This window comes from Streptomyces sp. NRRL S-1813 (assembly GCF_000719605.1).
Classification (GTDB): Bacteria; Actinomycetota; Actinomycetes; order Streptomycetales; family Streptomycetaceae; genus Streptomyces; species Streptomyces decoyicus.
In genome coordinates this window covers 56,336-170,933 of sequence record NZ_JOHB01000008.1, presented here as the reverse complement: position 1 = coordinate 170,933, position 114,598 = coordinate 56,336, and the positions used below count along the sequence as shown (strand labels likewise).

General features: G+C 69.1%; 101 protein-coding genes and 5 pseudogenes (2 of these 106 cut by a window edge). 54 read left to right on the top strand and 52 right to left on the bottom strand.

From position 1 onward, the window contains the following. Both IF67_RS0114865 and IF67_RS45735 read left to right on the top strand, forming a co-directional pair. On the top strand, positions 1-25 hold the 3' portion of the coding sequence (locus IF67_RS0114865) for a MurR/RpiR family transcriptional regulator (RefSeq protein ID WP_051818064.1). Its footprint begins 902 nt before the window's first position; 25 of the gene's 927 nt are visible here — the last part of the coding sequence; its start codon lies beyond the left edge, outside the window; the stop codon is at positions 23-25. A 502-nt stretch (positions 26-527) separates the two neighbouring features. Further along, on the top strand, positions 528-656 hold the full coding sequence (locus IF67_RS45735; protein WP_267959196.1) for a hypothetical protein: 129 nt from the start codon (positions 528-530) through the stop codon (positions 654-656). Between the two features lie 31 nt (positions 657-687). Here the strand turns inward: IF67_RS45735 and IF67_RS39170 are convergent, their stop codons facing one another. Together IF67_RS39170 and IF67_RS0114850 are read right to left on the bottom strand one after the other, a co-directional pair. Continuing rightward, positions 688-2,190 carry a serine/threonine-protein kinase gene (locus IF67_RS39170; RefSeq protein ID WP_107050232.1) on the bottom strand — a complete coding sequence of 501 codons (1,503 nt, stop codon included), beginning with the start codon at positions 2,188-2,190 and terminating at the stop codon, positions 688-690. A gap of 179 nt (positions 2,191-2,369) precedes the next feature. After that, positions 2,370-3,215 (bottom strand): helix-turn-helix domain-containing protein, encoded by an 846-nt coding sequence (locus IF67_RS0114850; protein ID WP_030985818.1) that lies wholly within the window; start codon positions 3,213-3,215, stop codon positions 2,370-2,372. A gap of 250 nt (positions 3,216-3,465) precedes the next feature. Between IF67_RS0114850 and IF67_RS0114845 the strand changes: the two genes are divergently transcribed. After that, positions 3,466-4,224 (top strand): SDR family NAD(P)-dependent oxidoreductase, encoded by a 759-nt coding sequence (locus tag IF67_RS0114845; protein ID WP_030985817.1) that lies wholly within the window; start codon positions 3,466-3,468, stop codon positions 4,222-4,224. Between the two features lie 484 nt (positions 4,225-4,708). On the opposite strand, the gene IF67_RS0114840 is transcribed toward IF67_RS0114845, so the two are convergent. Beyond that, entirely contained in the window at positions 4,709-6,460 is a 1,752-nt protein-coding gene (locus IF67_RS0114840) for a PKD domain-containing protein (protein ID WP_030985816.1), read from the bottom strand. A 493-nt stretch (positions 6,461-6,953) separates the two neighbouring features. Between IF67_RS0114840 and IF67_RS0114835 the strand changes: the two genes are divergently transcribed. Beyond that, positions 6,954-7,502, top strand: coding sequence for a YciI family protein (locus IF67_RS0114835; protein ID WP_030985815.1), 549 nt, complete (start codon positions 6,954-6,956; stop codon positions 7,500-7,502). Between the two features lie 234 nt (positions 7,503-7,736). Here the strand turns inward: IF67_RS0114835 and IF67_RS0114830 are convergent, their stop codons facing one another. The 5 genes from IF67_RS0114830 to IF67_RS0114810 all read right to left on the bottom strand — a co-directional run bounded on the left by IF67_RS0114830 (position 7,737) and on the right by IF67_RS0114810 (position 13,001). Further along, positions 7,737-8,714 carry a DMT family transporter gene (locus IF67_RS0114830; protein WP_051818061.1) on the bottom strand — a complete coding sequence of 326 codons (978 nt, stop codon included), beginning with the start codon at positions 8,712-8,714 and terminating at the stop codon, positions 7,737-7,739. A 155-nt stretch (positions 8,715-8,869) separates the two neighbouring features. Continuing rightward, on the bottom strand, positions 8,870-10,060 hold the full coding sequence (locus tag IF67_RS0114825) for an argininosuccinate synthase-related protein (RefSeq protein ID WP_234341102.1): 1,191 nt from the start codon (positions 10,058-10,060) through the stop codon (positions 8,870-8,872). A gap of 13 nt (positions 10,061-10,073) precedes the next feature. After that, the gene (locus IF67_RS0114820; protein WP_078889442.1) at positions 10,074-10,799 is read right to left on the bottom strand and encodes a 2OG-Fe dioxygenase family protein; all 726 of its coding nucleotides are present in this window, start codon (positions 10,797-10,799) and stop codon (positions 10,074-10,076) included. A 703-nt stretch (positions 10,800-11,502) separates the two neighbouring features. Beyond that, entirely contained in the window at positions 11,503-12,189 is a 687-nt protein-coding gene (locus IF67_RS0114815; RefSeq protein ID WP_078889441.1) for a maleylpyruvate isomerase family mycothiol-dependent enzyme, read from the bottom strand. 314 nt (positions 12,190-12,503) lie between these two features. Further along, positions 12,504-13,001: a GNAT family N-acetyltransferase gene (locus tag IF67_RS0114810; RefSeq protein WP_030985807.1), complete on the bottom strand. Its 498-nt coding sequence runs from the start codon at positions 12,999-13,001 to the stop codon at positions 12,504-12,506. Positions 13,002-13,573: 572 nt separating this feature from the next. Between IF67_RS0114810 and IF67_RS0114805 the strand changes: the two genes are divergently transcribed. The 3 genes from IF67_RS0114805 (at position 13,574) to IF67_RS0114795 (ending at position 15,530) form a co-directional block, all read left to right on the top strand. Beyond that, positions 13,574-14,032, top strand: coding sequence for a hypothetical protein (locus IF67_RS0114805; protein WP_030985805.1), 459 nt, complete (start codon positions 13,574-13,576; stop codon positions 14,030-14,032). A gap of 263 nt (positions 14,033-14,295) precedes the next feature. Further along, complete coding sequence (locus tag IF67_RS0114800; protein WP_030985802.1) at positions 14,296-15,030, top strand: SDR family oxidoreductase; 735 nt, start codon at positions 14,296-14,298, stop codon at positions 15,028-15,030. A gap of 26 nt (positions 15,031-15,056) precedes the next feature. Next, complete coding sequence (locus IF67_RS0114795) at positions 15,057-15,530, top strand: nuclear transport factor 2 family protein (protein ID WP_030985800.1); 474 nt, start codon at positions 15,057-15,059, stop codon at positions 15,528-15,530. Between the two features lie 76 nt (positions 15,531-15,606). Here IF67_RS0114795 and IF67_RS0114790 read toward each other — a convergent pair whose 3' ends face one another. Beyond that, a complete protein-coding gene (locus IF67_RS0114790) occupies positions 15,607-16,740 on the bottom strand; it encodes a hypothetical protein (protein ID WP_158713097.1) in 1,134 nt (377 codons plus the stop codon). A gap of 763 nt (positions 16,741-17,503) precedes the next feature. Between IF67_RS0114790 and IF67_RS46265 the strand changes: the two genes are divergently transcribed. Then, positions 17,504-17,857, top strand: a complete 354-nt coding sequence (locus IF67_RS46265) for a hypothetical protein (protein WP_420708661.1) — start codon at positions 17,504-17,506, stop codon at positions 17,855-17,857. Here IF67_RS46265 and IF67_RS0114780 read toward each other — a convergent pair. The 5 genes from IF67_RS0114780 to IF67_RS44920 form a co-directional block, all read right to left on the bottom strand. Further along, on the bottom strand, positions 17,754-18,521 hold the full coding sequence (locus IF67_RS0114780) for a hypothetical protein (protein ID WP_030985796.1): 768 nt from the start codon (positions 18,519-18,521) through the stop codon (positions 17,754-17,756). The two genes, IF67_RS46265 and IF67_RS0114780, sit on opposite strands and share 104 nt — an antisense overlap. A gap of 149 nt (positions 18,522-18,670) precedes the next feature. Beyond that, a complete protein-coding gene (locus tag IF67_RS0114775) occupies positions 18,671-18,904 on the bottom strand; it encodes a hypothetical protein (protein ID WP_030985794.1) in 234 nt (77 codons plus the stop codon). Between the two features lie 1,627 nt (positions 18,905-20,531). Next, a complete protein-coding gene (locus IF67_RS43730; RefSeq protein ID WP_158713096.1) occupies positions 20,532-20,693 on the bottom strand; it encodes a hypothetical protein in 162 nt (53 codons plus the stop codon). Then, positions 20,669-21,064, bottom strand: coding sequence for a hypothetical protein (locus IF67_RS0114765; RefSeq protein WP_030985792.1), 396 nt, complete (start codon positions 21,062-21,064; stop codon positions 20,669-20,671). The genes IF67_RS43730 and IF67_RS0114765 overlap by 25 nt, the downstream gene beginning before the upstream one ends. A gap of 430 nt (positions 21,065-21,494) precedes the next feature. Next, positions 21,495-22,145 carry a DUF4419 domain-containing protein gene (locus IF67_RS44920; RefSeq protein WP_051818060.1) on the bottom strand — a complete coding sequence of 217 codons (651 nt, stop codon included), beginning with the start codon at positions 22,143-22,145 and terminating at the stop codon, positions 21,495-21,497. Positions 22,146-22,319: 174 nt separating this feature from the next. On the opposite strand from IF67_RS44920, the gene IF67_RS0114755 reads away from it, so the two are divergent. Beyond that, positions 22,320-22,838 carry a GNAT family N-acetyltransferase gene (locus IF67_RS0114755; protein WP_037839371.1) on the top strand — a complete coding sequence of 173 codons (519 nt, stop codon included), beginning with the start codon at positions 22,320-22,322 and terminating at the stop codon, positions 22,836-22,838. A 130-nt stretch (positions 22,839-22,968) separates the two neighbouring features. Next, on the top strand, positions 22,969-23,172 hold the full coding sequence (locus IF67_RS39165; RefSeq protein ID WP_030985786.1) for a hypothetical protein: 204 nt from the start codon (positions 22,969-22,971) through the stop codon (positions 23,170-23,172). A 91-nt stretch (positions 23,173-23,263) separates the two neighbouring features. Here IF67_RS39165 and IF67_RS0114745 read toward each other — a convergent pair whose 3' ends face one another. After that, entirely contained in the window at positions 23,264-23,521 is a 258-nt protein-coding gene (locus tag IF67_RS0114745) for a hypothetical protein (protein WP_030985785.1), read from the bottom strand. Between the two features lie 529 nt (positions 23,522-24,050). On the opposite strand from IF67_RS0114745, the pseudogene IF67_RS46260 reads away from it, so the two are divergent. Continuing rightward, positions 24,051-24,584, top strand: a pseudogene (locus tag IF67_RS46260) (serine hydrolase domain-containing protein); the annotation flags it as partial. Positions 24,585-24,906: 322 nt separating this feature from the next. Here IF67_RS46260 and IF67_RS0114735 read toward each other — a convergent pair. Beyond that, positions 24,907-25,605, bottom strand: coding sequence for an alpha/beta fold hydrolase (locus IF67_RS0114735; protein ID WP_030985781.1), 699 nt, complete (start codon positions 25,603-25,605; stop codon positions 24,907-24,909). Between the two features lie 302 nt (positions 25,606-25,907). On the opposite strand from IF67_RS0114735, the gene IF67_RS0114730 reads away from it, so the two are divergent. From IF67_RS0114730 to IF67_RS0114725, 4 genes are all read left to right on the top strand, one after another. Further along, on the top strand, positions 25,908-26,198 hold the full coding sequence (locus IF67_RS0114730) for a putative quinol monooxygenase (protein ID WP_030985779.1): 291 nt from the start codon (positions 25,908-25,910) through the stop codon (positions 26,196-26,198). A gap of 115 nt (positions 26,199-26,313) precedes the next feature. Beyond that, positions 26,314-26,475, top strand: coding sequence for a hypothetical protein (locus IF67_RS43725; protein WP_158713095.1), 162 nt, complete (start codon positions 26,314-26,316; stop codon positions 26,473-26,475). Further along, a complete protein-coding gene (locus IF67_RS46255) occupies positions 26,417-26,668 on the top strand; it encodes a transposase (RefSeq protein WP_078889439.1) in 252 nt (83 codons plus the stop codon). Before IF67_RS43725 ends, IF67_RS46255 begins: the two co-directional genes overlap by 59 nt. 80 nt (positions 26,669-26,748) lie before the next feature. Further along, the gene (locus IF67_RS0114725) at positions 26,749-28,602 is read left to right on the top strand and encodes a glycoside hydrolase family 35 protein (RefSeq protein ID WP_030985777.1); all 1,854 of its coding nucleotides are present in this window, start codon (positions 26,749-26,751) and stop codon (positions 28,600-28,602) included. Here IF67_RS0114725 and IF67_RS41485 read toward each other — a convergent pair. Further along, a complete protein-coding gene (locus tag IF67_RS41485; protein ID WP_234341101.1) occupies positions 28,487-29,497 on the bottom strand; it encodes a LysR family transcriptional regulator in 1,011 nt (336 codons plus the stop codon). The genes IF67_RS0114725 and IF67_RS41485 overlap by 116 nt on opposite strands. Positions 29,498-29,655: 158 nt before the next feature. Between IF67_RS41485 and IF67_RS0114715 the strand changes: the two genes are divergently transcribed. Next, complete coding sequence (locus IF67_RS0114715; protein ID WP_030985775.1) at positions 29,656-30,435, top strand: alpha/beta fold hydrolase; 780 nt, start codon at positions 29,656-29,658, stop codon at positions 30,433-30,435. Positions 30,436-31,062: 627 nt separating this feature from the next. Then, positions 31,063-31,812: an SOS response-associated peptidase gene (locus tag IF67_RS0114710; RefSeq protein WP_030985774.1), complete on the top strand. Its 750-nt coding sequence runs from the start codon at positions 31,063-31,065 to the stop codon at positions 31,810-31,812. Between the two features lie 795 nt (positions 31,813-32,607). Here IF67_RS0114710 and IF67_RS0114700 read toward each other — a convergent pair. The 3 genes from IF67_RS0114700 to IF67_RS0114690 form a co-directional block, all read right to left on the bottom strand. After that, positions 32,608-33,606 (bottom strand): ABC transporter substrate-binding protein, encoded by a 999-nt coding sequence (locus IF67_RS0114700; protein ID WP_078889438.1) that lies wholly within the window; start codon positions 33,604-33,606, stop codon positions 32,608-32,610. 593 nt (positions 33,607-34,199) lie between these two features. Further along, positions 34,200-37,043 (bottom strand): SpoIIE family protein phosphatase/ATP-binding protein, encoded by a 2,844-nt coding sequence (locus tag IF67_RS0114695; protein ID WP_078889437.1) that lies wholly within the window; start codon positions 37,041-37,043, stop codon positions 34,200-34,202. A gap of 212 nt (positions 37,044-37,255) precedes the next feature. Then, positions 37,256-37,816 carry a TetR/AcrR family transcriptional regulator gene (locus tag IF67_RS0114690; protein WP_030985771.1) on the bottom strand — a complete coding sequence of 187 codons (561 nt, stop codon included), beginning with the start codon at positions 37,814-37,816 and terminating at the stop codon, positions 37,256-37,258. A 94-nt stretch (positions 37,817-37,910) separates the two neighbouring features. Here IF67_RS0114690 and IF67_RS0114685 point away from each other — a divergent pair, with 94 nt between their 5' ends. Then, a complete protein-coding gene (locus IF67_RS0114685) occupies positions 37,911-38,525 on the top strand; it encodes a DUF2867 domain-containing protein (RefSeq protein ID WP_030985770.1) in 615 nt (204 codons plus the stop codon). A gap of 363 nt (positions 38,526-38,888) precedes the next feature. Here IF67_RS0114685 and IF67_RS0114680 read toward each other — a convergent pair whose 3' ends face one another. Together IF67_RS0114680 and IF67_RS41475 are read right to left on the bottom strand one after the other, a co-directional pair. Then, on the bottom strand, positions 38,889-39,887 hold the full coding sequence (locus IF67_RS0114680) for a hypothetical protein (RefSeq protein WP_030985768.1): 999 nt from the start codon (positions 39,885-39,887) through the stop codon (positions 38,889-38,891). A gap of 838 nt (positions 39,888-40,725) precedes the next feature. Further along, a pseudogene (locus IF67_RS41475) lies at positions 40,726-41,042 on the bottom strand (SAM-dependent methyltransferase); the annotation flags it as partial. A gap of 121 nt (positions 41,043-41,163) precedes the next feature. Between IF67_RS41475 and IF67_RS0114675 the strand changes: the two are divergent. Continuing rightward, the gene (locus tag IF67_RS0114675; protein ID WP_030985766.1) at positions 41,164-41,805 is read left to right on the top strand and encodes an HAD family hydrolase; all 642 of its coding nucleotides are present in this window, start codon (positions 41,164-41,166) and stop codon (positions 41,803-41,805) included. 118 nt (positions 41,806-41,923) lie between these two features. On the opposite strand, the gene IF67_RS0114670 is transcribed toward IF67_RS0114675, so the two are convergent. Next, on the bottom strand, positions 41,924-43,060 hold the full coding sequence (locus IF67_RS0114670) for an ABC transporter substrate-binding protein (protein ID WP_030985764.1): 1,137 nt from the start codon (positions 43,058-43,060) through the stop codon (positions 41,924-41,926). Between the two features lie 322 nt (positions 43,061-43,382). On the opposite strand from IF67_RS0114670, the gene IF67_RS46250 reads away from it, so the two are divergent. Then, positions 43,383-44,096 carry a GntR family transcriptional regulator gene (locus IF67_RS46250; RefSeq protein ID WP_420708663.1) on the top strand — a complete coding sequence of 238 codons (714 nt, stop codon included), beginning with the start codon at positions 43,383-43,385 and terminating at the stop codon, positions 44,094-44,096. Positions 44,097-44,104: 8 nt separating this feature from the next. Here the strand turns inward: IF67_RS46250 and IF67_RS0114665 are convergent, their stop codons facing one another. Together IF67_RS0114665 and IF67_RS44225 are read right to left on the bottom strand one after the other, a co-directional pair. Continuing rightward, the gene (locus IF67_RS0114665; RefSeq protein WP_030985762.1) at positions 44,105-45,805 is read right to left on the bottom strand and encodes an APC family permease; all 1,701 of its coding nucleotides are present in this window, start codon (positions 45,803-45,805) and stop codon (positions 44,105-44,107) included. 557 nt (positions 45,806-46,362) lie between these two features. Next, positions 46,363-46,596, bottom strand: coding sequence for a hypothetical protein (locus IF67_RS44225; RefSeq protein ID WP_030985760.1), 234 nt, complete (start codon positions 46,594-46,596; stop codon positions 46,363-46,365). 575 nt (positions 46,597-47,171) lie between these two features. On the opposite strand from IF67_RS44225, the gene IF67_RS0114655 reads away from it, so the two are divergent. Next, a complete protein-coding gene (locus IF67_RS0114655; RefSeq protein WP_030985758.1) occupies positions 47,172-48,752 on the top strand; it encodes an alpha/beta hydrolase in 1,581 nt (526 codons plus the stop codon). An 82-nt stretch (positions 48,753-48,834) separates the two neighbouring features. On the opposite strand, the gene IF67_RS0114650 is transcribed toward IF67_RS0114655, so the two are convergent. Beyond that, entirely contained in the window at positions 48,835-49,287 is a 453-nt protein-coding gene (locus IF67_RS0114650; RefSeq protein ID WP_030985756.1) for a VOC family protein, read from the bottom strand. A 439-nt stretch (positions 49,288-49,726) separates the two neighbouring features. Between IF67_RS0114650 and IF67_RS0114645 the strand changes: the two genes are divergently transcribed. From IF67_RS0114645 to IF67_RS0114630, 5 genes are all read left to right on the top strand, one after another. Continuing rightward, entirely contained in the window at positions 49,727-50,422 is a 696-nt protein-coding gene (locus tag IF67_RS0114645) for an HdeD family acid-resistance protein (protein WP_030985755.1), read from the top strand. Positions 50,423-50,643: 221 nt separating this feature from the next. Then, on the top strand, positions 50,644-50,904 hold the full coding sequence (locus IF67_RS44910; RefSeq protein ID WP_234341109.1) for a 2Fe-2S iron-sulfur cluster-binding protein: 261 nt from the start codon (positions 50,644-50,646) through the stop codon (positions 50,902-50,904). An 81-nt stretch (positions 50,905-50,985) separates the two neighbouring features. Beyond that, positions 50,986-52,662, top strand: coding sequence for an FAD-dependent oxidoreductase (locus tag IF67_RS0114640; RefSeq protein ID WP_030985752.1), 1,677 nt, complete (start codon positions 50,986-50,988; stop codon positions 52,660-52,662). Beyond that, positions 52,659-54,116 carry an ATP-binding protein gene (locus IF67_RS0114635; protein WP_030985750.1) on the top strand — a complete coding sequence of 486 codons (1,458 nt, stop codon included), beginning with the start codon at positions 52,659-52,661 and terminating at the stop codon, positions 54,114-54,116. The genes IF67_RS0114640 and IF67_RS0114635 overlap by 4 nt, the downstream gene beginning before the upstream one ends. Next, positions 54,113-54,463 (top strand): UBP-type zinc finger domain-containing protein, encoded by a 351-nt coding sequence (locus IF67_RS0114630; RefSeq protein WP_030985749.1) that lies wholly within the window; start codon positions 54,113-54,115, stop codon positions 54,461-54,463. Before IF67_RS0114635 ends, IF67_RS0114630 begins: the two co-directional genes overlap by 4 nt. A gap of 114 nt (positions 54,464-54,577) precedes the next feature. Here the strand turns inward: IF67_RS0114630 and IF67_RS0114625 are convergent, their stop codons facing one another. Next, on the bottom strand, positions 54,578-55,846 hold the full coding sequence (locus tag IF67_RS0114625) for an SGNH/GDSL hydrolase family protein (protein WP_037839370.1): 1,269 nt from the start codon (positions 55,844-55,846) through the stop codon (positions 54,578-54,580). Between the two features lie 361 nt (positions 55,847-56,207). On the opposite strand from IF67_RS0114625, the gene IF67_RS0114620 reads away from it, so the two are divergent. The 3 genes from IF67_RS0114620 (at position 56,208) to IF67_RS41450 (ending at position 58,533) form a co-directional block, all read left to right on the top strand. Further along, positions 56,208-57,395 carry a glycosyltransferase gene (locus IF67_RS0114620; RefSeq protein WP_030985746.1) on the top strand — a complete coding sequence of 396 codons (1,188 nt, stop codon included), beginning with the start codon at positions 56,208-56,210 and terminating at the stop codon, positions 57,393-57,395. Positions 57,396-57,693: 298 nt separating this feature from the next. Continuing rightward, on the top strand, positions 57,694-58,338 hold the full coding sequence (locus IF67_RS0114615) for a TetR/AcrR family transcriptional regulator (protein ID WP_199812730.1): 645 nt from the start codon (positions 57,694-57,696) through the stop codon (positions 58,336-58,338). A 45-nt stretch (positions 58,339-58,383) separates the two neighbouring features. Continuing rightward, the gene (locus IF67_RS41450) at positions 58,384-58,533 is read left to right on the top strand and encodes a hypothetical protein (RefSeq protein ID WP_199812729.1); all 150 of its coding nucleotides are present in this window, start codon (positions 58,384-58,386) and stop codon (positions 58,531-58,533) included. Between the two features lie 108 nt (positions 58,534-58,641). Here IF67_RS41450 and IF67_RS0114610 read toward each other — a convergent pair whose 3' ends face one another. Further along, complete coding sequence (locus IF67_RS0114610) at positions 58,642-59,085, bottom strand: nuclear transport factor 2 family protein (RefSeq protein WP_030985738.1); 444 nt, start codon at positions 59,083-59,085, stop codon at positions 58,642-58,644. A gap of 134 nt (positions 59,086-59,219) precedes the next feature. After that, a complete protein-coding gene (locus IF67_RS0114605) occupies positions 59,220-60,635 on the bottom strand; it encodes a DEAD/DEAH box helicase (protein WP_030985736.1) in 1,416 nt (471 codons plus the stop codon). Between the two features lie 577 nt (positions 60,636-61,212). Here IF67_RS0114605 and IF67_RS0114600 point away from each other — a divergent pair. Continuing rightward, complete coding sequence (locus IF67_RS0114600; protein ID WP_234341100.1) at positions 61,213-61,863, top strand: SDR family NAD(P)-dependent oxidoreductase; 651 nt, start codon at positions 61,213-61,215, stop codon at positions 61,861-61,863. A gap of 106 nt (positions 61,864-61,969) precedes the next feature. On the opposite strand, the pseudogene IF67_RS41445 reads toward IF67_RS0114600, so the two are convergent. The 4 genes and pseudogenes from IF67_RS41445 to IF67_RS0114580 form a co-directional block, all read right to left on the bottom strand. Continuing rightward, positions 61,970-62,610: pseudogene (locus tag IF67_RS41445) on the bottom strand (flavin reductase family protein); the annotation flags it as partial. Between the two features lie 361 nt (positions 62,611-62,971). After that, positions 62,972-63,502, bottom strand: coding sequence for a DedA family protein (locus tag IF67_RS0114590; RefSeq protein ID WP_030985731.1), 531 nt, complete (start codon positions 63,500-63,502; stop codon positions 62,972-62,974). After that, complete coding sequence (locus IF67_RS0114585) at positions 63,499-64,164, bottom strand: class I SAM-dependent methyltransferase (RefSeq protein WP_234341099.1); 666 nt, start codon at positions 64,162-64,164, stop codon at positions 63,499-63,501. The genes IF67_RS0114590 and IF67_RS0114585 overlap by 4 nt, the downstream gene beginning before the upstream one ends. 551 nt (positions 64,165-64,715) lie before the next feature. Continuing rightward, on the bottom strand, positions 64,716-65,123 hold the full coding sequence (locus IF67_RS0114580) for a hypothetical protein (protein ID WP_030985727.1): 408 nt from the start codon (positions 65,121-65,123) through the stop codon (positions 64,716-64,718). Positions 65,124-65,526: 403 nt separating this feature from the next. On the opposite strand from IF67_RS0114580, the gene melC1 reads away from it, so the two are divergent. The 3 genes from melC1 (at position 65,527) to IF67_RS0114565 (ending at position 68,289) form a co-directional block, all read left to right on the top strand. Beyond that, a complete protein-coding gene (melC1, locus tag IF67_RS0114575) occupies positions 65,527-66,021 on the top strand; it encodes an apotyrosinase chaperone MelC1 (protein WP_030985726.1) in 495 nt (164 codons plus the stop codon). A 41-nt stretch (positions 66,022-66,062) separates the two neighbouring features. Then, on the top strand, positions 66,063-66,881 hold the full coding sequence (gene melC2, locus IF67_RS0114570; protein WP_030985724.1) for a tyrosinase MelC2: 819 nt from the start codon (positions 66,063-66,065) through the stop codon (positions 66,879-66,881). A 748-nt stretch (positions 66,882-67,629) separates the two neighbouring features. Further along, a complete protein-coding gene (locus IF67_RS0114565; RefSeq protein WP_030985722.1) occupies positions 67,630-68,289 on the top strand; it encodes a YceI family protein in 660 nt (219 codons plus the stop codon). A 416-nt stretch (positions 68,290-68,705) separates the two neighbouring features. On the opposite strand, the gene IF67_RS39160 is transcribed toward IF67_RS0114565, so the two are convergent. Beyond that, positions 68,706-68,999 (bottom strand): WHG domain-containing protein, encoded by a 294-nt coding sequence (locus IF67_RS39160; RefSeq protein ID WP_051818057.1) that lies wholly within the window; start codon positions 68,997-68,999, stop codon positions 68,706-68,708. A 629-nt stretch (positions 69,000-69,628) separates the two neighbouring features. Between IF67_RS39160 and IF67_RS0114555 the strand changes: the two genes are divergently transcribed. After that, the gene (locus IF67_RS0114555; RefSeq protein WP_030985721.1) at positions 69,629-71,125 is read left to right on the top strand and encodes an alpha/beta fold hydrolase; all 1,497 of its coding nucleotides are present in this window, start codon (positions 69,629-69,631) and stop codon (positions 71,123-71,125) included. A gap of 457 nt (positions 71,126-71,582) precedes the next feature. Further along, complete coding sequence (locus IF67_RS0114550; RefSeq protein WP_030985719.1) at positions 71,583-72,089, top strand: hypothetical protein; 507 nt, start codon at positions 71,583-71,585, stop codon at positions 72,087-72,089. 134 nt (positions 72,090-72,223) lie between these two features. Here the strand turns inward: IF67_RS0114550 and IF67_RS0114545 are convergent, their stop codons facing one another. Beyond that, a complete protein-coding gene (locus tag IF67_RS0114545; protein WP_107050229.1) occupies positions 72,224-72,589 on the bottom strand; it encodes an RNHCP domain-containing protein in 366 nt (121 codons plus the stop codon). A 637-nt stretch (positions 72,590-73,226) separates the two neighbouring features. On the opposite strand from IF67_RS0114545, the gene IF67_RS0114535 reads away from it, so the two are divergent. Together IF67_RS0114535 and IF67_RS0114530 are read left to right on the top strand one after the other, a co-directional pair. Next, complete coding sequence (locus IF67_RS0114535; RefSeq protein ID WP_158713094.1) at positions 73,227-73,592, top strand: hypothetical protein; 366 nt, start codon at positions 73,227-73,229, stop codon at positions 73,590-73,592. 1,392 nt (positions 73,593-74,984) lie between these two features. Next, positions 74,985-75,737 (top strand): hypothetical protein, encoded by a 753-nt coding sequence (locus IF67_RS0114530; protein ID WP_078889450.1) that lies wholly within the window; start codon positions 74,985-74,987, stop codon positions 75,735-75,737. 546 nt (positions 75,738-76,283) lie between these two features. Here the strand turns inward: IF67_RS0114530 and IF67_RS0114525 are convergent. Beyond that, positions 76,284-77,135 (bottom strand): LysR substrate-binding domain-containing protein, encoded by an 852-nt coding sequence (locus tag IF67_RS0114525; protein ID WP_234341098.1) that lies wholly within the window; start codon positions 77,133-77,135, stop codon positions 76,284-76,286. A gap of 80 nt (positions 77,136-77,215) precedes the next feature. Here IF67_RS0114525 and IF67_RS0114520 point away from each other — a divergent pair, with 80 nt between their 5' ends. Then, a complete protein-coding gene (locus IF67_RS0114520) occupies positions 77,216-77,725 on the top strand; it encodes a cupin domain-containing protein (RefSeq protein WP_030985708.1) in 510 nt (169 codons plus the stop codon). A gap of 96 nt (positions 77,726-77,821) precedes the next feature. Here IF67_RS0114520 and IF67_RS0114515 read toward each other — a convergent pair whose 3' ends face one another. Beyond that, the gene (locus tag IF67_RS0114515; protein ID WP_030985706.1) at positions 77,822-78,565 is read right to left on the bottom strand and encodes a DUF4232 domain-containing protein; all 744 of its coding nucleotides are present in this window, start codon (positions 78,563-78,565) and stop codon (positions 77,822-77,824) included. 464 nt (positions 78,566-79,029) lie between these two features. Between IF67_RS0114515 and IF67_RS0114510 the strand changes: the two genes are divergently transcribed. Beyond that, positions 79,030-79,560: a DM13 domain-containing protein gene (locus IF67_RS0114510; RefSeq protein ID WP_030985704.1), complete on the top strand. Its 531-nt coding sequence runs from the start codon at positions 79,030-79,032 to the stop codon at positions 79,558-79,560. A 97-nt stretch (positions 79,561-79,657) separates the two neighbouring features. Here the strand turns inward: IF67_RS0114510 and IF67_RS0114505 are convergent, their stop codons facing one another. After that, positions 79,658-80,452, bottom strand: coding sequence for an oxidoreductase (locus IF67_RS0114505; RefSeq protein WP_030985702.1), 795 nt, complete (start codon positions 80,450-80,452; stop codon positions 79,658-79,660). Between the two features lie 370 nt (positions 80,453-80,822). Here IF67_RS0114505 and IF67_RS0114500 point away from each other — a divergent pair, with 370 nt between their 5' ends. Next, positions 80,823-86,867 carry an amino acid adenylation domain-containing protein gene (locus IF67_RS0114500; protein ID WP_051818052.1) on the top strand — a complete coding sequence of 2,015 codons (6,045 nt, stop codon included), beginning with the start codon at positions 80,823-80,825 and terminating at the stop codon, positions 86,865-86,867. 84 nt (positions 86,868-86,951) lie between these two features. After that, a complete protein-coding gene (locus IF67_RS0114495; protein ID WP_030985698.1) occupies positions 86,952-87,179 on the top strand; it encodes an MbtH family protein in 228 nt (75 codons plus the stop codon). A 232-nt stretch (positions 87,180-87,411) separates the two neighbouring features. Here IF67_RS0114495 and IF67_RS0114490 read toward each other — a convergent pair whose 3' ends face one another. Together IF67_RS0114490 and IF67_RS44220 are read right to left on the bottom strand one after the other, a co-directional pair. Next, positions 87,412-88,107, bottom strand: coding sequence for an aspartyl/asparaginyl beta-hydroxylase domain-containing protein (locus IF67_RS0114490; RefSeq protein WP_199812728.1), 696 nt, complete (start codon positions 88,105-88,107; stop codon positions 87,412-87,414). 429 nt (positions 88,108-88,536) lie between these two features. Then, positions 88,537-89,415 carry a hypothetical protein gene (locus tag IF67_RS44220; RefSeq protein ID WP_267959195.1) on the bottom strand — a complete coding sequence of 293 codons (879 nt, stop codon included), beginning with the start codon at positions 89,413-89,415 and terminating at the stop codon, positions 88,537-88,539. 318 nt (positions 89,416-89,733) lie between these two features. On the opposite strand from IF67_RS44220, the gene IF67_RS0114480 reads away from it, so the two are divergent. Further along, complete coding sequence (locus IF67_RS0114480) at positions 89,734-90,549, top strand: SDR family NAD(P)-dependent oxidoreductase (RefSeq protein ID WP_030985694.1); 816 nt, start codon at positions 89,734-89,736, stop codon at positions 90,547-90,549. Between the two features lie 106 nt (positions 90,550-90,655). Then, positions 90,656-90,805, top strand: a complete 150-nt coding sequence (locus IF67_RS45980; protein WP_158713093.1) for a hypothetical protein — start codon at positions 90,656-90,658, stop codon at positions 90,803-90,805. 176 nt (positions 90,806-90,981) lie between these two features. Here IF67_RS45980 and IF67_RS41435 read toward each other — a convergent pair. The 4 genes and pseudogenes from IF67_RS41435 to IF67_RS0114465 form a co-directional block, all read right to left on the bottom strand. Further along, a pseudogene (locus tag IF67_RS41435) lies at positions 90,982-91,384 on the bottom strand (hypothetical protein); the annotation flags it as partial. Positions 91,385-91,463: 79 nt separating this feature from the next. Next, on the bottom strand, positions 91,464-91,622 hold the full coding sequence (locus IF67_RS46245; RefSeq protein ID WP_420708660.1) for a maleylpyruvate isomerase N-terminal domain-containing protein: 159 nt from the start codon (positions 91,620-91,622) through the stop codon (positions 91,464-91,466). A gap of 73 nt (positions 91,623-91,695) precedes the next feature. Next, positions 91,696-92,298 (bottom strand): HAD-IA family hydrolase, encoded by a 603-nt coding sequence (locus IF67_RS0114470; protein ID WP_030985692.1) that lies wholly within the window; start codon positions 92,296-92,298, stop codon positions 91,696-91,698. 4 nt (positions 92,299-92,302) lie between these two features. After that, positions 92,303-93,061 carry a DeoR/GlpR family DNA-binding transcription regulator gene (locus tag IF67_RS0114465; RefSeq protein ID WP_030985690.1) on the bottom strand — a complete coding sequence of 253 codons (759 nt, stop codon included), beginning with the start codon at positions 93,059-93,061 and terminating at the stop codon, positions 92,303-92,305. A gap of 72 nt (positions 93,062-93,133) precedes the next feature. Here IF67_RS0114465 and IF67_RS0114460 point away from each other — a divergent pair, with 72 nt between their 5' ends. After that, the gene (locus IF67_RS0114460) at positions 93,134-94,321 is read left to right on the top strand and encodes an MFS transporter (protein ID WP_030985688.1); all 1,188 of its coding nucleotides are present in this window, start codon (positions 93,134-93,136) and stop codon (positions 94,319-94,321) included. Between the two features lie 39 nt (positions 94,322-94,360). After that, positions 94,361-94,672 (top strand): annotated as a pseudogene (locus IF67_RS44890) (transposase); the annotation flags it as partial. A gap of 291 nt (positions 94,673-94,963) precedes the next feature. Here the strand turns inward: IF67_RS44890 and IF67_RS0114450 are convergent. Next, the gene (locus IF67_RS0114450) at positions 94,964-96,460 is read right to left on the bottom strand and encodes an IPT/TIG domain-containing protein (protein WP_267959194.1); all 1,497 of its coding nucleotides are present in this window, start codon (positions 96,458-96,460) and stop codon (positions 94,964-94,966) included. Positions 96,461-97,818: 1,358 nt separating this feature from the next. On the opposite strand from IF67_RS0114450, the gene IF67_RS0114445 reads away from it, so the two are divergent. The 4 genes from IF67_RS0114445 to IF67_RS43715 all read left to right on the top strand — a co-directional run bounded on the left by IF67_RS0114445 (position 97,819) and on the right by IF67_RS43715 (position 100,906). Next, positions 97,819-99,513, top strand: a complete 1,695-nt coding sequence (locus IF67_RS0114445) for an IPT/TIG domain-containing protein (RefSeq protein ID WP_234341097.1) — start codon at positions 97,819-97,821, stop codon at positions 99,511-99,513. Between the two features lie 684 nt (positions 99,514-100,197). After that, positions 100,198-100,329, top strand: a complete 132-nt coding sequence (locus IF67_RS45730; protein ID WP_267959193.1) for a hypothetical protein — start codon at positions 100,198-100,200, stop codon at positions 100,327-100,329. A 29-nt stretch (positions 100,330-100,358) separates the two neighbouring features. Continuing rightward, complete coding sequence (locus tag IF67_RS40305) at positions 100,359-100,736, top strand: protein kinase domain-containing protein (protein ID WP_051818049.1); 378 nt, start codon at positions 100,359-100,361, stop codon at positions 100,734-100,736. 29 nt (positions 100,737-100,765) lie between these two features. Beyond that, the gene (locus IF67_RS43715; protein WP_158713091.1) at positions 100,766-100,906 is read left to right on the top strand and encodes a hypothetical protein; all 141 of its coding nucleotides are present in this window, start codon (positions 100,766-100,768) and stop codon (positions 100,904-100,906) included. 160 nt (positions 100,907-101,066) lie between these two features. Here the strand turns inward: IF67_RS43715 and IF67_RS46240 are convergent, their stop codons facing one another. Beyond that, a complete protein-coding gene (locus IF67_RS46240) occupies positions 101,067-101,222 on the bottom strand; it encodes a hypothetical protein (RefSeq protein WP_420708659.1) in 156 nt (51 codons plus the stop codon). A 396-nt stretch (positions 101,223-101,618) separates the two neighbouring features. Between IF67_RS46240 and IF67_RS0114430 the strand changes: the two genes are divergently transcribed. Beyond that, on the top strand, positions 101,619-103,106 hold the full coding sequence (locus IF67_RS0114430; RefSeq protein WP_030985683.1) for a PLP-dependent aminotransferase family protein: 1,488 nt from the start codon (positions 101,619-101,621) through the stop codon (positions 103,104-103,106). Positions 103,107-103,240: 134 nt separating this feature from the next. Here the strand turns inward: IF67_RS0114430 and IF67_RS0114425 are convergent, their stop codons facing one another. After that, positions 103,241-104,389, bottom strand: a complete 1,149-nt coding sequence (locus IF67_RS0114425; RefSeq protein WP_030985680.1) for a serine hydrolase domain-containing protein — start codon at positions 104,387-104,389, stop codon at positions 103,241-103,243. A gap of 228 nt (positions 104,390-104,617) precedes the next feature. Beyond that, a complete protein-coding gene (locus tag IF67_RS0114420; RefSeq protein WP_037839365.1) occupies positions 104,618-105,790 on the bottom strand; it encodes an FAD-dependent oxidoreductase in 1,173 nt (390 codons plus the stop codon). A gap of 283 nt (positions 105,791-106,073) precedes the next feature. Between IF67_RS0114420 and IF67_RS0114415 the strand changes: the two genes are divergently transcribed. From IF67_RS0114415 to IF67_RS0114405, 3 genes are all read left to right on the top strand, one after another. Beyond that, positions 106,074-106,679, top strand: coding sequence for a TetR/AcrR family transcriptional regulator (locus IF67_RS0114415; RefSeq protein WP_030985676.1), 606 nt, complete (start codon positions 106,074-106,076; stop codon positions 106,677-106,679). Positions 106,680-106,869: 190 nt separating this feature from the next. Beyond that, a complete protein-coding gene (locus IF67_RS0114410) occupies positions 106,870-107,433 on the top strand; it encodes a GNAT family N-acetyltransferase (protein WP_030985675.1) in 564 nt (187 codons plus the stop codon). A gap of 231 nt (positions 107,434-107,664) precedes the next feature. Beyond that, positions 107,665-108,180 carry a hypothetical protein gene (locus IF67_RS0114405; protein ID WP_030985673.1) on the top strand — a complete coding sequence of 172 codons (516 nt, stop codon included), beginning with the start codon at positions 107,665-107,667 and terminating at the stop codon, positions 108,178-108,180. 55 nt (positions 108,181-108,235) lie between these two features. On the opposite strand, the gene IF67_RS0114400 is transcribed toward IF67_RS0114405, so the two are convergent. From IF67_RS0114400 to IF67_RS0114380, 4 genes are all read right to left on the bottom strand, one after another. Beyond that, entirely contained in the window at positions 108,236-108,895 is a 660-nt protein-coding gene (locus tag IF67_RS0114400; RefSeq protein WP_051818047.1) for a hypothetical protein, read from the bottom strand. 143 nt (positions 108,896-109,038) lie between these two features. After that, on the bottom strand, positions 109,039-110,202 hold the full coding sequence (locus IF67_RS0114395; RefSeq protein WP_420708657.1) for a SufS family cysteine desulfurase: 1,164 nt from the start codon (positions 110,200-110,202) through the stop codon (positions 109,039-109,041). Positions 110,203-110,590: 388 nt separating this feature from the next. Then, complete coding sequence (locus IF67_RS0114390; protein ID WP_030985667.1) at positions 110,591-111,973, bottom strand: family 2B encapsulin nanocompartment shell protein; 1,383 nt, start codon at positions 111,971-111,973, stop codon at positions 110,591-110,593. An 854-nt stretch (positions 111,974-112,827) separates the two neighbouring features. Further along, on the bottom strand, positions 112,828-113,208 hold the full coding sequence (locus IF67_RS0114380) for a peptidase inhibitor family I36 protein (protein WP_030985665.1): 381 nt from the start codon (positions 113,206-113,208) through the stop codon (positions 112,828-112,830). Between the two features lie 723 nt (positions 113,209-113,931). Between IF67_RS0114380 and putP the strand changes: the two genes are divergently transcribed. Further along, on the top strand, positions 113,932-114,598 hold the 5' portion of the coding sequence (gene putP, locus IF67_RS0114375; protein WP_037839383.1) for a sodium/proline symporter PutP. Its footprint extends 833 nt past the window's final position; only the first 667 of its 1,500 coding nucleotides appear in the window; its start codon is at positions 113,932-113,934; its stop codon lies beyond the right edge, outside the window.

The window sequence follows — 114,598 nt, the reverse complement described above, 5'->3', positions numbered from 1 at the left end:
GGTTCGGAGGGACCCGTCGTCCTAGGGCCTGATCCAAACGACCGGCCCTAGGGGCGCAGCAGGCGACGTTCGCCCTGTTCACGAGTGGGCGAAGGCGTTCATCGGCGGCGTGTTCGTACCGTCGGACTTGATCGATCGGCGACCCGCAGTCGGCGTCCACCCTGGAGTGACCTGGTGGACGACCAAACGGATCAGAGTTCGCCGCAGGGCTCCGTGGCTGCCGCCGCAGGGCCCGTACCGACCAACGTCATGGGCCTGTCCCCGGTGTTCACCGACCCACTGTGGCGGATATCCGTCCGCCTGAACCCCGTGGAAGTCGACCTGCTGCGCACCGCACCGCTACGGCGCCTGCACTTCGTCGCGCACGGCGGGGAGCGGCTCGCCCGGATGACTGATCCGCAGCTGTGGTCGGCGTTCGACTCCTGCGCTGCCACGCGGGCGGAGAGCGCCATGATCCGCTACGAGCTGCATCGGTTGCGGGTCACGGCCGGACACGCACCCGGGGACAGCTCTGGTCGGGACTTCTCATGCGCAAGATCTACAGCTCCGCGCCGCTGGTGGAGGGGCAGCGGATCGAGGTATCCGCCCCCGAGCTGGCGGCTGAGCTGGACGCCCTGAGGTCGTTGCCCACCAAGTTCCGCGTCCGGTGGAGCTGAGTGCCGGCCTGAACAGTCCCTGCCGCGGTCGTTAGCCCGCGGTGGGAAGCGACTGGTAGCGGCTGCCCGCGAAGTGCCGCAGTGCGGTATCGAGGCCGTCCAGGCGGGTGCGCGTCTCGTTCGTCGCGGAGGAGACGATCGTGCACTTCAGCACACCTGTCCCGGCGTGGAGCGGGGAGGGGACCCGGGTGTCCGTTCCTTCTTCGAGGGCTGCCGTCACGGCGATGCTGTGCCTGTTCCGCTTTCCGGTGAGCGTGACGGAGGAGATGTCCCGCCAGGGCACCGTGAGCGTGTGCGGGCCGTGCCGTACAAAGAGCCCGTCCGCTCCGACCCGCAGTGCCCTGGGCCTGAGGAGCGGCAACGAGACCTTCAGCCCGTAGAGCAGATGCAGCAGCATGGCGAGGAACACCAACGCGAACGCGGCCGGGGGCCCTTCGGCCAGCACTCCGATGAAGAGCAGGAAGCCGGCGACCGTGAACGCCGACACGGCCGGCCGTCGCATGCGGCGCCAGCAGGCCGCGAGGCCCCATTTCTCCACGGTGAAGGTGGGGAGGCCGGCCGGCGGTTCAGCAACCGGCCGGTGCCGGCGCGGTGCCGGCCTGGGCGGCTCGGTCGTGGCCGTTGAGCTCGCTTTCTGCGGCCCGGTGGCCGCCACGGCATCCGCTTCGGAAACGGCCTTCGCCACGGCCCTCGGCGCGATGCGCGGGTCGGGGATCGTCGCGCGCGGCATTCCCGCGAGGCGTGCGAGGAGCGCATCGGCGGTGGGCCGGGCCTCCGGAGACTTGTGCAGACAGTCCTGCACCAGCCCCCGCAGCCCGTCCGGCACCGCGCTGAGATCGGCTGCCTCGTACACCACCCGGAACAGCAGCGCGTGGGAGGACCCGTCACCGAAGGCTCCGGCGCCGGTGGCCGCGTAGACGAGCAGGGAGCCGAGCGAGAAGACATCCGAGGGCGGGCCCACCGGCTGCCCCAGTGCCTGCTCCGGCGACATGAAGCCAGGTGTGCCCAGGACGGTCCCGGCCTTGGTCAGATCGGTACCGCCGGTGGTCTCCAGGGCCTTGGAGATGCCGAAGTCGATGACCCTCGGACCGTCGTCGACGAGCAGGACATTGGAGGGCTTGAGGTCGCGGTGGACAAGGCCGCCTCGGTGGAACGAGCCGATTGCCTCGGCCAGTCCGGTGCCGAGCCTGAGTACCTCGGCCTCGCCCAACGGGCCCTGCTGGATGACATGTTCGGCGAGCGAGGGGCCGTCGACGTACTGGCTGGCGATCCATGGCATGGTGGCGTCCGGATCCGCGTCGACGACCGGCGCGGTCCAGAAGCCGCCCGCCCGCATCGCGAGCTTGGCCTCGCGCCGGAACCTGTCGCGGAAGCCGGGCGTGGCCGCCAGATCCTCCCGTACGAGCTTCACGGCAACCCGCCGCCCCGTCACGGATTCTCCGACGAACACCCGGCCCATCCCGCCCGAGCCCAGACGTCCTATCAGCTGGTACGGTCCGGCGGCCCGTGGGTCCGCAGCTTCCAACGGCTCCATCAAGCTCCCCATCCAGCTCACTCAGATTTTCCGAGGTCTCACCCTAGGGGGTGTCCGGCCGATGACCACGGCGGGGTTCGCAGAGCCGGAGAACGAGTAAGCGCGGCGCGGCCCGTCCCACTCGTAGCGGTACGCCTGTCCTGCGGGGACGACTGCGACTCGTGGCGAGGCCGCTTGTTCTACGGGTGCGGGTCTCGTACGGTCTGCCGCCGGGTGGCGTTGATGGCGCCGAGCAGGGACAGCGCTTCGGCATCGGGGCTGCCGGGTTCGGCGTGGTAGATGACGAGTTGCTGGCCGGGTGCGTCGCGGACGTCGAAGGCCTGGTAGGTGAGGGTGAGCGGACCGACCTCGGGATGGTTGAGCTGTTTGGCGTCCTGGGTCTTGCCGCGCACGCTGTGGGCCTGCCACAGAGCCGTGAACGCGGTGCTCTGCTCGCTCAGTGTGCCGACGAGCGCGTTGAGCCGGGGATTGTCGGGCTCAAACCCGGCCGCCTGACGAAGGTTGGCCACGGTGACCTGTGCGGTCCAGTCCCAGCGAGTGTAGAAGTCGCGGCCGGCCGGGTCGAGGAAGGTCATACGGGCGAGATTGTCCGCCGGGTCGAAGGGCGCGAACAAAGCGTCGGCCAGGGCGTTGGTGGCCAGGATGTCCAGGGTGCGGCTCAGGACGAAGGCCGGGGTGTTGGGGTAACCGTCCATGAGCTGGCGCAGTGCCGGGCTGACCGCGTCCCGCTGCGGCACAGCGCCGTCGATCGGTGTGGTGCCGGCCAGCCGGTAGAGGTGGGCGCCGGCGTCGGTGTCGAGGTGGAGGGCGCGGCTGAGGGCGTCGAGGACCTGGGGCGAGGGATGCCGTTCCCGGCCTTGTTCGAGGCGGGTGTAGTAGTCGACGTTCACTCCGGCCAGAACCGCGACTTCCTCACGACGTAGCCCGGCGACTCTCCGCACGCCGTAGCTCGCCATACCGATGTCTTCGGGCCGCAGGCCGGAGCGCCGGGCGCGCAGGAAATCTCCCAGGACGTTGTCGGGCATGCCCCCAGGCTAAGCAGGCGATCGGTGCGTTGCCTGGGTGTGTGGCACCCAGGCAACGAACGTCTCTGGTCAGCGGCTTGTGTGGCGTTGAGACTCGGTGGTGACAGGGGCTACTGGGGTGGCGGGGCGACAGGCCGTGGTCGCGGGCGGACGCTTCATTGCCGCCCCCGGCACCGCCCGCCCCCGTTCGAGCGCCGGGTCGGCACTGTGCCCCCGGCGAACCCCGACCGAGAGAGAGGACGACGCCGCAATGACGGGACAACGACTTGATGGCAAGGTCGCACTGATCACCGGTGCGACGGGAGGAATCGGCGCAGCGACCGCCAAGCTGTTCGCCCGCGAAGGCGCGCGGCTGGTCGTCACCGACGTCCACCAGGAGCGCCTCACGGCACTCACGGAGGAGATCGGGGAAACCGGGGCGGACGTCGTCTCCGCCTGCCTGGATGTCTCCTCCGCACGGCAATGGGACGGGGTGATCACCACCGTCCGCGAGCGGTTCGGCACTCTGGACATTCTCGTCAATCTCGCGGGCATCCTGGACTGGCCAGGCATCGAGGACACCCAGGAAGACGCGTGGAACCGCGTCATCGACGTGAACCAGAAAGGCACCTGGCTCGGGATGAAGGCTGCCATGCCCCTGCTGCGCGCCGGCGGCAACGCCTCGGTGATCAACACCTCGTCCGTCCTGGGCCTCGTGGGAAGCGGAGCAGCCGCCGCCTACCAGGCATCCAAGGGCGCGGTGCGCCTGCTCAGCAAAACCGCGGCTGTCGAGTACGCCCGTCAGGGAGTACGGGTCAACTCCCTCCACCCCGGTGTCATTGCCACGCCGATGATCCAGGACCTCCTGGACGAGCAGGGCGACCAGCAGCCGGACATCGTGCGTACCCCGATGCGCCGCGCGGGCCGCGCCGATGAGATCGCCTCGGCCATGCTCTTCCTGGCCGGCGACGAGTCCTCGTTCGTCACCGGCACCGAGCTGGTGGTCGACGGCGGCCTCACCGCCCACTGACCCCTCCCCGCGCGGACGGAGAAGACCGGACCAGCCGCTCGCTCACCAGCGACTCCCGTTCCTCGACGCGTGGTGGGCACGTCCTTCGGGGGCGTGCAGGAGGGCATGTGCCGGGGCGGAAAGCGGGCCTGCCGGTCTCCGCCCCGACGCGCGGACTCAGGCGGCGGCGGGTGTGTCGTGGGTGCGTCGTCGCCTTCGGCGGTGGTGAGCTCGCCGAAGAGGGAGGCGAAGCGGAGCTGACCGGCATCGTCGAGCTGCTGGTTACGTCTCGCAAGGGCCGGGGGCGTGGGGAAGCGCTGACATTTCCATAACCCGGGAAGGAAACCGACAACACAAACGTCACTTGTCGGCGGCGCGTGGAGACCGTGGAGTGGCGAATGGCCACTGGCCACCGGTCATTGGTTCATGGGACGTTGATCAGTGTCGGCGCGCTCATGCCGAGGGGCGGCCCGCGCCTGCGAGCCGCCCCCCATTTCCGGAGCCTTCAGTCCGTGGTGATGGCCCGAGCGGCCTCGACCAAGACCTTCCTCCCATCCTGCCCGGTCATCACGAGCCGTGCCAGCCAGGGACCCTTACGGTCGTACGCATGGGTGACATCCGCCTCGCCGGTCTCCTGCTGCGTACCGTCGCCGAAGTACCAGTGGTAGCGGTACCCGCGGGCGGGTGGCTTTCCGTCCACGGTCACCGACATGCGCACCTCACTGCCGACGCGCGTGCTCTCCGGGACGTTCAGCTGCGCCCGGGGTCCCTGCCGGGGGAGGTGGAACCACTCGCGAACACTCGGGTTGAGGAGGAAAGCGTCGGCGTACTGCCGGGCGCCCTCGATGTCGGGATGTGCGACGGCCGCGCTCAGACACTGCGCCGGAGTCGCGCTGAGCTCGGGGCAGGCCCGTGTGCGCAGCGGGAACGCCGGGTCGGTCACCGGAGTGCCCCAGACCTTGGAGTCCCGGGTGAGCAGGGCATTGTCCAGGGTGAACAGTCCATCGGCCGCAACCGCATACGGACCGTCCTTGGACGACTCGTTGGCGGCGGCCGCCGCCTGATGGTAGGCGGCATTGGCCAGTTGGGTGTACTGCTCATAGCGCGCGGCAACGCTGCCGAGAGCGCCCTTGCAGGAGGTCAGCCGTGTACCGGCGACTCCCGGGGTCGAGCAGGTCTTCACGGGGACCGGAGAACTGCTGCGGCTCAACGCGTAGTAGAAGTCGGCCACGATCACCTTCGGCCGTCCCGGCAGGGAGTGGGCCTTCTCGATCGCCGCCTGCATCCCGCGTCCGCCGTACCCGACCTTCGCGCCGCTGAAGTAGGGCACGTCCTTGGCCGGGTTCTCCGCTGCCGCGCCGATGCCGGAGCACTCGCGCTTCACCGCCTCGGGCAGGTTTCTCGAGCCGGGGGTGATGCCGACGCCGATGCCGAAGAAGGGATCGAGGTCGTTGATGCATCCGTTGATCACGACCAGATCGAGGCCGTAGCCGCCCGCCCGTGCCTGTGCGCCCGCCTTTTCCAGTTGGCAGAAGACGTCCGGCATCTGCTGGGTGACCTCGCCGAACTCCATCTCCCCGTCGCCGTCCGGGTCCTGCTTCTCGGTCGTGCGCAGACAGGCCGCGTCATCGTTGCCCGCGGGCAGCTCGGGCGCGTCGAGCACCGCGCCGGAAATCGAGTAGTCCATATGCTGATGACCCCGGCCCGTCTCACGGCCGAGCAACTGACCCGTCAGATAAGGAAACTTCTGATCGTGGTCCAGGCCCTGCCCCCAGACTACGGAGTCACCGACGGACGCCACCCGCACGGGATCGCACCCCCTGCGTACCGTGTCCCGCCAGACCTTTCCGTAGCGCCCGGGGCCATGGCCGGACGAGGCGGCGATGCGGGCGTCGACCTGTAGGGCGGTCTCGGCTGCGGGCACCCGGTCGAAGGGGATGCTGAACTCCGCCGTGCCGACATGGGCGGCCATGGCGAGGCGCCCGCCGGCCAGCTGCTCTTCACCGGCCCGTACGCGCCACTCCACCGAGGCTCCGGCCTTCGCCGCGGCGGGGTCGTACACCTGCACCCGGCCGTGCACGGCTCCGCTGCACACCGGATTCGGCGTCAGGTCCACGTCGAGGACGAGAGGGAACGCCGATCCCGGCAAGACGCCGGCCTGTGCCGCGGCGGGGTGTCCGCCGAGGAGCTGGCCGAGGAGGACGGCGACCGCGCCGACCGCCGCGGCACGCCTCGCCGCCCACGAGCGACGGGCCACTCCCGGCCCATTCGGAACGGAACCCGCGCCGGTGCCCGCCCGCCTCGGCGCAACCCGCCGCGACCACGCTAATTTCACGCCAACACCCCTGATTTCGCTGCCATTTAAGACACTCGAGTCTCTGCGGAACCAACTGAGTCCCGCGTCGCTAGGGATGATCGCAGCCGGGCGGCCTGCATGGACCGCGAGCGGAGCCCCACACTGCGTGAAACTGATCACTTACCTGAAGTTACGCTCCGCAGTGCAAGGCAGTGGGCCGCAGATCGAGCAGCCGGTATCGAGCAGCCGACGGCCGGAGCGGGGAAGCCCCGCTCGCCGAACTCGATGCGGCCTCATGTCGGGACCGGTCATGCGACAACCACGGTGATGTCGTTGCGCGCTGCCCGATCCGATCCGCGGAACCGTGAGCGGACTGCTCTGCCCTGCCCTGTAGGGCCCGTTGGAGCGAGGGGTGTGCAGGTGTGCCGGTGTGCCGGTGATGAAGACTGTCGGCATGGAGTTTTTCTGCTACCACCGCGACCGGCCCGGCTCCCTGGAGCTGCGTAATGAGCTGCTGGAAGAACACTGGTCCTACATGGACCGGTACGCAGCGGAGATGATCGCCCGCGGCCCGACCCTCACCAGCGACGGCGACGCGCCCACCGGCAGCGTCCACATCGTCGACCTGCCGGATCCCACCGCCGCCCGCGCGTTCGCCTTCGGTGAGCCCGGCTACCAGGCAGGCGTGTACCGCGACGTCATGCTGCGCCGGTGGCGCAACACGCTGGGACGCACCATGTGGGAATTCCCCGGTGGCCACACCGGTGGCAACCGGTACCTGGTGCTCGGCCTCGGCACCGGGCGGCCCGCCGACCTCGATGTGCCGCCCGAGCAGGACGAGTTGATCGCGTACGGGCCGCTGCTGTCCGACGACGGCGCCACCTGGCTGGGCACGGCGGCGCTGGTACGGGCGCCGGACCCGGACACGGCACGCGCCGTTCTCACCTCCGACCGGTACGCCGACATCGAGGTCCACAGATGGCAGTTCGGCGGGCGATCATGAGCGGAGGCGTCGGCGGTCTTGCACGGCACTGTGTCAGCCGTCAGTCCGGGCGCTGAACTGCCGCCGCCCAGGCCCTGAGCCGCCGCCCAGGGCCTGGGCACTCCTCGATGCGATCGGTCACGCCGCGCACTGACGTGGGCTACCGCATCTCACGTTTGAGCAGGAGCAGTATGACTCTCTACGAGGATGAGAGAGGCAGGGCCTGGTCGAGTAGGGGCGCCGCTGCATGAGTCATCATCCCGCCACGGGCCGGCCTGCTTCTGCGGGCTCGGGAACTTCTTCGGCGGCGAGTGCAGCGGATGCGTTCCTCTCCTGTGCCTCCCGGTGCTTCCTTTCGATGCGCTGTCCCCACCCGGCTCCCACAAGGATCAGGGCGGCACCCACCGCGCCAAAGATCCCCAGGCGGTCCCCGCCGAGGACGACACCGACCAGGAGCGCCCAAATGGGCTCGGTACCCAGCAGCAGACTGACCCGGGACGGCGAGGTTTTCCGCACTGCCCACATCTGGACGAAGAATGCGAAGACCGTGCCGATCAGCGCCAGGTACAGCAGGACGATCCAGAGACCGGGGTCGAGCCGGGAGGCCACAGTCCATGCGGGTACCCCTACCAGCGGACTGACTGCGCAGAACAACACTGCTGCTGTCGTCATCTGCACGTAGGTGAGGCTGAGCGAGTCGTACTGCTTCTGGGCCGACCTGCGGTGCATCACCGTGACGTGAACGGCACGTGCCGCCGCCGCAGCCAATACCAGCCAGTCTCCCGCAGTCGGGGGGCGCAGCCCGGTTCCGGATGCCAGGAGGCCGACGCCGACGACTGCCGCGGTAGCGGCGATGAAGAACTGCGGCGGGAGCCAGGACCTGCTTACGGCGCTGTCCAGGATGGGGGTCATGACAATGGTGAGACTGATGATGAGCCCAGCATTGGTCGCACTGGTGTGAGCGATGCCGAACGTCTCGAAGAGGAGGACCACCGCCAGGATGGCGCCGAGGAGCATCCCTGTGGCCACTTCATCACGCTTGGCCGCTCGTAGTCTGCGGAGACAGACAGGCAGAAGTGCCACCGCCGTCACCGCGAACCGGAGGGCCAGAATGGCCATGACGGTGCTGGGCGTGACGAGTTCCTTCGCGGCGAGATAGGTGGATCCCCAGACGGCAGCCACCGCCAGCAGAAGAAGGTCCACCAGCCGGACGCGTGCTTGGTTTGCGAGCATGGTTGCGCTCTTTCATGAATGGCGCCGGAGCTCCTGGGCCGCGAACCAGCAGAACGCAAACTGCCTAGCCGCGGGGAGCTTGGGCGTGATGCGGAGGTGCGGTCGGGGTCCGGTCGCCGTTTCCGACCGGACCCCGACCGCACCGGGCCGGCTTCTCAGACGAGCTGATAGGGAGCGTTCTCGACATGGATCGAGAACTTTTCCCAGGCCTCGCGATCGCGGAGATAGCGCGGCTCGTCGGCGGTGATCGAGCGGGTCTCGGCCCCGCCCGGCGTCAGCTTCCAACGCACGTATCCGGTCACCCGCACCGCGCAGGTGTCGATAAAGGACTGAAGCGCCTGGTGCAGCTCGCCGAACCAGCGGCCTTCCAGCGATTCACGCACCCACAGCTGTTCCAGATGCATCTTCTCGCGCATCGTCTCGGCTTCGAGGACGGCGGTTTCCAGATGCCGGTAGGTGCGCAGCAGCAGCCAGGCTGCCGGCATCTCCCTGATCTCCAGGACCTTCTCGCCGTTGTCGAGATGCTCCAGACCGCTGTAGCGGCCGATCCCGTATGCCCCGACGCGGGTATTGAGCTCGGCGATGAGTTCGGGCAGGGGCATATCGACCCCGTTGACACTCACCGGTACGCCCGCACGGAAGTGCACGTCGAGGGTCTCACCGGACAACTCCGGCTGCCTGGCGCTCCACTGATACATGTGCTCGGGCACCGCATGGTCTTCGGGGTCGTCGAGAATGCCGGATTCGAACTCACGGCACCACAGATTCGAGTCACCGGAGACGATGCGCTCGCTCATCTGGTCCAGGCCCACAGCCTTGAGTTCCTGGATCTTCTGGTCACGGTCCACCGGGTCAAGGTCGTACGGGCTGCCGTACGGACCGGAGAAACCCAGCAGAGCGAGGGCTCCGTTGAGCCGCCGCAGCGTATTCTGCGAACGGTTCGCGGTGTGCAAGATGGCTACGGCCCCGAGTTCCTCGGCCAGCCCCACGGCGAGACGGGCGATAAGGGGGCGGCTCAGTGTGGAACTGACCGGGTGGGTGTCGAGGTAGACCGCCTGGGCTGCGATCGCAGGCCGGACGAACTCGTCCACGAACGCCTGGCGTCCGTCAATGATGTGCAGGCGGGCGCCGAGTTCATCCGCGATGCGCTGCTTGTGTTCGCTGCTCTCGTCTTCGCCGAGGTCGACACTCACCGCGTGAATGTCCCGGAACCCTGCCTGCTTCAACCGGAGCAGCAGGTAGGTGCTGTCCAGCCCACCGCTGAACAAGGTGACGACAGGCCGGCCCGGATCCAGGACCGCGGGTGTGAGCTGCCGGAAGGAACGGATGATCTGATCTCGTATCACGGTAGTTCCCTGGTCAGCTCTCGGTACGGGTGAACATGGCGATCAGCACGTCCCGATGGCCTCGGCCGTCGGCGGCAGAGGGGCTGAGCGGAGTCACGCTGTGCAGGAGCCGCTCGTCGTCCGCGAACAGGAACTCGCCCGGATCGGACAGCTCAACTTCCCTGAGGCACTCTTGAGTCTGCGCCTCGTAGACCGCGCTGACTCCACCGTCGATGGAATTCCGCTCGATCAGCAACGTCAGTACGAAGTCGACGCCGTCACGGTGCATCCCTTCGGGCGTGGGCTGTCCGTCTTCATTGCTCCGGGCCAGAATGCGGTTCTGGAAAGTCTGAATCTTCCAGGTGGCTTCTCCCACGGTTTCCGACAGCGAGTCGGCGCACCATTGGAAGACCGACCGCAGGACGGGACTGTCTGCGACATGCGGTTCGAAGGGCTCGAAGTGCCGCTCGATCCCCCCGTTCAGATAGTTGACCTCCGTCGTCTGGGAGTAGGGCACGTGAGAGAGTAAGGTCATGCCGCCGGCGGCGGTGTCGTACGAAAACTCCGAGTAGCGGCGCTCACGATAGGTGCCGCCATCGGCCATATAGCCGTCCTGGCTCAGGTTGTTCCAACTGTCCGTGAACTGCTTCCATTCGGCGCTCTGGATAAACTGAGCACCCAGCACCGTGCTGAGCTTTCCGTGGATGTATCCCTGACTGTTCAGGTGCGTCACGGGAGTGGGAGTGACAACGTCGTTCATGGTTCATCCTCTCCTGCGGTGTACATGCGCTAGGCGTGTACTCGTGGGGTGTTCACGGGCGGCTGGACACGGAATCGGATCCAGCAAGACCGCGAACGGGATAGATAGAAATAGCTAGAAGTGGCCGCACTGCTCGTAGCCACGGACGAGCTGAACGCTCGGTGGTGTGAACGTATCGCCAACCGATCGCTTGTGGATCTTGGATGGGGAACATCATCCGGGCTGCGCGGGGGCCAGATGTGGCGGTTTCACGGCAGACGGGCGCAATAAACCCCTCCCAGAGCCTGGTTGGAAGGATGATTTCCGCCCTTCTGTGACTCCCGCAAGAGAATCGGCACGGTGAGCGCCTCAAACGGAGCACTTGTTGCGGATTGAAAGAAAACATCCCTTAAGTGCCCTGCCGAGTGAAGATGATCACAGGCGCGGCAGCGAGGGGATCTCGCCACCTGGCCGAGAGCGACTCCCGGCGCCGCTGTAGCCACGCCGGTGGGTTCGAAGATGGCGGTCCTGCCCGAACGAGCTGCGGGCTCACGACACCAGCGTCGGCGACGACTGCGTCCTGTGGCTCACCGGTCCGGGTCTTCCGCCCCATCCCTCCCGCGGCGAGCACTATTGATCCCACTTCCCTGCAACGTGGTGGGACGGCTGGGGCGTTGGCGGACACCGTTCCAGGGCCGGAGAGCCAGGGGAGGGCGTACGACTATCACGGCACGGTGGCCGACGCTGCGATCCGGCTGTGGCTGTAAGAGCGCCGCCCGACTGACGCGGAGGCCGGGCAGGCCGCCGACCTCAGTAGACGATGGACACGATCTGGCAGGCGGCTTCGGCCAGTTGCCGGTCGCCGTCGATGTGGGAGCTGTGGGTCCAGGTCGGTTTCCTGGCCGACGGCGTGGCGGATCTGCTGACGGTGGGTCCAGAACTCGGTCAGGTCGCGGGCGCAGTCCAGCCACATCGGCGCCGGGTCGATGCCGGCCCACGACACCCCGAGCGAGCGAGCGCCGGGGGCAGCCGTTTCGAAGAAGCGGGCGACCTGCCCGCCGACCAGTTCCAAGGTGTCCGTGAGGGCGGCGGGGCTTACCCGCGCCAAGGCGTCGACCCACTCCTGGTTGATGCGGTGGATGAACGTCTCCAGGGTTTCACCCGGCGCAAAGCGGGGCCCTTCCTGATGGCCGTCGCGGTCGCGGGCAAGGCGCCCGTAGAAGGCACCGAGGAGGTGCGCGGCGAGATCGTGCACGGTCCAGCCCGGGACCGCCTCCTCGCCCCCGTCGGCCGGCTCCAGGCCACGCAGCACGGCCCTGAGCGCCGCATGCTCGACAACGAACAAGGGGCGGGCGTCGATCGGGGCACCGAGCCAGGAATGGCCCGGATCATGGGCGAATTGGGGGCTCATGCCCAAAGAATGCCAAGCGCCTGCCTGATCGGCCACGGAGTATCCCCTTCAGGCCGTACGCGGCGACAGCAATCACTCCAAGAGCGCCGGTGCCGGACTTCACGATGCGTCGGATACTTCCTCCCGGGCCTGTCGGTCGGGTCACTCGGTCCAGAGGAAGACCGCTCGCTCCACCGGCCGCCGCGACCACGGCGACCGGTCAGGGAGCAACGGCTCGCTTCACGCCCACTGGGCATGGCATCCGTCAACGGCACGTCATCCACGCAACGATCAGACGCTCGTCAACGACACGATGCAGGCACTCCTCGCACGCGTCACGAGGCGCGAGGCAGTGCGAGCCAGTCCTGCCAGCTGATGTCGCGGCCCAGATAACGGGGCTGCTGGAAGGGCCAGTCGGCGGCGATCCACTGCGGGACCAGCGCGTCGAGCGCACGCTCCACCTCGCCGTCGGCGTGGTCGTCCACCACCCACCAGGAGACCTCTCCGTCGGAGCCGGTGCGCTCGGGCGGGTCGATATAGACGCAGCCGAGGATCGCGGTCTCCTCCTCGTTCAGCAGCGCGTAGTTGAACGACTGGTGCGCGGCTATCTCCTTCTCGTGCCGCAGCAAGTCGATGCGGTCCTCTTCGTAGGTCATCGTTTCCTTGGGCCAAGCCCAGGCCGGGCCGAAGATCTCCCACAAGCGTTCTCGGGAGCCCATCACGGCGGGGTAGTCGAGCGCGGTGTCCGCCTCCCGGATCGGCCGCAGGTGGAGCGCGGTGTGGGGCACGGGCACGTGGAGGGGGTGGACGAAGTCCTCAGGCAGCCAACTCATAAGGGCTGAGGCTACAACCGGCCGGCGCGGGATGTTCCAGGCAACGCGGGTGCCACGGCGGACGACCACCGGGCTCCGACAAGACCGCCCGATCCACCAAGCCGTGCCCCGTACATCGCTGCAAACCTCCTCTGGACCAGGTGATCCATCAGACGCCCACCAAGTCTCCGACGCGGGGGAGGTGCGACCATCGTGGTCATGAGTAATAGGGGGGAGGCGCCGGTCGGCGTCACGCTGATCGGGGAAGGCGCTGCGCCGGGCGCGGTCGTGGCGGTCACCGGGGGACGGGTGGCGATCGATACCGGTGACCGAGTTGAGGTGTACGAGCAGCAGGCATTCCTTGCCGGCGCGCGGTCCGCGTCGTATGCGCTGCGCCTCCCGCCGCAGGCCAAGGCGGCCTTGGCGCCCGACGGCAGCTTCGTCATCGCCGAGGGCGCGGCGGTCCGTGCCGTGGACGCTGACGGCAGTACCCCGCCACGCTTGTCCTGTCGTGCTGGAGCGCCTGGTACAGCTGGTCGACCTGGTGGATCGATCCGCATAGCGACAAGTTGGGTATCCGCGGGGGAGCGGCGATGCGGGAGGTGAGCGGTTCGCTGCCGGGGGCGGCTCAGGTGTTGACGATGCGGCGCGCTGAGAGCATCGCGTACCAGGACGACTGCGACGAACTCGCCCTGCACGATGCGACCACGGGTGAACAGGTCGCGTTGTTCGATCTCGAGGAGCTCGCCACCGACCCTGACTACGACGAGTTCGACGAGGCCTACGTCCTCGATGCGGAACATGTGCTGGTCACTGGCACGATGCACTCGCAGGGACGTGCGCCAGAGGTCTGCCATTGGCTGTTCGAGGCGGTGACACTCCAACCACTCGGCCGACTGCGATACCCGGGATCGGTCAGCGAGGAGGTGACCCCGCTCGGCGATGGCACCTGGCTCACTGGGCAGGGCGGACAACTCCAGCACTGGGCGTTTGCCGCGCCAGCCGGTGCCGATGGTCACGTGCCGCGTGATGCGGGCGCAGGGCGCCGCTGACCGCATCGAGGATCTGTGGGCCGGGGAGGGGACGGGCTGTGCTCGCGGCCTTGTTGCGCGCGCAGGAAAGACTCCAAGAGCGTTGCTGGGGTGAGCATTTCAGGCTGGATCGGCCCAGGGCCGTGTTCCTGGGTGCGCCACACCCAGGCACAGACTGGCCTGGCTGGTTCTTTCGCCGCCGCCCAGACTCCGGAGAGCTGAGAAGCCCGTGACGGTGTGTTCCACCGCGGGCGGGCACTTCGTTCTCTTCAAGGAGGAAAGCCATGGCACACATCACCAAGGCTGTAGCGATCACCGGTGCGAGCAGCGGCATCGGTGAGGCGACCGCACGCCGTCTGGCGGCGGACGGTCACCGGGTCTTTCTCGGCGCGCGTCGCACCGCCCGACTGGAGCGACTGGTCGAGGAGATCACGGAGGCGGGCGGCACCGCCGCCTTCGGAAAGCTGGATGTCACCGACGCCGCAGACATGCACGCGTTCATCGACGCGGCGGTGTGCGAGTACGGCCGGATCGACGCCCTCGTGAACAACGCCGGTCTGATGCCCCTCTCCCCGCTGGGAGCGCTCAAGATCGACGAGTGGGACCGCATGATCGACGTGAACGTGCGGGGAGTCCTGCACGGCATCGCCGCCGCCTTGCCAGTGATGCGCGCACAGGGCGGCGGGCACTTCGTGAACATCGCCTCCGTCGGCGCGTACGAGGTCTCGCCCACCGCCGCCGTCTATTGCGCCACCAAATTCGCCGTCCGTGCGATCTCCGAAGGACTGCGCCAGGAGTCCGCCGGGGACATCCGGGTCACCCTCGTCTCTCCCGGCGTGACCGAGTCCGAACTCGCGGACAGCATCTCCGACCCTGCGGCCAGGGAAGCGATGAAGGCCTACCGCGCCGTGGCACTGCCCGCCGCAGCCATCGCGGAGGCCATCGCCTACGCCGTTTCGCAGCCGCCGCAGGTCGACGTGAACGAAATCGTCGTCCGTCCCACCGCAAGCCCCCAGTGACCCACCCCGGGAGGAGAGGAGCAGGAATGCCGCCCACTGCCGCCGACTACGACAGCCTCGTGCGAAGACTGCGGGACCTGGAGGACAAGGAAGCCCTGCGTGCCCTCATGACCCAGGGGTGGCGGGCACTGGACCAGAAGGACTGGCAGACCTGGATCGAATGCTGGGCGGATGACGCGGTGCTGGAGTTCGGGCCATGGGAGAAGACCTACGGCAAGCACGCGATCCGCGCGACGGTGGAAGCTGCGGAATCGGCCTACCCGACCATGCAGCATCACCTCCTGAACACGCACTTCGACATAGCGGGCGACCGGGCAACCGGCATCGGCTACATGTGGTTCGTCGCTGTCACCGAAGCCGGGAAGGCCGCCTCCCCCTACTCGATGGGCGGCCCCTATGACTGGGAATTCCGCCGGGGTCCGAACGGCTGGCTCCTGACACGTCAGAGGCTCGGTGTCCTGTGGACCCAGGGGGAGGACACCCTGAAGGCCTTCGAGTAGGGGGTTCGGGACCATCCGCCGGGACGCTCCCGGCTGTCACGTACGGCACCGGAGGGGGCATACCGGCATCGGGAGATCAGGGCCGGTATGCCTGCCGCAGGGCACAGGTCCAGACGACGGCACGGGGAGTCGACGCGGCGTCGACCGCGGAGCCGCCGACGCGTTGGTCGTCGCTGACGGCATACGCCTCGGAGACGCCCTTCGGGGAGAGCCGGGGCAGCGCCAGCAGGGGGCCCGTACCCGGCCAGATCTGGGCCTGTGCCGGGGGCGCCGTCTCCGGCGGGAACGGTCCGACCACGTTGCTGTCCAGAGCGGTGCCCACACTTACGTTGGTGGTGGGGCTGATGGCCTCGAAGGTGCCGCTGGTGCGCTCCCCGAGCAGTCCCGGTTCGTTCTCGGTCGTGTACGGCGGAAGCCACTGAGTGGGGGTCCGGGTGTCCAGCCGTGTGAAGTCGTGGGTGCCCACGATCCGTCCGGTGCGGTCGATGTCCCGCGGGTACCAGTAGTCGTAGGGCACCCCCGCGGGCCAGAACCGCTGGAGCGGTACGGCCGCGTCGCTGCTCCGGGCGGACCAGAAGAGACCCGCCGACCACGATTCCTCGTCCTTGACGGCTTCGCCGGAACCGGCGATCTGCCCGGCGTTGTTGAGGGCGGTCACCGAGGTGAGCGAGTATCCGGCCGGCGGCGCGAGCCTGCGGTGGATCCGGGCGCCGTCCCATTCGAGACCGATGAGGGCGCCGCCCTTGACCCCGTCTCCGACGATCAGGCCCCGGTCGTTGACGTCCGCCGCGTGCGTCCCTTCCGGCAGCAGCGTCACTGTGCGGGCCCCGGCGCGGAAGCTGAACGCCGCGGTACGGCCCAGGGCATGCAGGGACCCGACCATCAGCCCTTTCGCATTGACGGCCGCGACCTCACCGCCGGTGAATCCGGCGGGCAGCGGTACGCGGTGTACCCGTGTACCGGTCCAGTACACGGGCAGCTCGTGTGATGACCCCACGGCCAAGGCGTTCGGCCCAAGTCCCTTGACCTGGCTGCCTCCTGAACCGGGCAGGGAAGCCAGGACCTGGAGGGCGGGCCGGCAGTCCGCGGGCGTGCGGGAGCCGTCGGTGGGCCGCGCCGGTGCGGCCGGCGCCGGGCTCGCCGTCAGCAGGGGGGTGAGGAACGCGGTCGCGACAACCGCCACCGCGGCACGGATATGTCTTCGCATCATGGTCTCCGTTTCCGAGAACAGTGGAATGAGCCCCCGTCAGCACTGGTACGACCCCCGTCAGCACTGGAATGACTCCCGTCGGTACTGGAATAGGTCGTGAACACCCGAAAGGGCTCGGGAGCGCCGGAGGGGTGGAGCAGGCGGCCGCTGCGCTCAAGGGAAATGCGTCATTCGGTCACCACGCATCGCTGTTGCGCGGAGCGCTGGTGGCGTGGTGCGGCGTGCGGGAGCTTTGCGGAATCAGTGCGGGAGGCAGGGGGCCCGGCCGTGCTGCCGCTGCGGCTGGCCGACCCTCGTGCACGTACCGTCCATGCCCTTCATGCACTTCCTCCGGTACCGGTTGGGGAAGTTCCGCGGACCGGCACCTTTCCTACCGTATCCATGACCATTCGGGACAATTGTGCCGGCCAATGGCCGGAAAGCGCCCGGGAGTGTCCGGGAGTGTCCGGGTCCGTTTCCGGTGGGTTTCTGAGGAGCCCTGGAACCGGGAGATTCCGCCCGGCGCGCGCTAGCCGTGTTGACCAGGAGCGTTGTTCACGCGGCTGATCGGTGAGGAAGGGGCGGGCCTTCGGGGGGCGCCAACGGCGTTCGCCCGGCATCCCGTTCCGTGTGCGTCTGTCCCGAGGCCGGGTCCGACAACGTACCCGCGAGACCACACTTTCCGGACGTCGAACTCGATGTGCTGGATTACTGGGAACGCCACGGCATCTTCCACGAGACGGTGGAAGCGCGGAAATCCGACGAAATGTAGGCGTTCAAGACCATGTGGGACAAGGGGCTCATCTACCAAGGACATTCGGTTTCCTGGTACTGCCCCCACTGTGAGACGCCGCTGGCCAACGCGGAGAGCAGCGGCCGTATCGACGGCAGTGACATCCATCGCGACGCCAAGTCCGCTACGTCAGGCGCGGGGTGCGGCCGCCGTCCGGTTCCGACCGCGCGTCGGCGAGTCCATGCGTCCATGCGTCTGCGCGTCCGTGGAGAGGGTTCCGTGGAGGTTTTCAGGGCACGGCCTATTCGCCGTCCCACTGCACCGCGGTCAGGACGGCCCCGCCGTGGCGCCGTGCGTAACGGCAACTCACCGGGAGGTCGAACAGCACCTCGGCAACTCCGGTGACCGGTCGCAGATCCGCGAGGAGAGCGTCGTCCGGCAATCCGGCCGCCGCGTCGCGCAGCACCGGGTCTTCGCCCGACCTGGCGTCGGTGGCACGGACGGGCGCGACAGGTACCGCATCTTCTGCGGGCTCACACCACCGGTCGGTGAACGCCCTCCCGAAGGCATTGGTGTCGTCCGTGCCGGCCTCCGCCACGGCTTGGTGCACGCAGTCACCCAACCGTTGGAGCCAGTCGGGGAGCGAGAGCGCCAGCCGGCGGGTGTCGGTGGCGTCCCAGAACTGGAAGACCGGGCCCCAGGCACCGGTCTCCCGGTCGACGTCGACATAGAAGTGCCCGTCGCCGTGATCCAGATGGACGAACCAGTGGCTGCCCGGACCACCGGCGTGCTCCAGGTACCAGCTGATGTCGTGCCCGAGGTACTCACCGTTGTTGAAGGATTCGGTGAAGTCGACGTGCTCGGCCGAGGTATGTCCGTTCACCACGGAACGACGCACGGTGATCCGGATGCCGCCGACGGAGCGGAACAGCACGCGGATCTCTGCCGGCACCGGAACCGGCCAGGAGTCCATCCGGGCGTCGTCGATCCCCGGTTCCAACTCCACCAACCCACCGGAGACTTCCGGCAGTTGGCGCAACCGTGCCACCACCGCGTCGATGTCCGTCATCGCAGGTCCCCCCTCCGTGCCACGACAGGACTCTACTGACCGGGTCGGGCCAGGTGGCCACAGGGGCCCCGACGAGCAGATGACCGTGACGAGAGAGTGAGGGTGACCGCGGGGGTCCGGTGGCTGCGAGGAGGGTGACTGAGAGGTGACTACGAAGAGTACGTGCAGCCGTGCCCGCCGTAATGCCACTCGTACTGACCCATCACCCACGGGTCCGCCGTGATCGTGAAGGTGCCGCGCGGGGCAGGGCAGTGGAACGTCGTGGTGACGGTGTCATGGCCCGGCGGAGGCTCCTGCGACGCGGGGGCCGCGGAGGCGATGCCGGCGCCTCCGGCGCCGAACAGTGCGGTGGCGAAAACTATCGCGATGATCTTCTTCATCATGTCTCCCCGTTCCATCACTTGCGGGAACTGCCTCTAGGACGATACACGCAACCACCTAATTTCGGACAAGAGGTAAATTCACCTGATGTCCCAGATGTCCGGGAGGCGTGCGCAGGCGGGCCACTGCCGGGTCTGGGGGACCGCGGGCCTGAGAGTCGGAGGGGTGGGGTGAGCCCCGGTTGCCTCCATGGCTCAGGGCGTCAACCGGTCGGCTCTCGCCGCAAGGGCGGGACGGCAAGACCGGCACCTCGTTCTCGGTTGTGTCGCCGCGGGGGGCCCGAGGATCAGGTAGCTGCCGACGGAATCGGTATCTCACCCATAGCCGTTTACCTCTATCCACATTCACGGCTACGACACCGGTGCCCATTTTCGAGCCGATTGGCTCAAGGAACTACAGGGTGTTGTTGAACATGCGAATCCCGCTGTTCAATCTACCGCCTGGGGTGGAATGGGAAATGACGTTAAAATTTACTGGATCCAGCTCGGTCGACACGGCTCCCAAGGTGTAAAGCGTGTCACCAAAAATGTCCGCGCTGCGGTGTAGGCGTCGCACATACCGAGTGTGTATACCTTGCCGTTGAACGCCTTCACCTTGCCGCTGGACCTGCACCCACTTGACATTGAGGCGTCGCCGTAATCAATCGACCAGCTGACAGTGCTGCCCTTTACGGCAACGCTGAGCCCACCAATGGTGCCGGGTATCGCTGGCTATAATTCCGACGGCTTTGTTCCAGTGGAGTGCACCAGTGGACAGAGAGCGACTTGTTTGCAGGCGATCGCATAGCGAGTCACCGCCCGGGTCGCGTGTGCCGAAGATGAAGGCGCCCATAATCTCGGAACTGCTACGGTTCATATTGCACAATGAGAGCTGCCTTTAAATGTCGGGCATGTCCCGCTAGAGACTTTTTGAGGGTGCGGGTTAAGAGGGGCCGTGACGGCTGTCGTGGGCTGCGCTATGCCGTTGGGTTGAGGTATCCCGACGGCGGTGGGCGTTGGCTTCGGGCGGTCGGTACGCCCTGGCCTCCAAGGAACGCCTGGCGCCTGCTCCTCGACGATGGCACCACGGAGGACGCCGACTTGGTGGTCGGCGCCGACGGCGCCTGGTCGCGCATCCGCCCAGCCCTGTCGGACGCCACACCCGGCTACACCGGTGTCACCTTCGTCGAGACCGGTTTCGACGACTGCGACACCCGCCATCCCGCCCTCGCGCGCATGGTCGGCAACGGCACCTGCCGCGCTCGGCCCAGGTCGCCCAGGACTGCGCCGAGGCACTCGACAACCTCATTCCCCCGACGGACTCCTGAGCAAGCGCCACCACCGCACCGGCCATGGGCCCGACACTGCCGGATGGCAGCGCCCCGGGCCCGGCTCGATGACCCGCCGGCGCCGTCTTTGGCTCACGTTGCGTCAGGAGCTCTGAGCGTCGACGCTCAACAGCGCGGCCGTTGAGCGATGTTGACAGGTCACGAGTGCCGCGCGGGCGCGGCCGGTTCCGCCGCGTGGGACGCGACGTACGAGGCGTACTACGCGTCGACCGCTCAGGCCGAAGACACTCGCGACGGCACGCTGCGTCCGGAGGTCGGTGACGGCACGATCGAGGCACCACATGGGCGGCACCACCGCCGTGTCAACGGCCGTCGTGCTGTTGGGCTTTGCCCTTCTCTCCGCGGTAGCGCTGATCACGCTCGCCCGCCCCTGGCAGGGCCATGGCGAGCCGGCCGGCCGACACTGAGTTGTCGTCGCGCTCGCTGTCGGCAACAAGCCCTACCTGGCGAAGCTCTTCACCCATTTGCGCACCTGGAAGGCGCCCATCGCCAGGATCACCAGTCCGATGCCGAACCACACAACAGAGCCCAAGGCCGCCCCGACACCGACCTCCCGGAAGTGCCCCTCGCTGCCCACCCAGGACTCGACCACGGCACGCTTCTCGCCGGCCGCATAGTCGTCCGCGTTCTCGAGCCTTCCACTCCACGCGTCGTCGGCAGTCCCGCCACGAGGGGTAAAGTCGCCGCCGCACTCGTAGTCGGAATTCTTCCTGCTGGGATTGGTGTCGATGCAGTAATCGACCGTGAAGGTGCCGCGCGTGCCCACCAGACCGGTGGCCTGCACACCCTGGACACCGTTGAGGAAGACAGCTCCGGCGCCGACAAGCGTGAGCACGAGACCAAGGATCACCCCGCTGACCCGCCAACCCCACGCCGGTCTCGGCTCTCGCGGCCGTTTCTTGCTCTGCTCACGCGATATCGCACTGCTCACCTCGGCATCCTAGCGATCAGGCAATGCTGACCACGCTGCCCTCCGACGCAGAGGCGACCATGGCACGGGGGCTGCGGATGCCGCCACTGGACGGCAAGGCACTGCTCGACTGTTCCGGTCGTGGTCGGTGGACTGGACGCTTGGCTCATCGGTCGGCCGGCCCCGTCCTACGGGCCGCTCGGGGCGCTCGGGGCGACTGTGGGCTTGCGCCTTCCCATTCAACGGGGCGGCGGGGTGGCTGGGCACTGCTCCCGCCGCTACGTGAGTGAACTCGCGCAGTCCGCGGCACCCGTCACCGCGCGCCCGTGACCGTGCGTTTGTCACCGCGCGTTTGTCACCTTCCCAACAGCGGACGCAGATGGGCGTGAGCCCACCCACTGAGTCGGGTGGGGGTGGTGGTGAGCAGGTCGCGCGCCTGCTCGGGCACCAGGTCGCGCGACCCAGCGGTCATTCCCACGATGCCCTCCACCGCTGATGGAGGCAGCCCGGCCGCGCGCAGCGCATCCCGCACCCCGTCGTCGCTGACGAGGTCGAGCCGGACCGGGCGTCCGAGCGCCTCGGTGAGGGTCTGCGCGACCTGGTGGAAGGTGAGGTCTTCCGGCCCGTGGACGGCCTGCACCAGCCGGCCCTGCCAGGTGTCGCTCAGCAGCCGGGCCGCGACCACATCGCCGATGTCACGCGGATCGACCCATGGCATCGGGTGGTCGGGATCGAACGCGGTGGTCAGAATGCCTTGGGAGAGTCCTTCGACGTCAAACAGCAAGTTGGTGAAGAAGTACGCGCACACCCCTCCAGCTCCCGCACCCGTGCCGCCTGGCGGACGCCAGTCCCGGTCCGTGCCCTCCAACCGGATCCGGGGAATTCCGCAGAGCGTCTGCCACCGGAAGCGGTAGTACGGGCTGACCGCGTCCATCAGCGCCACCAGCGCGGCCGTGGCGTCGGTGGGGGTGGTGGTGGAGAAGGCCGGCTGGAACAGGTCGGCCACCCCGTCACCGATCCGGTCCCGCAGGGGTTGTTGGACCAGATTGCGAGTGCTCCCAGTCAGGAGGGTGCGAACCTAGGGCCCGTCTCCGATCGTGATCACACTGCGGAGTGGTGGAGTGAGGGGCTGCCACAAAATAAGGACCAGGCGACGGCTGGGTTGCCTATATTCCTGTTCATGCCCGAGATGCAGCTGCTCCGTCCAGGCCACGCTCCCGCGCTACTCGCCTTCGAGCAGGAGAACCGCGCTTACTTCGCCGTGTCCGTCCCTGACCGAGGCGATGACTACTTCGCTCGGTTCGACGAGCGGATCCGTGCCCTGCTTGCCGAGCAAGAGGCTGGTGTCTGTTACTTCCACGTGCTGGTCGGCGCCGAAGGTGAGGTGCTGGGGCGGGTCAATCTCGTGGATGTGGCGGATGGCGGCGCCGAACTCGGGTATCGGATCGCAGAGCGTGCCGCGGGCCGGGGGCTGGCCACCTGGGCCGTGCGGGAGCTGTGCGCCCTCGCTGCCAACAGCTACGGGCTGACCATCCTGCGTGCCGCGACCACGCTCGACAATGCGGCATCGCGGGCCGTGCTGTCCCGCTCAGGGTTCGCCGTCGTCGGCGAGAGACAGCTTTCGGGTCGCCCCGGTCTGTCATATCTCCGCAATCTCGCGGATTTCAGCGCTCCGCCCGGTGCGCCGGCCGCCCGTTAGGGAGTGCCTTGAACCGTGATCATCTGGAGGTTCGCAGGCTTCGGATCCAGATGCTGATCGCAACCCAGGCAACCCAAGGCCGGCGCACGCCGAGCTCGTCGCGCTCAACTCGGCGCCGCCACCGGAGGAGATGGCACGACAGGCGGACCGTGTCGACCTGATCATCGGCCAGTGCAATCACGGAACGGCTCCCTACGGAACGTCGTTCGACGACGTCCGGCAGCGCGTCACCCGTGCCGAAGTCCACGTCCTTCCCGGTCAGGGGCACCTGGCCCACATCCAGGCGCCGACAGAGCTCGGCCACCTGCTCAACGGCCTCGCCGCTGTCCGATGAGCAACCATGCCGACGTCATGACCTCGTACAGCAAGGTGCTGTCGCCGTACAGCCAGGTTCCGTCTCTCGGTCATGACCGGAGAGACAGCACCTAGGAAGTGACCCTCACAGTCAGCCCGTAGTCCAGCTCTGAACCATCGACGAGCACCGCCTCGACCGTGCGAGTACTGGGGTCGATGTCGGCCACGATCCCGTTCCCGGCGTAGCGGGGGTAGCCCGAGGCGCCCGTCTCGCCCGTCGCCTCGACGACCGCTGATCGCACGGCTGAGTCCTCCACGGAGGCGCCGCCACTGTCCTCGACGTGTTCGGGGACCAACAAGATCCTGAAGCTTTTCGGCTCTGTAGTCACGCTCCGATATTTAAGTGCCTGTGCCACCAGCCGTGGGACAGGCGCACGGTGGATGAGGCAAATCGGCTGGCCCTTTGTGCGGATGCCGCCGGAGGGTGCGAAGGCCGTCCACACGTTTCGGCGGTCACCGGCGGATCGCCTCCGTACCTGTCGGCCACACTCTGGCCGGGGCGCCGACTCCTCGCCGCGGCGGCCCAGGGCGGAGACGAGGCGTCGCTCGCCGCATTGGTCTCAGGTATAGATCCGCTTGTTCGACGGTCCGCGTTCTCATGACGTGCGCGAGCAGCCCGGAGGGCACACGGTGAGAGCGATCCAGACCACATGCCGTCACCGTCACCGGCACCGGAACCGACGCATCAGACAGAAGCTCTGAGCCGTGCCTGATTCGGACCGGAGGCTCCCCGTGTGGCGCCGGCGGACGTCAGGGTCCCCCTTAGGGAAGCGAGGCCCAGCACTCATCCCTGCTCGTGAGCGTCGACGTGCTTCCACCGGCCTACGCTGAAGCCAACTCCAGCCGCTCCAAGTAGAGATGAGGCCGCCGTCCCGTGTCGCACCGCAAGGTCATCGCCGCCTCCGTGCTTGTTGCCACCGCCGCTCTGCTGGCCCTCGCCGGCACTCCAGCCATGGCGACCGCGCATCCGGCGTCGGTGCCGATCGGACCGCGCTCCAGCAGGCCCTCGACGCCACCGTCAGCGCCGGAGTGCCCGGAGCCGTGGCCGAGGTGCGGGACGGGCGTGGGGTGTGGCGTGGCAGCAGTGGGACAGCAGATCTGGGCAGTGGGCGTGCTGCCCACGCCGGGGACCGGTTTCGGGCCGGGAGTGTGACGAAGAGTTTCGTGGCCACCGTCGTACTTCAGCTTGTGGCCCAGGGCAAGGTAGGCATCGATGACGACATCGAGCCGCAGCTGCCCGGTGTGGTTCCCCATGGCGACCACATCACCGTGCGGCAGTTGCTCGATCACACCAGCGGCCTGGCCAACTACACCGACGTGCTGCTGAAGAAGCCCGACCCGTTACGGGATGCGCAGAGGGCCACGCACACCCCGCGTCAGCTGATCGCGCTCGTCGCCGACATGCAGAACAGGCCCGCCCCCGGCACGGTCTGGGAGTACTCCAACACCACACGTCGCCCTCGGGCTGCTCGTCGAGCATGTCACCGGGCAGTCGCTCGGGCACGAGATCGACCACCGCATCGTGCAGCCCCTGCGCCTGAAGGGCACTTCCTAGAGTCGGCCGCCGGCCGCATCGCGCTGCCCAGGCTCCCAGCCGAACTGTGCAGATGCGACCACACGGCCCAATGTCAGCGGTTTCCGCCGCCCTCCCCATGCCAGCGTGTTTTCCCATCAGGGGGTCATGGAGTCCGGCGGGGAGCCAGAACCCTTGCATTCACTCCCCGGCTGCATCGAGGAAGATCTGCGCCAGTTCGCGCGGCTGGGAGAACATCGGCCAGTGGCCGGTGTTCATCTCGACCATCTGCCAGTGATTGCTGGTCAGCAGCTCGGCCACGTCGTCGTCGGGCTCGGCCCCGGCGAGCAGGCAAGCGATGTACGTCGCCGGAAGCTCGCCGAGTGGCTGTGCCAGCACGGCGGGTTCGGTCAGCGTGGCGCCCGGGTGCGGCGTCGAGCCACCCACGATTCGTGTGATCTGCTCATCGGTGAGGCCCTGGCCGTCGAAGTGGGCTGCGGGCACGAGCGGCCAAAATCCTCCGTTCTCGGCGATCGATGCCTTCACCATCGCCCCGCCGTCCGGCCAGGCGGAGACGAACGGCTCGCCATCGGTCGGAACGCTGGAGTCAACGAAGACCACGCGGGCCAGCCGGTCGCCGATCCGCTCCGCGGCCTGGCCAACCGGGATGCCCGAGTAGCTGTGACCTACCAGGACGACGTCGCGCAGATCCTGGCGTTCGACCTCGTCAACGATGTCCTGGACGTGGGTCTGCTGCCCGGCCGGCACGCCCCGCTTGTCGGCAAGACCGGACAGCGTCAACGGGTGAGCGCCGTGGCCGGCCGCACGCAGATACGGCACCACCTCGTCCCACGCCCACGCCCCGAGCCGCGCGCCTGCAACCAGTACGAAATTCGCCATGACTGCACCGTAGCGGAGCAGGCCGAGCACTGCCCTGAAAGCACTTTCGATACGCGTCCCAGGTTGTGTCTTGAGCCGTGATCAAGACAGGACCTGGGCAGCCACCATGGGGCGAGCTTCGAAGATCACAGCCCCAGTTCGGGCTGTCGCGGCAGGCCAGGAGCCACCCCGAATCGCGGTCGGCGTAAGGGCCACGATCACTCGCCCCCTGGCAGCTCGCTCCGGCCCGAACCCGCTCCTCCGACCTCAGCTGTAGCCTGCCTGCCGCTAGCTGACACGCATGCACATTGCAAGGAGTAGTGATGTTCGACCTCATCGTCATCGTGCACGTTCCCAAGGTCGAAGACATCACTCCGGTCGCTGACGCCCTGGCCCGAATGCGCCCGCTGTGCCTTGCCGAGGACGGCTGTGTCCGTTGGGAGGCGTACCACTCGCAGGAGGATCCGGCCCGTTTCGTCCTGGTCGAGCGCTGGGCGACTCGGGAGCACTGGGAGACCCACGATGCCGGCGAAGCCATCCAGAAGATCTATGTGCCCGAGATCATGCCGCGCATCGAGCGCGAGGTGCACCCGAGCGCTCCGGTACGGCTCTGAAGCCAGGGCCTGCCTTGAGCCGTGATCAAGATGTCGGACGTCTCCTCCGGTGACCGTTGGTGGCTGGTAGAAGCCTGGTATAGCGCGGACCGAACGCGCGGACGCTGAGCAGGAGTTGACCGAGCAGCAGTTCCTGCCAAATCGGCAGGTCCGGCCCGCGGCCCGCAGCCCGTATCCGGAGCATCTGCGGCAGCAGTTCGAGGGCGTGATCTGGAAGCGTGCTCTGGAAGTTCCGCTCGGGCAGTCAATGGCGGGAGACGCCGCCGGAGTTCGGTGACTGGCAGACCGTTCACAACCGCTTCGTCAGTGGCGCGAGGCGGTGTTTTCCCGGTCCTTGGTGGGGGAGGCGGCGTCCATCGGCCGGCCCGGCCGGCCCGGCCGGCGCACCGCACGTCCGTACCTTTCTGTCCCCACCGGCCGGTTCACCGTGCTCGGTCACGAACCCTTGTGCTCGTTTCTGTTCTACATAACACTCTCAATGCACAGAAGCGCGCACCACTGAACATGTTCGAACCTTGAGTGACGGCCGGTCGAGTCGAGGAGAGCAGACATGACGCAGTTCAGCCGACGGAGATTTCTGAGTGCGGCCATGGTGGGGGGAGCGTCCGTGGGGATCGCCCTGGGCGGTGGCCGTATGACCCTCGCCCAGGCCGAGAGCCCGCGAGGGCTGACCATCCGCGGGAACGAATTCCTGCTGGACGACGAGCCGTTCCGGATCCTCTCGGGTGCCTTCCACTACTTCCGGACGCATCCCAAGGACTGGCGGGACCGGTTGCTGCGGATGCGGGCCATGGGGCTGAACACGGTGGAGACCTACGTCGCCTGGAACTTCCACCAACCGCATGAGGAGAAGGCCGACTTCACCGGATGGCGCGATGTTGCCTCCTTCGTACGGACCGCGGACGAGGTCGGGCTCAAGGTGATCGTGCGGCCGGGACCGTACATCTGCGCGGAATGGGACTTCGGCGGCCTCCCGGCCTGGCTCCTCAAGGACAAGGATGCGCCACTGCGCCGCTCCGACCCCGCCTACGAGCGAGCGGTCGACGCCTGGTTCGCCGAACTGCTGCCCCGGTTCGTCGATCTGCAAGCCACACGTGGTGGGCCCATCATCGCCATGCAGGTCGAGAACGAGTACGGCAGCTACGACGACGACCATGCGCACCTGGAACATCTGCGGGACACCATGCGGGCACAGGGCGTGGACAGCCTGCTGTTCTGCTCCAACGGGGCCACCCAGGAAGCGCTGAACGCCGGCAGCCTCCCCGATCTCCTGTCCACCGTCAACTTCGCCGGAGACCCCACCGGCCCCTTCGCGGAGCTGCGCAAATTCCAGCCGGACAAGCCCCTGTTCTGCACGGAGTTCTGGGACGGCTGGTTCGACCACTGGGGAGAAGAGCACCACACCACCGACCCGGCGCGGACCGCCGCCGACGTGGAGAAGCTCCTCGATGCGGGAGCGTCCATCAACTTCTATATGGCGGTGGGCGGAACGAACTTCGGTTGGTCCGCGGGTGCCAACCTGAGCGACAGCGGCTACCAGCCCACCGTCACCAGCTACGACTACAACTCACCGATCAGCGAGTCCGGCGAACTCACCGAGAAATTCCACAAGGTGCGTGACGTGCTGGCCAAGTACACCACCTTGCCACGCGCGCCCCTGCCGGCCACGCCGCGCCGCATGCCTGCCCAGAGGGTCGCCGTCCGGGAGTCGGTGCCGTTGATGGACATGCTCGACGCGCTGAGCAGCACTCCGGTGCGGCATACAACTCCCGTGCACATGGAGGCAGTCGGGCAGTCGTACGGACTGATTCACTACCGCACCCGGGTGCGGGGGCCGCAGGGGGCCAAGGGCCTGAGGGTCACGGGCCTGGGCGACCGTGCGCTGGTGTTCGGCGACGGCAAGCGCATCGGCACCTTCGACCGCAACCAGCCGGACCACACCGTCGATTTCACCGGGGCGGGCGCGTCCAGCACCCTCGACCTCCTGGTCGACCCCACCGGTCGGGTCAACTTCGGCCGGAGCTTCAACGACCCCAAGGGAATCAGCGGCAAGGTCCTCCTCGGCGACGAGGAACTGAGTGACTGGGAGATCCGCCGACTGCCTCTGGACAACCTCTCGGCTCTGAAATTCGGCAGCGGAGACACACCGACCGGCCCCGCGTTCCACCGGGCCCGGATCCATGTCGACACCCCCGCCGACGGCTTCCTCGCCTTTCCGGGCTGGGACAAGGGCATGGTGTGGCTCAACGGGTTCGCGCTCGGCCGGTACTGGTCCCTCGGGCCGCAGGTCACCCTGTACGCGCCGAGCCACTTGTGGCGGCGGGGGCGGAACGAGCTCGTCGTCCTGGAGATGGAGCGGACGGGGGACCGGATCGAGGTACGGGCCGAGCCCGACATCGGTTAGGTTCCGCGTCGCCGTCGACGGCCTCATAGCAGGCTTCGATCAGGGCACGCAGCGCGGCCCGGGGCGGGCCGTTCCGTACCGCAAGGTAGGTCCGCATGACGAGGGCCGGCCCGCTCAGGGGACGGAACACCACGCCGGGGACGGGGAGCTGGTCGGCGTGCGGGGCGTAGAAGACCGTCCAGGACGGCTTGCCGTGGCCGATGGCGGCGAGGGTGTCCTGATCGTTGGTGAACTCCGGGCCCAGGACGGGCGCGTAGCCAGCCGTACGGCAGGAGCGCATCACCAGGTCGTGGAGCGCGGGGTTGCGGGAGCGCGGGGAGAGCCGCAGCGGCAGTTCCGCGAGCCGGGCCAGTTCGACGGTCTCCCGCGCGGCCAGCTCGTGGCCCGCGGGCAGCGCCGCCACCAGCGCGTCCTGCCACAGCGGCAGGAACTCCAGCTCAGGGTCGGCCCGTTCACCGCGCAGCAGGGCGGCGTCCAGGTCACCGGACCGCACCTGCGCCAGGCGCTCCTCGGTGCTGCCGGTGACGAGTTCGCACTGCGCGCGGCCGGTGTGCCGGGCGAACGCACTGAGCACGACGTCCAGCCGGACACCCAGCCCTGAGCTGGTGCCGAGGCGTACCGTCGCGGCCTGTTCGGCGCGTAGTTCGTCGACGGCCTCGCGGGCGCGTGCCTGGAGGGCGAGCATCTCCCTGGCGTACGGGAGGAGCCGGTTGCCGGCCTCGGTGAGCCGGACGACGCGGGTGGAGCGGGCGAACAGCTCGGTACCCAGTTCGCGTTCGAGCCGGCGGAGTTGCTGGCTCACCGCGGACTGCGCGATGTGCAGCCGCCCGGCGGCGCGGCCGAAGTGCAGTTCCTCCGCCACGGTGAGGAAATAGCGCAGCTGACGCAGCTCCATGGCCCCGGTCGCCCCCTGTTCGCCGTGACCGCCATTGATCACTGTTCGCGATCAGTGTAGGTGCGGATCGCTCATTGGCCGGCGGGGGTGATCGCGGTTGGCTGGGGACATCACGAACCGCGCGGCCCGCAAGGGCCCACGAGGCAGAGGGGACCGCCATGCCCAGCCTGGACGTCAACGACACCACGCTCTATTACGAGGACGAGGGGGCTGGCCCGGCACTGCTGTTTCTGCACGGCTGGGGTACCAGCGGCCGGACCTGGGGCGCCCAGCTGCCCGATTTCACCCGGGACCATCGGGTCGTCACCGTCGACTGGCGGGGCTGCGGGCGGTCGGCCCGCCCGGTCCGTGGCAACACCACCGCCGCGGTGGTCAGCGACCTGGTGACGCTGATCGGCGCGCTGCGGCTGGACCGGCCGGTGCTCGTCGGCTCGTCGATCGGCGGGGCCTTCGCCACGGAACTGGCGCTGCGGAGGCCCGAGTTGACCGGCGGCGTGGTTCCCGTGGGCGCGCCGGGGTACTGGCCGTCGTCGGAGACTCAGGCGGAGCTCGTGGCCGCTCTGCGCCGCGATCGGGCCGGTACGGTCGCCGACTGGGTGCCGGGGTGGTACGCGCCTGGCACCGCGCCCGCGCTCATCGACTGGACGATCCGTCAGATCCTCGACTCCGGTGTCTACATCGACGAGCACCAAGCCACTGCCGACGTCTATGACCCGCGTCCGACACTGCCCGGGCTACAGGTGCCGGTCCACTACCTCCACGGTGAGCTGGACACCGCAATCCCCGTGGAAGTGCCCCGGACCTGCGCCGCCCTTACGCCCGGCGCCGAGGTCGGCGTGATCGCCGGCGCCGGCCATATGCCGCACCAGGAGCGCCCCGAACGGTTCAACGCCGCGCTGCGCGCCGTGCTCGCCCGGATGGCTTCGGCCGCCCGATGAGTGCGGGGGGCCGAGCTCAGGCAGGTCGTGCAGCCAGGGAAGACACCGCCCCCGGGCCCGCAGTCGCCCTTGGGCCCGGAGTTGTCCTTGGCCCCGGAGTCGGCCCCTTGGCACCCAGCCCGACCGGGCGTTGACACTCCGCCGTGACCACGTGTTCCGGCCGAATGCGGGCAGGGACCATGAGAGCTTCCGTGTCCATCAGCTCAGGCAGCTCAGGCTGCCGGTCTCGCAGAAGGCGGAAGCGGGCCCGCCGCCGTGCCTGGGCGGCGAGCGTCGTCCTATGCGGCCGGGCAGTGGCCGGGCCGGGTTCCGAGCCGAGCGGCACAGGCCGCTTCCGGCGCGAGCACGTGCTCCGCCTCGCCGAGCTGATCCCGGCCCCGCAACTGCACCTGCGCCTACACCTGCGCCTACCCCTGCGCCTGCACAGGTGTGTCTTGGACCGCCGGCAGATGGGCCGCCGATTCGTCGCCCATCCCCGGCCATCATCGCCCCCCGCGCCGTCCGGCGATTCGCCACCGGGCTCAACCCCGCTTTCCCTTCCTCGGGCAGCCCTGTATGTCAGGCGGAGGCGTGGATGACCGGGCAATGACCGGTGGTAATGACCGGTGGTGTGGCAGGGTGGACGATATGTGCGGCCGATATGTCTCCACCCGCCGTCCGCAGGACCTGGTCGACCTGTTCGACGTGACACGCTGGGATTCCGACCTGGTGCTCGACCCGAGCTGGAACGTGGCCCCCACCGACGACGTGTGGTCGGTGCTGGAGCGCGTCGAGCGCGACACCGGCGAGGTCACCCGGCAGCTCCGGCCGCTGCGCTGGGGGCTGGTGCCGTCGTGGGCGAAGAGTCTGAGTGCCGGCGCGAAGATGATCAACGCCAGGGTGGAGACGGTCGCGGAGAAGCCTGCCTACCGGCGGGCCTTCGCCAAGCGCAGGTGCCTGCTGCCGGCGGACGGCTTCTACGAATGGCAGGCGGTCGCGGCGACCGAGACGACCAAGGCCCGCAAGCAGCCGTACTTCATCAGCCCCGAGGACGGCCAGGCCATGGCGCTCGCCGGCCTGTACGAGTTCTGGCGCGCCCCCGACGTCTCCGACGACGATGCGCCGGGGGCGTGGTGGGCCACCTGCACGATCATCACCACCGAGGCCACCGACACCGCCGGACGTGTCCACCCGCGGATGCCGCTGGCCATCGCCCCCGCCGACTGGAGCGCCTGGCTCGACCCTGCCCACGAGGACCCCGGCGAGCTCCGCGCACTGCTCACAGCCCCGGCCGCAGGACACTTGGACGCCCGCGCCGTCTCCACCGCGGTCAACAGCGTACGCAACAACGGGCCGCACCTTCTGGACGAGATCACCGACGCACCGTCCGACGGCTGACGGCGATCGGGTCGGCGCTCAGATGCGGTACCTGGTCAAGCCGCACCAGGCCGTCGAACCCTCCAGCAGGCAATCTGAGCGGCTTCGGTGACGGGCCTCGGTGAAGGGCTTCGGTGAAGAATTTCGTGACGGCTCCAGCCGGCGGCCGTCATCCTTCGGTCGCATCCCTCCACCACTCCATCGGCCGTGCGGCGGAGGCGAGTTAGCCCGTGGAGCGATCCTGGGCGGCCTGCCTGAATGGACCTTCATTTACCGAACGGGCCGGCCCTGGCCCCACGGAACCGAGGACCGATCATGCAGTTGCTCCGTCACACCGAAGAACCCGTTGCCGCCCGCCCCGGACGACTCCGTGCCGCATGGCGGGCCGTCCACGAGCCTGTCGTCGGAGTGGCGGATGCAACTCGTCGCCTGCGCCGTGCCGTTCACCCTCCTGTTCCCCGTCTCCGAGATCCGGGGAACAACGCTCCGGGGCGACGTCCTGTCCGCCGACTAGCCAAGCCGGGCCGGCGGCTGGGAGGCCGCCTGGTTCTCTCTCTGCTCCGCGCCGCTGATCCTGTGGGCCCCTGCTGGCCGTGCTGAGCGCGTACGGGAAGCGCCGTCGCGCGGCCGGGAACGTGCCTGCGGCTGCTTGAGCACCGGAAGCCGGTCGTGACCCGTCAGCCCAAGACGCGGCGCCGCACGACTGTCCCGGCAGGGCGCCGGCCAACCATCGAGATGGCAGAGCGTCGGTCCACCCCGCCCAGCACCATGGCGTCATCGGCTTCGTCATCGCCGGACCGGGCCGGTGATGCTGGATCAGTCGCCGACGGCCTTGGCCCAGTTCTCATGGACGGTGCGCACCGCCTTGTTCAGCTGGGTCTCGGTCGGGAACTGTGGTGTGCCCTCGACCGTCGGCAGCCGGGCGGCCAAGGTCTTGTTGAGGGTGCCGTTCTTCGCCATGGCGTCCATCAGCACCGGGCGGGCATAGTCCACGAGGCGGAGGTTCTGGCCTTCCGAGCTGAAGAGGTACTCCTGCCACAGTCGCGCCGCGGCCGGGTGGGGGGCGTCCTTGTTGATCGCCTGCGCGTAGTACTGCGAGAAGCTGCCGTCGAAGGGAATGGAGACCTTCCAGTCCACGTCCGTCCCGCGGAGCTGGTCGATGTGCTGGAGGTTGAGGTAGTCCCACTCGATGCTGATCGGTGTTCTGCCCTTGGCGATCGCGGCCGGGTCGGGGTCGGCCCGGTTGTAGTTGCCTGCCTTGTCGAGCCGGGCGAAGAATTCGATGCCTGGCTGGATGTTGTCGAACGACCCCCCGTTGGCGAGTGCCGCCGCGTACACGGCGGCGAAGGCCGATCCCGCGGTCGTGGGTTCGCCGTGGATCGCGACCATGCCCTTGTACTCCGGCTGGAGCAGATCTGCGAAGGACGCGGGGCAGGTCCGCACGCGGGCGGCGTCGCAGCCGATGGAGACGTAGCCGCCGTAGTTGTTGTACCAGCGGGCCTTGGCATCCTTCTGCTCCGGTGGGATCTGGTCGAACTGTGCGGCCCGGTAGGGGGCCAGCAGGTCCTGCCGCGCCGCCGACTGGGCGAAGGAATCCCCCAGGTCGAGCACGTCGGGGGCGCGCTCTCGGCCACGGTAGCGCTTCACGGCATCGACCTCCTGCTGGCTGTGGCCGCTCGGATTGTCGATGCCGACCTTGATGCCGTACTTCTTCTCGAAGCCGTCGATCAGCCCGCTGTAGTTGGCCCACTCGCGCGGCAGCGCGATGGTGTTGAGCCTGCCCTCCCGCTTCGCTGCCTTGATCAGTGCCGCCATCCCGCCCACCTCCGCGGCGGATCCGGCTCGGGAAGGCTCGACCGGCCGGGTGGTTCTCCCTTCCTCGCAGCCGACGAGACCGAGCGCCGTAAGGCCGAGACAGCAAAGGAGAGCGCCCACGCGGACCCGATGATGTGTAGCCACGACGCCTCCAGCAGGACCAGGTGGGGGAGCGGTCCGCCGAGTGGGTGGCGGACAGGGACCAGAGCAGCCATGGCACGGTGCGGTCGTGTGGCCCGTACAGCGGCCCCGCTGCCACGGACGGCGCACGCCCAGAGAGGGGGCAGAACGCCGACGGGGCCTCGCAGTCCCGCCGAGCAGGCGTCCTCGGCAACCCCGCAGGGCCGTCGACACCTTGGCACGCAGACGGTCCTGACGCCGCCCCGCCGCGACGTGTCACTGCCCGAATTCTCTGTGCAGCAATGGTCCAAAACAGCGTACTCCGCCCCCTTGCGGGCCTCCGCCAAGACGGTGATCGTGCCAGGTCACAGCGGCGAGTAGGCGCCACGCGCGGAAGGAGGCTCCACGCCCGTCCCGAGGCACCGGGCGTGGGGCACCCGGTCGCGGTGCGCCGGGCGCGCCGCGCCATGGCCTCACCACTCCCCGCTGTGGTCCCAACGGCTGAGAAGGTCTTCCTGCGACTCCTCTTCCGCGGGCAGGGCGTCGGGGCCGACCGTCTGAGCGGCCCAGATCGTCTTGCCCCTGGGGGAGTAGCGGGTGCCCCAGTGTTCGGCGAACTGCGCGACGAGGAAGAGGCCGCGGCCTTCTTCGTCGGTGTCCTTCGCCTGGCGGATGTGCGGGGAGGTGCTGCTGCCGTCGGAGACCTCGGAGATCAGGGTGCCGGGGGTGTGCAGGAGCCGCACGTGGATGGGCTCGGCGCCGTAGCGAATGGCGTTGGTGATCAGTTCGCTGAGGATGAGCTCGGTGCCGTAGGCGATGCGCTCCAGACCCCAGTCCGCCAACTGGCGGGCGCAGTCGTTGCGGACCGGGCTCACCGCCGCCGGGTCGCGGGACACGTCCCACTCGGCGACGTGTGCCGGGTCCAGCCGCCGGGTCCGGGCCACCAGCAGTGCTACGTCGTCGGTGGACCGGGCGGGCAGCAGCGATTGCAGGACGGTGGCGCAGGTGTCCTCCGGCGTACGGTCCGGTCCGGTGAGGGCCGCCCGCAGTGCCTCCATTCCGGCGTCCAGGTCGTGGCTGCGGTTCTCGACCAGCCCGTCCGTGTAGAGCACCAGCCGGGATCCCTCCGGCAGCGCCAGTTCGGCGGTCTCGAAGGGCAGGCCGGCGCCCAGGCCGAGCGGCGGGGAGACCGGCGCGTGCAGGAACTCCACTCTCCCGTCGGGGTGGGCCACGGCCGGTGGCAGATGGCCGGCCGTGGCCGCGGTGATCCGGCCGGAGACGGAGTCGTAAATGACGTACAGACAGGTCGCGCCGGTGATCGCCGGCCCGTCGTCGGTGTCCTCGTCCTGGACGTCGATGTGGGTCACCAGCTCATCCAGGTGGCCCAGCAGTTCGTCGGGGGAGAGGTCCAGGGCCGAGAAGTTGTGCACGGCGATGCGCAACCGGCCCATGGTGGCCGCCGCGTGCAGACCGTGTCCGACCACGTCGCCGATGACCAGCGCCACCCGGGCGCCGGGCAGCGGGATGACGTCGAACCAGTCCCCGCCCACTCCTGCCTGGGCGGGGAGATAACGGTGCGCCACCTCCAGGGCGTCCTGGTCGGGCAGGCCGCGGGGCATCAGGCTGCGCTGGAGCGTCATCGCCATCGTGCGCTCACGGGTGTAGCGCCGGGCGTTGTCGATCCCCACCGCGGCCCGCCCCGCCAGTTCCTCGGCGAAGGACAGGTCCTCGTCGTCGAACGGAGGGGAGCTCCCCGACCGCCAGAAGTCCACCAGCCCCAGCACCACTCCCCGGGCGCGCAGCGGTACGACCGCCAGGGAATGCACCCCGTGGTCCAGGATGCGCCGGGCGCGTTCCGGGTCCTGGGACCGCCAGCCGGAAGAGCCGGCCAGGTCCGGCTCCACCATGGAGCGGCCCTGGTCCACACCCGCCGCCACCGGGGTGCCCGGGACGAACCCCATCAGCTCGCCGACGGGGTGGAGCGGATGGTCCGGCGCCAGGCCGGCGATGGCCGTCCGGCGCAGCTCGGTACCCGCCCCGGCCGGCTCCTCACCTTTGAGGACCGGATCCAGCAGCTCGACGGTGACGATGTCGGCGAACCGGGGGACCGCCACCTGCGCCAGTGCCTCGGCAGTGCGCTCGACATTCAGGGTGGAGCCGATCCGCATCCCGGCGTCGTAGAGGAGCCGCAACCGCTCCCGCGCCACCTCGGCGCGCCCTGACAGCCACCTCAGTTCGGTGGTGTCGCGCAGGGTCACCACGCTTCCCTGGTGGGCTCCGTAGGGGGTGGTCGACCGCTTGTTGACGGCCAGCAGTCTGTCCTGCGCCAGGTGCACCTCGTCGGTGGCGATCCGGTCCGACGCCAGGAGCTCGGCGGTGCGGTGGTCCAGCCCCAGGTCGCCGACAGGGCGGCCCTCCGCGTCCGCCGGCAGGTTCAGAAGACGCCGTGCCTCGTCGTTGGCCAACAGCAGCCGCCCGTCGCGGCCGACGATGAGGACACCCTCCCGCACCGCGTGCAGGACCGCATCGTGATGCTCGTACATCCGGGTCATCTCGGCCGGCCCCAGACCGTGGGTCTGCCGGCGCAGCCGACGGCTCACCAGCCCCGCGCCGCCTCCGGCGAGCGCCAGCGCCCCGACCGCGGTGCCCAGGAAGATGGGCAGCTGCTGGTTGACCGATTTCTGCACCTTCTCCACGGTGACCGGTGCGGCGACGATGGCGACGACCTTGCCCGAGGAGTCCTTGACGGGGGCCGCAGAGACCACGGAGAGGCCCAGGGCGCCCTCGAAGGTCCTGGTGAAGGGCTTGCCCCGGGCAGCCTCGGCATACGGGCCGATGACGTGCTTGCCGATCTGCCGCGGGTCGCTGTGGGTGAGGGTGATCCCGTCGCGCTCGTACACGATGATCGCGTCGACGCCGGAGGCCTTCCGGGCCGCCTCGGCGAGCGGCTGGAGCTTCGCGGTCGGATTGTCGCTGTTCAGCGCCTCCTGGAGACCCCAGGAGTGCGCGAAGGACTCAGCGGCGGCGAGCGTCCGGTGCCGGGCGTCGGTCATGGTGTCCCGCTGGGCCTGGACGACGATGGCCACCACTGCCGCCGCGACCAGCAGCACCACGAGCACCAGCTGGAGGAGGAAGACTTCCTGGGCGACGCTGCGGGTGGGGAACGAGGGCGGTATGTGCTGCGGACCTCCGGCCCCCGCAGGACCTTCGTCCGGCTGGTCGCCGGTGCCGTTCCCGGCAGGGGCCACGCCCGGAGCTGCGGAACGGCCGGGGGCGCGGCTCAGCCAGCGCCGGAACCGCCCCGAATGTCCGCTCATGATTCACATTTATCCTGCTTTGCCGCGGCGCTGGCAAGGCGCGCTACGGCAGTTGCCCCACGGGTTGGAGAGAGGGGTGTCCGGTTGCGGGCCGCACCGGCTCGTGCCGGCAGGCGCCGGCTCGCACCGGCCCTCGTCGGCCTCGCCGCTCGACGGCATGGATCGTCGTCCGGTTGAGGGCTCCGAACCGTAATCCCGTCCGGCGGCAGGCGCTACCGCAGGAGCCATTTCCTCGTCAGCTCCATCACTTCGGCCCGGCTGCGACCGCCGTGGTCGGCGGCGATGAGGTGGCTGCCGATCCGCACCGAGAAGGTGATCATGCAGCGGACCTCGACGTCATCCTTGTCGGGGCAGAAGGAGCCGAACAGTGAGCGCAGGTAGTCCATCCGCCGGTTGTCGACGCGTTGAAGGCGGCGCGCGACGTCCTCGTCGCGCCGGGCCCAGTCGCGGATCGCGAGGTCGATGGCGGTGCCCGTCACTGCTTCGTCGCCGAGCGAAGCGACGAGGGTGAACAGCCGGTCCAGCTTGGTCCGGGCATTTCCCCCGCCGCTCTCGACCTCTTCGATCACCGCCTCGGTGACCTCGCGCTCCCACGTGTCGAGCATCTCCGCGAGCAAGGCGTCCCGGTTGCGGAAGTACCCGTAGAAGCCGCCCTTGCTGACGCTGAGGGACTGCGCCAGCGACTCGATCCGTACGGCCTCCGGACCGCCGGCGGCGAGCACCCGCAAGCCCTCCTCGATCCACCTGCCGCGAGGCGTGCGGGCATGGGCCATGGTGTGTCTCCCCTCACATCTTCCTCATCTATACGGTGCCGTATAACTGGGTCTAGTCTCATCTATACGCCATCGTATAGATAGGGGCTGGCTCATGAGACTCCCCAGAACCGCACACACATCCCGTCCCTGGCGGATCCACGAGATCGCCGGCGACTTCCACGTCGAGGACGTGTGGGCCCTGCCGACACCGGGCGGTCCGGACGACCTCCGGCACCTCGTGCGCCAGATCGCGAACAACGAGGGCGACGACGGGGGCGGCAGGGCAGCCATTACCTCGCCCGTGTACCGCGGGCTCTTCGCGGTCCGCTGGATGCTCGGGAGGCTGCTCGGCTGGGACAAGTCCGGCACCGGCATCGGCGCCCGGGTGCGGACGCTGCGCGACCGGTTGCCTGCGGACCTCCGTGAGTGCCCTCGGGGGCCCGACCCCCATTCGGTGCCGCTCACCTCCGTCTACCAGTTGCACGACGAGTGGGCGGCCGAGATCTCCAACCGGACCGTGCACGCGGTGATGCACATCGGCTGGGTCCCGGACGAGGCCGATGGCTATCGCGGCCAGATGGCCGTCCTCGTGAAGCCGAACGGGCTGTTCGGTGCCGTATACATGGCCGCTATCAAGCCGTTCCGGTACATGGGCGTGTATCCGGCGCTGTTTCGAGCGATGGGACGCACATGGCAGGCGAGTGCCGGCCAACGGAGCGCGGGATAGCGGGGGCCGGCGCAGCGCGTAACCGTCGCCTCGGCGAGCGCGAGCCGGCCGACCTTCCGTTCGGGCAATGCCCGCGATAGGGGGAGCGGCCGTGGAAAGGGCGAGGGGCCCGCTACGGGGGTGCAGGCCCCTCGTCCTCTCCACGGCCGCTCAGCCGTCGGCTTGCGACCGTGTGCGGAGCAGAGGTGCGTGGTGGGCACTGCTCTCCACGACTCCCTGTCGGGGTCGTGGAGAGCGTGTCCGGTAGGGCCCTGCCTCGCTTTGTGCCCGGGTCCGCCCGGAAGCATCCGTGTGCCGCAAGGGCGCAGGAGGGCAGGGGCGGAGACGGCCGAGCGCCGGGCGAGGGGCGTGCCCGGGCCGGGGCTACTGCGGTGCGGGCTCCTGGTACTTGAAGTAGGTGACCGGGGTGCTCGACTTGGGGGACTGGACGTAGACGCGGGCGGGGATGGCCTTGATGTGCTCCTTCTCCGGACCGGTGCCGGGGGCCCCGGGTACCGCCTGATACTGAACGAAGAGGTAGCCGACGTAGTAGGCACCGTCGCGCCGGCCTTGCAGGCTCCCCTTCTTGTCAGCCGGGAACTCCGTTTCGTACTTGTCCTCCTGCGTGCCCGTTACGCGGTTGAGGGAGGTGGAGGAGTAGCTGTAGGTGAAGCCGATCTCACCGCCGATCTCTCCCCCCGCGCCCCCATTGGCGGGAGTGCTGGTGACCTTGGGCGTGAACTTGCCACCCACCGACCAGACCGTGGTCGCGCTCTTCTCGTCGGTGACCTGTCCCGAGACCGAGTAGGTCTTCTTGCCCCCGCCCGCTATGCCGCCACCGGTTCCCAGCTTCGGATACTTGGAGCCGGGCCGGTCGTCGAGAACACCGACGAAGACGCACGGATTTGTTCCGGCGCTGTTCTGCGACCCGTCGGGGTGACGGCCCTCGCGGTACGACGAGGCCGGGTTCTTTTCGCTCATGGCCGTCGCGATGTTGTCGTCGTTGGTGTTCTGGCTGGTCTCGGGGTCCGTGATGGCCGAGTCCGCCAGCTGCTTGGCGGACTCCCCAACCCACTTGGGGGTGTACTTGTCCTCCGCGAACTTCTTCGCCGCCGCCTTGGCGTCCGCGAGCGCCTTCGTGGGGTCGTACTTGGGCATCACGTCCGGCAGGCTGACGGGATTGTCCCGGTCGGCGCCCTTCGGATAGCCCATCACGCTTTCCGAGGCCTCGACCTTCGCCCACCCCTCCATCGCCTTGTTGATGTCCGCGTCGGACTCGTACACCTTTGACTTGTCGATGATCGGTGCGTTCTGGCCGTCAGCAGCCGCGGCCGGTGACGCAGTGCCCGCCAAGGGCGCCGCCACCAGCAGGGCGGCAGCCACAGCCGTGGCACCTCTGACTCCTCGGACGGACGTCCTGCGCGATGCGGACAATGGATTCGTCATGGTGATAACTCCCTTGCTTCCTACAGGTGTTGAGCCACCCGCATTGCTGTGGCCACCGCACCGGGTGGTGCGAGCTGTCGCAGAAACACCTCGGAACACCGTCGTCGGGGTGTCCTGGTCGTCCGCGTGAGTTCTTGTCGTCGACGAGCGTCTGGTTCCCGTCGCCGGCCCTGGCTGGTGACGGAGCGCCGCGCCAGAGGACTGCGATCAGGGGGTTACGGTCACCGCGGCCGGCGCCATGGCGCATGGGCTCCTTCAGTCCTGGCGTCGGGCCTTCGGGCTCATGCAAGAGGCACGGTAGGAGGCCACTGTTCGTGCCGGCTGACGGCGGTGTGACGGCGCTTCGACCGACGTGTGAGCGTCGCATGACTGAGTCGGCAGGGCGTCAGACCAACGCCTGACCCGCCCGTCGGCGTCATCGGCTCCGTCGCGAGGGCGGGGACGCTGGAGGAGGTGGGTGACAGGGGTGGAAGAAGGGGGGAGGGGTGGAAGGGTGCGGCATGTCGACTCCTGGAAGAGGTCCACGTTCCCGACCATCGTGGCCGCGGTACACCCCCCAATTCATCGCTCTCAGGTCGGGATGCGCCGCCTTCCCAAAGGCAGAACCGCCGCGGCCACCTCGCCCTCAGGGACCACGGCCTCTCTGCCCAAAGACAGCCGCCCGACCGCCCCGGGCCTGGGGCTTCGCCGCCCCCGGCCCGGGACTTCGTCGGGCCCTCCACCCCGGCCGGACTCCTGTGCCGCTACGCGCACGAGGGACCGGGCCGACGGGCCCTCATGGGCGGCGGCCCCATGCGGAGATCATCGGGGAGGTGGCGAGGTCGAGGCGGCCCGAAGTGACGTTCGCGAGATGCCGGTCGATCTCCTCGTCCGTCGCGAGGCCTGCCGCGACCGCGAGCGGAATCCGGTCCGCAACCTGTTGGCCAAGGCCTGTTCGGGCCCGTACTCGTCCAGGCAGATCAGCGGCTGCGATGCCGGATCGGCGTCTTCCAACAGCAGCCACCCGCCCGGCCGTAGTGCGCCGACCATCGCGCGCAGGGCCCGTTCCCTGTCGGCCACAGGTACCAGCACCAAGCGGGCGTGGACGAAGTCTGTCGCCGGCCTCTGGAACGGCGCTGCGGCCAACGGGAGTGAATCTGAGACTCGTCCCGCAAACTGCCTGCTCCGATGGCATGATCGAAGCGTGCGCAGTGAACCCGGTCGGCCTGGTGCGATGAGGTATGTCCTGTTTGATGTCGATGGCACGTTGATCGATGCCGTGGACAATCAGCGCCTCGTGTGGCGAACGTGGGCAGAGCGCTACGGACTGGACCCCGATGAGGTCTACCGTGTGGCGCTGCGGACGAGGCCGATGGAGACCTTCGCGCAGGTTGCTCCGGACCAGGGCCCCGGGGAGTGCCTTGCCGCACTGCACGAGCTGGAGGACGAGGACGTCCGCTCCGGCGCCTATACGGCCTTCGGTGGCGCCTCGGAACTGCTGAGTGCTCTGCGGCCCGGGTCCTGGGCGCTGGTGACTTCGAACTATGAGCACCGGGTTCGTGGACGCTTCGCACGGACGGGCTTGCCGGTCCCGGAGGTCCTCGTGGATGCGGCCGCCGTGGCGGAAGGCAAGCCGTCGCCGGTGCCGTATCTGCACGCAGCCGCGCTGCTTGGAGCCAGACCCGAGGAGTGTCTGGTCGTCGAGGACGCCCCTTCCGGGGTGGAGTCCGGGCTGCGTGCCGGGATGACGGTGTGGGGTGTCAACACCCCCGCGGCCGTGGACGGCGTGCACCGTCACTTCGGCAGTCTGCGCGAAGCGGTCCGCGACGTCCTTGCCTTTGTGTCCGGCCGCTGCGATCCTGCGGCTCGATCATGAGGCGCCCGCCGGGGGACGCGAGCCGGCCGGCCGCGCGGTGCCGCCGCTGAGGAAGCGGCGGGCACCACGTCGGCACGGGTGTGAGTCGCGGTCATCCGGTAGCGGAGACGCGCGCCCCTTAGCCCCAGGCCTGGGCGATGACGCCCTTGGCATTGCTCTGCTGGGTCTCGGTCGGGAAGGTCGGCGTGCCGGAGACCTTCGGCAGCTTCGCCGCCGCGGACTTGTCGAGCGTGCCGGCCTTCTTCATGGCATCCATCAGAGCCGGGCGGGCGTATCCCTTGAGTCTGAGGTTCTGGCCCTCGGTGCTGTAGAGGTACTCCTGCCACAGGCGCGCGGCCGCGGGGTGCGGCGCATCCTTGTTGATGGCCTGCGAGTAGTACTGGGAGAACTTGCCGTCCGAGGGGACCGTGACCGTCCAGTCGACGCCCTTGGACTTGAACTGGTCGGTGTATCCGGCGTTGAGGTAGTCCCAGTCGATGCTGATCGGCGTCTGGCCCTTCTCGATGGTGGCCGCGGTGGACTTGACGGGCGTGTAGTTGCCGTTTTTCTTCAGCTTGGAGAAGAAGTCCATGCCGGGCTGGATGTCGTCGAAGGAGCCGCCTCGGGCGAGGGCGGCCGCATACACGGCGCCGAAGGCCGAACCCGACGTGGTGGGGTTGCCGTTGAGCGAGACCTTCCCCTTGTACTGCGGCTGGAGCAGATCCTTGAAGCTGGTCGGGCAGGTCTGCACACGGTTGGCGTCGCAGCCGAAGGAGATATAGCCGCCGTAGTCGTTTGCCCAGCGGCCGATCGAGTCGCGCTGGACATCGGGGATGTCAGCGAAGCCGGCGACCATGTACGTCGCGAGCAGCCCCTGCTGGGCGGCGCTCTGCGCGAAGGAGCTGCCGAGGTCGAGGACGTCGGGCGCGTTGTCCTGGTCCTTGCGCGAGGTGACCGCGGTGATCTCGTCCTGGCTGGCTCCCTTCGGGTTCTCGACCACGACCTTGATGCCGTACTTCTTTTTGAAGCCGTCCATCAGGGCGCCGTAGTTGGCCCAGTCGCGGGGCAGCGCGATCGCATGCAGCGTGCCCTCCTTCTTGGCCGCCTTGGCCAGGGCATCGATACCGCCGGCGGCCTCGGCCGTGGTCGCGGTGGCCGCGCCCTTTCCGCCCTCGGCTGTCGACGCGTCGGGGTCCGCGCCACAGGCGCTGAGGGCGACGGCGGCGACGGTGAGGACGCCGGTGAGGACGGCTGTCCTCGGCAGGAACACGGTCACGGTCTCTCCAGGGGTACGCACAGAGCATTGAGGGGATCATGCGGGGCTACACAAGGGATGTACGTGGGGGGTGAGCACTTGTCCGACGACTTGTCTGACAAGTTGGGCCTCAGTAGGCCCAACTATGGTGTCCGCCAGGTAAACATTGGGGAAACTAATGACTTCGATTCCCTCGCAATCGCAGCTCGTGGGGGTCAGCACGGCACCTCGGCCAGGCCGTCCGCGCTGCACAATCTGCGCACAACTGCGCGCGACAGAGGAAGCATGACGGCAGGATGCGAGGAGATCGCCAAGAGCTGAGGCGGGTGACCGACGGCGAGGGCTGCGCCGTGAGCGGTCGGCCCCCCCGGCGGAGACCGAACTCGCGGCCCGCTGCGGCGTCTCGCGTGGCACGGTCCGCCAGGCCGTCGCGGCCCTGCCCGCCGAGGGGCTCATCGGGTCACGAGAGGGTCCCGCCGAGGGACTGATCGGGTCATACCAGGGCATCCGCCGTGTGGTCCTGGCCGGTTGCCGCAGCCAGAGCTTCGCCGAGCTGGGCGGTTTCGCGCGGGCGCAGGCAAGGGGCCGCCACCGTGCAGTTGACGGTGACCCGCCGCCCGCCTCTTCGCTCGGCCCCACGGCGCCCCAGCCCCGCCGGGCCGCTTCGGTGAGGACGTGGCCCCACTCCTCCAACGGGGCGGTGAACCCGTCGAAGTCGCCGACCCGGCCCCTGGGGCCGACGGCATGGTCGTCAAAGGCCCCACGCAACCCGCCGAGCCGGGGCCTCCCTAGCCATGACCAGTCGACGATCAACATGGTGATGTCCAGTCCCATGGGGGGAGGCAGCCGGGCCGTCCTTGCAGTCCTGACTCGTCGCTGCCGGCCTGATCGGACTGTCGGTAGGCCCTCACCCAGCGGGATGCCCTTCTCCGCGCAGCAGCCCCTGACTTACGCAGGACCGCTCAGCCATGGACGGTGGAGCTGGGATGAGGGGAGATACGCCGGGCCCGGGCGTCACCCGGACCCGGCGCGGTGCCCTCAGGGCGGGGTGCCCTGAGGGTGCCCTCAGACGGAGGCCATCGGGCGTGCGTCGTCGGGGGTGACAGTGGCGGTCGGGGCGGCCTCGGCGGGGGACGGATCGCCGGTCAGGCCCTGTTGGTGGGCCCTGACCCCGGAGCGCACCGCCCAGAAGTAGAAGAGTGGGGCGGTGACCGCGATCAGGACGGTGCCGAGCACGCCGGGGAGGATGTCCCGGCCGCCGAACTCCAGGCCGCCCAGCGCGGACACCGTGGCTGTCCACACCAGGAAGGCGATCATCCACCAGGCAGGGGCGAAGTGCCGCAGCAGGCCCGCCCATCGCCCTCCACCGCCCTTGCCGGACGCTTGCCGGCCCCTTTCGAGCTCGCCCCGGCGCCACAGCACCAGCGCCGCGACCGGTGCGGCCACCAGCGTCAGCACGGTGATCTTTCCGGTCTCCGGCCACTTCGACCAGTACAGCGCGCAGGCGGCGAAGGCGAAGGTGACCGGGCACAGCACCCCGGCGGCCGGCAGCCGGAAGGGGCGGGGCAGCTCCGGGCGGGTCCGCCGCAGCACCCCCACCGCGATCGGGCCGATCAGATACGAAATGACCATGGCAGCTGACACCACACCGGCCAGCGCCTGCCAGCTGCGGCCGACGGTGAGCAGCAGCACGACGGAGAAGCCGAGGTTGAGCCACATCGCGGGGCGGGCGGTGCCGTAGCGGGGGTGCACGGCCGCCAGCTTCCGGGGGAAGAACCCGGTCTCGGCGAGGTTGGTGACCATGTACGCGGCGGAGGCGACATTGGCGATGTTGGACCCGGCCGGCGAGATGAACGCGCCGAACTGCAACATGGTGACCACCCAGTGCAGCATCAGCAGCCCCGCCAGGTCGGCGAACGGCGAGTTGAGGTTCACGCCCTGCCACCCGCCGGACCGCGCCAGCAGCTCGGGCGGCACCGCGCCCAGGTAGGCGGCCTGTAGCGCCAGGTAGATCACCAGGCCCAGTGCGAGCGCACCGACCAGGGCGACCGGGATGGCCCGGCCCGGGTTCTTCGCGGCCCCGCCGAGGTTGACCACGGCCTGGAAGCCGTTGAAGGCGAAGACCACACCGCAGGTGGTGACGGCGGTGAGCACGGCCGGCCAGCCGTACGGGGCGAAGCCGCCCTGCGCGGTGAAGTTCGAGGTGTGGAAGCCGGACCCGGCCAGGGCGAGTACCGCCAGCACCGGGATGGCGAACTTGACCAGGGTGAGCACGGTGTTGGCGCGGGCGAGCAGCTGGACCGACCAGAAGCAGGTCAGCCAGAGCGCGAGGGTCAGGACCAGTGCCACCGCCGTGCCGGAGAGGGTCAGCTGGTGGGTGGCCGGATCGACCAGGCCCTTCGCCCAGCCGAAGCTCCAGGACGTCATGTACTGGGTGGCCGCGATCGACTCGATCGGGACCAGCGAGGCGGTCGCGATCCACACCGCCCAGCCGGTGAGGAAGCCGAGGACCGGGCCGTGCGAGAGATGCCCGTAGCGGGCCATGCCGCCGGGGATCGGGTAGGCCGAGCCGGCCTCCGCGTACGACATCGCGATCATGCCGATGAAGAGGGCGCCGATCACCCAGGCGACGAGCGCCGCGGGGCCCGCCACCTGGGCGGCGGCGCCGGCTCCGAAGAGCCAGCCGGAGCCGAAGATCGAGCCGATGCCGATCATGATGAGGGCGAAGAGGCTGAGCCCCTTGCGCTCGCCCGCGCTCATGTCCATGGGAAGTGTCGTCCGTCCTGGTGGTGCCGCATGCCCCCTCGCCGTTGAAGGGCCGCTGTCGTCTGCCGCGGACAGCCTATTTCCGGCCCATTGCCGGGAACGCCGCTGAGCTGCCGGAACACGGCGTGGACCGACCCCTGTGGACCGCGAGCCCGGGACCAACGGCCCTGGACTCACTGCATGTTCACTTCCGGACCACGGCTCGTGGGCGGCCCGGGAGATCACTGCATGAGACGCGTCACAGCTACGGGTGGCTGTTCCCCCTCACGGCTGCTGATGACGCGGCGGCCGGCCCCTTCCCCCGTGGGGCCGGCCGCCGCGACAGCAACCGAGCCTGGGTGACCGGGCCCTCTCCGGCAATGGCTTTCGGTGTCCCGGACAGCCGTACGGCTCTCCGGCTGGTCAGCGGCTTGGCCGGACAGTTCCGGCCGGGGTATCGGGTGTGGCCGGGACGGGGTTGTCGGCCATCCGTCGTGCTGCCGGAGGCGTGGGCCCGCCTGGGGAAGGACGGCCCGGGCGTGCGGGCCCGCGGTGATGCCGGGGGGCAGGTGGTGAAGCTACTCGGCAGGCGTTCGGGCCGTCAGATCGTCCGGTGTGCCGCTTGGCCCTTCGGGTGTGGTCGGCTTCGGGGTGCGGCTCGGGGTGCGGGTGGCGCCGATGGAGGCGAGGGCCACCGCGGTCACCCCGGCCCACTGCGGGACGCCGAGGTGCTGGCCGAGGAGGACGAGGCCGATGAGAGCTCCGACGGCGGGTTCGAAGCTGGTCAGGATGCCGAAGACGCGGGGTGGCACACGGCGGAGGGCCTTCGAGGTGGAAGGTGTAGGGCAGGACCCGCATCCGCCTCCCGCGGGATCGTGCGCCGCTCACCATCGTCACGGCCTGCGTGGCGTAGGCGACGGAGACCGGGTCGGCGCCGCCGTCGGCACCTTCCTGCTGCCGATGGGCCTGGACCGCTTCGGCGCGGAGTTCGTGCTCCTCGTCGGCGCGGGTGCCGCTCGCACTCGGCGGCCTGGTATCGCAGTTCCCGGCCCCCGAGACCACGGACATGGACCTGGTATGCGCACCCCGCGCAGCCCGCGAGGGCGTGGTGTGAGCTTTCTGGGACGGTGGGCGCCCGGGAGAGTGTCCGTAACATGCGAACTGCCGCTCTCGGCGCGGCCATGCAGCGGGGACGGGACACCGGCCGAACGCCCTGGACGGCGGTGCGGGACGCTGGATACGAGCACCGTGTCCGACTCCAGGACCATATGTCCCAGCAGTCCGTCCACCCATAGTCGGACACACCGTGCCCTGCTGGGGGATTCGCCCCAACTGCCCTCTGCGCAAGGGTGAGTGCGTCCCACACGTACTGACCCGAAGGGCCCACGTGCGAAGCAGACGAATAGCCCCCGTTCTGGCGGCGAGTGCCGTCGCGGCGCTGATTCCGGCACTCACGCCGGCGACCGCCTCCGCCGCCGAGAACCCCTTGCCGCAGCACCTCAAGCAGAGACCGTCATGGCACCGCTGCAACAGCGAAGCTCCGGCCTCCTTTCAGTGCGCCACCCTCAAGGTTCCGTTGGACTACAGCCGTCCGGGCGGCAAGAAGATCGACCTCGCGATATCGCGGATCAAGGCGAGCAGCCCCACCGAACGCCACGGTGTCCTGCTGCTCAATCCCGGGGGACCGGGGGGCCAGGGTCTCGATATGCCACAGTCGCTGTCGGCCGAGCTCCCCAAGTCCGTGCAGAGAAAGTACGACCTCATCGGCTTTGACCCACGGGGTGTCGGCCGGAGCTCCCCTCTCAGCTGCGGTCTGACCGCCGCGGAGGAGAACTGGCAGCGTCCCTACAAGGCCGCGTCGTTCGCCAAGGACGTCAAGTGGGCCCGGACCGTCGCCGAGAAGTGCGACGCCGAACAGGGCGACAAGCTGCCCCACATCACCACGCGCAACACCGCCCGTGACATGGACGTCATCCGGGCCGTGCTGGGGGAGAAGAAGATCTCCTACCTCGGGTACTCGTACGGCACTTATCTCGGAGCCGTCTACGCGCAGATGTTCCCGCGGCGCAGCGACCGGATCGTACTGGACAGCGCCGTCGACCCCGCACGGATCTGGCGGGGGATGATGCAGGTCTGGTCAGAGGGCAGCGAGCCCGCGTTCACGAGGTGGACCGAGTGGACCGCCCAGCGGAATGCGGCCTACAAGCTGGGCAACACCCCGGACAAGGTCCGCAAGACGTTCTGGAACCTGGTCGCCCGGGCCAACCGGAAGCCGATCGAGCTCAACGGCGCCTTCCTGAGCGGCGACGACATCCGCGCGGGCCGCGCCATGTTCTTCAGTGTGCGCGAGGCCGCGGAGGAAATTGTCGAGCTGAAGAAGGCCGCCGACGGCAAGGGCTCGTCCTCCACCCCTGACACCGTGTCGCCCGAGCGACCCGCACCGCCGGCATTCGGCCCCGGCGTGCCCTCGGACAACTACAGCGCAAGCTTCTGGGCAGTCGTCTGCTCCGACACCCGCGCCTGGCCGCGCGACCCCGAGCAGTACCGCCGCGATGCGATCCGGGACAAGGCCAAGTACCCCCTGTACGGCGACTTCGCGTCCCAGATCAAGCCGTGCGCGTTCTGGAAGAAGAACGGCAGCGAACCCGCCACCACCTTCGACAACAAGGTCGGGGTACTCACCCTTCAGAACGAGTGGGACTCCCAGACGCCGCTGTCCAGTGGCCTCGGCATGCACCGGGCCATGAAGGGTTCGAGGATGGTCACGGTCGCCGGGGGTGTCGGACACGGCATCTACGGTTCCAAGTCGTGCGCCGACAAGACGGCCACCGCGTACCTGATCACGGGCAAGCTTCCCGCGAAGGACGTGACCTGCCAGGCACCCGCGCCGGCACGTGAGCGCAGCAGCGCCACCAAGCTGCCGCTTCCCATGCCTCCGGGCATCCCGGGGCTGCCCGGCCGCTTCTGATCCGTTCCGGACGAGGTGATGTGGCATGGGGCCTCTGCCGAGCGGAGGCCCCATGCCGTGCGGACCTACATGTCGTGCGGAGCTACCCGGAATTGGTGTCGGTGCGGGCGAAAATACCTTCCAGCATTCCGGTGGCCTGCCCGACCTCGATCAGGTAGCCATCAGGATCGCGCAGGTAGCAGCGGACCTCGGCACGCCGGTCGATTGGCGGGGTCAGGAACTCCGCTCCTTTCGCGCTCCATTGGGCGTAGCAGGCCTCGATATCGGCGACCCGCAGGTTCATGAAGCTGGAGACGGTGTGCGGTTCGCCGGGCGGGACCAGCGTCACATCGGGCTTGTCCGGGGTCGGGCCGCCGCCCGGATTCATGATGATCCAACTGTTGGCGAGCTTCACGATGCAAGGGTTCTCGTCCAGGACGACCTGCCCGCCGAGCACCTCGCTGTAGAAGCGGCGCGAGCGTGCCACATCACGCACCGTCAAGAAATGCGTCATCAGCAGCCCCTCACTCGGGGCCGGAATACCGTCGTTGTCCATCTGGCGCCTCACTCCGCCGACCGCGATACCCGGCGCATTTTCCGTGTTCACGAGTCAGTGTTCACGAGTCAGTGATCATGAGATCAGTCTTCACGAGCCCGACGCCGCCGAGGCGCATACGCTGCGGGCGGCGCACCTCTTCACCGGGACGGAGGGAAGCCGAAGGTATTCGTTCGACACCTTGGCGATGGCGGCACAGCCCGTGGCGGTGCGTCCCACGTGGTGGGCCTCTGACTTCCATGGCATCGCGCCACGGGGCCCGCTGCAACCCGTGGGTGCCCGGGCAGCGCCCGAGCGGCCGTTCTGCCTGCTCGCGGGACGTATGGCAGCTGTGGCCACCGACGGGAGCGGTGAGCGTCTGCCAGGCGGGACAGGGCCAGTCGGGTGACGATGGAACTCGATCCCTCTGACCGTGCTCTTCCTGGAGGAGGCAGACGACATGGCATACCCCTCCGATTCCTCAGGCACAGGCCCAGACACCGGCACCGGCCCTCCGCACGGCACCGAGCCCCGAGATGCCTCCCCGGCCGGGGGCCTGAACGCCCTGGCGAACATGGCCTGGCAATTCCTGCTCATCATGGGCCTGGCTGCGATCGCCCTGGGCGTCCTCGTCCTGGCCTGGCCTGCCCAGACCCTGCGGGTCGTCGGTGTGCTCTTCGGCATCTACCTGCTGGCCACCGGAGTCTTTCAGCTGGCCGCTGCCTTCGGCACGCACGTCCCTCGGCATCTGCGGGTGTTGCATTTCGTCGCGGGCGCGCTGTTCATCCTGCTGGGCCTGGTCTGCTTCCGGGGCACCCTGCAATCGATTCTGTTGCTCGCGCTGTGGATCGGCTTCGGCTGGCTGCTGCGCGGCATCATGGTGACCGCCACGGCGGTCTCCGCCGAGGACATCCCGGCGCGCGGCTGGCAGATCTTCTCGGGGATCATCATGGCTCTGGCAGGCATCGTGCTGATCGTGTCGCCGTTCAGCTCGATCGCCGCGCTGGCCTTGGTGGTGGGCATCATGGCCATCGTCGTGGGCGCTGTCGAGGTCTTCCACGCCGTCAAGATGCGCGTCGAACTCGGCCGCCTCACCCAGGGCAGCGCCCCCAAGCGGCGGCCCATGTTCCATTCCCGGCCGCACCCCCAGCACTGATCACGGGGCGCGCGGCGCCACCCGGGCGGCGAAGCACTGCGAGGCGTCCATCGCACGCCACACGAAGGCGATGCGGTCCTGGAGTTCGGCGGCGTGCCCCGGGCCGTGCGGTGAATTCCCAGGCGTCCGGGTGGCTTTGCCGTCGGCGGTGAGGGCTTTACGGGCCGCCAGTCGTCGCGGGCCTCAGGCGAGGACGCGGGCGAGGAAGCCGCGGCAGCGGCATCACCGCCCCATGGTCACCCGCTCACGCCTCACTCCTCGATCTCGCCGAAGCCTGCGACATCCCCACCCGCTGGTCCTGTCGCACCGGCGTCTGCCACACCTGCATCACCCACCTCGTGGCAGGCGACATCACCTACACCACCCAGCCTCTCGAACTCCCCGAAGGAGGCCGGTCCCCGCCCCCACCCTGGGCGACGGCAGCTATCGGCAGAGAGCCGCACTCCCGATCTTGCGTAGCAGAGCTTGATAATCACCCATAAAATGGTTGCTGGCGCACCGGCGAGCCGGACAGGCACACGAAGTCGGTGCGGGAGGGTGATCGACCCGGGGACGGGATGCCTATGGATCAGGCCGCCAGTCCGGCCCGGACCGTCATCATGACCGTCGACGACGACCCGGGCGTATCCCGTGCTGTCGCCCGCGACCTGCGACGACGCTACGGCGCGGCGTACCGGATCGTACGCGCGGAGTCCGGCGAGTCCGCCCTCGATGCCCTGCGCGAGCTGAAGCTGCGCGGCGGCCCCGTCGCGGTGATCGTGGCCGACTACCGGATGCCGAAGATGAACGGCATCGAGTTCCTCGAGCAGGCTCTCGACATCTACCCCGGCGCCCGGCGGGTGCTGCTGACCGCGTACGCGGACACCAACGCGGCGATCGACGCGATCAACGTCGTCGACCTCGATCACTACCTCCTCAAGCCCTGGGAGCCGCCCGAGGAGAAGCTCTACCCCGTCCTCGACGATCTGCTTCGGGCCTGGCGGGCCACCGACTACCGGCCGGTGGCCGTCACCAAGGTCGTCGGGCACCGCTGGTCGGCGCGTTCGTCGGCCGTCCGGGAGTTCCTGGCCCGCAACCAGGTGCCGTACCGCTGGTACTCGTCCGATGATCCGGAAGGCCGGCGGCTGCTGTGCGCGGCGGGCGAGGACGGCCTGCGGCTCCCGCTGGTGATCACTCCGGACGGCGCGGCCCTCATCGAGCCCGAGGACCAGGAGCTCGCCGCCAGGGTCGGCCTCGCGACGACCCCGGCAACCGACTTCTACGACCTGGTCATCATCGGCGGCGGACCGGCCGGTTTGGGCGCGGCGGTGTACGGGGCCTCCGAGGGGCTGCGGACCGTCCTCGTGGAACGCTCCGCGACCGGAGGCCAGGCGGGCCAGAGCTCGCGCATCGAGAACTATCTCGGCTTTCCGGACGGAGTGTCCGGGGCACAGCTCACCGACCGGGCCCGGCGTCAGGCGGCGAAGTTCGGTGCCGAGATACTGACCGCGCGCGACGTCACCGGGCTGGAGATCAATGGCGCGTCGCGCGTCGTCCGGTTCTCGGACGGCTCCGCTGTCGCCGCGCACGCCGTGATTCTCGCGACCGGCGTGTCGTACCGGCAGCTGGAGGCACCCCACGTGACCGAGCTGACCGGCTGCGGAGTGTTCTACGGCTCGGCCCTGACCGAAGCGGCCGCGTGCCAAGGCCATGATGTGTACATCGTCGGCGGGGCGAACTCCGCAGGCCAGGCCGCGATATACCTGGCCCGGAGCGCCAAGTCGGTCACCATACTGGTCCGTAGGCCCTCCTTGTCCACGTCGATGTCGCACTACCTCGTCCAGCAGGTCGACGAGACGCCCTCGATCTCCGTGCGCACCAACACGGTCGTCGACGCCGCCCACGGCTCGCGTCAACTGGAACAGATCACCCTGCGCGACACAGCGACCGGAGACACCGAACTCGTCGACGCCCAGTGGATGTTCGTCTTCATCGGCGCGGCCCCGCTGACCGACTGGCTGGAGGGCACGGTGCTCCGGGATTCCCGCGGGTTCATCCTGACCGGCCCCGACCTGACCGCGGACGGGCGCCCGCCGGCCGACTGGGAGCTGGACCGGCCGCCCTACCACTTGGAAACGAACGTCCCCGGCGTGTTCGTGGCCGGAGACGCCCGCGCCGAGTCCGCCAAGCGTGTCGCTTCCGCAGTGGGAGAGGGAGCGATGGCGGTCATGCTCGCCCACCGATATCTGGAGCAGTCATGAACGGCCGGCCGATGCCGTGCAGTCAGGAGGAACTCGGCTCGCTGTTCCTCTTCGAGAAGCTGGCCCCCGACCAGATCGCCCTGCTCTGCCGCGAAGGCCGTGTGGAGAAGTTCGAACCCGGGCCCGTGTACGGGGAGGGCGACGCCGCCACGTGCTTCTACGTGCTGCTCGAAGGGACCGTCGTTCTCTCGCGCCGGATCGGGGACTACGACGTGGAGATCAACCGGAGCTCCAGCCGCGGGGTGTACGCGGGTGCCTTCCAGGCCTACCTGGGCGACCGCCTGCGGCAGGTGTACAACAGCTCCCTGCGGGTCATCGAGCCCTCACGCTTTTTCGTACTTCCCGCGGAGACCTTCGCCGCGATCATGCGCGAGTGGTTTCCCATGGCCGTACACCTGCTGGAAGGCCTCTTCTTCGGCACCAAGAGCGCCCAGGAGGCCGTCGGCCAGCGAGAACGGCTCCTGGCGCTCGGCTCGCTGTCCGCAGGGCTGACCCATGAGCTGAACAACCCTGCCACCGCGGCCGTGCGCGCCACGTCCGCGCTCCGCGAGCGTGTGGCCGGCATGCGCCACAAGCTCGGCATCATCGCGGCACGCCCGTACCGGCGCGACAGCCTGGAGACACTCATCGACGTCCAGGAACGCACGGCCGAGCGCGTCGCCAAGGCCACCACCCTGAGCCCGCTGGAAGCCTCGGACCGGGAGGACACCCTCTCCGACTGGCTGGACGACCACAACATCGCGGACGGATGGCAGCTCGCTCCGACTTTCGTACAGGCCGGCCTGGACACCGAATGGCTGGACCAGATCGCCGCGGTCGTGGACAGCGACACTCTCGAAGGCGCCGTGCGGTGGCTCAACTACACCGTCGAGACCGAACTGTTGCTGAACGAGATCGAGGAGTCGACCAACCGCGTCTCGGCCCTCGTCACCGCAGCCAAACAGTACTCGCAACTCGACCGCGCGCCCCACCAGGTCGCCGACGTGCACGAACTGCTGGACAGCACCCTGCTGATGGTCTCCGCGAAGATCGGCCCCCACATCACCGTCGTCAAGGACTACGACCGCAGCCTGCCGAAGATCCCCGCCTACCCCAGCGAGCTCAACCAGGTATGGACGAACCTGATCGACAACGCCGTCTCGGCGATGAACAGTACGGACGCCGACGGCACGTTGACCGTGCACACCGCGCGCGACGGAGACCATCTGCTCGTCGAGTTCCGCGACACCGGCCCCGGGGTCCCGGAGGAGATCCGCGACCGCGTCTTCGACCCGTTCTTCACCACCAAACCGGTGGGTGAGGGCACAGGCCTCGGCCTGGACATCTCCTGGCGCATCGTCGTCAACAAACACCAGGGGGACCTGCGACTCCACTCCGCCCCCGGCGATACCCGCTTCCAGGTACGCCTCCCGCTGGCCTCCGCCGAACCGCAACCCCCACAGGAGCCGTCATGAGTTCCCCGAACGGAATCGACCCCTCGGTCCCACCCAGCGGAGCCGGATGCGTCGAGTGCGACGCCGACGGCGGCTGGTGGTTCCACCTGCGACGCTGCGCACAGTGCGGCCACATCGGCTGTTGCGACGACTCGCCCGCCAAGCACGCGACGGCCCACGTGCGGGCCACCGGGCACCCGGTGATCCGTAGCTTCGAACCGGGCGAAAGCTGGTTCTGGAACTACGAGACCTCGGAGATGTCCGCCGCGGGCCCGCACCTGGTTCCCCCCGAGAGCCACCCAGCCGATCAGCCCACCCCCGGCCCCGCGGGACGAGTCCCGAAGGACTGGGCCGACCGTCTGGGCTAGGCAGCTTTCACCTGGCGGTCCCGTCACTATCGATGCCGGCGGCTTCGATAGCCGGCACGGGCCCGCAGCGTCGATTCGCTGTGTCATACGGCCATGGCGCTGCCGGTGTGGGTGTCAGAGGGCGTCGAGGTCCACGGCGGAGGCGATGGCGTGGAAGCCGGCTTCGTTGGGGTGCAGGCCGTCTTTGAAGACGTAGCCGGGGCGCGGCAGGGTGGGAGCGGCAGGGTCGGCGAGGGCACGGTCGACGTCGAGGACGGCGTCGTAGGCGTCGCCGGTGCGGATCCAGTGGTTGACGGCGGCCCTGACCATCTCGCCCTGCTCGCTGTAGAAGGGGAAGAGGGCGCCCTTCATGGGCAGGATGGTCGCACCGACGGCCTTGACGCCGCGGGCGTGGGCGGCGCGGATCAGCTGTTTGTGGGCGTCGATGATCTGACGTGCGGTCACGTGGGCTGCGGTGCTCATGCAGGGGTCGGCCATCTTTGCGGCGCCGATGTCATTGGCGCCCAGGTGGATGATCACCGTGCGCACGCCGGGGCGGTCGAGCACATCGCGCCGGAAGCGGTCGGTGGCCTTGTCCCCGTAGCAGGGCGAGTCGTTGAGGAGCCGGTTTCCGCCGATACCGGCGTTGACCACGTCCAGCGGGCGGCGGCCGGCCGCGAGGCGTTCGGCGAGCTTGTCCGTGAAGCGGTGGTCGGCGCCGGGTGTGGCCCCTGTCCCGTCGATGAGCGAGTCGCCAAAGGCGACCACGGTGCCACGCCGCGGGGAGGCGGCACCGGACACCTCCACCCCACTCAGGAAGTACCACGCGTTCGTGGACTCCTTGAACAGGTCACCCGCCGGATCGGACAGCCGGCGTCCGGAGGCGCGGTACGAGGCGGCGGTGGTGAACCGGTGGAAGGTGGCCGGACCGGTGCGGCCGGCGAAGTACAGGGTGACGGCCAGCTTCTCCAGCGGGGAGGTGCTCAGGCCCTCGGCGTCGCTCACGAGGTCTCGTCCAGGGGCGATGGTGGCGCCCTGGCGACCGCCGAACGTCACCTTGCGTACTGTGCCCGGCCAGACCTGGGCGTCGCCGGCGGACCGGCCGACGGTCGCGGCAGTGATCCGCAGCGGCGTGGTGCCGTAAGCGTTGGACAGCCGGATTCTTAACGCGGAGCCGCCGTTTGCGACGCGGACCACTTGGCGTACGGACTGGTCGGCGAATCCCTGCCGTGACCAGTTGGGCCCCCAGTCCTCGCTGCCCGCGACGGACCGCTGCATGGCCGTGCCCCATGCCCCGGTCCACACCGGCCCCTTGCCGTCGCGCAGCTGCGGCCGCGTGTCCCCGTGTGCCACAGCCGTCGAGACAGCGAGCGCGGCGAGCACCGCCGTGACAGCGGCCAGCATGCCCCGCCGTCCTGTCCTCTTCAAGGGCCGCGGCTTTGCTGAACGCATCAGGTATCTCCTCGGGAAATGAGTGATGAGGAGATCTCAGCGCCGTTCGGCCCCGAGGTCACCAGGGCTGTCCCCCGAATCGACCTTCGGGCAGGCCCTACCCATGGCAGGCCGTCCCCTTGCCCGGCGGCAGGCCGGCGGGCGCGGGCGCGTGCGCACACCAGCGCGGGCGAGTGTTGCGGGGTTCCCGCAGTGGGCCGGAAGGGCGAGTGATAGATTCTCAACAAGCGTTTAGTTTTTGAGAAGTCGACCGTGAAGTCCGGGGCGAGGCCCACACGTTGGCGCCCGCACCGCATCGTGGAGAGCGAGCACCATGCGCATCCTCATCACCGCACAGGCCATCTACTCGCACCTCGCGCCTCTGGTGCTGCCCGTGGCGGAGAGAGCCCAAGAGGCAGGTCATGAGGTGGCCATCGCCACGGGAGCCGGCGTTGTCCAGCACATCGAGAAGCGCGGACTCACCGCGTTGACGTTGCCCCACATGCAGTCGATGGGGGAAGCACTCCAGGGCGGTGCGCTCCGGCCCCCGCCGGAGATGGCGAAGGTCGGCTCCGTGACCGTCGAGCTGGCGCCGGAATTCTTCGCCGCGGCCTTCGTCGGGCACCTTGCCGAGGCCAGCACTCCCGACCTCCTCGAAGTGGCGAAGAGCTGGCAACCGGACCTGATCCTCCACGAGTCGACCGAGTACGGCGGCTATCTGGCGGCGGAATGCCTCGGCATCCCGCACGGCGCTCTGGACATCGCGCCGATGGCGCCGTACGCCCACCCCGCCGTGACGGAGGAGCTCAACCGCCAGCGGGGGAAGCTCGGCCTGGCGCCGGTCAACGACGCCTGGCACCCGTTCCGGGACTTCCGCGCCGGAGTCGTTCCGGAGGACTTCTACCCCACGGACAGCCGACTGCCCGGCGCCCGCTACTACCAGGTCCCCGCCCAGACGGCACAAGGTGGCCTCGACCCGGACATCGCCCAACTCTCCACGGACCGGCCGCTGGTCCTCGCCACCCTCGGGTCGAACGCTCCCCGGCTCCCCGGAGGCGCCCATGCCCTGCTGGAGATCATCGTCGAGGCTCTCGGAGAGCTGCCGGTCACCGGTGTCGTGGCCCTGGGAGCGGACCGCGACCCGCGGCAGTGGGACGGGCCGCGCCCCGACAACGTCCATCTGACGTCGTTCGTCCAGCAGGAACTGCTGCTCCGGTCCAGCGACCTGTTCATCACGCATGCTGGTTTCAACGGCACCCGGGAAGCGCTGGCGGCCGGAGTCCCCATGGTGGCGGTGCCGTTGTTCGCCGAGCAGTCCCACAATGCGGGCCGACTTCATGAGTTGGGCGTCGGGACCCGGATAGACGTCCAGGACGTCACCCGCGACTCGCTGGCCGCGGCGGCGCGCAACGTACTGGAGGACCGCGCCTACCGGTCCCGCGCCCAAGGATTCCAGCGCCGGTCCCATGCTCTGCCGGACCTCGGCCGCCTGGTGGAGGACGCCGCGGCGCTGGCCGCCTGAGCCGGACGGCTCCCGTCCGCACCCCACCACGGTGACGGTTCCGCCGAACCGTTCCCCCGTCTCGCTCCGGCCGTTGGGACTCCAGCGGCCGGAGCGCAGCGGTGGGTAGCGCCGGCGGGGCGTCGGCCATTCCCCGTGCCGGAACGTCGGGTTCTTCCTCATGCTGCAACGTCGGCGCTTCCCCATGCCGCAGCATCGGCCGTTCCCTCCGGAGCTTTTCGATCCGCCGTCTCCAAGGTGTCGGCGCCGCCCGGAGGTGCTTGTAGCATCAGGGCCGGCACCGGAAAGGGGACCGACTTTGACCTGCGCCGATGCAGCGACGAATGCGCCGGGACAGGCCGCGCGGCGGAAGTACGATTCAGCGGACCCGGCCGAGGAAGCAGCCCTTCCGGAGCGCAAAGGCGAGCGCACACGTCGGCGCATCCTGACGGCCGCACGGCGGAAGTTCGCCGAAGTCGGCTACGAGCGCGCCACCATCCGCGCCATTGCGACCGAAGCTGACGTGGACAAGTCCTCCGTGATCCAGTACTTCGGCAGCAAGCAGGACCTGTTCCGCGAGGCCGTCCACTGGCAGATCCCCCACGACGAACTCACCACCAGCGACCCCGGCCACACGGTGGAGAACCGCCTGCGCGGCATGCTGGACACCTGGGCCGCGGATCCGGACGGCCCCATGGCGGTGCTCCTGCGGACCAGCATGACGAGCGACGAAGCGGCGGAGCTGCTGCGCCGGCATGTCACCGTCCAGGTCACCGATCACATCGCTGCCACCATCGATGCCCCCGACGCGCGACTGCGTGCCGCGTTGTTCAGCGCGATCATGATGGGTCTCGCCGCCCAGCGCTATCTGCTGCACATGCCCGACCTGGCCGAGGCAGACGTGGAGGACATCGTGCGGATCGCCACGCCCTTGCTCCGTGGCCTCATCGCTCCGGAGGGGTGAGCGCCCCCCACTCGCGCCGTAGCTTCGTCGCTCCGGAGGCGTGAGTTGCCTACCGTCGGACCCGCCGCCGGGACCCGCAGGCCGGGGATCGCCCAATTGGCCCCGGACCGGCAGCAGTTGCTGTACGAGGCGCTCCCCGCGCTGGAAGAGCTCGTCGCATGGGAGAAGCCACCGGCCGGCCCGCAGCCACGCTGATCAACGGCATTCTTGGACGGGACGTGAGGAAACCTGATCGAGGGCCCGCCCGGTAGCAATGAGGTGAAGTGGGACCCTCGGGACCTCGGGACCTCGGGACCTCGGGACTCAGGAAGTGCTGCACGCCTCGGCGATCGACACGCTGTTCTCGTAGAGGTGGTGCCGGGTGATCCGGCCCCCCTCGACGGTGAGGCGCAGCGCGAAGGGACCCTCGAAGGACTTCCCCGTCGCGCGCACGGTCCCCGAGAGGTGCCCCATCAGGACGGCGTCGGTGCCGTCGACGAGGAACGTGTCGACGGAGGCCCGCGCGTCCTCGGCCACCGTGTGTTCGGCCAGCTCCATGACCTGGGCGGCGCATTCGGCGCCGGTGGAGCGCGGCCGGATCCACGGGGCAGCGGGGTTCTCGGCGAGCAGCCAGTCGACGTCGTCCGCGAAGAGCGCGACAAGCCGCTCGACGTCCCCGGTCATCCGGGCGGCGAGGAACTCCTGGACGACGTGGCGGGTGGCGTCGGCAGCGGAACTCACGCTGGTGTAGGGAGACTTGGCGGGCATGGTGCACTCCTCGGGCCTGCGGTGCCGGAACCCTCGTCGGGGATCTCGTTGACGTGCACCACGCTGCCGTAGTGGGGGAGTGCGGTCCATTACGTCAGGGGTAAGGGCCGGTCGCGGCAACAGGGCAGCGGCTCTCAGGCGCCGCGGCGCACCCGGGCCGCCTTGCGGGCCTCGGCGAGCTTGCGGGCCTCGTTGGCCTTGCGGGACTTGCCGCCGGTGCCTCGGGAGGCGTCCTTGCTGGTGCCCAGGCCGCGGAAGGGGGTGTTGGTGTTCTTGGCCCGGGGCGCGGCGGGCCCACCGTCGAGCGGGGTGCCGGCGGGAGCCTTGGCCCCGGTGATCCGGCTCAGCTCCGCCTCGCCCGAGCGCACCTTGGTGATCGTCGGCTCGATGCCGGCCTCGGCTGTCAGCCGGCTCATCTCGCGGCGCTGGCTCGACAGCACCAGTGTGACGACGCTCCCGGACTCACCGGCCCGGGCAGTGCGGCCCGCGCGGTGCAAATAGTCCTTGGGGTCGGTGGGCGGGTCGACGTTCACCACGAGATCGAGGTCGTCGACGTGCAGACCACGGGCCGCGACATTGGTCGCCACCAGGACGGTGATCTGGCCGTTCTTGAACTGTGCAAGGGTCCGTGTGCGCTGCGGCTGGGACTTGCCGCTGTGCAGGGCCGCGGCGTGCACACCGCTGGCCCGCAGATGCCGGGTGAGCTGGTCGACGGCGTGCTTGGTGTCCAGGAACAGCAGTACGCGGCCGTCGCGGGCGGCGATCTCCGTCGTGACGGCGTACCGGTCGGGGCCGTGGACGATCAGCACATGGTGGTCCATCGTCGTGACCGCGCCCGCGGACGGGTCGACCGAGTGGACGACGGGGTCGTGGAGGTAGCGGTGGACCAGGTGATCGACGTCATGGTCCAGGGTGGCCGAGAACAGCATCCGCTGGCCGTCGCGGTGCACCTGGTCGAGCACCTCGGTGACCTGCGGCAAGAAGCCCATGTCACACATCTGATCGGCCTCGTCGAGAACGGTGATCCGTACCTGCCCCAGGCGGCAGGCCTTGCGCTCGATGAGGTCGTGCAGGCGGCCAGGGGTGGCGACGACGACCTCGGCCCCGTCACGCAGCGCGGCGGCCTGCCGGCCGATCGACACGCCGCCGACGACCGTGGCCATCCGCAGCCGGAGCGCGTCGGCATACGGCGCGAGCGCCTCGGATACCTGTTGGGCCAGCTCCCGGGTCGGCACCAGGATCAGGGCGAGAGGCTGCTTCGGCTCCGCGCGCCGTCCGGCCGTCCGGGTGAGCAGCGGCAGGCCGAAGGCGAGCGTCTTACCCGATCCCGTGCGCCCGCGCCCCAGGACGTCGCGTCCCGCGAGGGCGTGGGGCAGCGTGGCTGCCTGGATCGGGAAGGGCTCGTGCACGCCGAGCTCGGTGAGCGTTCGCAGCACCTCGGACGGCAGTTCCAGGTCGGCGAAGGAGGCGACCGGGGACACCGTCGGGGTGAGAGGCTCAGGCCGGGCGAGGTTGCCGTGCGAGGTGCCGAGGCGGTCCGGGTGGTTCATGAAGAGCCTTCCGCATGGGGAACGTACCGAGGAAGGCCCGGCAGGAATGAGCAGCCCAGGAATGAGCAGTCGACGAACAAGGGGAACCGCACGGACGCAATCGCCGGGCGGCACAGTCGTCAAAGCATTTGAGGCTAACACGAAGTAACGGTTCGGCCCGGCGCTGTGGCGCTGATCGCTCCGCCTGCGTCAGTGACGTGCCACGTACGGAGAGTCATGTCCGACGTGTCCTTCGCCGGCCGTGCTCCCTGTCAAGGCGTAGCCGTCGTGGAAGAGAGGCCAGAAGCGGTGCGGGGTGATGTGGCCGCCGCGGGCATGGGCGGGCGACCTCGATGTCCTCCGAGAGGGTCGGGCTGCTGTTGGCAGGGGCTCGGCTCCTGGTGCTCGGTGGCTCCGACGTCCATGGTGCGTCCACGGTGCTGCGTCCTCCACCTCCGAAACGTGAACCGGGCCGGGAACGGCCGGAGCCGGGAAGAGCCATCGGCACGGGGGAGACCGGCCCTTCCCGGCAGACACATCGTCAGCCGGATCGGCTCCGCGGCCCCAGGGCCGAACAGCCCTCCCGGAAGGCGCCGTGGTGGTGGTCGCTGACCTCGACGAGGACGGTGCGACCCGGGTGGCGCGGCAGATCACCGCAGCCAGTGGCACCGCCCTGCCCCGCCGGGTCGATGTCACCGACCCGGACAGCGTCAACCACGTGGTCACGGAAGCCGCCGCCCTGCGCGACGGCCTGCGGATCGCGGTCAACAGCGCCGGAATCAACGGCCCCCTCAACCCACTGGCCGAACTTCCGCTCGCCGACTTCGACACCGTGATGAGGGTGAACCTGTACGGCGTCTTCCACGCCATGCGCTGCCAGCTCCCCGCGATGGCCGACACGGGTGGCGTCCTCGTCAACCTCGCCTCCGTAGCAGCACATTCGGGCTTCCGGGGGCACGCCGCCTACGCCGCCGCCAAGCAGGGTGTCCTCGCCCTGACCCGGACCGCGGCGCGCGAATACGCCGGCCAGGGCATCCGGGTCGTGTCGGTATCACCGGGCGTCGTCGACACCCCGATGGTCACCTCGCTGCCGCCCGGCGCCACCGACGGTCTCCTCACAGCCGTCCCCCTGCGGCGTACCGCGCAGCCGGCCGAGGTTGCCGCACTCGTCGCGTTCCTGGTGTCCGACGACGCCTCGTATGTGACGGGCAGCGACCATGTCGTCGACGGCGGTTACCTGGCCAAGTAGCCGGGCAAGTGCCGGCCTCGCAGCCGCCCGCGCGCCGCCGGCGGTTCCGCCGATCTCTTCGGTCCGGGGGAGCGATCTCTTCGGTCCGGGGGAGCGGTCGGCGGTCTCAGAGGTCCAGCACCAGCCGCGGCCCAGTGCACGCGACACGCAGGCGTACATCCGGCCCGCGGGGGCGCCGATGTCGTCGCGGTGCTCAGGCTCGCCCTCCAGGACAGTGAGTTCACAGCTTCCGCACACGCCCTCGCGGCAGCCGGACGGCAGTGGGTGCCCGGCGTGGGTCAGGGCGTCGAGCAGGGTTTCGTCGGCCGGCACCTGGACGGTACGTCCGGACTTGGCACACAGCACTTCGAACTCCGCGCTCGCCGCAAACGGCTTGGCCACCGGGTGGAACCGCTCCGTGTGCAGCCGGTCGGGCGGGAACGCGGCCCCCGCCGCGGTGAGCATCGGCTCGGGTCCGCAGCAGTAGACGAGGGTGGCGGGGTTCAGCCCGGCCGCGAGGGCGCCGAAGTCCGGCCTGCCCTGTTCGCGTGTGGCGACGGTGCGGACGCGCCGACCGTACGCGGCACGCAGTTCGTCGGTGAACGGCATGGTCGCGGCCGACTGTCCCACGTACACGAGCGAGGCCGGGACCTGGGACGCGGCCGCCGCGCGCAGCATCGGCAAGACGGCGGTGATGCCGATGCCGCCCGCGAGGAAGAGATACTCGGGCGCGGGAACGAGCGGGAAGTGGTAGCGGGGCAGCGACACGGTCGAGCTGGTCGTCCACCAGCTCATCGCCGCCCCCGATCCCCTCGACCCCGCCCGCCTGGAGAGCGAACTGGTCGCCATGCTCACCCGCTTCCTCACCGGTGAGCCGGGCAGGGGACGGCAGCGGAGCTGACGACTTGGTGAGCGATCGAGGTCGGGGGCGCGGGGTGCCGGCCTGGCGGGTTGGCCGACGAGGCCCCGGGGGGCCGGCTTGACGGGTTGGCCGATGTGAGATCACCGTACGACGGAGCGGTCGGATACCCGGGCCGGCGATTGCCCGAGGGGTCTCGTCGTCATACTCGCGACGGCCGATGTGAAGCTGGAGGTCCGCGCCCCTGCTTGTGTCGGCAGGGGCGTGCCGCTACGGGGCTCCGATCGCGGAGACGTGCTGGAGGGAGAGGGCTGCTGTGTAGCCCGCGCCGCTTTCCACGCTCGCCCAGGTGACCGAGGCCAGGGCACTGTACGGGGCGATATGACGGTACGGCAGGCCGGCGACGCCCGCCATGTGCGGGGCAAGGGTCCGCAGCACAGGCACAAAGCGGAAGATCAGGAGGGTTTGGCCGGCGCGCTTGTTCATGAGGGTTTCCACTCGCTGCCACGCCGCGGCAGGAATGCGGCGGCCGAGCTTCCCGGTACGCAGGCGCTTGCCCAGCAGATGACCGGTTCGATGGCCAAGAGCGTCCCCGATCACCACAGCGCCGGCGGCGACTGCAATGACCCAAATCAGGTTCATGCTGCCAGCACGGGCCAAGGCTCCCGCGGTGAGCATGAGAGCGAGAGTGGGGATGAGGGCACCCACGAGCAGAATGGATTCCGCAATGATTGCTGCGGCCAGCACCGTGTAGGCGGTGGCAGGGGGTATCTGGCTGAGCAGACCGCTGAGGGTATTCATCGCGATATATCTGGCTGGACGGTCAACGCGGCGGAGGCGTGGACCGCATCCATGGGTCGGCGCAGTTGCCACACCTGCGCGGGCGGCAGATTTCCCCATACGGTCCAACAGCCGACCGCGTACTGGTGGTGATATTGGTGCAACAGACCTTTGACGTCGAGTTGACGGCGAGCCTCTGGGCGGGATGTCAGCAAGGTGCGGACCCAGCGACTGCCGCAATAGGAAAAGTAGGTGAGAGTGCCCCCGGGGCGGAGCAGATCCAAGTAGCGGCCCATGATTTCCTCAACCTGCCGGGGAGAGAAGTTGGCGAACGGCAGGCCGGAGACGATCACGTCATAACGGCGGTCAGTGGTGAGCTGTTCGACAAATATGTTGTGAACGCGCACTTGCTCCTGCTTTTCGAGCAGGGCCGGGCTTCCACGAACCAGGCGACGCAGGTGCGCGGCAAAATGGGCGTTGGCTTCCACGATGTCCAGTTGGCTTCCCTGCGGCATCCGGGAGAGCAGGACTCGTGTGACCGAGCCGGTACCCGCGCCCACTTCCAGGACGTTCGACATCCGCGGCGCTCGTTCCAGCAACGGGTCGGTCAGCAGGTTGGCCAGCGACTTGCCGCTGGGGGCGATGGAACCGACGGTGCGATGGTTCCGTACCGATTCGACCAAGAAGTCCCACCCCTCTGTCGCACGCCGAGCCCGGCCCCGGCTATGAGTCGGGGAATCCGTATCGGCTGCCGTGTAGGACATGGGGGCTCCTGGGAAAAGGGATGGAGGATTCGATGTCCCCATCCTCGAATGCACAGGCCAATGCCGTCCTCCCCCACAGGGACCCAAAGCCGGACTGTCCTGAAGTGCCACCCATGGCCCCGGCGTCATTCTCTGGACGGACGGCCACCCACCCTGGGACCTAGGCGGTTCGTCTGGATCAGCTGATCGGCCGGACAACTCCTGGATGAATGACCGGTTGCGGCGGATCAGCGGGTGGCGATGGCCGCCGGTGCCGATGTGGACCCAGTGCCAGTCGTAGCAGCGTGGCGCCTTCGCGCCTGTCCCGGCGCTGTGCCGCTGCCAGGCGGTGGCGGGCAACCGGTCGGCGAATCAGCAGGTCCCCGGAACCACGTTCCGGGGACCTGCTGCGTATACGCCCCGCGATCGGAGCGGAGCGAGGGAGACGGCGGAAGCCCACAGCGACGCTGGGCGATACGCCTAGGGTGAGGTCAGAACGTCCAGGTGGTGTACCACGTCGCCTGACTGGTGGGATGGGTCAGGTCGGTGGTGACTCCGCTGAGGCGGCCGTCGGAGCCGCGGGCGCCGAGGTAACGGCCCCTTGCGCCGTCGCTCCAGGCGATGACGAAGTAGAGGGAGGTGCCGTCCACGAACCCCTGCTCGATGGTGCCCGTCGTCGAACTTCCCGTTCTGGCTATGCCGGTGAGGTTCCCCTGGGCGTCCTGAGTCACCGAGAGCGTCGCGTTGGCCGAGTTGCTCTGGTAGATGGTCCAGATACGCCCCACGTTGAAGTCGGCGGCCGCCGCCGCGGCAAGCGGTGCTGCGGAAGGCCGGTGCGCCGCCGCGGCCTGCGCGGCAGGGGCGAGGGTGGAGGGGGCCGACGCCGGGCATTCACTCACGTCACCCCGCACGGCAGGCACGCACGACGCGGAAGCCCGAGCCGCAAACACCCCACACCTCAAGCCCCTTGCATTCGCGCCGAGTTCCGGCCGTGGGGCGTCTCACGGTTTCGGACATCGGAGAGAAGGATCTGCGGCTGAGAACGCTCCACATCGCGGAATATCCGGTTCCGCGCACGGGTGCGGCGGGACGCGAGCACGATCACCGCCGTTGAACTCTGCACCTCCTCCCGGGTGTTGTCTCGTTCGTTGTCTGATCCCGCCGGAGGAACTTGATGATCCGCTCGTCCCTGCCAGCATGTGGCGGCGCGGGCCGACCTTCGGCGCGCCGGCTCGAAGAACCCCTCTTGTGCGGTTCTGACGTGGAGGGGGGAGCCGAGACGAACAAACAGAGGAGTGGAACATGTCGCGTCCCACCCGACGCCAGATGCTGCACGGCAGCGCCGCGACCCTGGCCGGAGCGGTGCTCGCCGCGCCGGTCGCCTTGTCGAACACCGCCGCCGCCCGTCCCGCCGCCGGACACGGACACTCGGAAGGCCACCAGGCCCCCGGGGGTCACGAGATGCCGGAGCCCTTCGACGAGGTCTACCAGGGCCGCCATATCGAGGGCTGGCCGGCGGACGAGGAAGCACCGGAGAACGGAAGCCGCGCAAGCGATGCAAGCCACGGCGGTCACGGAAGCCGGGCACATCCCCGGAGTGGCCAGGCCGGACCTCACGAGGGCATGGACTTCGTCGTCCGCATCGACAACGACGACCTCCATGTGATGCGGAACGCGGACGGCACCTGGATCAGCCTGGTGAACCACTACGAGACGTTCACCACGCCACGCACCCTGGCGCGCGCCGCCGTTCGTGAACTCCAGGGCGCTGATCTGGTCCCCGTCGTCACCGGCTGAGGTCTGGCCCCTGACCGTCCCCCCACCGAGGAGTCCTCGACATGGCAGTCCGGAAGAACCAGGCGGACCTCACCGCCACCGAGAAGCGGAACTTCGTCGATGCGGTGCTGGAACTCAAGCGCAGCGGCCGCTACGACGAGTTCATCAGCACCCACAACGCCTTCATCATCGGTGACACCGACAATGGAGAGCGGACCGGTCACCGGTCCCCGTCGTTCCTCCCCTGGCACCGCAGGTTCCTGCTCCAGTTCGAAGAAGCCCTACAGAGCATCACCCCGTCGGTCACGTTGCCCTACTGGGACTGGACCGTCGACCGCAGCCCCCGCAGCTCCCTGTGGGCCGACGATTTCCTCGGCGGCGACGGGCGCAGCGGTGACGGCCGGGTGCCCTCGGGGCCGTTCGCCTTCGGCAACGGCAAGTGGCCGATGAACATACGCGTCGACGGCCGGACGTTCCTGCGCCGCTCGCTCGGCACCGGGGTCCGTGAACTGCCGACCCGGGCCGAGGTCGACCGGGTGCTCGCCATGACCGTCTATGACGCCGCCCCCTGGAACAGCTCTTCCGACAGCTTCCGCAACAACGTCGAGGGCTGGCGCGGACCGAATCTGCACAACCGGGTGCACGTCTGGGTCGGTGGGCAGATGACCACGGGTGCCTCGCCGAATGACCCCGTCTTCTGGCTGCACCACTGTTTCATCGACAAGCTCTGGGCCGAATGGCAGCGCCTGCACCCCAAGTCGGGCTATCTCCCGACCGGCAACACTCCCGACGTCGTCGACCTCCACGACACCATGAAGCCATGGAACGACGTCACGCCGGCGGACCTGCTGGACCACACCAAGTTCTACACTTATGCATGACAGGTGCATGACATCTCGTAGCCTCCGCGGCGTTCCGCGGCGGCGGGCAACGCGCAAGCGGACATCACGTCCGTGAAAGCGGGTGCGTCGCCGGCCTGTCCGCGGTCAGAACGAACGCGAGGGGTCGGCGGCGGGCGTCTGTAGCGGGCGTCTTCAGCGAGGTGGACCTTCGTGGTCAGCCCGCAGCGGACCGGCCGATCGCGCGGTCGGCCGGCTCTCCGGCCGGGGCCCCTTGTTGCGGGCCCCGGCCGCGTGTCGGTGAACCCGCACGATCGTGGGTCCACCGACACTGATACCGCCCAGGCCGGCACCCCGTCGACGTCGGCGTGAGCCATCAGCGCGAGCCGTTGCTCGGCGAGTCGACGAGTAGGCCAGTTCCACGTTGTTCGCCCCGGCCCCGGCCCCGGCCCCGTCGCCGACCGGGGCGTTGTGGCGGGGCCGGCCGACCTGCCCGATGAGAAGCTGTGACGTATCGAGCACCGCACCGCCGACCACGGCGCCTTCCAGGACGCGGCCCGCGGCCGGAGCGACCTCGCGAGAATCGAGCGGCGCTGGGAGGACAAGGACATCCTGCGGGTCGTGGACTGTCGTCATGGACTGTCCGTCAGTGCACCCCATATTCGTGTCGATCCTGTGCATCTTTGCGGTCGGGGGCATGGAATCCGGACGAGGCTGCCCATCTCGCTGTGTAGCGCCTGCCTATGCCGTGATAGCACGGAGTAATCCAATTCGAGGAAGGCTACGACGCATGGGTATCTTCAGCCGTCGCCAGAGCGCGACTGTCCAGCCGGCGCAGGCTGTTGGCCCCCGTACGCCTTTCCCGGCGGCCGACGCCACCGGAGTCGCGCTCGACCCCGCGCTTCGTGCGCTGACCGGGCAATGGACCATCGACCGCCCGCACAGCCGCATCGGATTCTCCGTGCGGCACGCGATGGTCACGACAGTGCGGGGTGCTTTCGCCGATTACGACAGCACGCTGTATTTCGACGGAGCCCGGCCCTCCCAGTCCCGGGCCGAACTCGTCATTAGGGTCGCCAGCGTCGACACGGGCGTAGAACAGCGGGACGCACACCTCATCGGCACGGACTTCTTCGACGCGCACCGCTACCCGGAGATGGTCTTCCGCAGCACCTCCACGATCCACGAGGGCGCAGAGAGCTTCCGCATGACAGGGGATCTGACCATCCGCGGCATCACCCGGCCGGTCGAGCTGCAACTCGACTACCTCGGCTCGGTCTTGGACCCGTTCGGCTATGAGCGGGCCGGCTTTGACGGCACCACCACCATCGACCGCACCGATTGGGGCTTGGTCTACAACCAACGCCTGGAAGCGGGCGGCGCCATGGTGAGCGAGAAAGTTCGGTTGCAGTTCGATATCTCCGCGATCCGGTCCGTGCCCCTGGCGTAATTGCCCCGGGAGGCCCCCTGCGTTCCGTACGCCTACGCCTACGCCCTCGACGAGGCGAGCTGCGTGCCGTCACACGGAACTGGTCTGACGTGCACCCCGCTCACGGCACGCTGTCGTGAGAACGGAAGCAGCATCCCGTTCGGGCTGCGGGCCGCGCGGCCGGGGGCCTGGCGACCGCCGCCGTCGGCGAGGCGGCCGAGTTTCTTACGTCAACGCACGACCACCAGCGCGCAATACCCGGTTCACCAGTACTGACGGCCGCCCTCGAACACTCCCGTGCAGCCGCCGTCTCCGAGTCCGGTTCCGCATGTGCGTGGAGCACGGGTGCGACGCGAGGAGTGGCGTCGGCGCCAAGGGGGCGCGTTGCCCTGCCCGCGGTCTTGCGCCGGCTGCGGGGCAGTCGGCCGGCAGGCTGTTCAGTCGGCCACGCACAACTGGGCAGGGTCGAAGCCCAACCCGGCAAAGTGGCTGGCGAGTTCCAGGGAACGGACGCCGTGCAGACGGGTCCAGAAGATGGGTGTGCGACGCAGTGCCGGGGTCGGGGCCGGGTGTCCGCCGTCCCACTGCCGGTGCTCCTCGAGGTGCGCGTCCCAGACCGTTTCGGCGGTGTTCGCTGACGCGGCCGCGAAGGTGTCGAGGAGCGTCGACATGATCTCGGCGGTGATCGCGGTGTTCGCGGTGATGTCCTCCGGGGCGCGGTAGCGGAGCACGGGTGGCCCGTAAACGACGAGATACCGCTGGGGGAGTCGAGCGCCCAGCGACGCAGTGCGTGTGCGAGGTCCGCGAGGTCGGCGCCGCCCGTGGCGGTGGCTCGGAACGGGACTCCTTGCGTTCTCTGTCATGGCCACCATCCCTTCCTGTCAGGCGTGTTATGCCCTATCGCTATCGGAAATGCCTCTAATAAATCATGCGCCACTCCCTTGACGGATGGTGTCGGCACGCCTCAAGCTGGGCGCAGTTACACCTTCTAACGAGAGTGTTGATGCATAGCGGAAGAGGTTCTGGTGGGTGCCGATGAGCGCGTCGAGCTCGCTCTGCCCGGCAGGGCGGGGCAGGAGGCGCGTTATTGCGGTACGGCTCGGCGGCCGGGCCGAGTGCGGGGGAGCTCGTGGTCCACGGGCAGGCGGCCGGGGCGTTGTGCGCCGGGCAACGCAGGGGCCACGGCTGCCACTCGTCCAGCCGGCCCGCCAGCCGGGGTGCACGTCATCGGTGCGGCCCTCGCCGCCACCACGACGCGACCGACGCCCTGCGCGGGCGTCAATTCCGTCGACCCATCACCCTCCCCGCACATCCCGACCGCACCGGCAGCGCCGGCCCGCGCCCTTCAAGGAGAACCGTCATGAGCAGAGTGATGAGACAACTTCGGCGGACGCTCACCGCCATACTGACGGCCGGGGTGGTGCTGGCCACGCCGGTGCTGGCCACGCCGGTGGTCGCCGCGCCCGGCCGTACCGTCCCGCAGGCCCCGACGAGCCACATCACGTGGCACCCGTGCACCGACGCCGGGTTCCCGGGCATGCAGTGCGGCACGATGCGGGTGCCGGTGGACTGGTCCAAGCCGCGAGCCGCGCAGCTCGATCTGGCCCTGATCCGCCGCAAGGCAGACGACCCGGCACACCGCCAGGGCACTTTGCTCCTCAACGACGGAGCCGGTGGTTCCTCGATCGAGCAGCTGAGGCTGGCGACACGCAATGGCTTTCCCGACATCGCCGGTGCCATGACCCAGCGGTTCGACATCGTTGCGGTCGACCCACGAGGGGTCGGCCACAGCACCCCCGTCCGCTGTTCCGAGCCGCTCAAGCCCGCCGGGGTCAGCTACTTCCCGAAGAACCGGGCCGCTTTCGACAAGCTCGTGGCCCACAACCGCACCTTCGCCGGGGACTGCCTGCGCCGCAACGGCCCGCTGGTGGCCCATGTCGACCTGACCAGCACCGCCCGAGACATCGAAGCGGTACGCACCGGGCTCGGCGTCCGCCGGCTCAACTGGTACGGCATCCACTACAGCACCCTGCTCGGACGCACCTACGCGGCCCTCTTTCCCGGCCGGTTGCGCACGATGACCCTCGACACCGCGCTGGACGACACCACTTCGCCGCTCACCCGGATCGCCAAGGAGACAACCGGCGCCGAGGAGGCCTTCAACCGGTTCGCCGCCTGGTGCACCAACTCGGCGCAGTGTGCCCTGAAAGGACATGACGTCGCTGCCGAGTACGACGCCCTCGTCGCCCGCGCGGACCGCACCCCCCTCCCCGTCGCCGGCGGCACACACCGCCCGCTGACCGGTGAGGACATCCGCGGTGCCACCCAGGACTACCTGAACATCGCAAGCGTCACCTGGCCCGCCCTGGCCGAGGCGATCGTCAAGGCGCAGGCGGGCGACGCCACCGACTTCACCGTCGACCCCGACGGCACCCTCGATCCGGTGCAGGTTCTGGTGCCCGCCTGCCTGGACAACGCCCGTCCGGTCAGCACCTTCGAGCAGGCCGACCGACTGCACAAGTCGCTCGCCGCACGCGCACCGCACCTCGGCGGCGCGGTGCGCTCCTGGACCGCGCTCGTCGGCTGCCTCGGATGGCCGGTCCCCGCCAAGCCCGTGCAGGCCGGCCGCCTGATCTCCGGGGCACCGCCCGCGCTGGTCATCCAGTCCACGCACCAGGCGTTGGCTCCCCACGCGGCGGGCTCCGCCATGGCGGCCCAGCTGCCCGGCAGCGTCGTACTCAGCCGCGAGGGCGATGACTACAGCATGTTCCTGCTGTCCCCGTGCGTCCGTGAGGCGACCAACCGCTACCTGACCGACCGCATCCTGCCCGCATCGGGCACCACCTGCACCAACTGACTCCCCGGGTGCCCCTCCACCTCAACGGGAGCACGCGCGCATGAACGAGCCCCCTCCCGCGGGCACTTCGGCACCCTGCCCGGCTCCAGGCACTGAGAACAAGCGGTACGCGTCACGGCCCGACCCGACCCGGGCCCAGACGCCGGCCTCGCCCGGACATCCGAGTGATGTCCGGGCGGGGCCGTCCCGTCATCGCCTGCCTCGCCCGCGCAGCACCACTACAACCTCCTCGGCCGACTCCTCCACGCCGCCTTCCCGACGCGGGCCCGGACCTACAGCGCGACGACCGTGGAGAGGAGTGCGTGCGCCCGGGGGGGGGCGATGTCTCCGCGTTCCTCAACCGGCTCGTCTACATGCCCCGCAAAAGAGCGTTTTGCCATGGCGGAGGTGCTTGAGATAGGGCACCTGGGACTTCGTCGTGCTGACCTGCGGCAGTGCTGGCTGGCAAGATGGCTCAATGTTCGATTTCGGCATCGACGGATATCAGCCGGTGTGGCTGCACGGCCGTAGAGAAGTTGTGCGGGAGCACGGGCACCGCCTGCGTGGTCTTGCCGGCCGGACTCTGACAAGAGTCTGGATGGTCTGGGACGTAGAGGATGACGAGTGGTTCTGTGACTGTCCCGTGCTGTTCGACTTCGACGGCGAGCAGGTCGAGGTCAACCATCACAAGTTCGACGATCTTTCCCTTACGTGGAACACGATCGACACCGGTCGTCCGGTCCGTTGGCCCGGCTTCGACCTGCGGTGGCGTCCTGAGCCTCTTCCCGAGTTGGATGCTCTGCGGAGTCTGTCCCTCAAGGGGGTCGAACTGCTCGAATGGACCGGCAGGGATGTGGCTCAGGGAAGTGTTGACGTGAGCTTCGACTTCGAGGCGAATCGGGCAACCGTCTTCAATGCTCTCGATGAGAACGGGCTGAGCTTCGGTCCCCCTGGCCCGCGGCAGCGGGCCTACGCGCTCGGCTGACGCGCTCGGAGTTGCCGACGCGCTCGGAGTTCAGGCACACCGCCAGGTCGCGGTGGTTTCAGGTCCCGGACTGAGTGCTGCCCCAGTGGGGCATAGGGAAGCGGCTCCCGCTGCGAGCGGGAGCCGCCGGGGCGTCAGAGGTGTGTCCGGCGCCGGTTCGTGTGTCCGGCTTCGTGATGGCCGATGGCCTTGTGCATCAGTGCGATGACGGTATCGAGGTCGTCGCCCTGGTGCGGGTCGTCGGCCATGCGGTTGCGGCCGCGGGTGCCGCAACCGGTGCATTGGTGGACGATCATGTAGCCCTTGGCGGAGTGGTGCTCGACGGCCACCGGGCGCATCAGCGCACGACAGTCGTCGGCACGGTCTCCGGGCGAGACGTCCACGTGCAGCGAATACAGACAGTGCGGGCAGTGGTTGCGGTAGCTTCCGTTGGCCAGCGCCGCGACTGCCTTCCCGCAGTTTCCGCAGGTGAAGCCGGTATTTTCGGTTGTTCTGCTGATGGTGCTGCTCCTCAGCGAGTCGAAGGGATCTTCAACTCGGAGGCGCAGGGTTCCGTTCGTTCTCCCCCTGCCGAAGCAGGGGTCGCAGGCTTGACTGGGGAGTGACGCGGTTCACCGCCGCTCGGGGCGGGCGATTACTTCCGGCTCCAGCTTCACCAGAGTGCGCTTGCAGCTCCGGATCCGGACCACGACTGGGTTTGTGCAGTTGTCCCAGCCACTGTCACGCGGGTGTTCCACGTGCCGCCGGTAGGTGTCCATCCAGTCTCACTGCCGTCGGCGTCGTCCCCCGTCAGACAGCACCAGCTGCGGCATGCTTCATCGTGATCACGCCACCTCCTTGATCTTCCGAGTCTCCGCCGCATGTCATGTGGGTGGGCTGCGGAGACTCCCTCCATCATATTCGGGAGCCGGACGCCGTCTGGAAAGTCGCTGGTCAGGCGACTTCCGCACGTGGAGGAGGAGCGAGAGGCCCGCGAGACCAGCGGGTCCCTCCGCTTCCTGAAGCAGGTGATGCACACGGTGCTGGAGTACTGGCGGTAGCGCCGCGAGGCCCAAGGGTCTGACGCCCCGTTGACAGGCCCGGGCACGGGAAGCTAACTGATTCCACTGAGACAACTAACACTCCGAGAAGATGGCCATGTCATCCACGCCGACGTCATCCGGCCCCGACTGCCCCCGCCCCTCGGTAGCCGAAGCAGCCCGCGCGCTGAAGGACATCGACCGGCACCGGGACCAGGCGCACAGCTCGGCCACCAACTCCCGTTGGGTATATGTGCTGTTCGCCGTAGTGTTCTTCGCGCTTGCCGTGCTCCTGGCCGGCTTCGCCATCCAGCTGCTGCAACCGCACTGGCACCTCGACGTGCCGTACTGGCGGACCGCGGTGGGCGCGGTGGGCGGCGGCGCTCTTGCCCTGTTCGGGCCGCGCTGCCAGCAGGCGCTGCTCCCGGTCGCTGTGCGCGGCGGCCGTCGCGCAGGGGAGAGCGCCCTCGATGGCACACACTGACTTCGGCCCCGTACTCCCAACTGGCCGGTGAGCACGTCAACTGGCGGGTGCGGCCTCGCATCCATCTACACGGGCGAGTCCGATCATTTGCTGCCGGCCATGGACGATCGCGGAGCCGCGGCCGGCGCGTCATGCGATGCCTGCCTGTCTGCCTGGACGGCCGGCTGCTGACCGGTGTCCGACCTGCCGCCGAACCTGCACCTTTGTGAGTCGAGTTGGCACGCAGGTTCCTTCGGGGCGAGGGCGAAGAGCGCCCGGACTGTGCGAGCCCTCCTGGCGCATCGTCCTACCCTGCCCGAGTCGCATCTCGTCGGCATGGTGGATGTTTCCCGGGCGCCGAGAAGACGTTGGTCAGCCAACCGTGGGGAACCGAAGCCGACTGCTGAGCGTGACTAGTTGTGTGCCCTGTGCACAGACGGAGGCTACAGTCCTTTTGACGGAGACGGTGGGGCTCGGGTGCCGACGGGCGTCGACTGGGGCGGCCGAGCCGTTCGAGGGAGAACTGGATGGGAGACCGAAGCAGGTACGCGGCCCGAAATGCGGTGCTCGTTGCCTTGATGATCGCGTCGGCGGGGTGCGCCCACGCGGCGCCCGGCGGACGTGACGAGGGTGGTTCCGGCCTTGGCCGGCCGAAGCCCGCGAACAGCGCTGATGCCCCTGCCAACCCTGGGTCAGCTGAATCTGCCTCAGTGACTCCGGCTCCGTCGGACCGCGGTGGCGGGAGGGACCATGGTGCTGTGGGTGACCAATCGGCTGCCGGCGGTTCGGGTTCGGGTTCAGGCTCGGGAAGACAGAAGGATCCGTCAGGTGGCGGCCCTTCCTACGGCGGCGACCCCATCCCACCCGTCAAGCCTCCACCCGTCGACGATGGTGAGTCCCCGGCTTCGGGCAGCGGCATGGATCCGACCGGTGGTGGGGACGGTGGTGGCGGCGACACCGGCGGCGCCAGCACCGGCGGCGCCGGCGGGGAGGACAGCGAGACCTGTCCTCCGCCGAACGGATCCCAGTCCCCGTCTCCCCGGCCGGATCCGACGCAGCCGGCCACGCCGTCACCGCCGCCTGACGCCAGCTCTTCGCCAGATGGATCCTGTGCTTCCCCCTCCAGTACCTGAGCGCCGGGACGAGCAAGGTAGGAACTTGACCAGCAGAGGAAGCCAACGGCACACCCAGTCATGGCGACTTGACCCGCGCACGCGAGGCAACGGTGCGGCGCGCCGCCCTCAGCCAAGCCGCAGGCCGCGGACTGGCCTGCGCTCCCCTACCCGCCGAGCAGCAACCGCCGCGCGACGAGAGAGGCCTGTTACGCCGGCTTCCGGGCAGACGGCCGGGGACCGTACGGCAGCCGGACTGCTCGGCGTAGTGGTAGCGCAGGCTTCCTTCCTCGTAGCGATCATGTACTTTCTGGGCGCGGTTTACCTGACCTCCTACTACCACTACTTCCGTCTGGACGCTTTCAGCCTGGGCTTTGGCTTCGCCGAGCTCTCGATCCAGAGCCTGAACGTACTGAAAGTGCCTGTCGTGATCGCCCTGACCGTGGCTGTCCTGGCCGCACGTCACCTCACCACCAGGGAAAACGCCCCTGCACAGGGGAGCCTGGCACGCATGCTGGAGAGGTGGGGTCGGGCCGTGGTCCGAGCCCACCTGGCCTTCATCTTGGCCGGACTGGCTCTCCTTCTCCTATGGTCCCGCATCCAACCCTACGGATGGACGGCTCCCTTGCTGCTGGGGACCGGAGTGCTCCTCGGGCAGACCCCTTGGGCCGGTGGAGGTGCGACCGCCTCCCCGCTGTGGAGCAAGGCGGTGCCCGTCTTCACCGGCGGCCTGTTGATGATGTGGGCGTTCAGCCTCGCCACCAGCCAACTGGGCGAACAGGAGGCCCAGCAGGCCGCCGGCCAACTCGTGCGCCGCACAGCCGTCGCGATCCTGAGCACCGACCGCCTCAGCCTGGCCGGGCCAGGGCTAAAGGCAGAGGACCTGGGAGCGAAAGCGCACTACCGGTACCGCTACACCGGGCTACGCCGGATCATCGAACGCAACGGCCGCTACTACCTGTTGCCCCTCGGCTGGGACCCGCGGACCGGGCCTACCTACGTCATCCAGGACGGCAACGACGTCCGAGTCGAGCTGTTGCCCGGAACGCAATAGGGTCTGCCGACGGATCCGCCGGCAGACCCTATTGCGCCGCCCAGGGACGCGATCAATGCGCGGCCGGTGCTGCGTGATCCTGAGCCTCAGGAGCGCGGCTGCGTGAGTTGGTACGGCCGCCACCACAGGATCTTCTGGCCAAAGGAGGTGTGCCGCTTCGACCTGCAAGTACCTGTCCACGAACATGACTTCGGGCAGCGGTCGTTGACGGCTTCGGGCGGCAGTCATGAGGGTCATCGCGTCCGAGACCGACGGGAACAGCAGCTCCTCCAGTCGGAGCACCATCTCTTCCACGGACCCGAACTCTCAGCTGCCCAAGATCGCCACTGACCATTTTCGGGCAACAACCCCAAGGCCAACTCGGCCTTCGGGCGTCACTCACCGTGCTCACCTCACGGAAAGTGAGCCAGAACCCGAGTTGCGGCAGCACTGATCTTCCTCGGAGGCCCCGACTGGATTTTTTTGCCGCGCGGGGCCGGCTCGTTGGGTACTTGGGCCGTGTCCGGCTGGGGTCGTAGGTGCTCAGTGGTGGCACGCGGTGCTTGCTCAGTGGCGGTACGCGGCCATCGCGATCTCAAGGAAGGAGCGGATCAACGGGTTGGTGTCACCCTCGTTGGACACCGCGACCACTCGGCTTGGCGCCATGTCGACCAGCGGAATCGCGGCCAGGTTCTCGGGCAGGTCGTGTCCGAGCGGGGCCAAGCCGACCGTGCTGTTCCAGAGCACGGCCTGAAGGCATTCCTGGACGACGCGCACCACCGGGCCCTCGCGCGGCGTGCCGCCGTTCCAGTACGACTGCCAGATCGGGTCGGTTCCCTGCGGGAACTGGAACCAGCGGCGGTCGGCCAGGTCGGCCAGCTTCAGGTGGTCGCGACGGGCCAGCGGATCGTCGGCACGCAGAACCGCACCGACCGGATCGGTGCGCAGCTCACGAACCGTCAGGGCCGTGTCGTTGAACGGTGCACGGGTCAGGGCGACGTCGACCATTCCGATACGAAGCCCGCAGGTCGGGTCGGTCAGGTCGGTGTCGCGGATGTGGATGTCGACGCCGGGGTGGCTTCGGCGGAAGACGGCCGCCAGCCTGGTGATGCCGGGGTCGGTGCCGTCGCCCAGGACGCCGATGGTGAGGACCGCGGCGCCGGCCGCCGCGGCCACGCGGACGCGAACGCGATCGGCCTGGTCGAGCAGGGCCCGCGCTTCGTCGAGCAGCACTGCCCCCACCGGGGTGAGCGTGACGCCGGCAGGCGAACGGGCGAACAGCAGGGCACCGATCTCTGTTTCCAGCTGCTTGATCGCCCGGCTCAGCGGCGGCTGGCTCATGTGCAGCCGGGCGGCGGCCCGGCCGAAGTGGAGTTCCTCGGCGACCGCGACGAAGTAGCGCAGGGTACGTAGCTCCACGCTGCAACGATACCCGCAAGGTATCGGCGTGGCGGAACAGGTCTTGGACACTTGCAGGGCCCTGGCGGTGCACTGGGAGCATGACCGACGAAGCGAAGATGAGTGAAGCGAGGACCAGTGAACCGCAGGCCGGCCCCGACGTATCGGTGGTCGGCCCCGACGACGGCGAGACGATCGTCATGGGCACCACGCGCATGCGCGTCCTCGAAGACGGCAGCCACACCGGGCACCGTCTGGGGATGGCCGAGTCCGTCCTCGCCCCGCACACCGACGGACCGCCGCAGCACCGCCACGCCCAGCACGATGAGGGCTTCTACATCATCTCGGGCACGGTGCGGTTCACCGTCGGGGACAAGGTCTACGACGCGACCGCGGGCACGTTCGTAATCGTCCCGCCCGGCACCCCGCACACCTTCGCCAACCTGACCGACCAACCCGCCGTCATGCTCAGCACGTTCACCCCCGACCTGTATGTGCAGTACTTCCGAGACCTCCAGAGCATGACCGCCGAGGGCACGCCGCTGACACCCCAGGCCGCCATCCACACGATGAGCCGCTACGCCACCGAGCCCGCTACCGACTTCGCCTGAAGCCGGCGAGCCGACACCGCCCGGTTGCCCGCCAGCGGACCGGGAACAGTCAAGGCGCTCCCACCCCTCGGCGTCCGTCGCTCACACACGCAGCAGTCAGCCGATGGGGTTGACGAAGGTGGCCGGGTGGGTGGCGCCGGTCTGGTCGACGAGCGGGCCCCAGGGCCACTTCAGGGTCAGCGCTGTGGTCTCGTTCGGCGGGGTGACGGCCGCGAAGGCGGGCATCCAGGGGTGCGCCTCGTCCTTCCTGGCCATGGCGAGGTTGATCGTGAAGTCGGTGCTGTCTCCGGGCCCCAGGGTGATCGAGCTGTGCTTGGCCGACGAGCGGCGCAGCGACCAACTCTGGCCGCCGTTCCCGGACTTGAGGTCCACGCCCGGGAAGCCACCGATCTTGCAGGTGCTGCTGCCCTTGTTGGTCAGCACGATGCTGGTGGTCGTCCCGCCGTCTGCGTCCGGGGCGGGGGTCGCATCGCCGCCCGTGGCGAACGACGCCTTCAGGCCGGAGGTGTGGCAGCGCTGGACGCCCGAGCTCGACCCACCACTGGTAGCCGCCTGCGCGCTGCCCGGCTGCTTGCCCGCAGCGTCCGCCTTGGCGTCGACCTTCGCGTCGACCTCGGCACCGGGGCCCGCCTGGCCATCGGGGCCCTGGGCCCCGGCGGAGGAGCCCGCGCCGCCGGACTCGGCGGCGGCCACGCCCGTGTCCGTGTGGCCCGCGGGCTTGGCGCCGGCGGTGTCCGAGCCGGAGCAGGCCGTCAGGGTGAGGCCGGCGGCTGCGGTCAGGGCCGCGGCGGCAAGGCGCAGGGTGCGGCGACGAACGGTGCGGGTGGTGGTGGCGCTCATGTGGGGTCCCCCGGGGCAGTCGGTGTCGTTGGCTCTTCGGTACGTCACCCACTTTGGTCTGGGCCACTGTTGCCAGGCTGCTGCTCCACTAACGTCCGGCTAACAGGGGTGTGATGGGAGGAAGGACGCCCAGGAGAACCCGAAGAGGCAGGTGCGGAAGCCTAGTTGGGAATGAAACGCGCAGCTGCTTGCGGAAGCAGGGGCATCCGACAGGCCCGACAGTCAAGGTCATAGCCATAGCCACAGGCGCCCCGCCCACAGCGACCGGAACGGTCGGGACAGTCAGCAACCACGCGACCCATCGGACACGTCCAAGGCCCCGGTCGGGACTGCGGGCCTGACTGGTTACCGGTGTCTTACGGGGCGACCTCCCCCGCACCCCGACGGGGCGGCTGCGGGTTTGCTGTACGCATGATGGGCCCGCCGATAGCGGTCGGCCCCCTTGTCCCCTTCAGGAGGCCTTGGTGTCCCGAGTGTCCCGCCGTACCGTCGTGCCCCTCCTTCTCGTGCTGGTGGTCGTCGCCGGAATCGGGCTTTATCTCTTCCAGCCTTGGAAGGCGTTCACCGACACCACGGTGAACGAGGCACTGCCCACGGCATCCGCCCCCGAAGTGAAGGGCGGGGAACCGTCGATGAAGGGCACGAGACCGAAGGACCTCGCCGAAGGCCGCTTCGTCACCCACGAGCACGACACCAGCGGCACGGCCCGTACGGTCCGGCTGACGGATGGCGGCCAAGTGCTGCGGCTGGAGGACCTCAAGACCTCCGAGGGGCCGGATGTACGGGTCTATCTTTCGGCCCGGACCGCCGATGCGGCCAAGGCCGGGCTCGACGGCGGGGCGGTCGCGCTGGGGAAGCTCAAGGGGAATCTCGGAAGCCAGAACTACACCGTCCCGGCCGGCACGGACCTGTCGAAGTTCCGCAGCGTCGTGATCTGGTGCGAGCGGTTCTCGGTCTCCTTCGGCGCCGCCAATCTCGCCCCGGTGTCCGGCTGACCCGTTGAACATCTGGCTAGTACACGCGTAGCGGCTCTGCCACAACGTCTGTGAAGCCGGTGGCGGACCTGCCCACCGTCCTTCGCCCGAGCCCATGTCAGGTGGTCTTGATCTGGCCTCCGTCGATGACGAATTCGGCACCGGTGACGTTGCCGGCGCGCGGGGAGGCCAGGAAGGCAACGAGGTCGGCCACCTCCTGGGGTTCGGTGATGCGTCCGGTGGAGATGCCCATCTGCTGGGGTACGACCTGGTCCAGGGCCTCCTGTGCCGTGCCGCCCGCACTGGCCGCGACGGTGTCGGCGAAGGCGCCGGGGGCAGTCCAGAACGGGGTGCGTACGGGGCCGGGAGCGACGGCGTTGACGCGGACGCCACGGGGAGCGAATTCCTCCGACAGAGCTTTGGTGAGGTTGCTCAGGGCGGCTTTGGCCGCTGAATAGTCCACCACCATGGGGAAGGGCAGGCGGGCGTTGACCGAGCTGATGTTGACGATCGCGCCCTCGCCGTGGGCCAGCAAGTGTGGCAACGACGCACGGCTGGCGCGCACCGCGCTCAGGAAAGTCATGTTGAGGGCGTGCATCCATGCTGCGTCATCGACGTCGAGGAAGCTGGAGCGTGGGTTGGTGGCGCCGACGTTGTTGACCAGCACGTCGATCCGGCCATGTCGGTCTGCTGCCTCCTGGGCCAGCGTGTCGGCACCATCGGCGTCGGCCAGATCCACGGGGTGGAAGGTGACGTCGTACCGCTCGCGCAGGGCCGCCAGCTCAGTCGTTTCCGTGCGGCTGCCGACCACCACACGCGCGCCCTCACGGCCGAGTGCCTCGGTGACGGCCAGCCCGATGCCCTTGCTGCCTCCAGTGACAACGGCGACCTTGTCCGTCAGGTTCAGCTCCATCGGGATCTCCTCCTGCGTCACGCTTCCAGCATGGGCAAATGCATCTGCATCGGTCGTATGGAGTGAGTGTCCGCTCTCGTTTCGGAGTAGTGCCGTCGCCACGCGGCCTGCACTGAGGATTCCCGCCCACCAGCGCCCTTCGTGGGCCTTGGAACGTCTTGGTTCCGTCGGCGGCCGGGTCGTGACGGCGGGGTCGCCGGACACCTCCTGACGCAGCACAGGCGTCGAAGGGTCCGTCGAGGGAGGCGGCTGCGTACTGCTGGGCGTGCGCGGTGAAGTCGGCGGGGCTCGCGGCGCCGTGGCGATGCTTCCTGTTCCAGTCCTTGAGCATGCGGAGGAAGGCGTCCGCACCCAGGGTGCAGCGCAGGGCATGGACCGTCAGCCCTCCCCGCTCGGGCAGTGGCGCCGCCTCGCCACCCGCTACGCGACGACCCTCACCGAGGGAGTCCGCTTCGAACGGCGGCTGTTCCACGCGGTGTTCGCGACCGCGGTCGCGGACCCGGGACGGCGGATCGGCGCCCTGGAGATCCTGGCACCGGCCGAACGGGACCAGGTCCTGGTGGCGTGGAACGGCACGGTCGGCGAGCCGCCGTCCGTCCTGGTTCCCGAGGCTTTCGAGGCACAGGCCGCGCGGACCCCGGACGCGGTGGCCGTGGTCGCCGACGGGGTGGAGCGGACATTCGCGGAACTGCGCGCGCGGGCGGACGAGCTCGCCGGGTACCTGGCCGACCACGGCGTCGGGCCCGATGTGCTGGTCGGTCTGTGCGTGCGCCGGTCGACCGAGATGATCGCCGCTGTCCTGGCCGTCTGGAAGGCCGGAGGGGTGTGCGTGCCGCTGGACCCCGGCTATCCGGCGGAGCGCCTGGCGTTCATGCTTGCCGACGCGTCGGTGCCCGTGGTGGTGACCGAGCGGGCACTGGCCGGGCGGCTGGGCGAGTGCCGGGCGCCACTACTGCTGCTGGACGCGGACGCGCCCTCGGCCACGGACGCGCCCCCGGCCACGGACGCGCGGGCCGCCACGGGGCAGGGCGCGCCGACCGAGCAGCCGGCCGTGCGGGGAGACCGGGGAGCGTACGTGGTGTACACGTCCGGGTCGACGGGCGTGCCGAAGGGCGTGCTGGTGACGCATCTGGGCCTGGCGAACCTGTTCGCCAGCCACCGCGAGCGCGTCTTCGCCCCCGCGGCGGCCAAGGTGACCGCGGCGGCCGGGCGGCGGCTGCGCGTGGCACACACGGCGTCGCTGTCGTTCGACGCGAGCATGGGGCAGCTTCTCGGCCTCGTGGCCGGGCACGAACTGCACGTGGTGGACGACGACACCCGCCGCGACGCCGCCGCGCTGCTGGCGTACGTACGCAGCCGGGGCATCGACTACCTGGGGATCACGCCGTCGCTGCTGCGCGAGTTGGCAGGCCTGGGGATGCTGGACGGCCCCGGTCACCGGCCGGGCGTGATCCTGTTGGGTGCGGAGGCCACGGACGCGGCGCTGTGGGAGACGCTGCGGGAGTACCCCGGCATCGAGGTGCACAACTACTACGCGCCGAGCGAGTGCACCGTGGACGCCGTCGGCGCCCGGGTACGGGACAGTGCCCGGCCGGTGATCGGCAGGCCGGTCCGGAACATGCGGGTCTACGTGCTCGACGCGCGGCTGCGGCCGGTGCCGCCCGGAGTGACGGGCGAGGTCTACCTCTCCGGAGTACAGCTCGCCCGGGGGTACCTGAACCGGTCGGGCCTGACCGCGGAGCGCTTCGTTGCCGACCCGTTCGGGGGGCCGGGGAGCAGGATGTACCGGAGCGGCGACCTGGCCCGCTGGACCGCGGCCGGGTTGCTGGAGTACGCGGGCCGGGCGGACGACCAGGTCAAGCTGCGCGGGTTCCGTATCGAGCTCGGTGAGGTCGAGGCGGTGCTGGCCCGGCACGCCACGGTCGGGCACGCGGTCGCGATGGTGCGTGAGGACAGGCCCGGCGACCAGCGCCTGACCGCCTATGTGGTGCCCGCGCCCGGTGCCCGGGTGCACCCGGGCGAACTGCGGGAGTTCGCCGCCGGGAAGCTGCCCGGGTTCATGGTGCCCGCCGTGGCCGTCGTGCTCGACGCGCTGCCGCTCACCCCCAGCGGGAAGCTGGCCCGCCGCTCCCTGCCCGCCCCCGGGCCGGGGATCCACGGGGCCGGCGGCCGGGAGCCGCGCGAGCCCGCGGAGGAGATCCTGTGCGGGCTGTTCGCCGAGGCCCTCGGGAGCGCGCAGGCCGGGATCGACGACGACTTCTTCGCCCTGGGCGGGCACTCGCTGCTCGCGACCCGCCTGGTGTCGCGCATCCGTACGGTGCTCGGTGTCGAGCTCGCCGTACGGGACGTGTTCGAGGCTCCCACGGTGGCCGGTCTGGCGGCCCGGATCGACGCGTCGGGCCTCGGGCCTGTCTCCCCACGGAGGCCGGGGAGACAGGCCCGAGGGGCTTCCCGGCGTCCGGCGCTGCGGCCCGCCGACGACCGTCCGGTCGAACTGCCGCTGTCGTTCGCCCAGCGCCGCCTGTGGTTCCTGCACCGGCTCGAGGGCCCGTCGGCCACGTACAACATGCCGTTCGCCCTGCGCCTGACCGGGGACCTCGACGTCGCCGCGCTGCACGCCGCCCTGAACGATGTGGTGGCCCGGCACGAGGTGCTGCGCACGGTCTATCCGGATGCGGCGGGCGTGCCGCGCCAGCACGTCCTCGACCCCGCCGACGCCGTCGTCGAGCTGCCCGTGGAGGCGGTCGACGAGGCCGGGCTCGCCGCTTCGATCGCGGACGCGGCCGCGCACCGGTTCGCCCTGTCGTCCGAACCGCCCCTGCGCGCGCGGCTGTTCACGCCGGGCCCGGGTGAGCACGTGCTGCTGCTCGTGCTCCACCACATCGCGGGCGACGCCCTGTCCAACCGCCCGCTGGCCCGCGGCCTGTCCAGCGCCTACACCGCCCGGCGCGCGGGCCGGGCACCGTCCTGGACACCGCTGCCCGTCCAGTACGCCGACCACACCCTGTGGCAGCGGCGGTTCCTCGGCGAGGCGGACGACGAGGACAGTGTGCTGTCCCGGCAGGTGGAGTACTGGCGGCGGACGCTGACGGGGCTGCCGGCCGAGCTGGAGCTGCGCCGGGACCGGCCACGTCCGGAGGTGGCCAGTCACCGCGGCGCCACGGTGCCGCTGCGGGTGGGCCCGGACCTCCACGCCCGGCTCGCCGCGCTGGCCCGGGCGGGGCACGCGAGCCTGTTCATGGTCGTCCAGGCGGCGCTGGCGGCGCTACTCACCCGGGACGGCGCGGGCACCGACATCCCGATCGGCACGCCGACCGCGGGGCGCACCGACGACGCGCTCGACGACGTCGTCGGATGCTTCGTCAACACCTTGGTGCTGCGTACCGACACCGGCGGGAACCCGAGCTTCGCGGAGCTGCTGGACCGGGTGCGCGAGGCGGGCCTGGCCGCGTACGCGCATCAGGACGTGCCGTTCGAGCACCTGGTGGAGGTGCTCAACCCGGCGCGCTCGGCAGCCCGGCACCCGCTCTTCCAGGTGCTGCTGACGCTCCACCACACCCACGACCTGGCGGTGGACCTTCCGGGGCTGCACTGCCGGGCCGAGGGGACGCAGTCACAGTCGGCCAAGTTCGACCTGCTGTTCAGACTGGCGGAACGGCGCACCCCGGACGGGCTGCCCGGGGGTCTGGAAGGCACCGTCGAGTACAGCACGGACCTGTTCGACCGGGGCACGGTGGCGGACCTGGCGACCCGGTTCGAGCGGCTGCTCGATGCCGCGGCCGCCGACCCCGCCGAGCGGATCTGGCGGCTGGACACCCTCACGCCCGCCGAGCGCGGGCGGGTCCTGGTGGAGTGGAACGACACCGCACGGCCGCCGTCCTCCTCGACGCTGCCGGAGCTGTTCGAGGCGCAGACGGCCCGGACCCCGGACGCGATCGCCCTGTCCGCCGGGGAAGTCGACCTGACCTATGCCGAGTTGAACGCGTGGGCGAACCGTCTGGCCCATGCTCTGATCGAGCGCGGGGCCGGACCGGAGCAGGTGGTGGCCGTCGCCCTGCCGCGCTCGGTCGAACTCGCCGTGGCCCTGCTGGCCGTGCTGAAGTCCGGCGCGGCCTATCTGCCCGTCGATACGCACTACCCGGCCGAGCGGATCCGCGCCCTGCTCAAGGACGCCGGGCCGGTCTGTGTCCTGGACGACCGGGACCAGGTCCGGCACCCCGGCGACCGGCCCGCGGTGAATCCGGGCGGCGCGGCCCTCGGTACGCCGTTGACGTCCGCGCACCCCGCTTATGTGCTCTACACCTCCGGCTCGACGGGCGCGCCCAAGGGAGTCATCGTCCCGCACGGCGCCGTCGTGAACCGGCTGCTGGGCATTCAGGCCGAGTTCGGACTCGAACCCTCCGACTCGGTCCTGTACAAGGCGCCGACGTCCTTCGACGCGTCCGTGTGGGAGTTCTTCTGGCCTCTGACCACCGGGGCCCGGATCGTGGTCGCCGACCCCGAGGGGCACCGGGACCCGGCCTACCTGGCTCAGGTGATCCGCGCACACGCGGTGACGACCGTGCACTTCGTGCCGTCGATGCTGTGGACCTTCCTCGACGAACCGGCCGCGGCCGGCTGCACGAGCCTGCGGCGGGTCCTGACCGGAGGGGAGGCGCTCCCGGCGGACCTGCGGGACCGCGCCCTGACCGTGCTGGACGTGGACCTGCACCACCTCTACGGCCCGACGGAAGCCACCGTCCACGCGACGACCGGCACCTGCGGGCGCACCCCGGCCGCGGCACCGGACGGCCCACCGGTGCCGATCGGACGCCCCGTCAGGAACATGCGTGCCTACGTGCTGGACGCGGGCCTGGGCCCGGTGCCACCGGGCACCGTGGGAGAGCTCTACCTTGCCGGCGTACAGCTCGCCCGCGGCTACCTGAACCGCCGTCGCCTCACGGCCGAGCGGTTCGTGGCCTGCCCGTTCGGCGCGCCGGGGGAGCGGATGTACCGGACCGGGGACCTCGCCCATTGGGCCGAGGACGGCGTTCTCCACTTCGCCGGCCGCGCGGACGACCAGGTCAAGCTGCGCGGGTTCCGCATGGAGCCCGGCGAGATCGGGGCGACTCTGACCCGGCACGCCACGGTCTCGCAGGCCGCCGTCGTCGTCCGCGAGGACCGGCCAGGACAGCGGCGGCTGGTGGCGTATGTGGTCGGGGCGCCGGGTGCCGAGCCGCAACCGGCCGAGCTGCGGGCCCACGCCGCCCAGGTGCTGCCGGAGTTCATGGTCCCGGCCACGGTCGCCGTCCTGGACGCGCTGCCGCTGACCCACAGCGGGAAGCTGGACCGGCAGGCCCTGCCGGAGCCGGGCCCGCGCTCGCCGGTCTCCACGTGGCCGGCGCGCACACCCGAGGAGGAGATCCTCTGCGGCCTGTTCGCCGAGTGCGTCGGCGCGGTCGCCACCGGCATCGATGACGACTTCTTCGCACTCGGCGGTGACTCGCTGGCGGCGATCCGGCTGGTGAGCCGGATCCGGGACACGCTGGGCTTCGACCTGTCGGTCCGGGACCTGTTCGCGGCACCCACGGTGAGCCGCCTGAGGGAACGCCTCCGACGGGGCGTCCCGGGCGACGCCTTCGACGTCCTCCTGCCGCTACGGGCCTCCGGTGGGCTCCCGCCGCTGTTCTGCATCCACCCCTCCGATGGCCTGAGTTGGTGCTACACCGGGCTGCTGCGGCAGCTGGGGCAGGACCGCCCGGTGTACGGGCTCCAGGCGCGCGGCATGGCGCGGCCGGATGAGTACCCGGAAACGATGGAGCACCTGGTCACCGACTACGTTGCGCAGATCCGTTCGGTCCAGGCCACCGGCCCCTATCATCTGCTGGGCTGGTCGTTCGGCGGCCTGGCGGCCCACGCCGTCGCGGTCCGCCTCCAGGCCGAGGGCGAAGAGGTGGCTCTGCTCGCCCTGCTCGACTCCTACCCCCGGGACCCCCAGAGGGCGGCTCCGCTTCCGGACGAGCAGGAAGTCCTCTCGGCCCTGCTCGACTTCGCGGGCCACGCCGGGGACGGCGTACCGCTGCGCATCGCCGACGTCATGGAGGTTCTGCGGAGCGGCGGCGGGCCCCTGGCGGACGTGGAGGAGCGCCGCGTGGTGGCGATGACCGAGATCGTCGCGAACAATGCACGCCTGTCTGCGGCGCACGTGCCCGGTCGGTTCGACGGGAGCCTCCTGCACTTCACGGCGACCTCCGAACGCTCGCCGGGGCTGCCGACCGCGGCTTCCTGGGAGCCCGCTGTCACCGGTCGCGTGGAGCGGTACGCCGTGGACTGCACCCACCAGGAGATGTGCAAGCCCGTGCCGCTCGCCCAGATCGGGCGCGTGGTGGCCGAAAGGCTGGGCGACGTCGCAGCATCCGGCTACCGCAGTCGGTAGCCGGAGAGCCGGAGAGCCGGAGAGCCGGAAAGCCGGAAAGCCGGAAAGCCGGAGAAACCAGAAGAAGGAAGAAGGAAGCACACCATGACCAACCCCTTCGAGCACCCCGAGGGCACGTACCTGGTGCTGGTCAACGACGAGGCTCAGCACTCCCTGTGGCCGTCCTTCGTGGAGGTCCCGGCCGGATGGGAGGTCGCCCACGGGGAGGATTCCCGGGAGGCCTGCCTCGCCTATGTCGAGGAGCACTGGACCGACATGCGCCCGAAGAGCCTCGCCGAGGCCATGGACGGGGCCGACGGGACGGGTTCCTGACCCGTCGGCGACCGGCACACCGGCTCCTGGTGAGTCCGGCCCTGTTCGACGATGGCCGATCTGTCCTCGGAGCCGGGACGGCGCAGCGCGCCCGCTCCGAGGACGGCGCCGTCCCCGGTCGAGTACCGCGTGAAGGTTGCGTCGTGGTAGGAGGGCTGTCCGTGTCTGTCGACGGTGTCCCGCAAGCCACTGCGGGACACCGGATAACACCTCTTTTGAGCGGACAGGGCCGCTAGTCGCGCTGGAGTAACTGTGCGAAGCGCCGCTCCCAGGCGTCCTGATTTCCCTTGGCTTCCTGAACGAACCGGCTCCGAGCGATCCCTTTGATCACCATGTCGTTGACCAGGGAGTACGGAAAGGCCATCGGCCGTACGACATCCATGAACAGCACGGCACGGTCCTCATCGGTCCCGTTCCACGCCTCGTGTACGTAGGTGTCGTCGAAGAACATGCCGGCCCCCTCACGCCAGTGCGCCTCTTGTCCGCCGACGCGAATTCCACAGGAGTCCTCGGGAGACGGGACCTTCAGTCCGAGGTGATAACGGACCACGCCCTTGTAGGGGCCGCGGTGCGGTGGCACGTGTTTATGGGGGCCGAGGATCGAGAAGAAAGCCGTTTTCAGACCGGGGATATGGGCCAGCAGTTCAGCTGTCCGCGGACACCGCTCGCAGTTGGCGTCGAACTTCAACCCGTAACCGTAGAAGAAATAGGTCTTCCACTGGTTGTCGTTGGTGATGTGGCGTTGGCCGGTCGAGATGTCCTGAAAATTGGGCAGCGCGTCGCGATGCTCCAGCAGGGTGTCGAGTTCGGCTCTGATGTCACGCCAGTTGTCTTCGAGCCCTCGACTCCATGGGAACTCCGATTCCGAGATGAACGGGCTGTCATCGAAGCGGGAGTGGTGGACCATCTGCTTTTCGATCCACTTCACCAGCGCGGGAAGAACTCTTGGCACAACTACACCCCTGCGTCGTCGGTTCGGTTGCCGGTCTCAGGTGCGCGGCATCGCGAGCTCGGCCCGGCCGCCGGCGGAGACGACCAGACCGGACAACTCGGCTGTGCACCGGTCCGGTGCCGCGCACATGACGTCGGACCTTCGGCGATCCCGAGACTCGCGACAGGGCCCTCCTGGCCCCTTCACCGAGATGTTGCACCCTCATTTATTGGAACTCCACAAGCGGGTGAGTGGTGCGGATCTGGCGCCTTCCGGGAAACTTCCCGCTTTCAGGGGCCTGGTGTTCCGCCCGGTGAAAAGGGGTTGAACGGCGGATTCCGCATGCCTTCCCTCAAGTTTTATTGGTCGTTACATCAGGTGGCGGGTGTGCTGCCAGCTTCGGATGATCCGAAGTTCGCGTCAAGGTCATGATCCGGACGATCCCGGCCAGAATGCGCTGTCACCGGTGCCGCCCCCGCGTCCAAGGGCGGTGCGCTTCACCGGTGGTGAACCACTGCTCTCCGCAGAGCTTCCGGAACTCGTAAGACAGGCGACTGGGGACGGTGCGGGTGTCTCCTTTCTCCGTCCTCGCCAAAGGGCACATTCTCGGCCCGGTCGCCATCCACGCCCTGCTCGACCGCGGATGCCAGGAAAACGTGCTGAGCACCGACGGCCTGAGCGGGCTGCACTATGTACCGGCCCCGCCCCGCCCGGCGACGCCCCGCGCCCCCCGGCCCGGGAGCCCAGCCCACAGAGGCCAACTGCCAAGTGCACCAGGGGACTTATTGCCCCGCCCCCGGCTCCCATGCCGAAGCGGCTGTGGTGGAGCGGTTCGACCGCGCTGCGGCACCGGTGAGTGGGCTTGCGCGCCCCGGTTACCGACTTTCCCGCTGTGTCGCGCCGCCGGTCTCCGGCCGCCGCGCCCGTCTGCCGGAGCAATGTGAGAGCGGCCTCCGACGAGGACCCGGCGGGCGCCGTGCACACCACGAGGACCTGCTCCGGTGAGCGGACGAGAGCGAGCGTCTGTTGCGTCACCGTCAGTGGTCCCGTCGTCGGATGGTGCAGGTCGTAGGACGCCGCGTCGCAGGCCGACACGCGGTGGTCTCGCCACAGCGCGACGAACTCCGGGCTCTTCATCGTCAACTCGCCGATCAACTCTGCCAGCAGCGGATCCTCCGGGTGCCGGCCCACTACCGTGCGCAGGTTGCCCACCACCGCGCGCGCCTTGCGGTTCCAGTCCTGGGTGCGGGGATCGCGCAGGGCACGCGAAATATGCCCGTGATCTCCGAGGACACCGCTCAGCACCCTGCCCACCAGCAGCCGAAGACCAGCGCATGGACAGGCGTCCTGCCCCTCCCGCTCACCAGCACGTTCGCGCCGCCTGACGATCACCCCCAGTGATCACGGTCACGACGTCACCCCGGCATCTGGCCACCACTGCACAGACTGACGGTCGGACAGCGTCGCCGTGGGCGGTGGCCATGGGCTTCGCCTGCCGTGCGGTGAGGTCGTCCTGAAGCTGGCCGATTGACCTGCTGGCGCTCGATGGCGTCACGGCCGCGGCGCTTCGTATGCTCACAGCGCGGGGAACCGGAAGCGGACCACCTTCGGAGGCGAACGACCATGTCGGAACAGCGTGTTGTCCTGGTGACGGGCGGGGGAACGGGAATCGGGGCCGCCACAGCCCGGCTGCTGCGCACCGCCGGACACCAGGTCGTGATCTCCGGGCGGCGGCCCGAGCCACTGCGCCGGGTGGCCGAGGAGACCGGAGCGCTGGCGCATCCTTCCGATGTCGCCGACCCCGAGGCCGTGCGCGAGCTCGTGGAGACGACGGTGACGACCTACGGGAGACTCGATGGTGTGGTGCTCAACGCCGGAATCGGGCGGGGCGGCGCGGTCGGCGACACCGAGGTCGAGGACTGGGAAGAGCTGATACGGACCAACCTCACCGGCCCGTTCCTGCTGCTGCGTGCCGCGCTGCCGCATCTGCTGGCGGCCCGCGGCGCAGTGGTCGCGGTCGCCTCGGTCGCCGCGCTCCGCAACAGCGTCGGCAACGCCGCCTATGCGACGTCCAAGGCGGGTTTCCTCCACCTCTGCCGCTCCCTCGCCGTCGATTACGGGCCACAGGGGCTGCGGGCCAACGCGGTGTGTCCGGGCTGGGTGCGTACGGAGATGGCCGACCAGCGGATGGCGCGGTTCGCGGCGGAGGCGGGGCTGGCGGGTGGTGCCGAGGCGGCGTACGAGGAGGCGAACCGGCTGACTCCCGCCGGCCGGCCGGGAGATCCGGAGGAGGTCGCCGCGGCGATCGACTGGCTGCTGTCGCCCGCCGCGTCCTACGTCAACGGGGCCGTCCTCACCGTCGACGGCGGGGTGACCACGGTCGGCGTCGGTGGTGCCGCCTTCGACCACCGGATTGAGGCACGCACCCCGCGCCTGTAGCGGACTACCGGACAGGCCCGCTTCACAGGGCCCTTGGCGGGGCTGGAACCCATGGGGGGCCAGGGCCCCAGAGAGGCTGGGCCTGGACGGCGCCCCAGCGGCAGCCGTGCTCACCGCCGGGGAATTCGACGCCGGCGGCGCGGGCGAGGCGGTGGAAGATGGCGCGTCGATCGCCCTGGGGACTGGGGGTGAAGCGGTGCTCCAACAGCAGGTGGAGGACATCGAGCACGCGGTACAGCTAAGGGTGCCGGTGTGAACCGTGTCGTCCGCGGGCCTGTCACTCGGGGGCAGTTCGCTGCCGTGCGGTCACCTCGGCGAGTGCGAGGCGAGCGGAGGGGCCGACATCGTGCCCCCGATCCAGCAGTGGTGAAGCCGACCACGTGGGCGACCCGCTCGCCTGGCAGGTCGCCGGACTCCAGCAGGTGCCGCGTGGTTGCCCGGAAGCGACCGACCGACCACGACAACCAGTTGGCTGTCGGCGTCGATGACGACCTGGGTGGTGGTGGAGTACCGGTGATTTTTGGACTGTTCGGCGACCGTGTGGTCGCGGGTGGGCACCAAGGTGCGGGTGGGCCCAAGGTGCCGTCCCGATGAGGGCTGCGTCCTTGCGGAACCACTTGCCGGGCCGGAGTACCAGTAGGGGCTCGAAATGCGCGATGACGCGGTCGGCCGCGGATTTCGAGACCCCGAACAGTGGGGCGGCGTGGACCAAGAGCCCGCACGCCGAGCCAAATGCGGCGCGCACACCGTCGGACCGCGAACCCGCGATCACCTGCTGCATGACCAGCGTGAAGCTCGTGCCGGGAATCAATGTCAGGGGTGTGACTGCGGCCATGAAGCCGAGTCGCTGAAGCGATCGTCCGGCCGGTAGTACTCCGCAACAGTGATCTCGACTTTGTCCGGAGCCGGGCCGTTCAGCATCTGCGGCACCGCGCGATCACCACCCGAACATGACCCAACAGCTCATGCACGGACCAGGGTTCACACCGCGTCGGCCGACCCCACTGGGTCTTGGGCAGCCCTGGAAACGCGCGGGACCTCCGCGGCTTCAAGGCGCAATGCCTCAAGCACACACTGCTGATCCATGTCGATCAAGCTGTCAGCAGCTTCCACCCCACACCCCCTTGGCCGGACTGAAGAGCCTGGTCAGACCCATTGAATGAGAGCCTGCCTCAGCCGGGCCGGCGTGGTGAAGAGGTGCCCCTGCATGCCGAGCGCTTCGACGGCACGTACGTTGTCTGCGCGGTCGTCGACAAAGAGGATGTGGCCCGGCTCCGTACGCAGGGCGTGCTGACACCATTCGTAGGCCTCGCGCTCGGGCTTGGCGCGGCCCATGCGGCACGAGAAGGCCCGAACCGGGAAGCACTTGAGCCAGGCATGATGCGCTTCGTAGTGCGAGGCCAGCTCTTCGGGGATGTTGGACAGCAGCCCCATGTGCCGGCCTGTGGCGGCGAGTTCCTCGACCAGGGCGACCATCGTGTCGTCGACCGCACTCCAGCTCGCAATGTCGGCCTCGACGAGGTCGGTGATCCGGTGGTCGTCGAAGCAGGCGCCGATGGCGTCGGCCACCTGACGCCAGTAGCCGGGGCCGTTCACATCACCGCGGTCGTAGGGCGGGCGCAGCTCCCAGTAGGCGTCCCAGAAGGCCGGCGCCGCCACCCCTGCCGTCCGGGTGAGCCGCTTCTTGCCTTCGGTGGACTGATGGCGTGCGATGACGCCGAAAAGGTCAAAGAGCACGGTGCCCGTCACGTGGTCACACCTTCCGTACGGTGACGCCGGCGGCCGTGATCGCGCCGGTCTCGTCCTCCGGGGCGGCGTCGTCGGTCACCAGGGCGTGCAGCGCGGAGGCGGGCGCGACGAAGGCGAGTGCAGTGCGGGACAGCTTCGCGGACTCCGTGACGGCGATGACGCGGCGGGCGGAGGCGATGGCTGCGCGCTTGACCGCCGCGTCGTCCAGGTCGTAGGCGGTCAGGCCGTCCGCCGCGGTGAGTCCGCAGCAGCCGATGACTGCGGTGTCGAAGCGCAGCGCGGCCAGCGATCCCTGGGTCAGCGGGCCGGTGAGCGCCAGTTCCCCCGATCGTGGGTGGCCACCGGGTACCAACAGGGTCACGTTCAGGGCTCCGGCCAGCGCGTTCACCGCATGCAGGGAGAGAGGTGCGACGGTCAGGCGGCGGTGCTCCAGGGCACGAGCCACCTCGAGGCAGGTGGTGCCACTGTCGAGAACGACGGACTCCCCGTCGGCGATCAGGTCCGCGACTTCGGCGGCGATGCGCCGCTTGACGTCCGTCCCTTCCTGGGCCCGCAGCGCGAAGGGCGGTTCCTCGCCCCGCAGCAGCAGACTCCTGGCTCCTCCGCGGTAACGCTCCAACACACCCTGGTCCGCAAGGACTTCGAGGTCGCGGCGGATAGTCATCTCCGATGTGCCGGTGAGCGCTGCCAGTTCCGCGACGCCGATGCGGCCCGCCTCCCGTACGGCCTCGGTGATCTGCCTCAGTCGGTCTGTGCTAGCCATACTCCAATTGAACACTTCTTGCGTTTGAAACGCAACCTTTCGCAACTCAGAGATGTTCGTTATGTTCAAAGCGTGGATAGATACCTACGGGCCGGCCGACTGGCCACATTCGCGTACTTCACCCTGAACGGCTTCCTCATGGGGATGTGGATCGTCCACATCCCGGTCATTGAGCACCGCGCAGGGATCAGCCACGCCTTGCTCGGCTGGCTCCTGCTGCTGCTCGGTGCGGGAGCATTCGCAGGCATGCAGGCCACCGGCCCGCTCACCGACCGTTTCGGGTCCCGTACGGTCGTACCGCTCAGCGCGGCACTGTGCAGTGCCGCGGTCGCCCTGCCCGGCCTGGCCGCGAACGCCTGGGCGCTGGGGGCGGCACTTCTCGTGCTCGGCGTCGGCAACGGCTGCCTGGATGTCAGCATGAACGCCCACGCCGTCCAGGTCGAGCATGGTTACCGGCGGCCCGTCATGTCCGCCTTCCACGCAGTCTTCTCCATCGGCGGAGTCCTTGCCGCGCTGGTCGGCGCCCGCACGCTCAGCTGGAACTGGAGCCCGGTGACGACCCTCGGCGCGGTGGCGCTCGTCGGCCTGGCCGTCACCGCCCTCGCAGCCCCCGCGCTACTGCGCCCCGCCGCCCGCCGCCCCATGGACGCCGCTGCCCCTGTCGTGAACGCCCCTCGCAAAACGCCCCGTCACATCTGGGCACTGGCCAGCCTGGCACTGATGATCATGCTGTGCGAAGGCGTGGCCAACGACTGGAGCGCACTCCATCTGCGCAATGCCCTGGACGCGCCTGCCGCCACCGCCGCACTCGCCTACGGCTCCTTCGCCACCACCATGACCCTCGGCCGCCTGCTTGCCGACCGGGTGGCCGCACGCTTCGGCCCGGTGGCCATCCTCCGCCACGGCGCATCCGTCGCCGCACTCGGTCTGACCGCGGCGGCCCTCTCACCCTGGATCCCCTTGGCTCTGATCGGCTGGGCCGTGTTCGGGGCCGGGCTCTCGGGATGCGTACCCCAACTCTTCAGCGCGGCGGGCCACACCGACCAGGGTGCCGCCGGTACCAACGTCTCCCGCGTCGCCGGGCTCGGCTACCTCGGCATGCTCGCCGGGCCCGCCGTCATCGGACCGCTGACCCACGTCCTGCCCCTCAACCTCACCTTCTTCCTCCCCGTGTCGTGCTGCGTCATCGCCGCCGCCACGGCCGGCATCGTCCGACCATCGCGTCACACCCCTGCACTCCTGGAGGCCGAGGCGGTATGACCGGCACCGGTCGCCTGAGCCCGCACCACGAAATGCCCCGCTCGTTCACGCGGTGGCGGGATCGAGCCCCTGCACGACACCGCGCGGAACCGGGTCTGGCTGGAGAATATCTCTATCGCCGTCGATCTCCCCGCCCTGGATGCCGATGCTCGCCCTGATCGGCGAGACCCGCCGCTGGGAACTCGATAAGCTCCGCTTCCGCATGTTCTCCGCGCCGCACAGCTCGTGCACACCGGTCGCCGCCGCTGGCTCCGCCTAGCCACCCGATGGCCCTGGACGCGTCGGTGCTCCCCCGGCGACTGCACCGCTGTCGCCGAACGCCTGACGATGGACCAGGTGATGAGGGTGTAGAAGACAGCGAGGACGGTGATCGCGCCGAAGGTGGCGCGCCGGGTGACGGGGGCCGGGTCACGGACCTCTGCGGACAGACGATGAGCACCCCCGCGTACGGTTACGGCGAGCGCGACGATCACGAGAATCGCCAGCTCGCCCACGATCACGACGCTGAGGACCGGGCGTTGAGCTCGACGCGCAGCAGAGACGCGCTCTCCAACCCTCGTCCCGGCCTGCGCCGCTGGGTGTGCAGCACACTGTCCGCGTCTGTATCGCGTGGGCCTCGTTGGGCTGCCGCCCGGATGTCTGTCAGGTGTAGATGTAGCCGCCGAAAAGGGTGGTGCTGCCGCCGGCGGTGGTGACGGTGACATCTGCGGGGCCGGTGGTGGGGCTGGGCGGGACGATGGCGGCCAGGACGGTGTCGGAGCCGATGCTGTACTGCGCGATGATGCCGTTGATGGTGACCTTGGTGACGGTCGCCAGGTTCCGGCCGGTCAGGTCGATGGTGTTCCCGCCGAAGGAGGTGCCCGTGGTGGTGCTCAGACCGGTGAGCTGCGGTGGATCGATGTAGGTGTAGGTGAGTGTTTCGGTAGTGAGGCCGCCTGCGGTGGTGACGGTGACATGCACCGGGCCGGGGGTGATGGCGGGTGGGGCGGCGACCGTGATCTGCTGGTCGGAGACGATGAGAGGCAGCGCCGGCACGGCGTCGAAGAGTACGAGGCTGGCTGTGGCGAGTTGGGAGCCTTGGATGGTGATGAGGTTTCTGCCCAGGGTCGGGCCGGCGGTGGGGCTCAGGGAGTGGGCGTTGCCGCTGGGGTAGTAGCTGAAGGGTTTGGGGTTGCTGGTGCCCCCTGCAGTGGTGACGGTGACCGCAGCGACGCCGGAACCGGGTGGGGAGACGGCGATGACCTGGTTGGCCGTGTTGGCGATGACAGTGGCGGGGATGCTGCCGAATTTCACCGAGGTGACCCCGGTGAGGTTGGTGCCGGTGATCGTGACCTTGGTTCCGCCGGATTGGGGACCGAGGGTGGGGGCCATCGCATTGAGTGTCTGGATGACGCTGACGGTGTTGGAACCGCTGTTGGCCACGTAGACGCTCAGGCCGTTGGGGGTGATCGCGATGCCGGTCGGCGCGGTGCCCACTGCAATGGTGTCGGTGACCGTGTTGGTGGTGGTGTCGATGACACTGACGTTGTTGGAGCTGTTGTTGGCCGTATACACCTGACGGCCGTCGAGGGTGACAGCCACTCCCCAGGGGGCGGCGCCGACCGCGATGGTGGCGGTGACCGTCCGAGTGGTGGTGTCGATGACGCTGACGGTGTTCGCACTGCTGTTGGCCACGTAGAGGCGACCGCCGTCGCGGGTGACCGCCACTCCGATTGGAGCAGACAGTCCGGAAACGGTCGCCACCACGGTGTTGGTGGCAGTGTTGATCACGCTGAGGGTGTTGCTGTCCCTGTTCGTCACATATACCTCCAGCCCGGTGGGGGCGACCGCGACCCCGGTGGGGGCGGCGCCGACCGCAATCGTCGCCAGCACCGTGTCGGAGAGCGTGTCGATCACGCTGAGGGAGTTCGAGCTCTGGTTGGTGACGTACACGCGCAGGCCGCTGGGGTCAACAGCGATGCCATAGGGAGTGCTTCCCACGGCGATCGTGCCGGTGACGTCGAGGATGTCTCTCAGCGCGGTACTGACAGCGCGTGTGCCGCTGTTCGTCACGAAAAGGCGGCTGCTGTCAGGGGTGACGACTACCCCGCTGGGAGTGGTGAAAGGGGCGATGGCGGTGTTCGCAGTCTGTGTTCCCACGTCCACAACGCTGAGCGTCCCTGAAACGCTGTTGGCCACGTAGACGTGCAGTCCGAGGATACCGACCACCAATGCCAGCGGTTTGGTCCCCACGGGAACCGTGAGCACTGCCCGCGGGATCACAGCAGTGGGAGACACAGCGTCCAGGACTGGCCCTTTCGCACCGGAGGTATTCAATTCGCTCACCATGCACCTGCCATCAGCCGGGCCCCAAGGGGGCGATGGAGACTGCCGGGATCCCGGCATGCAGGAATCGTCTCCGTGACCGTACGTTCTCGAACGGCGCGAGAGGGGCTGTAAGTGGCACGGGAAGCAATGTCCAACAATACGAAATACTCCCGCATCCACGAGAGAGCTCCCACATGCTGCGCGCCCCCTATAGCCAACGGATCTGTTTCTTTGCGCTGTTCGCTCCGGTACGAAACCGTTCTTCAGCGCCGGCAAGACCTTCCGCGCCAGATTTCGCGGCTGATCCCCAAGTTGCTCGAGTGGTACGGCAGGAGAAGCCGTCGGCGAGGATCATCAGTCTCCTCGTGGGTTCCCGCACCGAGGACAGGAGCTGGTCCTCGGTACGGGCCACTGACACGTCGTAGTTGTCGCGTTCGAGGCTGAAGTTGGCGGCCAGGCCGCAGCAGCCGCCCCGGGCGCCATAGCCTCGGGTAAGGCTCGAGGCCAGTGGCTTAAGGAATGCTTTCAGGAGCCCGGGAGTCTGCGGGCGAGAATCGTCGCGGGCAAGCTCCCCTGGCCCCGTCCACGGCGCGCGTGCCATCGGCCCACCGGGCGCGCAGGGTCGTCACCGCCGGGCGGCACAAGACTGCCCGGCTTCCGGCCCTCCCTCCGTCGCAGAGAGTGCACCCGAAGGGTTTCAGCAGGTTGCTCCGACTACCGCATCGGCTACTACGGCACGTGCCACGAGAAGAGCGCGGACTGGTAGGGGAGTCGCGGCGGCACCATCCTCGTCACCTGCCCCTGAGGTCCGCTGACGGCACAGGCCCCGGAGCACCTGGGGCGGATTCCGGATCCGGGCGCCGCCCCAGCCCCATCTCAGGGAGGTACACAAGGATGGATGCTCTGCTCGGGTTGATGCGCAGATGGGGGGCGGTTCCGTCGGCGGTGGTGATATCGAGTTCAAGGGGCGCAGAAGGGAGTACAGAGCGTTTTTCATACGGTGTGAAGTGCCTCCAATCCGCCTGTCAGTGTGCCCACTTCTTCGGTTTGCTGCTTCGGTCCGGGGAATTCGACGTATGCGGACTCGCCTTCAAAGGCCGCCTCGCGCAACGTCTTTCCGCTACGCGTCGAGTATCCGGACCTCGACAGACGAGCAACCTCCGGCTACATCCTGCTCAGGAAATGGGTGCATGATGAAGACACAGGAAACAACCACGCCCCCAAGACCATCTATTCACGCCGCCTCGGCAACTCTCGTCGCCCCCTCCCCGCAAGTCATCGCGACACTCCCGGCGGGGACCAAGCCGCTGGGAGTGGCGACCAGCCCTCTGGGGCCGCCGCTCGCATACGCGGCCAGTAACGCCTCGGGGACCGTCAGCATTCTCGACACCGGAACGCTCACGATCTCCACCCCTGCGGCCCCGTTGACCGCCCCCGCAGGGGTCGCGCTCACCCCGGACAATGTCTACCTCTACGTGGCCAACAGTGGTGGGAACACCGTCAGTGTGGTGCAGCGCAATCTCTTTGCGGTCACCAACACGATCGGGGTGGGGAAAAGCCCCTTCGGTATCCAGGTGAGCCCCGACGGCCTGTTCGCCTACGTCGCCAACCAGAACTCGAACACCCTCAGTGTCATCAGTACCGTCACCCGCGCCGTCGTCGCGACCATCCCGGTCGGGGCCAAGCCCACATGGGTCGTAGCTGCCCCCAACGACCTGGAGGTGTATGTGACCAACCAGGGCGGTAACTCGGTCAGCGTGATCAGCACGGTCACCAACACGGTCGTGGCGACCATCCCTGGCCTTTCGGCTCCCTATGGCGCGGCAGTCACCAGCGACAGCCGGTACCTGTACGTGGCCAACAGCACCGCGAACACCGTCAGCGTCATTGACACCGTGAGCCGGACAATCATCGCCACCATCCCCGTGGGCACCGCGCCATGGGGCGTGACGGTCACCCCGGACGACAGCCACGTCTACGTGGCGAACAACGGTTCCGACACGGTCAGCTATGTCGACACCGCCACCAACACGGTGAGCGGCACCGTCACCGTCGGCCATCAGCCGACCGGCGTCGGGGTCGCCGCCAGCGGGCTGACCGCCTACGTGTCCAACAACGGCGCGAACACCGTCACCATCCTCGCGCTCATCAACATGATCAGCCCCCCGGCGGGCCCGGAGGCCGGCGGCAACATCGTGACCGTCACCGGCACCAACCTGACCGGTGCCACCGCGGTGAAGTTCGGCCAGGTGCCCGGCACCGTCATGGCCAACACGTCCAACCAGATTCTCGTGGTCCCCCCACCCGGCGTCGGTGTCGCCCAGCTCACCGTCACCACTCCGGGAGGCACCAGCAATCCCAAACCGTACGTCTACTCTCCGGGCGGTGCGCTGGAAAGCCTGGTCCCGGGAGCCGGCCCGACCGCCGGCAGGAACATCATCAGCATCGAGGGGCACAGGTTCAGCACTGCCACGCAGGTGCGGTTCGGCTCGGTGCCCGCTGTGCCCACCGTGGTCAGCGACCAGTTGATCACCGTCACCGTCCCACCCGCCGCCGCGCCCGGCCTGGTTCCCGTCACCGTCACCACGGCCGGCGGTATCACCCCTCAAACCATCAGCTACGCGTACATCGATCCGCCCTTCCTCAGCGCCGTGAGCCCGAGCACCGGTCCGGTCGTCGGCGCGAACGTCATCAACCTCTACGGCCTGAACCTGTCGACGACCAGCCTGGTCACGTTCAACAATGCGCCCGTTCAGTACAGCGTCCAGTCCGACACCGTCCTGACCATCGTTGTGCCCCCGAGCCCGGCCGCCGGAACGGTGGACATCACCGTCACTACCGACTCCGGTACGACCACGCTCACCAGCGCCTACGTCTACGTCTGAGCCAGGAACTGGAGAGCGGGGCAGCGGGTTCAGCTCGGGTTGGGCGCCGCAGCGGAATGCTGGTGATGGCAGGCAGGAACCCCTGCAGCAGGTGTTCGACGTACCGCCGTCCTGGCGCGGGGCAGGCTCCTCACAACTGAGCGCCTGTCCCCGGCTGGCCAACCGCTGCGTCCACGGCGGCTACAGCCGACTTGGTGAGCGAATTGCAGAGTTCCTCGGCGTCACGGCGCGCTGGCAGTCCAGCGCTGTCGGAAATCGGAAGCTGAGCTACCGGGCAAGCACACCAACGACGGCTCGTTCCTCCTCCGACGCCCTCCACCATCCTGCGAACGAGAAACCGAGCACCTTTTGGGCTTCACCAGCCTCGCCTGCACTCTGATCTCCTCCTCCGTCTGGACACCGTCGGCTGGCAACGCCTATGCGCCTGCTCCTAACCGCCAACGCACGGCGCGCCGCGCCCCGATGGCCGGTCCGGACGTGGGGGCGCATGCTCGGGCCATCGGGGCGGCGGATGAGTGCTGGAGCCGTTGGATCCGGAAGAGGCCGACGTCGTCGTCCGGATCTCCCATGACTTCTTGTCGGGGGAATCGGCCTCCAGCGCCGGCTGGAGTCGGTTCTGGGAGGCGGGGGTTTCGCGGACGGGTCTGGAAGGCTCGCGACGAGTCCCTCGACGTGGGTGTGCCGGTGAAGGAGGTCTGGCTTCCGCCGGCCACTTCCGGTGAGGAGCACGCGCAGCGGCTGCAGCGCGCCGAGCGCGAGGCGCGCAATGCCGCCCGGCTGCGGTCGCATCCGCACATCGTCGCCGTGCCGACGTAGTCATCGAGGATCAGGCGCCGTGGATCGTCATGGAGCTCGTCGACGGCGACAACCTCGTCGAGAAGCTCTTCCAGGACGGGCCCAAGCCTGTCACCGCTGTCGCGCTCGTCGCCAAGAGCTTGCTCGACGGCCTCGATGCGGCACACAAGGCCGGGATTGTCCACCGTGACGCGAAACCGGCGAACGTGACGGTCACCCCGGACGGGCGGGTGCTACCTGCCGACTTCGGGATCGCCGTGGAGCAGGGTGACACCTCGCTCGCGGCGAGCAGCGGGCTGATCGGCTCGCTGGAGTACCTGGCGCCGGAACGGCTCGACGGCGTGTACTCCGGTGGCGCGGGCGACCTGTACTCGCTGGGCATGACGCTGTATCAGGCGCTGGAGGGCGTATCCCGTGCGGGGGCGTGACCCCCGTCACGCATTCTCCGAGCGGGTCGATGGAGACCGGAACAGCCACGCCGCCGACGGTCACGGAGGGGCAGTACAGATCGCTGCCGAAGATCTGGAAGGCGGTACCCCCGGTCGCCGGGCCTGACGAGGGCGTGATCCGGATCGCCGTGGGGCAGGCGGGCGGGTAATAGGTGTACGGAATGGAGGGGCTGGTCGTACATGTGAGGGGAGGGAAGGTATCGACGAGGCCGATTCCGTGCACCAGGACGGGCCCCGGAGTGGTTGCCGGAGGGGCGATGAGGGTCAGGAAGGTACCCGACGGGGCCACGGTGAATTCCTGGTCCGTGATCAGCACACGGTTGAAGAACACACGTCACAGCTCCCGGCGCGCTTCGGCGGGCAGGCGACGGTCAGCGAGCAGCCCGAGGGATCGACCACGATGTCATTCCCGGGACTCCCGCCGAAGGTCACCGCCGTCGCTCCCGTCAGGTCCGTGCCGATCACGGTGACCCTGGCACCGCCGCAGATCGGGCTCTCGTCGGGGGTTCCAGGCCCTCGTTCAGGACGCTCCAGGGGCTGAGGCCCAGGGAGGACCGGACCATGACCGAGAGGCCGAATCCGTACAAGGCGAGCCCGGCGAACAGCTGCGGGAAGCGTCGCAGCGGACGTTCACCGAGGCGGACATAGGTGAGCGGGGGCGGGGACGGGCTCGCACGAGGCAGGGGTGTTGCCGCGACGCTTCCCCCGTGACGGCGGCGCGGGACTTCCCGCTCGTCCTGGTCCGTGAACTTCTGCTCCATGCCGACCGCCTCCACCGTGTGCGGCTGCGTCGTAAGGCCATTGGGGGCGACTCTGTACAGTGATTGGACCATAAAACATGGCCAATCCCGGGGGAGTGGTATGGCCGAGTCGCATCCCTTCCCGCGCGTGGACAGGGCGGACCGCACCGACCGGACCCTGGGCAGCCGCCGGCTCGCCGCCCTGCTGCCCGACCCGGCGGGGGCACGGCCCGCCTACCGGCACCTGGCCCAGGCGATCAGCACGCTGATCCTGGACGGTCGGATCGCGTTGCACGTCAGACTCCCCGCCGAACGGGAACTGGCCACCGCCCTCAACACCAGCAGGACCACCATCACCGCCGTGTACGACCTGCTGCGCGAGAGCGGTTACGCGTACAGCCGCCAGGGCTCGGGCACCTGGACGGACCTGCCGGAGGGCCGTACGCCCCGTGGCATCACCCGGCTCCTCAAAGCCCAGGACACCGCCATCGACCTGGCCAGGGCGGCCCCCGGACTGCCGGGGCAGACGCTCATCGACGCGCTCGCCCAGGTCACCCCTCAGCTGGCCGAGCACGCGCACACTCCCGGCTACCACCCCTATGGCCTTCCGGAACTACGCGCCGCCATCGCCGAGCGATTCACCCGGCGGGGCCTGGCCACCGTGCCCGAACAGATCCTGGTGACCTCCGGCGCTCAGCATGCACTCACCCTGGTCATGGGGCTGCTGTGCCGCCCCGGCGACCGGGTCATGGTCGAGAACCCGTCCTATCCGAACGCTCTGGACGCCATGCGCCGCGCCCGGGTCCGCACCGTGTCGGTCCCTGTGACCGGCACCGGCTGGGATGTCGAGATCGTCGAGTCGACCCTGCGGCAGGCGGTGCCCCAACTGGCCTACCTGATCCCCGACTTCCAGAACCCGACCGGTTGTCTGATGCCGGATCATGAGCGCGCCCGTGTCCTGCGTGCCGCTCAGCGTTCGGGTACCTGGCTCGTCATCGACGAGACCCTGGCCGACCTCGCCCTCGACGTCCCGGCACCGCCGCCCTTCGCCACCCACACCACGCCCGGTGGAGCCGGCCAGGTCGTCACCATCGGTTCGATGAGCAAGACCCACTGGGCGGGGCTGCGTATCGGCTGGCTGCGCGCCCCGGCGCGGCTCGTGACCGAACTCGCCGGCCAGCGGGTCGCCACCGACATGGGCGGCTCGGTCCTGGACCAGCTGCTGGCCCTGGCGTTGCTGGCGCGGGCCGGGGAACTGCTGCCGCCCCGCCTGGAACAGCTGCGCGAGCAGCGCGCCGCCCTGGCCGCCGCCCTGGCCGAGCACTTCCCGCAGTGGACGTGGCAACTGCCGTCCGGCGGCCTGTCGCTATGGGTCGACCTGGGCGAACCCATCGCCTCGGCGCTGGCCGAGCGGGCACAGGACTACGGCGTGCGGATGGAGGGCGGTACCTACTTCGCCACCGACCCGGGCATTTTCGAGCAGCGTCTCCGTATCCCCTACACCACACCTCCGGACACCCTGCGCGAGGCCGTGCGCCGGATGGCCGCCGCCCTCGCCGCCGGGCCCTCACCCTCGCCCGCCACCCGGCGGCCGCACTGGGTCGCCTGAAGGCGTCAGGCCCGCCCGGACGTCCGCGGGCCGGGGACCGACGCGGTGACCACTCCGCACCGGTTCCTCCGCACCCGGCGCCTTCCCCGGCCTCAGCTCCCGGCCTCTGTTCCCGGCCTCAGCAGCACTCTGCTTCAGCCCCCGGCCGCGTACCGCCAGAATTCCCGCATCAGCGCGGGCGGGGTCGGTCCGGTCAGTTCCAGCTGGGTGAGCAGGATGGTGACCGCGCCGGTGGACGGGGTGAGGTGCGCCGCGGTTCCGGTGCCGCCGATCCAGCCGTAGCGTCCCGGCACGTTCCAGGGCTCGATGGCCTCCACGTCCACCGAGCCGCCGAACCCCCAGCCCTGGCCCTCCAGGAACAACCTGCCCGAGTCGCGCTGGGCAGAGGTCAGATGGTCGGTGGTCATCTGCCGTACCGATGTCGGCGACAGCAGCCGGCGGCCGTCGACGGTCCCGTCGGCGAGCAGCATCCGGGCGAAGGCGTGCCAGTCGTCGACGGTCGAGACCAGCCCGCCGGCGCCGGACGGGAACGCCGGACGGCTGCTCCACTGCCCGTCGGGCGCGTCGACCAGTTCGGCGCCGCCCGCCTGATCGAGCCGGTAGTAGCTGGTGAACCGGTCGAGCTTGCCGGCCGGTACGTCGAATCCGGTGTCGGCCATGCCCAGCGGCTCGAACAGCCGCTCCGCCAGGAACTCGGGCAACGGGCGGCCGGAGACCCTGGCGATCAGCACCCCCTGGATGTCCGAGGAGGTGTTGTACAGCCAGCCGTCGCCCGGCTGGTGCAGCAGCGGAATGCGGGACAGCGCCGCCATCCATGCGTCCGGCGCCGGGACGAGCTGCGGTTGCGGCGGGCCTTGTTTCAGATCGCTGAACAACCGTCCGACCGCCGGCAGCGAGAAGTCCGAGGGGAAGCCGTATCCGGCGCGCGAAGTGAGCAGATCGAGCACGGTGATCGGCCTGACAGCCGGGACCACCTCGTCGACCGGACCGTCCGGCGAGCGGACGACAGTCGGTGACGTCAATTCCGGCAGCCAATTCCCGACCGGGTCGCCCAGTGCGATCCGGCCGTCCTCGACGAGCATCATGACTGCCGCGGCGACGACGGGTTTGGTGAGCGAGGCGATCCGGAAGAGGGAATCCCGGGCCATCGGGGAGGTGCCGTCGACATCGGCCGACCCGACGGCCTGCACCTCGGCCCGGTCGCCGTGAGCCACCAAAGTCACCGCTCCGGGCACCGGCCCGTCGCTGATATGCGTCGTGAGGATGTCGTGCAGGTTGGTCATCAGTCCACCTTCGCGTGTGTGCGGTCCGAGGTAAGACTCCCGCCCTGGCGCGGATTCATCGGGTGGAAGACAGTGAATCCGACCCGTTCAGCCGACGCTCATCGCCAGGACCTGGCCTCGGCAGCTCTTCTTCCCCGCGCCGGACAGGCGGCCGACACATCCCCGGGGCCTTGCTCGGTGACCTCCGGAGTCCCGCCGGCGGGCGGGGGCATGGTCGGCAGGCCGGGCTCAACTGGTCTGAGCGGGGCCCGAGTCAAGGAGGTCCTTGGCTGGCCAGATGGCGTCGGGGAAGGCGGCGTCGTCGGAGTCGGTGTCGGGCATGAGGGTGGCGAGCATCTGCTGGGCGGTCTTGGCGTTGTCGTCGGCGCGGGGGAGCATGACGCTTTCGTAGGCGTCGAGGGCCTCGTCGAGGGTGGGGTGGTCGACGACGGCTCGGGCGAGTTCGGCACCGTCGAGCAGGGCGAGGTTGGCGCCGACGCCGATGGGCGGCATCAGGTGGGCGGCGTCGCCGAGCAGGGTGATGCCGGGGACGCGCCGCCACGTGTGGGGAGCGGGAAGGACGAACATGGGCCGGTTGATGAAACCGCCCTCGTTTTCGCGCAGGATGGCCAGCAGGCTCTCGTCCCAGCCCTGGTACTGGGCGAGGAGGCGGGCGCGTACGGCTTCGGTGTCGGCGAGGTCGAGGCCGGAGTGCCAGTCCTGGGGGCCGCGGAAGTTGATGTAGGCGCGGACGTGTCCGTTGCTGTTGCGCTGGAGCACCAGGCCGCGGCGGCCCGCCTTGGCCGACATGGTGCCGCGACCGACCAGGTGGGCGATGCCGGGATGACGGTGGTCGACGTCGTCGAAGTGGGCCTCCACCAACGTGACACCGGAGTAGGCGGGTTGGGCGTCGGAGAGCGCGGGGCGTACCCGGGACCAGGCGCCGTCGGCGCCGATGACCAGGTCGAAGTCCTCGACCGTGTCGTCATGGTGGTGCAGGCGGGCGGTGCCATGGGGCAGCGGGGTGACGGCCCTTACGGAGTGGCCCCAGCGGACCGTGCCGGGGGCGAGGGAGTCCAGCAGGAGGGTGCGCAGCCGGCCGCGGTCGATCTCGGGCCTGCTCAGGTCGTCCTCGTCGGCCTGGTCGTGGCGTATCAGGGTCGCGCGGCGATCGTAGAGGCGCCACTCCTGGCCTTCGGGCCGGGACAGGGCGAGGAACTGGTCGAAGAGCCCGGCTGCCCGCAGGGCGACCTGGCCGGTGTCTTCGTGGATGTCGAGGGTGCCGCCCTGCGAGCGGGAGCTGGGGCCGGACTCATGCTCGAAGGCCGTGACCGGCACGCCGTGCTGCTCCAGGACGCGCGCACAGACGAGGCCGCCGAGGCCGGCACCGACGATCGCGATGCGAGGGGTGGTGGTGGACATAAGGGTCACGCTCCGTTCTACGGATCAAGCAAGTGCTGGTGACTTGTGGTGCTGCCCTGGTGATCGGGGCGGGGTGCGGCGCGGCGGCCGGTGTGCGGCGCAGGTTCGTCTTCGGCGCCTGGTGCGGGAACAGGCCGTGGGGACAGACAGGAGGGGCAGGGCGGGCCATCGGCCGACTGCTCACCCGACAACAGAAACACAGCAACTCCAAAAGTACAACTGCTCCGACTTTCTAGCTGATTGCCTTTGCAATCAAATCTCCCCCAGGGGATAAGGTGGGGGGATGGCGGAGACGACGACCGGGCGCCGTGAGCGCAAGAAGGCCCAGACCAGGCAGGCTCTGGCGGATGCCGCACTGCGGCTGTTCACCGAACGCGGCTTTGACGACGTCGGTGTGCGCGAGGTGGCGGAGGCGGCCGATGTCTCGCTGAGCACGCTCTTCAAGCACTTCCCCAGTAAGGAAGCCCTCGTCTTCGACCTGGACGCGGACGTCGAGAGCGCCCTGGTCGCCGCCGTTCGCGACCGAGCCCCCGGTCAGCCCGTGCTGCACGCCCTGCGCGACCACATGGTGCACACCCGAACCGTCGTGCGCACCGACGACCCCACTTTCGTCCTCGTCGAATCCACCCCCGCGCTGCGGGACTACGCCCGGCGCATGTGGTCGCGCCACGAGAAGGCCCTGGCCGCCACCCTCGCCGAGGCCACCGGGCTCGCCCCGGACGCCCCCGCCGTCACCGGCCTGGCACGATTCGCCCTGGAAGCCCCCGGCATCGCCCGCGCAAGCGAAGACCCGGCCCGGACCATGCGCGATCTGTTCGCCCTGCTGGAACACGGCTGGGCCACCACCCCCCTGGCGCGCCAGGAAGACCTCCCCGGTCAGGGCGAGTGACCGCGACCGGATGTCGCGGCCGCACCGGCTCGGCACCAGGAAATGGCAGGAGGAAGGGCAGCGGGGAGGGGTGGGGCGGCGATGCAGGCTCTGTGGGACGATTCCGCGTGCGGCGCCCGGCGAAGGCAGAGCAGCTCGTGCCGCAGGCAAGCAGGCAGGCTGACGTAGCGGTGTGTACGGGGGTATCCAGGTGTTTGCGATCTCGCTGGGTGATGACGGTGCCGAGCTGCGGCCGCTGGAGCCGCGGCATGCCGAGGAGTACCTCGCCCATATCGACCGGGGCCGCGAGTACATCGGCCAATACATTGCGCTGTCAGACCGCGCCACCGATCTCGCGTCCGCCACGGCGTTCTTGCAGTCGTACGCGGACAAGGCCGCTGCCGACAGCGGTCGTCTCTACGGCATCTGGACGGACGGCGTGCTCGTCGGCGGTGTCCTGTTCCGGACGTTCGACGCCGAGTCCGGCAACTGCGAGGTCGGCTGCTGGCTGGAGGAGGCGGCTGTCGGGCGGGGGCTGATCACGCGCGCGATCCGGGTGCTCATCGATTGGGCGGTCGAGGAACGTGGGATGCACCGGGTGGAGTGGATCGCGGCCTCCTCCAACACCGCGAGCGTCAACGTCGCCAAGCGGCTCGGCATGGTGCGGGACGGAGTGCTGAGGGAGAGCAATCCGTACCGCGGCGTACGGCATGACATGGAGGTCTGGTCGGTCCTTGCCCAGGAGTGGCGCGAGCGGCGCGCATCCGGTCGGTGACCGCTGCCGGCACGAGCCGGCAGGTTCGGGCCGATGATCACCCATACCCCGTGCCCGAGGCCGAGCGCCGCCGCAGTGGAGGACCACCACCGCAGGGACATCTGCGAAACACCCCTCCAACCGCCCCCTGATGCGGAATCATATAACCAAGACGCCTCGCCTCGTCTCAGTCATGAGAGGTGACGTGGCATCAGCAAGGCGCCCCAACGGGCGCCACACAGGGGGAATTTCATGAGGAACGTACAGCGGACACTGCTCGCCGGAGCGTTGACCGGAGCGCTGGCCTTGACCTTGGGAGCGGGAACCGCGGGTGCTTCGGCGCCCGCCGACGGGGGGCCCGGCACCGCGACCGGCGCCACCACCTTCCAGACGGTGAATGCCCGCAGCGGTGACGTGATCACCTGCAAGCTCACCACCCACCTCCCGCACTACTCCCACCACGCCCACGCCGACAACCGGCACAGGGTGAACGTCACCGCCGACATCAAGTGCACCAAGGGCGTGGCGCGGCTCGCCCTCCGTGTCGGCCTGTACAAGAACGGAAGCCTGTACAAGCAGAGCGGGACCAAGGCCAATGCCGGAAAGAACAAGGTGAGCCAGAACGCCGCGCGCCGCTGCGTCAAGAGGCAGAAGTACACCGGGTACGCCGCCGGCGTGGTCACCTTCCCGCCCGGGTACACCCCGCACACCAAGCAGGTGAAGCACACCAGCGCCACGGTCCGTATCAACGCCTGCAAGAAGCGCTGACCGGACTTCACACCGAAGGCGCCGATCCTTCCGCGGCAGGCGCTCGACGAACGGCTCAGCCGATCCGGTCGTTGAGCGCCACCGGGAACACTTCGAAGAGTGGTTCGCCCGCCAATCGCTCCGCCAGGCGGGCGGACCCGCCGAGGTAGGTGGAATCGAGGTCCACGTCCGTGGCGACACACCAGGCCCGGTCCTGCGGCCACCACAGGTTCGGCGCCTGCGGAAAGAAGACCCCCGCACTCCGGTCTCCCAGAGCCATTGCCGCCTCGATCGGCCCCTCGTACAACGCGTAGGCGCGTCCGCTCAACTGCACCCGTGGCCCCTCGTCGTGGAGCCAGCCCCACCCTTCCCAGAGCCCGAAGAGGCACTGCCGCGGGGTGCTGGTCTCCGTCGCCAGCAGGGCGCACAGCGCCGCCAGCACATGCTCGGGCAGCGAACCCTGCCACGGTGGCTCGTCCCCCGGACCGGCCACCTCCTCGAAGCGTGCCAGAGGGTGCAGCGTGCGGCCGGACCGCTGGGCGACCTCCACCCATCGCTCGAAACGCCCCTCCGCCGGCTCGCTGGGATGCAGCAGCCGTACATACGCCTCGAACCCGGCCGGCAGCAGGGCCTGCACACCACTGTCGAACGCGCCGACCCCGTTCTCGATCCAGCGGGCGGACGACAGCTCATCGACCCGATGCGGCGGCCGGGTCTCGTCTCGTGACCACGTCATGACTTTCGCTCCCCCTCATCCCTGGCAGGTCCTCAGTATGACCCGGGGCGATGCCACCGGCTGAGTTATCCACAGGGCCGGGTTCCGGCGCCGGCGTTGCCGACCGGATGGGTTCGGTCGGCAACGCCGGACGGACAGTGGGGTCAGGCGGCCTGCTGTAGTCGGTGCAGCGATGCCACCAGCTTGTCCACCTCCTCGGATGTGTTGTAGAGCGCGAGCGAGGCACGGGCCGCGCTCTCCAGGCCGTAGTGGGCCAGCGCCGGTTGGGCACAGTGGTGGCCGGCCCGGATGGCGATGCCGTCGCGGTCCAGCCAGTCGGCGATCGTTGACGGCTCGTGGCCCGCGAGGGTGAAGGTGAGTACGGCGATCCTGTCGGGCGCGGAGCCCAGCAGTTCAAGTCCGGGGACCGTGGCCAGGGCTTGTTGTGCGTATGCCATCAGCGAGGTCTCGTAGGCAGCGATGGCGTCCCGGTCGAAGGAGGTGAGCCAGTTGAGTGCGGACAGCAGTCCGACCACCCCGGAGATGTGCCCCGTACCGGCCTCCAGGAGGTGAGGCACGGGGGCATAGGTGGTACGGGTGAAGTCGACCGACTCGATCATGTTGCCGCCGCCCTGCCACGGCGCCATGTTCCGCATGACCTCCGGCTTCGCGTACAAGGCGCCGATGCCTGTCGGGGCGAACAGCTTGTGGCCGGAGAACACATAGAAGTCGGCGTCCAGGTCCTGCACATCGACCGGGAAGTGCGCCACCGCCTGTGCCCCGTCCACCAGTACCTTGGCGCCGTAGCGATGGGCGAGCGCGGTCATCTCACGCACCGGCGGGACGGTGCCGAGCACATTCGACGCCTGGCTGACCGCCACGAGCTGGGTGCGCATGGAGAGCAGATCGGCGTACGCGTCGAGGTCGATCTGCCCGTCCGGTTGCAGGGGTACGGGTACCACCCGGGCCCGGGTCTCCTTGGCGATCAACTGCCAGGGGACGATGTTCGAATGGTGCTCCAGTACAGGCACCAGGATGTCGTCCCCCGGACCGAGGTTGGCCCGCCCCCAGGTCTGGGCGACCAGGTTGATCCCCTCGGTGGTGCCGCGTACGAAGACGATGTCGTCCGGTGACGCCGCGCCCAGGAACTGGGCGACCGCCGCACGGCCCGCTTCGTACGCCTCGGTGGCTTCCCGGGCCATCGTGTGCGCACCACGGTGGATGTTGGAGTTGGCGGATCCGTAGAAGCCGGCCAGTGTCTCGATCACCTGGCGGGGCTTCTGTGTGGTGGCCCCGTTGTCCAGCCAGACCAGCGGGTGCCCGTTCACGGTCCGGTGCAGGATCGGGAAGTCCCGGCGCGCCAACTCGGGTGAGAAGGCTGCGGGCTGCCCGGGGAGACCAACGGGCTCTGTAGGTACGGGAGTTGCGTGTGCGGATGGAATGGAGGGCTGTACGGGGTGAGTGGCAGACGGGGCAGCCGTGGCGGCCGGGTCGGCGGAGACCGGGCCCGTGACCGGGGCTGTGAGGGAGTCCGTGACCATGCTCGTGGACGGGTCCGTGACCGAGGCCGTGGACGGGGCCGTGGACGGGGCTGCGCCCGTGACCGTGCTCGTGGCCAGGGCCGCAGCCAGCACCGTAACAGGATCGGCAGACATCAGGCCGCCGGCCGGAGCGTCCGGAGCCGGGGCCGCACTCGGCCACAGACTCCGGGGAACGTCAGGAGTAGTCATGGTAGTTGGAGACCTCGACGTTCTGGAGCACGGCCAGTGCGTCCTCCACCAGCACCGCGGTGTTGAAGTACGCCGTCATCAGGTACGACGTGATGCCCTTCGGGTCGACGCCCATGTTCCGCATCGACAGGCCGGGTTCCACCTCGTCCTCCACCTTCGCGGGACGCAGGCCCACCACGCCCTGCTCGGCCTCGCCCGTGCGCATCAGCAGGATCTCGGTGGTGCCGATGCCCGCACTGCCGGAGAACCGCACCTTGTCGGAGGGGAGCAGCGGGACGCCACGCCAGGTCAGCAGCGGGCTGCCGAACCGGTTGTCGATGATCGGGGGCACGCCCCGGCGCGTACACTCCCGCCCGAACGCGGCAATGGCCCTGGGGTGTGCGAGGAAGTACCCGGGCTGCTTCCAGACCCGGGTGAGCAGCTCGTCCAGATCGTCGGGGGTCGGGGAACCGGTGCGCGCCTGCACCCGCTGGCCTGGGGCCACGTTGTTGAAGAGACCGAATTCCGGGTGGTTGAGCAGCGCGGCCTCCTGCCGCTCGCGCAGCGCGTGCACGGTCAGGTTGGACTGGGCGCGGGTCTGGTCGATGGGCCCGTTGTAGAGGTCGGAGACCCGGGTGTGCACCCGCAGCACGGTCTGGGCCAGGGTCATGTGGTACTCGCGGGGCGTGTCCTCGTAGTCGACGAACGTCCTGGGGAGCTCGGGTTCGCCGACATGCCCGGCGCTGAGATCGACCGGTACCTCGGCGCCCGGCAGGACCCCGTCCGCCGCGATGTAGGCATCCATCGCTCCCCGCACGGTCGCATCGCGGTCGCACAGCCCGGCGAGCACGCTGCGTTCGACGCACAGTGCCACGCCAGGGGTGAGTGCCCTGACGCGGTAGGGCAGCGGCTCGGAACGGGTCCAGGCGCCGAGATCGAAGAACTGGCCGTCGCCGATCACTTCGAGTACGGCGTCCTCGCCGTAGCGGCCGCTCACCCGCTTCTCGGCGCGGCCCTGGGCGATCACCCACAGCTGGTCGTGCGAGTCACCGTCCTGGGCCAGCATTTCGCCGGCCTCGAAGGTGACTTCGGTGAAGGAGTGCGCCAGTTCGGAGAGCAGTGCGTCGTCGGCGTCCCTGAGGTACGGCAGTTCCCGCAGGTCTCCCGGGACGACGCGGGGCGAGCCGCCGTCGGAGTGGGTGCTGATCCGATCGTCGCCGAGGACGTAGGTGCGGCGGCGGTTGACGCGGAAGACGCCCGACTCGACGTCCACCCAGGGCAGGGCGCGGAGCAGATAGCGCGGGGTGATGCCGCGCATCTGCGGGCTGGTCTTGGTTGTGGTCGCGAGCTGCCGTGCGGCATCCGGGCTGAGACTGGTCTGGTCGTTCACAGGACCCCTCCTCGTCGACAGGCATGCCGTTCGGCCGGTGCACGGCCGAACGACACGCGGAACCCTGATCGTCTTGTCGAAGCCCGTTCGCCCGCAACCAACTGTTTGCCGGCGTCAGGCCTGAAATGCTTGCCGCACGAAATTCGCAATTACGCATGAACGTGCTAATGCTTGCCATTGCGACGCCACTACCATGCGTGCGCATTTCGGAAGCACGTCGCGTCAAGGTGTCGGGCCCTCTCGTCCCGCTTCTCCGGGCACCCGATATGCGACGTGATTTACTCTCATAAGGGTGCTTGGCGATTCCTAAAGGATGGCTTATGCGTGGGGAGTTGACGACCCGTCAGTACTGCGCAAGCACCTACGGGACCTCACGCTCCGCCTCACGCTTTCGTGCCGGATGTGCTGGGCGACGTGCGCTCGATGCGTCTCAGGGCGTCTCGGGCGCGTGCGGCGGCGGAGCCTTCGGCGGTGGCGTAACCGTGGAGAACGGGCAGGGCGCCGGGGGCGTCACAGCTGATCTCCCACCGGTGCCCTGCCGGATCCGCTGCTGTATCGGGGGAGGGAGGCGACAGCCGGCGCGTGGCCCGCAAAGGCATCGGGGTCCTGCTGGAACAGTCGGGCCGCGGCCTCGACCAGCACGGGTGTCGCCGAGGCGTCGAGGCGGCCGTCCCCAGGAGCGCGGGGACCACCTCCTCGGCGGGCGCGTCCGCGTAGGCGAACACCACGGGCAGGATGCATCGCACCGCGGTGTCCGGGTGGGAGAGCCGTGCCAGAAGCGCGGGAAGCCCCGCGGTGAGGGTTCTGGACAGTCCTTCCGCCCACTCACCGACGAGGCCACCACCCTCGGCCTCCTACTGCGGCTTGAAGGAACGGATCTGATAGCTGCCCTGTAGGTTGCCGCCGGCCCCGGCGGGGGTGGACCCGACGCGTGCGTGGTAGTTGGTCTGTGTGTAGTACTGCACCCGATGCCTGGTGCTGTTCCATACGGAACGCACATTCTGTCCCCTCTGGATGAAGGAGCAGTCGTCGGCGGTGTTCGCCTTGCTGGACTGGGACCACTGGCAACGGGTCCCCCCGCCGTTCCAGTCGCTGTAGATGCAGAAGTATCCGGAGGTGCAGCTGAAGGCCGCCGCGCGGGCGGATTGCGGAGGTGTCGCGGACGCGGCGGGTACGGTCCCCAAAGCGGCGGCCAGGGCAGCTGCGGCGACGGCGAACGAGCGGATGCGGCGCATGGTGGAACTCCTTTTCCTCGATTGACGGCCGGAGGGGCGGGGCCGCTCCGGACCGGCTGGGAAGGATCACGCACGAGCAGGAAAGCGACGCCTGGCCGGCGCCACTCGGCGGCCGGCTGCGAAGCGTCACCAGTATGGTTCGCGGCCGTGATGCCCACTCAGGGCATTTCTGGCCGCACCAGGGGCTGTTGGAGCGCGGCGGCGCGGGTCCCCGGCGTACGCCGCACGCACCACCACTCACGCGGAGAGCACCACGACGCGGCCCGCCACAACCTTCACCACCCCGGCCCGTCCCGCTCGCCCGCAGACCCCGGTGGCGGCATGGCGGACCGCAACTCCCCAAAAGCAAGCGGGCCATGGACCACGGTCGGTTCGGTATCACGGTCGGTTCGGCATCACGGGCCGGCCCCGCGAAGTCCGCGGTGAACCGGAAGCCCGCTCGTGACTCGCATCGCGGACGTCATGGCAGCTGAAGGTATTGCCTGTTGTGGGGAACGGCGTCCGGTATGGCCCTGGCCCCCGGCCCGGCTTCGACGCTGTGGCACCTTTGATTGCAAGGGACATCCGTGCAAAGGGGTGCCGCTCCCGATGGGGGATCCGTATTGTCAGCTCGCGCCGGAGCCTTCCCTTCCGGGATTCCTGGTGGGATCCTCCACGGCCCGCGCGATACCCGGCAAGTGTCTGCACCGAGGAGCAGTGGTGACACCCCTGATCGTACCGGTCATGATCATATTCGGCATATTCCTGCTCGCCATGGTGATTGTGGGCATCTGGACGTATCAGGAGACCTTGACGTTCTCCGACTTCGCCCTGGGCGGGCGTCGGCTGAGTGCGCCGCTGGCCGCGCTGTCCGCAGGGGCCAGCGATATGTCCGGCTGGCTGTTCCTGGGACTGCCAGGGGCCGTGTACGCGGCGGGGATCGGTGCCTCGTGGATTGCCGTCGGCCTGGCCGTCGGCACCTACCTCAACTGGCGGCTGGTCGCGCCGCGTCTGCGTACGTACACCGAGCTGGCCGGCGACGCCAAGACGCTGTCGGCGTACCTGGAGGAGCGGTTCGAGGACGGCAGCAGGATGCTGCGCCTGGTCTCGGCGACCGTCACCGTCGTGTTCTTCACCGTCTACGTGGCCAGCGGTCTCCTGGCCGGGGGAGTGCTGTTCGAGGGGATCTTCGGGGGCGGCTTCGAGTTCGCGCTCACCGTCTTCGCCGTGGTGATCGTCGTCTACACCGTGCTGGGCGGCTTCCGCGCGGTGAGTGTGACGCACTCGGTGCAGGCCACGCTGATGTTCTGCGCGGCCGTGGCCCTCCCCGTGATCGGCATCGGACTGCTCGGGGGATTCGGCGCGATGCATGATGCGCTCGCCGACCGGACTCCGGCCCTGCTGGACATGG

What these genes read in the sequence shown, in the direction of transcription:
- IF67_RS45735 (WP_267959196.1), top strand. Translation starts at nt 528, where the DNA reads ATGCGCAAGATCTACAGCTCCGCGCCGCTGGTGGAGGGGCAGCGGATC.
- IF67_RS39170 (WP_107050232.1), bottom strand. Translation starts at nt 2,190, where the DNA reads ATGGAGCCGTTGGAAGCTGCGGACCCACGGGCCGCCGGACCGTACCAG.
- IF67_RS0114850 (WP_030985818.1), bottom strand. Translation starts at nt 3,215, where the DNA reads ATGCCCGACAACGTCCTGGGAGATTTCCTGCGCGCCCGGCGCTCCGGC.
- IF67_RS0114845 (WP_030985817.1), top strand. Translation starts at nt 3,466, where the DNA reads ATGACGGGACAACGACTTGATGGCAAGGTCGCACTGATCACCGGTGCG.
- IF67_RS0114835 (WP_030985815.1), top strand. Translation starts at nt 6,954, where the DNA reads ATGGAGTTTTTCTGCTACCACCGCGACCGGCCCGGCTCCCTGGAGCTG.
- IF67_RS0114830 (WP_051818061.1), bottom strand. Translation starts at nt 8,714, where the DNA reads ATGCTCGCAAACCAAGCACGCGTCCGGCTGGTGGACCTTCTTCTGCTG.
- IF67_RS0114820 (WP_078889442.1), bottom strand. Translation starts at nt 10,799, where the DNA reads ATGAACGACGTTGTCACTCCCACTCCCGTGACGCACCTGAACAGTCAG.
- IF67_RS0114815 (WP_078889441.1), bottom strand. Translation starts at nt 12,189, where the DNA reads ATGAGCCCCCAATTCGCCCATGATCCGGGCCATTCCTGGCTCGGTGCC.
- IF67_RS0114810 (WP_030985807.1), bottom strand. Translation starts at nt 13,001, where the DNA reads ATGAGTTGGCTGCCTGAGGACTTCGTCCACCCCCTCCACGTGCCCGTG.
- IF67_RS0114805 (WP_030985805.1), top strand. Translation starts at nt 13,574, where the DNA reads ATGCGGGAGGTGAGCGGTTCGCTGCCGGGGGCGGCTCAGGTGTTGACG.
- IF67_RS0114800 (WP_030985802.1), top strand. Translation starts at nt 14,296, where the DNA reads ATGGCACACATCACCAAGGCTGTAGCGATCACCGGTGCGAGCAGCGGC.
- IF67_RS0114795 (WP_030985800.1), top strand. Translation starts at nt 15,057, where the DNA reads ATGCCGCCCACTGCCGCCGACTACGACAGCCTCGTGCGAAGACTGCGG.
- IF67_RS0114790 (WP_158713097.1), bottom strand. Translation starts at nt 16,740, where the DNA reads ATGATGCGAAGACATATCCGTGCCGCGGTGGCGGTTGTCGCGACCGCG.
- IF67_RS46265 (WP_420708661.1), top strand. Translation starts at nt 17,504, where the DNA reads ATGTGGGACAAGGGGCTCATCTACCAAGGACATTCGGTTTCCTGGTAC.
- IF67_RS0114780 (WP_030985796.1), bottom strand. Translation starts at nt 18,521, where the DNA reads ATGACGGACATCGACGCGGTGGTGGCACGGTTGCGCCAACTGCCGGAA.
- IF67_RS0114775 (WP_030985794.1), bottom strand. Translation starts at nt 18,904, where the DNA reads ATGATGAAGAAGATCATCGCGATAGTTTTCGCCACCGCACTGTTCGGC.
- IF67_RS43730 (WP_158713096.1), bottom strand. Translation starts at nt 20,693, where the DNA reads ATGGGTGAAGAGCTTCGCCAGGTAGGGCTTGTTGCCGACAGCGAGCGC.
- IF67_RS0114755 (WP_037839371.1), top strand. Translation starts at nt 22,320, where the DNA reads ATGCCCGAGATGCAGCTGCTCCGTCCAGGCCACGCTCCCGCGCTACTC.
- IF67_RS39165 (WP_030985786.1), top strand. Translation starts at nt 22,969, where the DNA reads ATGGCACGACAGGCGGACCGTGTCGACCTGATCATCGGCCAGTGCAAT.
- IF67_RS0114735 (WP_030985781.1), bottom strand. Translation starts at nt 25,605, where the DNA reads ATGGCGAATTTCGTACTGGTTGCAGGCGCGCGGCTCGGGGCGTGGGCG.
- IF67_RS0114730 (WP_030985779.1), top strand. Translation starts at nt 25,908, where the DNA reads ATGTTCGACCTCATCGTCATCGTGCACGTTCCCAAGGTCGAAGACATC.
- IF67_RS0114725 (WP_030985777.1), top strand. Translation starts at nt 26,749, where the DNA reads ATGACGCAGTTCAGCCGACGGAGATTTCTGAGTGCGGCCATGGTGGGG.
- IF67_RS41485 (WP_234341101.1), bottom strand. Translation starts at nt 29,497, where the DNA reads ATGGAGCTGCGTCAGCTGCGCTATTTCCTCACCGTGGCGGAGGAACTG.
- IF67_RS0114715 (WP_030985775.1), top strand. Translation starts at nt 29,656, where the DNA reads ATGCCCAGCCTGGACGTCAACGACACCACGCTCTATTACGAGGACGAG.
- IF67_RS0114710 (WP_030985774.1), top strand. Translation starts at nt 31,063, where the DNA reads ATGTGCGGCCGATATGTCTCCACCCGCCGTCCGCAGGACCTGGTCGAC.
- IF67_RS0114700 (WP_078889438.1), bottom strand. Translation starts at nt 33,606, where the DNA reads ATGGCGGCACTGATCAAGGCAGCGAAGCGGGAGGGCAGGCTCAACACC.
- IF67_RS0114695 (WP_078889437.1), bottom strand. Translation starts at nt 37,043, where the DNA reads ATGAGCGGACATTCGGGGCGGTTCCGGCGCTGGCTGAGCCGCGCCCCC.
- IF67_RS0114690 (WP_030985771.1), bottom strand. Translation starts at nt 37,816, where the DNA reads ATGGCCCATGCCCGCACGCCTCGCGGCAGGTGGATCGAGGAGGGCTTG.
- IF67_RS0114685 (WP_030985770.1), top strand. Translation starts at nt 37,911, where the DNA reads ATGAGACTCCCCAGAACCGCACACACATCCCGTCCCTGGCGGATCCAC.
- IF67_RS0114675 (WP_030985766.1), top strand. Translation starts at nt 41,164, where the DNA reads ATGAGGTATGTCCTGTTTGATGTCGATGGCACGTTGATCGATGCCGTG.
- IF67_RS0114665 (WP_030985762.1), bottom strand. Translation starts at nt 45,805, where the DNA reads ATGGACATGAGCGCGGGCGAGCGCAAGGGGCTCAGCCTCTTCGCCCTC.
- IF67_RS0114650 (WP_030985756.1), bottom strand. Translation starts at nt 49,287, where the DNA reads ATGGACAACGACGGTATTCCGGCCCCGAGTGAGGGGCTGCTGATGACG.
- IF67_RS0114645 (WP_030985755.1), top strand. Translation starts at nt 49,727, where the DNA reads ATGGCATACCCCTCCGATTCCTCAGGCACAGGCCCAGACACCGGCACC.
- IF67_RS0114640 (WP_030985752.1), top strand. Translation starts at nt 50,986, where the DNA reads ATGGATCAGGCCGCCAGTCCGGCCCGGACCGTCATCATGACCGTCGAC.
- IF67_RS0114635 (WP_030985750.1), top strand. Translation starts at nt 52,659, where the DNA reads ATGAACGGCCGGCCGATGCCGTGCAGTCAGGAGGAACTCGGCTCGCTG.
- IF67_RS0114630 (WP_030985749.1), top strand. Translation starts at nt 54,113, where the DNA reads ATGAGTTCCCCGAACGGAATCGACCCCTCGGTCCCACCCAGCGGAGCC.
- IF67_RS0114625 (WP_037839370.1), bottom strand. Translation starts at nt 55,846, where the DNA reads ATGCTGGCCGCTGTCACGGCGGTGCTCGCCGCGCTCGCTGTCTCGACG.
- IF67_RS0114620 (WP_030985746.1), top strand. Translation starts at nt 56,208, where the DNA reads ATGCGCATCCTCATCACCGCACAGGCCATCTACTCGCACCTCGCGCCT.
- IF67_RS0114610 (WP_030985738.1), bottom strand. Translation starts at nt 59,085, where the DNA reads ATGCCCGCCAAGTCTCCCTACACCAGCGTGAGTTCCGCTGCCGACGCC.
- IF67_RS0114605 (WP_030985736.1), bottom strand. Translation starts at nt 60,635, where the DNA reads ATGAACCACCCGGACCGCCTCGGCACCTCGCACGGCAACCTCGCCCGG.
- IF67_RS0114590 (WP_030985731.1), bottom strand. Translation starts at nt 63,502, where the DNA reads ATGAATACCCTCAGCGGTCTGCTCAGCCAGATACCCCCTGCCACCGCC.
- melC1 (WP_030985726.1), top strand. Translation starts at nt 65,527, where the DNA reads ATGTCGCGTCCCACCCGACGCCAGATGCTGCACGGCAGCGCCGCGACC.
- melC2 (WP_030985724.1), top strand. Translation starts at nt 66,063, where the DNA reads ATGGCAGTCCGGAAGAACCAGGCGGACCTCACCGCCACCGAGAAGCGG.
- IF67_RS0114565 (WP_030985722.1), top strand. Translation starts at nt 67,630, where the DNA reads ATGGGTATCTTCAGCCGTCGCCAGAGCGCGACTGTCCAGCCGGCGCAG.
- IF67_RS0114555 (WP_030985721.1), top strand. Translation starts at nt 69,629, where the DNA reads ATGAGCAGAGTGATGAGACAACTTCGGCGGACGCTCACCGCCATACTG.
- IF67_RS0114550 (WP_030985719.1), top strand. Translation starts at nt 71,583, where the DNA reads ATGTTCGATTTCGGCATCGACGGATATCAGCCGGTGTGGCTGCACGGC.
- IF67_RS0114535 (WP_158713094.1), top strand. Translation starts at nt 73,227, where the DNA reads ATGTCATCCACGCCGACGTCATCCGGCCCCGACTGCCCCCGCCCCTCG.
- IF67_RS0114530 (WP_078889450.1), top strand. Translation starts at nt 74,985, where the DNA reads ATGTACTTTCTGGGCGCGGTTTACCTGACCTCCTACTACCACTACTTC.
- IF67_RS0114520 (WP_030985708.1), top strand. Translation starts at nt 77,216, where the DNA reads ATGACCGACGAAGCGAAGATGAGTGAAGCGAGGACCAGTGAACCGCAG.
- IF67_RS0114515 (WP_030985706.1), bottom strand. Translation starts at nt 78,565, where the DNA reads ATGAGCGCCACCACCACCCGCACCGTTCGTCGCCGCACCCTGCGCCTT.
- IF67_RS0114505 (WP_030985702.1), bottom strand. Translation starts at nt 80,452, where the DNA reads ATGGAGCTGAACCTGACGGACAAGGTCGCCGTTGTCACTGGAGGCAGC.
- IF67_RS0114500 (WP_051818052.1), top strand. Translation starts at nt 80,823, where the DNA reads ATGGACCGTCAGCCCTCCCCGCTCGGGCAGTGGCGCCGCCTCGCCACC.
- IF67_RS0114495 (WP_030985698.1), top strand. Translation starts at nt 86,952, where the DNA reads ATGACCAACCCCTTCGAGCACCCCGAGGGCACGTACCTGGTGCTGGTC.
- IF67_RS0114480 (WP_030985694.1), top strand. Translation starts at nt 89,734, where the DNA reads ATGTCGGAACAGCGTGTTGTCCTGGTGACGGGCGGGGGAACGGGAATC.
- IF67_RS0114465 (WP_030985690.1), bottom strand. Translation starts at nt 93,061, where the DNA reads ATGGCTAGCACAGACCGACTGAGGCAGATCACCGAGGCCGTACGGGAG.
- IF67_RS0114445 (WP_234341097.1), top strand. Translation starts at nt 97,819, where the DNA reads ATGATGAAGACACAGGAAACAACCACGCCCCCAAGACCATCTATTCAC.
- IF67_RS40305 (WP_051818049.1), top strand. Translation starts at nt 100,359, where the DNA reads ATGGAGCTCGTCGACGGCGACAACCTCGTCGAGAAGCTCTTCCAGGAC.
- IF67_RS43715 (WP_158713091.1), top strand. Translation starts at nt 100,766, where the DNA reads ATGGAGACCGGAACAGCCACGCCGCCGACGGTCACGGAGGGGCAGTAC.
- IF67_RS0114430 (WP_030985683.1), top strand. Translation starts at nt 101,619, where the DNA reads ATGGCCGAGTCGCATCCCTTCCCGCGCGTGGACAGGGCGGACCGCACC.
- IF67_RS0114425 (WP_030985680.1), bottom strand. Translation starts at nt 104,389, where the DNA reads ATGACCAACCTGCACGACATCCTCACGACGCATATCAGCGACGGGCCG.
- IF67_RS0114420 (WP_037839365.1), bottom strand. Translation starts at nt 105,790, where the DNA reads ATGTCCACCACCACCCCTCGCATCGCGATCGTCGGTGCCGGCCTCGGC.
- IF67_RS0114415 (WP_030985676.1), top strand. Translation starts at nt 106,074, where the DNA reads ATGGCGGAGACGACGACCGGGCGCCGTGAGCGCAAGAAGGCCCAGACC.
- IF67_RS0114405 (WP_030985673.1), top strand. Translation starts at nt 107,665, where the DNA reads ATGAGGAACGTACAGCGGACACTGCTCGCCGGAGCGTTGACCGGAGCG.
- IF67_RS0114400 (WP_051818047.1), bottom strand. Translation starts at nt 108,895, where the DNA reads ATGACGTGGTCACGAGACGAGACCCGGCCGCCGCATCGGGTCGATGAG.
- IF67_RS0114380 (WP_030985665.1), bottom strand. Translation starts at nt 113,208, where the DNA reads ATGCGCCGCATCCGCTCGTTCGCCGTCGCCGCAGCTGCCCTGGCCGCC.